A 113005-nucleotide genomic window follows, 5' to 3' on the forward strand; every position below is an offset into this window, starting at 1 on the left:
TGATGGCGCACGCCGGGTGGGACGTAATCAGCCGGGGTGCGGCCCTGACTGACAAGGTGATCGACCTGGTCCAAGAAACCCTAGACCAACAAGAGGCCCATCGATGAAACGCGCGCCGTCCTTTTGGCATCTGCCCAAACCCGACTGGCGTGCCCGCCTGTTGCAGCCCCTTGGTGCCTTGTACGCCAAAGCCACCGCGCGGCGTCTGGCGAACGGGTCGCCTGTTCAGCTGGATATTCCCGTGGTGTGCGTTGGTAACATCAATGCGGGCGGAACGGGCAAGACCCCCACGGTGATGGCGGTGGTCGAACATCTGCGCAATATCTACCACACCCCGCATGTTGTATCGCGCGGCTTTGGAGGCACGGAAAAAGGGCCGCTTTTGGTTGATCCGTCAAAACATACTGCAGCCCAAGTCGGGGACGAACCGCTGCTGCTGGCCGCCTTTGCTGATGTCTGGGTCGCCCATGACCGCGCGGCGGGTGCGCGTGCAGCAGAGGCCGCGGGCGCAAGCGTTATCGTGCTGGATGATGGGTTTCAAAACCCGGCGTTGAAACAAGACTTGAGCATCGTCGTGGTCGATGCCGCCAAGGGGTTCGGCAACGGTTTGTGCCTGCCAGCCGGCCCCCTGCGCGAACCTGTGCAAACGGGATTGGCACGGGCCGACGTGCTGCTTTCCATTGGCACGCCAGCGGATCAGGCCGCGTTTGAAAACACCCCGCTTCCCGCTGGCCTGCCGCATGTGCAAGCCGAGCTGGCACCGTTGCAAACCGGCATGGATTGGTCGGATACACGGGCGTTGGCCTTTGCTGGAATTGGCCACCCGGAAAAGTTTTTTGCCACCTTGCGCGCACTCGGTGCCGACATTGTCCACGCCGAGGCGCTGGATGATCACCAGCCCCTGACACGCGCGTTGATGACACGGTTGGAAGCAGATGCCGCGGCAAGGGGCGCACAATTGGTGACCACGGAAAAAGATGCCGTGCGTCTGCCTGCGGCCTTCAGGATGAAGGTGATCACCCTGCCTGTGCGGCTACAGATGGACGAAGACAACGCGATCATTCAGGCGTTGAACGCACTTCCCAAGCCCGCGTAGGGACCGGAATTTTTAAAAATTCCGACCCGTTTTCTTTTTAAGAAAACGCCGGCGCGGCCTAGCCAATATCATCTTCGCCAAGTTTAGGTGCCGCGCGATGCAGCGCCAGTTCGGCCCCTGAAAACACGAAGGGGGACCGGATACCGGGCACGCCGTCCAGCTCGACTTTCATACCGCGCGCGATGACCTGAGGATCGTTGAACATATCCTCCATGTCGTTGATCGGCCCTGCAGGTACGCCCTGATCCTCGCAAGCGGCCAGCAAATCGTCGCGGGTGCGCTGGCGTGTTGCGTCGTTTAGACGTCGGATCATCTCGGGGCGGTTCGCAACACGGTCGGCATTCTTGGCGTAATCGGCAGAAACCGCCATGTCATCCAACCCAAGCATCCGGCACAGACGTTGGAACTGACCGTCATTCCCTGTCGCGATAATCAGATGACCATCCGAGGATTCGAACACTTCATACGGCGTCAGGTTGGGATGCGCGTTGCCCATGCGATGCGGGGCCTTGCCCGTGGTAAGATAGTTCATCGCCTGATTGCCCGTGACCGCCACAGCACAGTCCAGCAATGCCATATCGATATGCTGCCCAACGCCGGTGTGGCTGCGCTGATGGACGGCCGCAAGGATCGCGGTGGTAGCGTAGATACCCGTGAAGATATCCGTGATCGCCATGCCGTGTTTCTGAGGCTGACGGTCCGCTTCGCCGGTGATCGACATCAGGCCGGACATGCCTTGGATGATAAAGTCATAGCCCGCGCGATGCGCATAGGGGCCGTCTTGGCCGAAACCCGTGATCGAACAATAGATAAGCTTGGGGAACTGTTCGGACAGGCTGGCATAGTCCATGCCATATTTTGCAAGCCCGCCGGTTTTGAAATTCTCGATCAGAATATCAGCATCGGCCAACAGCTCTTTCATCTTGGCCTGACCCGCGTCCGTGGTCAGATCAACGACGACCGAAGATTTGCCCCGGTTCGCCGAATGGAAATAGGACGCCGATTTATCGTCTCCCCGTTCGATAAAGGGGGGACCCCACTGCCGGGTGTCATCACCCGCAGGGCTTTCTACCTTGATGACTTCGCAGCCCAGATCAGACAGGGTCTGACCGGCCCAAGGGCCCGCCAGAATCCGCGCCAGCTCAATCACCTTGAGCCCTTCAAGTGGGGCAGCCATCAGTCAGCCAAAGCCGCGTCGATGATCTCTTTCATCTCGGCGTAGGGCATGTTCGAATATTTCTTACCGTTGATAATAAAGCTTGGCGTGCTGGAAATATCGTCGGCCTTTTGGTTTTCTTCCCACCAAGCGACCAGCGTTTGTGCTTTTTCGCCGTCTTGCAAGCAGGCCTCGAGCGTGTCGTTTTCGATTCCTGCAAGGCGGCCAATCTTACGCAGCTCTTCTACGATGGCAGCGGGTTCACCGGCGCGCACCCATTCGGACTGACCCTTATAGATCAAGTCGGCAATGCCGTGGAATTTTTCCTCGCCACCGCAGCGCGCGACCATGGACGCCCACAAGCCGTAGCGGTCAAAATATACTTCGCGGTAGGTAAAGCCGATTTTATTGGTGTCGATGTAGTCCGCCTTCAGCTGCTTGTACGGCCCTTGATCGAACGCGGCGCAGTGCGGGCAGGTGAACGACGCATATTCGATGATCTGCACGGCAGAGTCCGGGTTGCCCAGGCTCATTTCCTGAATTGTTGAGGTATCGACATCGGCTGCGTCTGCTGACTGTGCATTTGCGGCCCCCGCAATGGGGTTAAGCTGGGTGCTGTTCGTTGCGTCTGTACCGCTAAATACAAACCAGCCGCCTACGGCAACAGCAGCCACAGCCGCAATAATTGGGAAAGTGCGTTTCATCTGATTTCCTTTGTCAGCGTTTTGTCTTGTTCAATATGTTCTCGCCCAGACGTGCAAGGGCATCGCGCAGGCTTTCGTCGCCCAATGCACCAACCGCTTCGGTCGCGCGTTGGCGAATGACGGGGTCATCCATTTGGCCTGCGGTTCTTTTGGGTTTTGTCTCGAATGCGACTTGCCCCTCGGCAAAACCTGTCGCCGCCGTTTGCGTGACCCGCACACGGGCGATCGCGTTATAGCCGTACACCGCGTTGACCTTGGCGCGCAGTGGTTCCTTTTGCATTTCCAGCATCGGGGCGTTCGAGCCTGTTGTCAGCAAGGTCAGCGTTGCGCCCATACCGCCGCGACCGTAACTCACCTCGACCGGCCTTGAGATAGAGGAGACATCTTCGCCCACGATCTCGGCCCATTGGGTTAATAACCGCGATTGCGCAAATCCACGGGTTTCGCTGGCCTGACGGATCTTTGCCGAAAGCAGGCTATCTGTGCGTTTAAACCCTTTTGTACTGGAACGCCGCGGCGGCATGACTATCTTTCTTTCGTGAATAACGGCTAACACTATAGCGATGTGCCACAACATAACGATACTGCGCCACATCGCCAGCCCATCCCCACCGCAAAGGCCATAAAGATTGCGTGACACGAACGAAACAAGCGACCTGCCGCGCATCCTGCTGGAATGGTACGATGTTCATGCTCGCACAATGCCGTGGCGCGTCGCGCCAGCGGACCGAAAAGCAGGCCAGCACCCCGATCCCTATCGCATATGGCTAAGCGAGGTGATGCTGCAGCAAACCACGGTGGCCACGGTACGCGATTATTTCCAGCGGTTTATCGCGCGGTGGCCCACTGTTGCTGATTTGGCCGCAGCACAAGACGCCGATGTGATGGGGGAATGGGCCGGGCTGGGCTATTACGCCCGCGCGCGAAACCTGTTGAAATGTGCCCGCGCGGTTGTGGCTGATCATGGCGGACAGTTTCCTGCCGATCACGCTCAGCTTCTCAAGCTGCCGGGCATTGGCCCCTATACCGCTGCCGCCATTTCATCGATTGCGTTTGATCTGCCCCACGCCGTGCTTGATGGCAACGTCGAACGTGTGTTGGCACGCATCTACGACATTCACACGCCGCTGCCCGCTGCCAAGCCCGAGCTGATGGACCGCGCCATCGCCCTGACCCCGACAGACCGCCCCGGCGATTATGCCCAAGCCGTGATGGATTTGGGGGCCACCATATGCACCCCGAAATCCCCCGCCTGCGGCATATGCCCGTGGCGCGACCCTTGTCTTGCGCGGCAACGCGGCACAGCGCCTGAGCTGCCTAAAAAGACCCCGAAAAAACCCAAGCCCATCCGTCATGGCACCGTATATTTAACCCAGCGTGATGATGGCGCGTGGTTGCTGGAAACCCGCCCCGATAAGGGGTTGCTTGGCGGGATGCTCGGTTGGCCGGGCTCTGACTGGATAGACGCGAGCGAGGACCGCCCGCAAGGCACCCCGCCCGCCGCCGCCGATTGGCAGATCATCCCCGGCGAGGTGCGCCACACCTTTACCCATTTCCATCTGATGCTGACCGTAATGTATACAGCGAACCCGGACGACATCTTGCATCCCGATGCCCAATTCATCGCCCCCGATCAATTCCGCCCCTCCGATCTGCCCACCGTTATGCGTAAGGCGTTTGATCTGATCCGGTAGCGGCAGCAAGCCACAGTGACAGGGCGTGATCAAATACGTTATGATAAGATAGCGATTTTAAAGGCTACAGCAGCATGACCCCGACGATCCCCGACATCAGCCCCGCGCAGTTGGCCCAGATCAAACGCGTGTTGCCCTTTGCGTTATCCTTTCTGCTGGTACCGCTGGTATGGATCACCGCCTTTGTTGGCGGGTGGACTGTCGTCCTGTTGCCGCTTGTTACGTGGTATCTGTTTTCGATCATCGACAGCCTATTGGGGCTGAACCTGGATAACGCTGATCCTGACGCGACCGATGACGACCTTTTCTGGTACCGCATGATCACCCTGCTTTGGATGCCCGCGCAATTTCTGACGCTGTTCGGGCTTCTGTGGTACGTGCCGCAGGCCGATCATTTGGGCGGTTGGGAAAAGTTCTTTGTGTTCTTTGGGGTTGGTGTGATGACCGGCACCGTTGGCATAAATTATGCCCATGAATTGATGCATCAAAAGAACAAGATTGAACGTTTCTGGGCCGATGCGCTGTTGGCGATGGTTCTATATTCGCATTTCCGTTCCGAGCATCTGCTGGTGCATCACCGCTATGTCGCCACCCCCCGCGATCCGGTAACGGCCCTTTATAACGAAGGGTTTCACCGTTTTTTCCCCCGCGTCCTGCGGCAAAGTTTGCGGTCTTCATTCCGTGCCGAAAAGGCATTGCTGGCGCGCAAAGACAGACCTTGGACAGATCGTCGTAACCCGTTTTTCAGATACTGGGCGTTGCAAGCGGCTTTCCTGTTTTTGGCGGCCCTATTGGGCGGCTGGGTCGGCCTGTTGCTGTTCTTGGTACAGGCTGGCACAGCCATCTGGCAGCTTGAGCTTGTGAATTACGTTGAACATTACGGCCTGACCCGCAAACATCTGGGCGACGGGAAATATGAACACGTACACCCCCGTCATTCGTGGAATGCCGCCTATCGCGCGTCAAACTGGCTGCTGATCAATCTACAGCGCCATTCCGATCACCATTACAAACCCGACCGCCGCTTTCCCGTGCTGCAAAATTACGGGCAAGAGGCCGCGCCACAGTTACCCTACGGGTATCCGGTGATGACCGTCATGGCGATGATGCCGCGGGTCTGGCGACGCGTGATGAACCCGCGCGTTCAAAAATGGCGCGAGATGTATTACCCCGAAATCACCGACTGGACGGCCTATATCAAGGGCACGAACCCCTACCCGCGTTGACGTCATTTTAATCTGCCTCTGCCATAGCTGATGTCATTATGGGTCATGAAGGGGGTTTACATGCCACGTCAGCAAAATGCGAATATTGCCGAGGCGAACAAAACGTCGCCTGCCTGCTTGATCATCGAAGACAGCACATTTGATCAGGTCAAAATGACCCGCATCATCCACCGAAACATGTCTGACGCACAAATCTATGTGGCCACAACGCTGCGCGAGGCCCGGCAAACCTTGGCCAAATATCCGGTGTCTGTGATCCTACTCGACAATCATCTGCCCGATGGCTTGGGCGCGGATTTTGCCGTCGAATTGGCAGAGCTCAAGATTTTTTCACATATCGCGGTGGTCATGGTGAGCGATTGGCCGACCCCCTTTATGTGGGCCAAGGCGGCAACCGCAGGCGTTCTGCATGTGGTCAACAAGTCAGAGTTCGGCCAACAATATGTGCTGGATGCCTTTAAACACGCACAAAAATTGGGAAAACCGCGGCTGCACTAAGGTGCCGCACCACGAAAAAGACCCCGCCAAACAGGCGGGGCCAAGGTGAGTGCTCCCTGAGGCGTGCATTCATGTAGAAAGACGCGGGGCACCGGCGGTGTTCATAAAACTTGTGTGAAAAAGCGGGGCCTAGTTGGCCATTTCCGCCCTGATTTGCTGGCGCAAAATATCGATCGGCACACGTTTGCCGTCTTTTTTGTAGCACCAGTATGTCCATCCATTACAGCTGGGTGCCTTTTCATAGGCGGCACCGACTTGGTGAATGGATCCTTTAACCTCGTTGCCGATCAGCGTGCCATCGGCACGGACCTTGGCCGAATAACGACCATTCAACGAATAAAGCTCTTCTCCCGGGCGCAGCATGCCGCGCTCAACCAATTGGCCGAACGGTACACGCGGCTCGGACCGCTTGGATGTCGTGGTCTGCAATGCCTCTTTGTCGAACTTGCGCACAGATTTAATGCGTTTTTCGGCAACCTTGCGGTACGCTTCTTCACGCTCGATCCCGATAAAATCACGGCCCAGCATCTTGGCAACAGCACCGGTGGTACCCGTACCAAAGAACGGATCCAGCACCACGTCACCCGGATTGGTCGAACCGACCAAAATACGGTGCAGCAGGCTTTCGGGCTTTTGTGTTGGATGCGCTTTATCACCGGCGTCGTCTTTCAGACGCTCATGGCCGTTGCAGATCGGCAAAACCCAATCGCTGCGCATCTGGATACCTTCGTTCAGCGCTTTCAGCGCTTCGTAGTTGAACGTGTATTTCGCGTTCTCGTCTTTGCCAGCCCAGATCATCGTCTCATGCGCATTGGTAAAGCGTTTGCCGCGAAAATTCGGCATCGGGTTGGACTTGCGCCAAACCACGTCGTTCAAAATCCAGTAGCCTTGGTCTTGCAGGGCAGAACCAACGCGGAAAATGTTATGATAGCTGCCAATGACCCAAATCGCACCGTTTGGCTTCAGCAACCGACGCGCAGCCTTAAGCCAGGCACGGGTGAATTCGTCATATACGGCAAAGCTTGAAAACTGGTCCCAAGCGTCATCGACTGCATCAACCTTTGAGTTATCAGGCCGGTGCAAATCGCCCCGCAATTGCAGGTTATACGGCGGGTCCGCAAAGATCAGATCAACTGATCCCTCGGGCAGCGCATTCATCGCATCAATGCAGTCGCCCGCAATAATTGTATTCAAGGGAAGTGCGTCTGCACCCTTTGTCATGGTCTTCATAATATCTGCCTCTGCCCCGGCACATTGTGTGCTCTTGGTTGAGACTAAGATGCCCTGACAGATGATTCGCGGTCAATTTCTTTTTTGAATCAACTAGTTAGTTATTTTTCTTGATACAACATATTGTGTACGGGCTTGAACAAACGTCTATGGTGTGGGGTTACCCCAAGATTTCGAAGCGCCTCTATGTGTCTTTTTGACCCGTATCCCATGTTGGTTTCCCACCCATAGCCCGGGTGCTGTTGCGCCAATGACAACATGACATAATCTCGACATATTTTAGCCATGATTGATGCCGCCGAAATCGACTGAGACCGCGCATCCCCTTTGATAATCGTCTGCGCTTTGATCGTCAGGTCCCGCGGCAACATATTGCCATCAACCAGCGCAAAATCGGCGGGCTCTTTCAGCCCGTCCAAGGCACGTACCATCGCAAGATGACTGGCCCGCAAAATATTCAGCTCTTCAATTTCGGCGACCGATGCATGGGCAATGCTCACATCCGCGACCTGCATGATCTCCTCATACAATCGCTCCCGCGCCTTCTTGCTCAGCTTTTTTGAATCGTTCAGTCCATCGGGAATACGGGACGGGTCCAACACAACAGCTGCCGCCGTAACGGGTCCGGCCAATGGCCCGCGACCCACTTCGTCTACCCCTGCAACGCGCATATATCCGCGCGCATAGGCGTCACGCTCAAATTCAAAATCTGGTCCCATCCCGCCCTGAAACCCCAGACGTCACCGATTCTCAACCCCTAGGGCTTCTCTGGCTCAACAATATCCTCGCCGAAGGCGCACATCCGCGCCACGCAGTATCATTAAAAAGGGAGAGATGCCCGAACACCTCTCCCTTCAATCCGGATGAACGCAATGTCCCCCGGCTTTAGCGCGCGGATTTATCCCCGCGCCAAACTGTATCCAGCACCACGCAGGCAGCGGGCATCATAACCACTGCGCTTTCCCTGAGACGTCCGGATAGTCTGCGCACAATGCTGCGGCAAACGGTTTGCGTGGCGGAAATTCTGTTGCAGACAACGGCTGCCAAACATCACAACTTGTCCGCGACGCGTGTCATAGCTGCGAAAACAATTCTGCGGCAACAGCTTGCTATCTTGGCGGGGGCGATGCTTTTGAGTCCGGTATTTCTGGGGCAACGGTCGCGGCTGAACCCTCTCGCGCGTCACAACATGACCGCGATTTCCGTGGCCTTGGGTCACGTGGTTTTGCTCCCGGCGATCCTTGTTATTGTCGTGAATAATCTTGCCAACAATCGCCACGCCCAACACGCCTACAGCAATCCGCGCCAGATCGCGGTTTCGGTCCCCAGCAGCGGCAGAGGTAGCACTTAAACCGGTAATCGCGATTGAGAGCACGGCGATGGTTGCAATAAATTTCTGATACATGGTCTGATCCTTTCAAAACGGGCACGGGTCCAGACCCATGCAAAGCCAAAACTGTTTTCGGCCTCTGGGATCAAACTGGGCTTTCCCGCATCAGACAGGCAATAACGGGCCGGTGTTATCGGATATCAACGCGGCCAGCCCCGATCGATATTGAATACCCAACCATAAAAGCGCAGAGTTTAAGGCATGAAACACGCGCTATATATGTTGGTGATAACCGCCGCCCTCAGTCTCGCCGCTTTGCCGGTTCAGGCTGCCGGGTGCTATGCGGATTATAAGGCAAAACAGGAAAACCCGCTGCGCCTCCACTACGGCGTTGCGCAAATCTCGGGGGAATGCAGCATAAACTCTGCCCAAGCCCAACTGTCGCAACGCCTCGCGGCCAAGGGCTGGACATTGCTTAATATCGTCTCGGTTTTTGGCGATGATGGACTTACCCAAAGGAAAGACAGTGCCGGACCAAACTTCCTCCGCTTCTGAGATACGCCGCGCCGGTGGCCGGTTGGTCGGCGGTGGAATTGCCGCCGTTGCGCTGATTTTGCTGATCGGCGCGGGGCTGTTGCTATGGGCGCTGCCCGATGCCAACGCGTTTAATGCCCAGGTCGAACGCATCTTTATCGAAAACGACGACCTCACCACCCAGGCTGAAATCAAGCTGCTCGAAATCCTCGCGCAATCCGGCACCGCCTTTTCGGAAACGCTGGCCAGCTACCGCATTGTCATCATCGTCCTGCTTGTGTTTGCCACGGCAATGCTGATCGCAGCACTTGTGTTTCTCATCATGCTTATCAGCTTCAACCGCCGCATGGCCCAGATCGAACGCGTCGGTATTCAGGTAAACTCCCTGCTTATCAGCCGCGAGGAAAATACCGTCTATCTCAACAATCTCGGCTTCAAACTGACCGCCGCCGCGATGGAAACCATGTCTGTACTGGCCGAGGCGCGCATGGATGATGACGTTCTGTCAGGGTCGGAAATCGAAGGTGTCATATCAGGCCGCAACGCCTCTGACTGTGACGAGGCAGCAGGTGCCACCCGGATCAAGCGGCTGCGCGACACCCTTGGCAATCAGATCGTGTCCGAACTGCTCGTTAAAAACATCGCCCGCCGTGGCTATATGCTTGCGATCGACAAGGACGTGATCAAGGTTCTCTGACATTTTCATTTTGCCAAATAAACTCCGGGGGAGCCGCCAAAAGGCGGCGGGGGCAGCGCCCCCACTGGACAGTGGTCAAGTCATCCCCCTAGGGTGCGTGTGAATACATTGCCAAGGAACACGCCCATGCCCGCCCCTCACAATCCGTTCAAGCAAGCTCTCAAAGATGGCAAAACGGTTTTTGGCTGTTGGCTTGGCCTTGCCAATCCTTACAGCGCCGAAGTGATGGGAACGGCTGGTTTTGATTGGCTGGTGATCGATAGCGAACACTCGCCCAACGATCTGCGGACCATCCTCGCCCAGCTTCAGGTGCTCGAAGCGTCCCCCAGCAACCCTGTTGTGCGCGTGCCTATTGGCGAAACATATCTGATCAAGCAAATTCTGGATGCGGGGGCCCAGACAATCCTGGTCCCCATGGTTGATAATGCCGACCAAGCCCGACAGCTCGTGCGCGACACAACCTATCCGCCCCACGGTGACCGTGGTGTGGGCTATGCCCTGTCCCGCGCGTCGCGGTTTTCGCAGATCGCCGACTACGGGCTAACAGCGGACGCCCAAATTTGCCTGTTGGTACAGGTCGAAAGCCGCAAAGGCCTTGAGAACCTTGACGATATCCTTGCGGTCGACGGCATTGACGGTGTGTTCGTCGGCCCTGCCGATCTGGCCGCTGATATGGGGCATATGGGCAATCCGGCGCATCCTGACGTGATGGCGGCGATCTTGGGGGCCATCGCCAAGATTGACGCCTCTGGCAAAGCGGCAGGTATCCTGTCGATGAAAGATGACATGACAAACGCCGCGATCAAGGCAGGCGCGCGCTTTGTCGCTGTTGGGGCGGATGTTCTGATCCTTAGCCAAACAGCGCAAGCCCTGGCCGCCAAATGGAAAAATACCCTCAAATGACACGCGGCATCGTCGTGCTGGGCATCGGCTATATACTTAGCCAGTTTTTTCGCGCCTTTCTGGCCGTCCTGACCCCCGCGCTCAGGTCCGATATCGGTGCCGGGCCAGAGGATCTCGCCTTTGCATCTGGGCTATGGTTCTTTGCCTTCGCGGCAATGCAACTTCCTGTCGGTTGGGCGCTTGATACCGTCGGGCCACGCCGGACGGCGGCTGCCCTTTTGCTGGTGGGTGGCGGTGGCGGTGCTGCGGTATTTGCGCTGGCGACGGTGCCGCTGCATATACATATTGCGATGGCGTTGATCGGCATCGGCTGTGCGCCGGTTCTTATGGCGTCTTACTATATCTTTGCCCGTGAATACCCGCCGGCGCGTTTCGTGGTTCTGGCGTCTGTCATGGTCGGCATCGGGACCTTTGGTAACCTGGTCGCCTCATATCCGATGGCCATTGCAGCTGAAACAATCGGCTGGCGCGCGTCGCTTTGGGGGCTGTGCGCGATCACCAGCCTGACCGCGATTGGCATCTGGGCCGTCGTGCGCGACCCCGCCACCCCCGAGGGCGAGGCGCGCGGCAGCCTTTTGGCGGTTTTCAAGATCAAGGCATTGTGGTTCATTTTCCCGATCATGGCCGTCAGCTATGCCCAAGTCGGCGCGCTGCGCGGGCTTTGGATCGGCCCCTATTTCGAAGACGTCTTTGCCGCAGATGCACATCAAATTGGTTTGGCGACATTGCTTATGGGGGCCGCCATGGTCGCGGGCACCTTTGCCTATGGCCCGCTTGACCGGCTGATGGGCAGTACCAAATGGGTCGTGATCGGGGGGACCAGTCTGAACCTATTGGCGTTGTTGGGACTGATCTTTTTCCCGGCAAGCGGTTTGATACTGGCGACGTTGCTGATGGCAGCAATCGGCTTTTTCGGCGCGACCTATGCTGTGATCATCGCACACGGGCGCAGCTTTCTACCCCCTCAGTTGATCGGGCGCGGCATGACGCTGTTGAACCTGTGCAGCATTGGCGGGGTCGGTGTCGCGCAATTCCTGTCAGGGCGCGCCTTTGGTGCCAGCCAACCAGCGGTCACGGCCCAAGCACCCTATGTCGTGATTTTCACCTTATTCGCGGGGATGATGGCCGCAGGGTTGTTCGTCTATCTGTTTTCACGCGATACGGCCCATTAACGCGCACCCCCTTTCCCCGCAGCCCCAAGCGGTATAAGAGGCGCGCACCATCACATTTTAGTATTGGAGTTTTAAGATGGGTTATCGCGTCGTCATCGCGGGTGCCACTGGTAATGTGGGCCGTGAAATGCTGAACATTCTGGCCGAGCGCCACTTCCCTGTGGATGAGATCGTGGCACTTGCCTCGCGAAAATCTATGGGATCCGAAGTCAGCTTTGGCGATAAGACACTCAAGACGAAAGACCTCGATACGTTCGACTTTACGGGCTGGGACATGGCATTGTTCGCCGTCGGCTCCGAAGCGACCAAGAAATATGCCCCCAAGGCTGCCAAAGCCGGCTGCGTGGTCATCGATAACTCGTCGCTATATCGCTACGACCCCGATATCCCGTTGATCGTCCCTGAGGTAAATCCGCAGGCAATCCACGATTATTCCAAGAAAAACATCATCGCGAATCCGAACTGTTCGACGGCGCAGATGGTTGTGGCGCTCAAGCCGCTGCATGACCGCGCCACGATCAAGCGCGTTGTCGTATCGACGTATCAGTCGGTGTCCGGTGCGGGCAAAGACGGCATGGACGAGCTGTGGGATCAGACCAAATCGATCTACAACCCGACCGATGACAAGCCTGCGCGCAAGTTCACCAAGCAGATTGCATTCAACGTGATCCCGCATATCGACGTCTTTATGGACAGCGGCGACACGAAAGAAGAATGGAAGATGATGGTCGAGACCAAGAAAATCGTCGATCCGAAGATCAAAGTCACCGCCACATGCGTGCGCGTTCCTGTCTTTGTCGGCCACGCCGAATCGATCAACATCGAGTTTGAAGACCATCTGGACGAAAACGAGGCCCGCGACATCCTGCGCGAATCCCCCGGCGTCATGGTGATCGACAAGCGTGAAGACGGTGGGTACGTCACACCCGTTGAATGCGCTGGCGATTTCGCCACCTTCATCAGCCGCATCCGCCAAGACAGCACAATCGACAACGGCATCAACCTGTGGTGCGTTAGCGACAACCTGCGCAAGGGTGCCGCCCTAAACGCCGTACAGATCGCCGAACTGCTGGGTCGCGAAGTGCTGAAAAAAGGCTAAGCTTCTAGGCTATCCAACAATCAAGGGCTCGCGTCATTCGCGGGCCCTTTTTGATATCAAAGGTGTCTAAACCTAAGCCGCTTGCAGTGTGGTTTCGTCCGCCGTGAAATCAAACCACAGCTGGCCCTTGCGGTATTCACCTTTGATCAGGTGACCCGGTTCGCGCACTTCTGGGAAATCCTTGGCCCAATCCCGAAACCGGTCATTCGTGATGATATAGGCCCCCAGATCTCGGGCAGCCGAAAGGATATAGGGGTCTGCCGGGTTGCCCTTGGGCACGACCATGACGTCTTCAACCGGCAGCCTTAACAGTTCGCTTATCGTTCTGTCATCGCAGTATTTGCCCGAAAACAAATAACCCGCGTTTGCATCAAACATCACACCGGGCTTGAACCCCAGACCGGTCAAATGACCGACCACCTCTTTCACGCATTCGATACGCGGCGTGCCGTCTTGCCAATACATCACGTTGGACCCGTCAATCACGATTGATCTAGCCCGTGATGCTGCCCGCCGCGCGATCCATTTGCGCGTTTCACTGCACAATATGACGACGCTGGCCACCGCACAGGGCGCTGCAACCAGAATGGCATCCGACCAAACTGGGACTGACATCGACATCCAGATGCCACCCAAAGAGAAGAAAAGCAGAATCACAGATACAATCATAACGCGAGGAAATCACCCCGCGTGTATTTTGACAAGTGTAAAAAAATGTACCGTCAGTTTCTTGCCGATTGCCCTTACACGGGAAGGAAAATTTCCTTGTCAGCGCTATAACACTCCAGCCCACCTTCGCCGATATCTGTCCACAAACCATGCAAAGTCAGCTTGCCGTCTTTGACCTTTTCCGCAATCCACGGAAAGGTCATCAGATTCTCAAGCGACGTCATAACGGCGTGTTTCTCAAGCTGGCGAACCTGTTCTTCGCGATCCTCAATATCAGCGACGATCTCGTACTTCGGGCGCAAAATATCCATCCAACGACCTACAAAGCTGCTTTTCTCGTCCAGTTGCGGGGCCTTGCCCTGACACATATCGATGCAGCCCTGCACACCACCGCAGTTGGAATGCCCCAGTACAATCAAATGTGCGACCTTCAGCGACTGCACCGCATATTCCACGGCTGCAGACGTACCATGCTGCTGACCATCGGGGCTGAACGCTGGCACCAGATTCGCAATATTACGGTGGATAAAGAATTCGCCCTGATCCGCGCCGAAAATGGACGTCACGTGAACGCGACTGTCACAGCAGGAAATCACCATCGCACGCGGGTGTTGTCCATCGCTGGCAAGACGCCGGTACCAAGCCTGATTTTCCGAATAAGTTGTTGCTTTCCAACCATAATATCTTTGCACAAGGTAAGATGGCAGTGGTTTCGCGTTATCCATAATACAGCTCAATCCTTTTTCGTTCCGCCGTAACTACACTGAATTTGCCTCGTATTCGAGCAAAAAGGTGCTTCGACCTCAACCATTTGAACACGACTTATCACATACAAAATGCCCGTCGTGGGGACATTTTAACGGGGTGATGAAATGCAAGTTCTGCAAATGCGGCCAACCGAACGGGTCTGCGTCGATCAAGAACGGTTAGGTTCGCTTTACCAGCAATTGGGCGAATCGGATGCTGAAGACGTGGTTTGCCGCGCGATGGAAGAATTGGCGCTGCGTATCTCGCATTGTGACCGGCTGTATCGCACCTCCGATTGGCTGGAACTGCGCAAAAACAGCCGATCCTTGATCGCTATTGCAGAGCAGGTCGGTTTGCAGAAACTCGCAGCCGTTGCCACTGATGTCATGCAATCCGTCGACCAGAATGACGAAGTGGCGATTGCCGCGACCCTGACCCGACTTGTCCGCGTGGGTGAACGCTCGCTGACCGCCATTTGGGATACGCAGGACATGTCAATCTGACGGCTTGCGGATGGCGGGGATACGACTAGGCTGCTGCGCAAGCCGCATGTCTCAGAAAGCACCCCAATGCCCGCAAAATTCGCCGACCCGAAGTCTCATGCCATTCCACTGCACCTGGTGCCCGAGGACCAGCTTGATATCTGGCTAAGCAGCCAAGCTGAACCGGTGTCAAATTGGGTCGCGACAAACGGTTTCACCGCTGCGTTGGGCCAAGCATTGGTTATCCCCGCGGCGGATGGCACCCCACAGATGGCTATTGCCGGATATGGCACCGAAACATCGCGCAAGCGGGGGCGCTTTCACCTTGCCGCTGCAGCCGCAAAGCTGCCCAAAGCTGTGTACCGGTTGGAAGCTGATTTGCCCCCCGAAACACTCGCGAACGAAACCTTGGGCTGGCTGCTGTCCGCCTATCGTTTTGACCGATATACAAAACCCGCGCCCCTGCAGGGCGAACTGATCGCGCCAGATGGCGTAAATGCTGACCTGTTGATTGCGATCGCTGACGGCGAAATGCTGACCCGCGAACTGATCAACACCCCCGCATCCGACATGGGCCCACCCGATCTTGAGCAAGCTGCGCGTGATCTGGCAAAGACGCATAGTGCCGATATCAGCGTCATCACCGGCGACGACTTGCTGACGCAAAACCTGCCCATGATCCACGCCGTTGGCCGCGCCGCCGACCGCGCGCCGCGTCTGATTGACATGCGTTGGGGGAAATCCGGTAAAAAAGTCACCTTGGTCGGCAAGGGTGTTTGTTTTGACACTGGTGGCTTGAGCTTAAAACCGGCCGCCTCCATGGGGTTGATGAAGAAAGATATGGGCGGTGCCGCCGCCGTGCTGGGTCTCGCCCATATGATCATGACCACCGGCATGAACATCCAGCTGCGCGTGTTGATCCCCGCCGTCGAAAATTCGGTCTCCTCCAATTCATTCCGCCCTCAGGATATCCTGACATCACGCAAGGGGCTGACGGTCGAGATTAACAATACAGATGCCGAAGGCCGCGTGGTTCTGGCCGATGCCCTTGCCCTCGCGGACGAGGAAAAGCCCGATCAAATCATTTCAATGGCCACCCTCACGGGCGCAGCACGCGTTGCCGTCGGTCCCGATCTTGCGCCCTATTTCAGTGACAGCGAAACCTTTGTTTCAGCCATAGAAACCGCCGCAGAAACCCACGCGGACCCGGTTTGGCGGATGCCATTTCACACCCCCTATGAGGCCATGATTGAACCGGGTGTCGCGGACCTAGACAATGCGCCCACAGGTGGTTTTGCCGGCTGTATCACTGCGGCCCTATTCCTGCGCCGCTTTGTGACCGACAGCCCCTATGCGCATTTTGACATCTACGGCTGGCAACCCACCGCCGCCCCGGCCCGCCCCAAAGGCGGGGTCGGCCAAGCCAACCGCGCATTATTCTCAGCCATTGAAACGCTTTTCGAAAAATGACCGACTTTCGCCTAACGCCAGATCCTGCCCTTGTCCGTCACAACGAACCGGGACAGATTATCGTACCCGTGACAGACCTATGCCGGGTGCTCGCCGGGCCGCGGGACCGGCAGGCGATTTTCGGGGATCACCTAACCCTTTTGGCCAAGGTGGACGGGTGGTGTTATGTGCAACTTAGCAAAGACGGCTACTGCGGCTTCGTAGCCGAAACCGCCATCGGGGCACAGACCCAGCCAACCCATACCGTAGACGCCCCTGCCACCCATGCCTATCTTAAGCCTGATTTCAAATCGCCGGATCAAACATCACTGACCTTTGGCAGTCTGATTACTGTTCTGGCACAGGACAATGACTTTGCGCACACGACGTTGGGGTACATCCCGATGCAGCATCTCAGCCCAATCGGTACCGTCGCATCCGACTTGGGCGATATTGCCGAACTGTTTCTAGGCACGCCATATCTGTGGGGTGGAAACAGCCGCTGGGGAATTGATTGTTCGGGCCTCGTTCAGGCCGCTTGCCTTGCCTGCGGCATCCCCTGCCCCGGTGATAGCGACCAACAATTACAACTGCTCGGCGAACACCTTCCCGCTGATTCCGATTTCAAACGGGGTGATTTTCTCTTCTGGAGGGGACATATCGCGCTCGTGCTCGAACCTAATCTGTTGATCCACGCAAATGCGCATAAGATGGCCGTAACGCTAGAGCCAATCACAGCAGCGATTGACCGTATCGCCAAAACCGACGGTGCGATGACGGGCCACAAGCGCATCACGTCTTCCAAATGGTCTTAAATCCATAATAGTCGGTCTCGACGCGACGCAGCGTTAGCTGTCGATGGCGCGGATCAGCTTGCGCTCTAACACACGCAAAACCGCGCTTAGATCCTGACCGCGGCGCAGCACCTGCCCGTTCGGGCCCAGCACCGAATACATCCCCTGCTTCAGCCGCATTTTTGGCCGCTTCTCGATGCGATACAGCGGCATTTCTGCCGTCCGGCGAAACACGGAAAATATAGCGACCTCCTGCAAGCAGGAAATGCCATAGTCACGCCATTCACCCGCAGCAACCATGCGGCCGTATAGGGATAATATCGGGGATAATTCGGTCCGGTGAAACGCGACCTGCTCGGGCGTGCGGTCGTTTTTGGTATTTGAGTGGTGTAAGTGCAACGTCATACTTTGACAGTTGCGTCGATCACGGCTCAAATCAAGCTTTATGTCAGATGAATTATCTTGAAAGCGTTACAATATTTATGCAACGAATACTTTTGTGAAACACAAAGGCGACACACCATGACCCCGCAAACCCGTGCCGAAAAATCTGCTGCTGCCATGTGGGCCACCGATAAGGCCAGCCAAAACCTTGGTATGCGGATCGATCATATCGCGCCCGGCAAGGCGCACCTTTCAATGACGGTGGCGGATAACATGTTGAATGGTCATGGTATTTGTCATGGCGGCTATATCTTTACCCTTGCCGACAGTGCCTTTGCATTTGCCTGTAACAGCTACAACCAGCTTGTCGTCGCGCAGCAAAACCAGATCACCTATCTTGCCCCGGGCAAGTCGGGTGAACGTCTGTTGGCAAAGGCAATCGAACAATCAAAGACCGGGCGATCCGGTGTCTATGACGTGACCGTCACGGGGGAGGATGGCCGCATAATCGCGCTATTCCGTGGGTTGTCGCGCAGCATAAAAGGCCAGCATTTCGAGGAGGAAATGACCCCATGAAAGACCTCACCCCCGCCCGTGAAACCCTTGATCCCATCGAGATCGCCAGCCGGGATGAGATCAGCGCATTGCAGTTGGAGCGTCTGAAATGGTCCTTGCGGCATGCCTATGACAACGTCCCGTTCTACCGCAAAAGCTTTGATGATGCGGGGGTGCATCCTGACGATTTGCACGACCTCAGCGATCTGGCTAAATTCCCCTTTACGGTCAAAACCGACCTGCGCGACAATTACCCCTTTGGCATGTTTGCCGTTCCGCGCGAACAACTCGCGCGTATTCACGCGTCCTCTGGCACCACGGGCCAGCCAACGGTGGTTGGGTACACGAAAACCGATCTTGAAAACTGGGGCAACGTGGTTGCACGATCCTTGCGCGCCGCCGGTCTAAAACCGGGCGACATGCTGCATAACGCCTATGGGTATGGGCTTTTCACAGGCGGTTTGGGTATTCACCTGGGCGCAGACAAGCTGGGTATCAGCACGGTGCCAATCTCGGGCGGAATGACCCCACGCCAAGTCCGCCTGATCGAGGATTTCAAACCCAATGGCATCACGGTCACGCCGTCTTATGCCCTATCGATTTTAGATGAATACGCCCGCCAAGGCATCGATCCGCGCCAATCCTCGCTGGACGTAGGCATATTTGGTGCCGAACCTTGGACCAACGCCATGCGGGTCGAGATCGAGCAAGCCTTTGATATGCATGCCGTTGATATCTATGGGTTATCCGAAATTATGGGGCCGGGCGTTTCCTGCGAATGTGTCGAAGCCAAAGACGGCCTGCACATTTGGGAAGATCACTTCTATCCCGAGGTCATCAACCCCGAAACCGGCCAGCCCGTTGCAGGCGGTGAAAAAGGCGAGCTGGTGTTTACGTCCCTCACCAAAGAGGCGTTTCCAATCATCCGCTACCGTACCCGCGATTTGACCCGCCTTTTGGCTGGCACCGCCCGCAGCATGCGCCGGATGGAAAAGGTCACTGGCCGCAGCGACGATATGATCATTCTGCGCGGGGTGAACGTTTTCCCCACTCAGATCGAAGAAGCATTAATGACCATCCCCGATCTTGCCCCGCATTTCCAAATCGAACTGTCCAAACCGGATCGGATGGACCAGATGCGCGTGCTATGTGAATGCGCCAGCCTTAATATCAACGCAAACGCCCGCAGCGCCGCCGCCGCCGCCCTCGCAGCCCAAATCAAGGAAACCGTGGGCATCAGCGTCAAAATTGACGTCAGCGATGTGGGCAGCGTCCCCCGTTCCGAGGGCAAAGCCGTCCGGATTATCGACAGACGGAAAAAACCTTAACGAACGGGGCTACCCGCAGACTGCTCCACGACGGAAGAGACCCTTGAAATATACCGCCATCAAGTTTAGAATCGTTCTAAATCAATTCATAGGTTCCACATGCTGTTCTCTCTCAATCGGAAACGTTTCAAAGATTTATCCGAACAGGAAATCATCGCCCTCGCGATCTCGTCCGAGGAAGACGACGCGCGCATCTATCGGGGCTATGCGGAAAACCTGCGCGAAGAATTCCCTGACAGCGCTGCAATTTTCGAAGGCATGGCAACCGAGGAAGATGGCCATCGGCAACGCCTGATCGATCTGCACACCAAACGTTTTGGCCCCACGATCCCGCTGATCCGCCGCGAACATGTATCGGGGTATTATGCGCGCACGCCCGTCTGGCTGATCCAGAACCTTGGCCTTGACCGTATCCGCGCCGAAGCCGCCGCAATGGAAAAATCAGCCGAGAATTTCTATCTCCAGGCGGCGGCCCGCACCACCGACGCCTCCACCCGCAAACTGCTGGGCGATCTGGCCGCCGCCGAGGCAGGCCACCAACGCACGGCGGATGACTTGGCGGCCACCCATCTTGATAGCGATATCATCAGCAAGGAAGACAGCGAAGCACACCGCCAGTTTGTCCTGACCTGGGTGCAGCCGGGGTTGGCCGGTTTGATGGATGGCTCCGTCTCAACCCTCGCCCCGATCTTTGCCACAGCATTCGCGACGCAAGACACATGGACGACTTTCCTCGTGGGCTTTGCCGCGTCGCTGGGGGCAGGCATCTCGATGGGCTTCACCGAAGCGGCCTCAGACGATGGTCAGATTTCGGGCCGGGGCTCGCCGCTTAAACGCGGGTTGTCTGCTGGCATCATGACAACGCTTGGCGGGCTAGGACATGCGCTACCCTATCTGATCACAGATTTTTGGACGGCAACAATCATCGCCTTCGCCGTTGTTTTTGTTGAGCTGTGGGCCATTGCGTGGATCCAGAACCGCTATATGAACACGCCGTTTTTCCGGGCGGCCTTTCAGGTGGTTCTGGGCGGCGCTTTGGTATTCGCAGTCGGCGTCATCATCGGATCAGGTTAACCGCAACACATAGTTGCACCCACACCCGTTGCCCGCTACGAATTTCATATGCTCGCGATCTTCCTCAAAACACTGCCGTTTTTCGCACTGATCGGTCTGGGCTACTGGGCCGGGCGCACCCGTTTCTTCACGGCCGAGGCAACGGCCTACCTAACCAAGTTCGTGTTTTACTTTGCCCTATCGGCAATGCTCTTTCATTTCTCTGCCAACCTGTCCTTGGCCGAAGTGTGGGACAGCCGCCTTGTCGCGGCCTATTTATGGGGCACGGCATTTGTCTATGGCATCGCAACCATTGTCGGCTTCCTGCGCAATCTCGACGTCGCCAACACCGCGATGGAGGCCCAATGCGCCGTCATCGGCAACACCGGCTTTCTGGGCGTGCCCATGCTCACCCTGCTTCTGGGCCCGCAGGCCATTGGCCCCGTTGTCCTGGCCCTCGCCGTCGACCTGATCGTCTTTTCCAGCCTAATCGTCATTCTCATTACAGGCAGCCGCGATGGACAGATGAGCCTGCGCATTCTACGCACCATCGGGATCGGCCTTTTAAAAAACCCGATGATTGTGGCGATCTCCTTGGGCTTCATCTGGTCCGGCCTGCGCATTCCGATCCCCGCGCCCATGAACGACTTCCTTGTCATCCTGGGCGCTGCCGCAACCCCGGGCGCGCTCTTTGCCATCGGTGCTTCGCTTGCCTCTAAATCGGCGGAAAAGCTGCAAGTGGCCGGATGGCTCAGCTTTTGCAAACTCGTGCTGCACCCCGCCTTTGTTGCCATGGCCGCCCTGTGGTTCTTTAACGTCGATCCTTACAAAGCGGGCGTGATCATCGCCGCCGCCGCCCTACCGGTGGCAGGCAATGTCTATATGTTGGCCCAACATTATAATGTCGCCCCGGCCCGCGTATCCGCTGCCATCTTGGTGTCGACCACCCTCAGCATCGCCACGGTAAGCGCAGTCATCGCTTGGGTGACAACCCTCTAACCTTCACCCTTTTTCAAATACTCATGGCGCAGCACCCGCCCCTTGCCGCAAAGGTCAATGCAAGTTAGCCATAAACCAACAGCGCAACTCAGGAGACGTCCGATGAAAACCATTTCAGAGAATGCCAGCTTCCACGGCACACAAGGCGTCTATTCCCACGCCTCCACCTCCTGCAGCTGCGAGATGACCTTTGCGCTCTTCCTTCCAGAAGAAGCCAAGCAAGGGCCGGTGCCGCTGCTTTGGTTCCTCTCTGGGCTGACCTGCACCCATGAAAACGCAATGACAAAAGCCGGTGCGCAGGCTTGGGCGGCAGAGCACGGCATCGCCGTCGTTTTCCCCGACACGTCCCCGCGCGGCGATGACGTGGCAGATGACGAAGCCTATGATCTGGGCAAGGGTGCCGGGTTCTATGTGAATGCGACCGAAGATCCTTGGCAGCCCAATTTCCAAATGTGGAGCTATATCGCCGATGAATTGCCCGCGCTGCTGGCCGAAAACTTCTCGCTCGACATGGATCGCCAAGCGATCTGCGGACACTCCATGGGCGGGCATGGCGCGCTGACTTTGGCTATGAATCTGGAGGGACGTTTCAAATCCGTGTCCGCCTTTGCCCCCATCGCCAACCCTTCCGACAGTGACTGGGGCCGCAAACAGCTCACCGCGTATCTCGGCTCAGATACGGCAGTTTGGGCGAAACATGATGCGACGCTCTTGATGGCGGAAAAGGGCTTTGACGGGCCGGTTTTGATCGACCAAGGCACCGATGATCAATTCCTCGATTTGCTCAAACCCGAAGCTTTGGCCGCCGCCATTGCCAAGCGTCGCCAAAACGCGATCTTTCGGATGCAGCCTGGCTATGACCACAGCTATTTCTTCATCTCCACCTTCATGGAAGACCACATCGCCTTCCATGCCGATGCGCTCTACGCGGATTGAATGCTTTCATGACCGCCCTCTACATTGATGCAGACGCCTGCCCGGTAAAAGCCGAGGCCGAGCGCGTGGCGACCCGTCACAAAATCCGGATGTTCATCGTCTCTAATGGCGGTTTACGCCCTTCACAGAACCCTTTGGTTGAAAATATCATTGTCCCCGATGGCCCTGACGTTGCTGATATCTGGATTGCCGATCGCTGCGGGGCGGGCGATGTGGTTGTCACGGGCGACATCCCCCTTGCCGCGCGCTGCGTCGAAGCAGGGGCACGCGTGCTGAAACATAACGGCGAGGCTCTGACCGCGGCGAATATCGGGAACGTCCTTGCGACCCGCGATCTGATGGCGGATTTGCGCGCCGCCGATCCGTTTCGCCAAGGCGGGGGTAAGGGCTTTACAAAAGCCGACCGCTCCCGTTTTCTAGAAGCCTTGGAACGTGAAATTCGAGCGGCTCAGCGGTAGCGCGGGCCGTTTTCTTTAAAAGAAAACGCACCGGAATTTTTGAAAGATTCCGCCTTCAACCCAAAGGGAAAGCGCATGCAGCCAACCGCAGTCGTGTTTGATATCGGAAATGTATTGATCGAATGGCAACCCGAACGGTTTTTCGATTCCGTCATTGGCGAAACCCGCCGCAAAGAGATGTTTGCCGCCGTTGACCTGCACGCGATGAACGACCGCGTCGACAGTGGCGAACATTTCACCGAAACGATTTATGCCACCGCCGATGCGACCCCTGCTTGGCGCGATGAAATCCGGCTCTGGCATGACCGCTGGATCGAAATGGCCGCCCCCGTCATCCCCCATTCCCTACGGCTTATGAAAGCGCTGCAAGCCAAGGATATTCCGGTATTCTCGCTGACCAATTTCGGCATCCAATCCTATGATCTGGCCGCCAATCACTATCCATTTCTACGCGAATTCGACCGCGACTTTATTTCGGGTCACATGGGCATCATCAAACCTGAACCGAACATCTATGCCATGCTGGAAAAGCAAAGCGGACTGGCCCCTGAGAACCTGATCTTTACCGACGACAGGCCAGATAACATCACCGCTGCCGCTGCGCGTGGATGGCACACACATCTGTTCACCGATCCCACAGGCTGGGCCGAACGTCTGGTGTCCGAAGGGCTGCTGACCCAAGAAGAAGCGGCATGACACAAATCGACATCATCCCCTTTGCCGAAGGTGAGGCCACCCTTGACTGGATCGGATTGACCGACGCTTTGGCGGCTGGTCACACCCTGCCAAAAGCCGAAATCGCCGATACTTTTCTGTATCGCGGGGATGATACGCTGTTGAACCGCGCTGCCTGGATTGACGGTCTGGGCCTCGCCGTTAAATCCGCTACAATTTTCCCCGGCAACCCGGCAAAGGGTGATCCGATGGTGAATGGCGGCGTATCGCTCTACTCAGACAGCAACGGCATGCTGGAAGCCTTGGTTGATTTCCACCTTGTCACCAAATGGAAAACCGCTGGTGACAGCCTGCTTGCAGCGCGCAGGCTGGCCCGCCCCGACAGCCGCAACATCCTGATCCTTGGCGCTGGCACCCAAGGGCGCGGCCTGCATTCTGCGTATTCCGCCGCCTTTCCTGATGCGGAATTTACCGTCTGGAACCGCACGCCTGACAACGCTAAAGCGATGGCTGCCGAGATACCAAACCTAACAGTTACCGATGATCTTGAGCAGGCAATACGCCGAGCTGACATCATCACCTCTGCCACGATGGCCACCAGCCCGTTTATCAAAGGGGAATGGCTGCAACCGGGCCAACATGTCGATTTGATCGGCGCATACCGCCCCGACATGCGCGAAGCGGATGATACCACATTGACCCGCGCGCGCATTTTTGTGGATAGCTTGGACACCACCGTCGACCATATCGGAGAACTGAAAATCCCCATCGCCGAGGGTGTCATTTCCCGCGACAGTATCATTGCAGACTATTACGATCTGGAAAACTTCACACGACGTTCCGACGACGACATCACCCTGTTCAAGAATGGCGGCGGGGCGCATCTGGATTTAATGACCAGCCGCTATATTCTGGATCGCTGGCGCGCCAGCCGTTGATTTGGCGACCGTGCGTCTGATGTAGGGTTAGGCCGTCACCAGCCCTTCAAGCCGTTTTTCACGGATCGGCAAATGCACCAATGCGCTGAACGCGCCCACGGCGACGCCGATCCACCAGACCGTCGTGTACCCGCCATACGCGTCATAAAGCCGCCCGCCCAACCAAACGCCCATAAAGCTGCCCAATTGGTGGCTGAAAAACACGATGCCATAGAGCGTACCCATATAACGCAGGCCGTAAATATGGGCGACCAAACCGCTGGTCAGCGGCACCGTCGCCAACCAAAGCGACCCCATCCCGATGGAGAACAAGATCACCGTCATTGGCGTTATCGGCATCAAGATAAAGGCGGCTGAAATCACTGTGCGCGCCGTGTAAATACCTGCCAAAAGGTACTTTTTCGAATACCGCTTTCCCGCCCATCCGGCCAGCAACACCCCGACGATATTCGCCAACCCAATCAATGAAATCGCGATGGCCCCAAGCGCCGAAGTCGTCGTGATGCCAATGTTGTGCAAAACGCCTCCCACCATAATCGGGCCGCAAAGCTCCGTCACGAAGGCGGGAAAATGCGCGGTGATGAAAGCCAACTGATATCCACAAGAAAAGAACCCGACGAAGATCAACGTGAAAGACGGGTCCTTAAACGCCTTAACCAAAATCTGACCCAAGCTTTCCTCAAGCTCGGCTTTGCTGGCCATCGCTGGCGCGCGCATCAGCGGTAGCGTCAGGATCAGCGCCAAAATAGCGCCGGCAAACACCATGAACGTGGTCTGCCACGTCAAAAATCCAAGCATCCATTCAGCGACCGGTGCACCGAACACCTGCCCCGCACTGCCCGCAGCAGTTACAATTGCCAATGACATCGACCGGTTTTCAGCCGTTGACGCGCGCCCCACAACGGCGAGGATCACCCCAAAGCCTGTGCCCGCGATGCCGAATCCAACCAGCCATGCATAGGCCTGATGCTCGATCGGGGAGACGGAGTTGGCCGACAGCACCAAGCCAACCGCGTAAACAACCGCGCCAATAACAATCGCCCGGCGATCACCGATCTTTTCCGCCAAAGCGCCAAAAATGGGCTGCCCAAAGCCCCAGGCGAGGTTCTGAATCGCAATCGCCAGTGAAAATTCACTGCGAAGCCAGCCAAACTCGGCCGCAATCGGAATTTGGAACACGCCAAAGGACGCACGCACGGCAAAGCTGACCATGATGATCACGCACCCAACAATCAAAACCGGAGTAAATATCGATGGGTTCTTTGCCACGGGCTTGGTCCTTCTATCGCCAATGGTACCCTACCTTTGCTCGGGCGGGCGTCAATTCAAATTGGATGCTGGCCAGATTGCATCCGCGTTCTTTTCAAACGCCTGGACAGCATGTAAGCCTCTGCCATGACAGATTTACGTGCTCTTTATGATGAACGTGTCGCCGATGGCACCCTGACCCCGGACCCCGCCCAAGAAGCGGTGTTGCCCGAGTTTGACCGCATCCGGAATGCCCTCCTTAACCCCGAGAAAAAGGGGCTCTTTAAACGCGCGCCTGCACCACCAAAGGGCTTGTATCTGTGGGGCGGCGTTGGGCGCGGAAAATCGATGCTGATGGATATGTTCGCGAATAACATGGGCGATATACCTGCCCGGCGCGTCCATTTTCATGCGTTCATGCAGGAAATTCACAGCGCAATGCATGAGGCGCGCAAGACCGGTGTCGATGACGCGATTGCCCCCGTCGCTGCGGATGTGGCCGCATCTGTCAAAGTGTTGGCTTTTGACGAAATGCAGATCACCGACATTACCGACGCCATGATCGTGGGGCGGCTGTTTCAGGCGCTGTTTGCGGCAGGTGTTGTTGTCGTAACCACGTCGAACCGGATACCTGACGATCTGTACAAAGATGGGCTGAACCGCGAGATTTTCCTGCCGTTTATCGAGCTTATTAAGGAACAGATGGTTGTTTGGGAACTGACCAGCCCACGCGATTACCGCCAAGACAGGCTTGCTGGATCGCAATCCTATTTCACGCCAGTTAACGCCGAAAGCCGTGCGGCGATGGATGCTGTTTGGGATGATCTGACAGGCGGCGACGGCGAAGAGCTGACGTTGCGCGTCAAAAGCCGCGAAGTCGTTATCCCCCAGTTTCGCAATGGTATTGCCCGCGCGGGTTTCCATGCCCTATGCGGCCAACCGCTGGGGGCCGCCGATTATCTGGCGCTTGCCGAAGCATGCCGTGTTTTGCTGTTGGACAATATTCCGTCCTTGGGCCGTGCCAACTTTAACGAGGCCAAGCGCTTCGTCACCCTGATCGACGCCCTTTACGAGGCCAAGGTACGTTTGATCTGCTCTGCCGCTGCAAGCCCGGAAATGTTGTATCTGGAAGGTGAAGGCACGTTTGAGTTTGAACGGACAGCATCGCGCCTAAGGGAAATGCAGGCCGAAGGCTGGGGCAGCTAAAAGCCCGTAATTTCAAGCGTCTGATCGACCTGTGCTGCGGCTATTCGGCTAAATGTCCCGCCTGCACCCTCGTCTCTTGCGGCAACTAAAACAGACCGAAGCAAGCTTGGCGTGTCCAGTCGTCCGGACAAGGTGGCGAGCGGTGTCGGAACTTCGAAATGTCCCTTGGACGCGGCGCTGTTGAGCAGGGAATCGATATAGACATCGGATTTTCCCGCTTTAATGGCCCAAACCAAGTAGGATTCCAGCGCATAGCCTGAACGCGTATCATCAAATGAGCGCGCAACCGTACTGATCAGACCACCCACATCAATCTCTGTTTCAGTGTGTATTTTATGCAAAACGGCCGCGGGCTTTGAAACCGACGCTGCATGTAGCGATGGAGCGGTATCAGACAGCCCCGTTTCAATGACAGCTTCCGGCAAGGGGACTATGGCCAAGCTAACAGATGATCGATCATGATCGGACATCAAGACACCGCCGGCGATGACGAACATCAGACAGAAGGCCGCAGACAAAACCAACCGGACACCATTTTGCATATTATGAGAAATCACCATTACATCGACCCCAAGGACAAAGAACACCGTCTTTGAACCCTAGGGCCTCAAGCGCAATAAACTGTAAACGTCGTCAATTTTAGAAATGACAATTCTAGCCGTTTTCACGCAATATATTGCCAGCTAGGTAAAGCGACCCGCAGATCAAAACCCGCGCAAAAGGGTCATCGACAAGAATATCAACAAGCGCCTGGTGTACCGAAGCAGCCTCCTGCGCTTGCATGCCGACTGCGCGCGCGGCTTGCGCGGTATCGCCAGCGGGCAACGTGGCAACCTCCCCCGGAATCGACACAGCGACCAGTTTTTCAGCTTGCGCGGCAAGGGGGCGCAAATAGCCTGCGATGTCCTTGGTATTCAGCATCCCGCAGATCAGATAGGTCGGACGTTTCGGCATTGATCGCAGCAGATCCGAAATCGCCTCTCCAGCTGCAGGGTTGTGGCCGCCGTCCAGCCAAAGCTCTGCATTTTCAGCGGCTTCAACCAAGGGGCCTGTCTTAAGACGTTGCATCCGCGCGGGCCATTGCGCGCGGGTGACCGCCGCCTCGCAGTGGTCATCCGCGATGCCAAGCTGGCGCAAGGCGGCAAGGGCCGCACCGGCATTTTGCACCTGATGCGCACCCAGCAAGTTTGGCCTTGGCAGATCAAGCAAACCTTTTTCATCTTGATAGACCATACGCCCGGCTTCCGGCCCGACGTGCCACTGCTGCCCATAGGCCAAAAGCGGCGCGTGGTGGCGCGTTGCCTCGGCTTCGATCACATCCATCGCGTCGTCTTGCTGAGGGCCAACAATGCAAGGCACAAGACGTTTGATAATGCCCGCTTTTTCGCCCGCGATCTGGCCCAAGGTATCACCAAGGTATTGCTGATGATCGATGGAAACGGGGGTAATTACGGTCAGGGCGGGTTTTTCAACCACGTTGGTGGCGTCCAACCGACCGCCCAGCCCGACCTCAAGCAAGGTATAATCCGCAGGGGTGCGTGAAAACGCGAGCAGTGCCGCGCAGGTCGTGATCTCGAAATAGGTGATATTACCGCCGTCATTCGCAGCATAGCATTCGTCAAGCACGTCGGTCAGGTCGGCCTCGGTAATCAGATCGCCCGCGACCCTGATACGTTCGTGAAACCGCGCCAGATGAGGCGAGGTATAGGCATGCACCCGATGACCTGCCGATTCCAAGCCCGCGCGGATCATCGCTTGAGTCGATCCCTTGCCATTGGTGCCAGCGATGTGAATCACCGGCGGCAAGTTATTTTGCGGATTGCCCAAGGCATCCAACAGTCGCCACATCCGATCAAGGGTCAAATCGATGATCTTAGGGTGCAGCGCCATCATGCGCGCCAGCACATCATCAGATGTCTGTTGCGTCATTTTTTGGAAGCTTCTGCCTTGTCTTCCGACGTCAAAGCATGGGGCACATCGCCCCCCTCGGCGGGCGCAGGCAGATCACCACGCACGGCAGGCGGCAAGCCCAGCAACATACGGGTAATATTGATCAGTTCATCGCGCATCTGAGGGCGCGGCGTCACGCGATCCAGCATGCCATGATCCAGCAGGTATTCGGCGCGTTGGAACCCTTCGGGCAGCTTTTCACCAATGGTCTGTTCAATCACGCGCGCGCCAGCAAAGCCGATCAATGCATTGGGTTCGGCAATTTGAACGTCGCCCAGCATTGCATAGCTCGCCGTTACACCGCCCGTGGTCGGATGGGTCAGCACCACGATATAGGGCAGCCCTGCCTCTTTCAGCATTTGTACCGCAATAGTGGTACGCGGCATCTGCATCAGGCCAAGAATGCCCTCTTGCATGCGCGCGCCACCAGCGGCCGAGAACAAGATCAACGGGCGCTTGAGCTTCACCGCTTCTTCGGCAGCCGCGATGATCGCGTTGCCGACATACATGCCCATGGATCCCGCCATAAAGGAAAAGTCCTGACCGGCGGCAACGATTGGCGTGCGGCCGATTTCACCCGTCACAACCAGCATGGCTTCGGCTTCGCCGGTTTGCTTTTGCGCAGCTTTCAAACGATCCGGATACTTCTTTTGATCGCGAAAATGCAGGGGGTCGGTGACCGGTGCGGGTACTTTGACCTCGGTGAAAATGCCACCGTCGAAAAGCGCCAGAAACCGTGCGCGCGGGGTGATCCCCATGTGGTGCCCGCAGTTGGTGCAAACGTTCAAATTGTTCGACACCTCGCGGTGGAACAACATTGTCCCGCATTCATCGCATTTCGTCCAAAGATTATCCGGCGTCTCGCGGCGCGAGAAAATCGAATTGATGCGTGGGCGAACGTAGTTATTGATCCAGTTCATGGCGAACCTCTGCTCCAGTTTCGTCCCTGAGATATGCTGCTCAGGAGTAAATTGCAATCAACGGCGGATCGCCAGCCTTGCCGCCAGCCACGTGATGAACATCAGCGCAAAATCGACCGGAAGCCATGCGCGCACGGCTTCGGTATCCGCCATGCTGAAGGGGGTCAGATATAGCGCAAGCCCTGACAGATCGTCAGGCATCGACACGATCACGATGGCGGCCACGTTATTGCAAAAATGCACGGCAATCGCGGGGCCAAGGTTCCCTGCACGCGCTGTGAGGTCAGCCATCAGCATCCCAAACACCCCGGCCCAAAGCGCAATAATCAAAGCATTTTCGCCAAGTTCATTTGGCATATAGTGACCAAGCGCAAAAAGGAATGACGGCAGTACCATCCAGACAAGCGGCGTCTTGAAACGCGCGGCCAGTTGTTGCTGAACATACCCGCGAAATACGATTTCTTCGGCGCTGACCTGTACGAATACCGCCACGAGCGAAAACGGCAACAGTAGTACCCATGTTCCAAGTTCCAGATTGGGCACCAGCGGGTCCCCCAAATCCCACGGTGGCAACAGAAAGATAACGACACTCACAACCACCAGCAGCCGGACAACCGCAGAGAATTGTGCAACCGCAAGGCCAAGCGGACCAATCAAACTGGCAAAAGACCGCTGATGAAGCACCCGCGCCACGATTGTGACACCCAATGTCATCAAGGCAAAACTACCCAACAGCAGAAACATCGCGGCGGGAGTTTTCCCGGACAGCAGGTCGTCAAAGAAACTGCTATCTTGCGGGCCGGTCATGTTGAAAACCAACGTGAACAGCAAGTTGTTTAGCAGCAGGTATATGGCGGAGGCGGCCAAAAACCCAACGATCACACGCCAAAGGGCAGCTGTCGGAACTGCAGGCGCAATGAAACTTTGGTGCGCTGAGTAGGGCGGCATTATTCGTTTTTCCATTTCGACGGTTCTGGCCCCTTATATTCGCGAGGGATATCGATAGACGCCGCGCGAAGCAGATTTGCCGCGCCCGTCAAATGCGACGAAACCGTCCGTAGCAAGCTGAGCAAAATCACTTTGTCGTTCTTAACAACCGAACTGAACTGTTCGCCCCCGATCCGCAGGAACTTGCTATCCTCAAGAGCAACAAAATCAAACTGGCGCGGGTCATTCATGATCACGGCAAGATCACCAATCAGGCGACCCTCTTCCACCGTTGAGACATGGTGCCTTTCGCCTTCTTCATCCTTCCAGAATAGCTCGCTCGTGCCTGACAGACACAAGTAAACCGCATCAGGCCGCTCCCCCTGGCTAAAGATTGTCTGCCCTTCGGCCACGGGAAACCATTGCGCCGCAAAAGCCAAAAGCCGTTGGTTGCGGGGCGTGAGATTTCTGAACAATTCATTATGCGACACGATATCCAGCTTGCGACGCAGGTCACCCGATATGCTGTCGCCATGATGTGGTGCGTCGCTTTTCGCCACGCCGTCGATGCGCCCGCCCTTGATTTCGATAAACATATCGAAATCTTCGGGTCGTTCAAAGGTCGCATCGAGGTAAATCTGGGTGGTATCGGGCAACAAGGTGCTCAGCTTGTCGCGCACGATGGCAAGGCGTTTCCAGTCTTGTTCGGCAAGCGATTGATCCAGAACCAATATGTCTGGCCGCTTCATCGCTGCCCGACTAAACGCCGCGCGTTCCTGAAACTCGGTCGAGATATTCGAGCCGGCAATTTGGGTCGGAATATTGAATGCGTTGACTGTCACATCCTGTTTCAGATCGTGTTCCTTGAACACATCCGACACCACATCCATCACCAGATCGGCCCGCAACCCGGCAACCTGCGATATCCGCCCGTAAAGCGCGTTTTCCAGAATCGTCAAACGAGGCAGATACGTTGCAGGCGCGATCGGAACAAACATATCCTTGGTCCGCTCGCGCATCTTCCATCCTTGCTGCTTGCGAATTTCGAGGATTTCACGCTTGAACGGCTCGGGAAATGCAGGGCCAATCTGTTCGGCTGTAAAGGCAAACGGTACAGTCAAAAGCAGTGCAAACTCGTCTTCGTTCAGCGCCTCATCCCCGTGGTTGCGGCGACGCAATGCAATATCGACCAATTTCTCGTACAGCTCTTCGTCGATGCCAAGCGCTGTGAAAAGCGGGTGATCCGTACCATCGCGTCCAAAGGTTTGGTGCAGCGCCTCAACCACCGTTTGCGAGATTGCGATACCCTGCTCAGCTAGACCCAGATCGAAAATCATCGCCAGAAAGCTGCGTTCAGATGCAAGGGCAGTCTGCGAAATACTGCGCATGGGGGCCGCGAACATCAGGTTACCACCCAAGGCCATCGACGGGTTGAACTCATCAGGATCAAACCGATAAATAGCCGTATCAAGCCCTTGCTCTTTTAGTCTTTTGTAGACCTCTTCGCGGACGCCAACAATTCTCTCGGCCAGCTCGGGGCGGTCGTCCGGGTCCATATAGTCCGTGACCATGCGCCTGAACATGATCTCTTCCGTGCCGATGGCATTGACCAGTTTGTACCACCAGTGATTGATATCCTCGCGGGAGTTCAGTTCAGCCAATCCCGGGTCCAGCCAATCTGCACGGGTGCTGTCAGTGCTGTTGCCAGCGCGCCTGGCTTCGATCTCGTCCCAGTCCTTTTTATTGGGTTCCCAAGGCACGGTTTTCGGGCTGGTCCGCAAAGACATCAACAAATTATCGCCGATTGTCCCTTGGAAAATATAGGGGTGCGCGTGGGCATACCCGATGCGCGCTGCCAGAACCGCCTGATGCAAATCACCCAGATCATGGCCTGCCATTTTGATCGATCCCCGCGTCGGGGTGATCTCTCGGGTTAATAATTCAGCCAATGCCCTGCGTTCGGATTGATTGGGGATCTGGATGGCGACGCGCGCGCCCATGGGAATGTCGATGTTAATATCGTCCAGCAGCACATTCCCGTCTGTGTTGCGCACGGACACGTGATTTAAATTGATCGGCCCTTTTAGGTGGGGGATTTCTAGGGGTTCGCCTTCGAACAAATGTTCGGGGATCATATTACTCGGGGCAAAGCGTTCGGTCACAATTTCCCAGCGAATGGCCATATCCTGCGTCTGGTTGTAATAGGTCAGCAGCTCTTTCCACGGGCTTGAGAGGTCTTTGTAGGCAGCAAGTGCGGCCACAAGCGCACCAACAGTAATATTCCCGGCAATGACCAAATAGCCGCCGACGGCATAGAAAAAGAACGGCGTCAGTTGGGTGATGAAGTTATTGAGGAACTTCATGAAGAACTTTTTCTGATAGATCTGGAAACGGATCTTGAACAGCGCCCCAAGCCGGTCGGTGAACTTGGCCAACCTGAACCGCCAGCCGCCATTGGTTCGCAAGTCGGTGATCCCTGCCGCGGTTTCCCCGATTTCGGATGACAGCGCGCGCACCTCTTTGATCCGCGCCTTGTTCAGCAGGTTGATCTGCCGTTGCAGCATCGGGATCAGATAGGCCTGCAAGGGGATCAACGCGACGCCCGCCAAACCAAACCACGGCGATTGTATGAACAAAAACAACAAGATAATCAGCATCTGACCGGCTTGGAACACCGGCTGGGCAACCGCGTCGCCCATCAACCCGCCCATCGGTTCGGCCTCTGAGGTGACCATCGACACCAGTTCGCCTTGGCTGGTGTTGCTGTAATAGCTGCGCGGAAACCGCATCATGCGAGAAAGCAACTGATAGCGAAACCGCCGCAAAAGCCGTTCAGACAAAACGCCCTTCATCGTGTTCAGCCGCATTTTCATGAGACCGTGCACAAGAACCGACGCCAGATAGGCAAAGCACAAGGCGAACAGGAACTGCACCTGCGACAGTTCTACGCCAAAAACATCGATCGCATTCGATTCAGCCCCGATGGCATCGTTGATAATGCGCTTGGGCAGTTCAAGTGTGATGTAGAGAAAGGGAAAAGTGACGAGCGTCAGGATCAATAGAAGGATCTGATCTCGGCTGGAATATTTCCATATAAAGGAAAAAATCGATCGCTCCATCCGGGTCCACTTTCGCTGGGCAGGCGTCACGCCTGAGGGTCCAAATGAACCTAAGGCCACACAGCCCTCTATTCAACCGACCGCTTGAGCCTTGCAGCGAAACCGCTGGATGGCTATTCCGGAGTAAATATCCATTCAGGAAGGCGTGCAGATGTCCACCAACAACCGTTTTGATAAATCCAAATTGCCAAGCCGGCACGTAACCGAAGGGCCAGAGCGCGCACCGCACCGGTCCTATTACTATGCCATGGGTATGACGGAAGAGGAAATTCATCAGCCGCTTGTTGGCGTCGCCACCTGCTGGAACGAGGCTGCACCTTGTAACATTTCGCTGAACCGTCAGGCCCAAGCTGTCAAAATCGGCGTACGCGCCCAACAAGGGACGCCGCGGGAATTCACCACGATCACCGTAACCGACGGTATCGCAATGGGTCACGAAGGCATGCGATCCTCGCTCGCCTCGCGCGAGGCGATTGCGGACACGGTTGAGCTGACCATGCGCGGTCACTGCTATGATGCGATTGTGGGTCTAGCGGGCTGCGACAAATCCTTGCCCGGCATGATGATGGCAATGATCCGTCTGAACGTGCCGTCTGTCTTTCTTTATGGCGGATCGATCCTGCCGGGCAAAGCGCCCGCAGGTGCCGATGTGCCTGCCGACTTTGCAAGCCGTGACTTGACCGTACAAGACATGTTCGAGGCCGTTGGTAATTTCCAAAACGGCACCATGTCAGAAGCAGCGCTTGAGATTCTTGAACGCGTTGCTTGCCCAAGCGCGGGTGCCTGTGGTGGCCAGTTCACCGCCAACACAATGGCCTGCGTGTCCGAAGCCATCGGCCTTGCGCTGATGAACTCATCCGGCATGCCTGCCCCCTATGTTTCCCGCGATGCCTATGCCGAAGCATCCGGCGAAGCGGTCATGAACCTGATCGAAAAGAACATCCGCGCCCGTGATATCTGTACCCGCGAAGCGTTTGAAAACGCGGCGCGCATCGTGGCCTGCACTGGCGGTTCGACCAACGCGGGTCTGCACCTGCCAGCCATGGCGCACGAAGCTGGCATTGATTTCTTCTTGGATGACGTTTGTGAAATCTTCCGCGACACGCCGTACTTTGTCGATATGAAGCCAGGCGGTGCCTATGTCGCAAAAGACCTATATGATGCAGGCGGCGTGCCGGTTGTGATGAAAGAACTGCGCAAAGCGGGTCTGATCCACACAGATTGTATCACCGCGTCTGGCCGTTCCATCGGCGAAGAACTTGACCGGATTGACCGCGAGGCGGACGGCAAAGTCATCCACGCAATTTCCGATCCGATCAGCAAAACTGGTGGCGTTGTCGGCCTCAAGGGCAACCTTGCCCCCGAGGGTGCCATCGTGAAAATCGCCGGCATGTCCGAGGAAGACATCGTTTTCACCGGCCCCGCGTTGATTTTTGAATGCGAGCAAGACGCGTTTGAGGCGGTGCAAAACCGCGCCTACAAAGAAGGAGACGTATTCGTGATCCGCAACGAAGGCCCCGCAGGCGGCCCCGGCATGCGCGAAATGTTGGCCACAACGGCGGCCCTGTCCGGCCAAGGCATGGGCAAAAAGGTCGCCCTGATCACCGACGGTCGTTTCTCGGGCGCGACACGCGGCTTTTGTGTGGGTCACGTCGGCCCCGAAGCAGCACATGGCGGCCCAATTGCCCTGCTGCAAGAGGGCGACATGATCACCCTGAACGCCATTGAAGGGTCCATCAGCGTTGACATCAGCGACGAGGAAATGGCCAAGCGCAAGGCGGCATGGCCCGGTGCGCGCAAAACCAACTACCAAAGCGGTGCATTGTGGAAATACGCGCAGCTTGTTGGCCCCACCTATCTGGGTGCCGTGACGCATCCCGGTGCAAAGGCGGAAACCCATGACTACATGGACCTGTAAAGGTTCGTTAGCCGCGATTGGATTCATGACCCTGACAGCTTGCGAAGCTGGTCAGGGTCAATTCAGCCTAAATCCATCCGGCACATCCACTATCCCTGTCACACGCGGCATGATGGCCGGAGGCGCGGTTTTGGTCGCGCCATCGGGCTTTTGTATCGATCAGGCCAGCCTGACCCCCGATTTTCTGGTGATGATGCGTTGCGACATCTTGGGTGCGCAGGACGCGGCCGGGTCCGCACCACGCGGGTTAATCACCATTAGCCTTGCAAACAGCGACACTGGCACGCTCCCTTCTGCCGCACAAATCGCCACCGCCAGCGGGCTGCGAGACGTCACCGCTGTCCAAACGACCAAGGGCATCGTGACCTTTCGTGCGCTCGGAAAAATTCCTGTTGGCGGGCTTTCCCCGGTTCATTGGCGCGGTGCAGTCATTATCGGCAACCAGATTGCTGGCGTCGCGGTTTACGGGCCCGAGAACGGCCTGATCACCACCAGTGTCGGCCGGGATATCCTGCTGACGCTGGCAGAGGAAAGCATCAAAGCGACACCCGAACCGGTGACAAGCGTGCCCCTCAAAAACTGACCACGCAAACACGCGGCAATTCATTTGAACCAATGTGCTTGAGACGATAGAGTTCTGCGACATAGACGACCGAAAAACGGGGCAGCAGGCACATATGGCCAAATTTGGCACTCAGCTTTTGAACGCCGCAGTATCTAGGTGGACCTCGCGCAGATGGGCCCGTAATGCCCGAAAAGCGAACGATGTTCCTTTGGAAACCCTGCGGTGGCAATCTCAGGAAGCTTGGGCGCTCAAGACCCGTTTGGACGGCTTCATTCAAGCAGCGCAAGAACGCATGGCCCTGCCAGTCGTAGGGTCCACAAAGTTCAGCAAACCACATAACGCAGACTGGTCCTGGCGACCTGCCCTGTGGCGCGCCCCGCTGCCTGTGCCCGGTCTGTCATCAGCCAAGACAAAGGCAAAGCTGGGCACCGAAGTCACCCTCTTCCACGATTGCGCGCTGTCAGAACTGGGCGTCCGGCAATTGCGCAACCTGCGCGAGGCTGATCTGGCCCCGTATGGTTTGCGCCTTGATGTGTTCCGATTTGACGGGTCGTTTCTATCCCTTGTTCTGGACCTGCCAGAGGGCTTTGTAGACGGGCTGAAACGTACACATCTTTTGCAGTTGCGCACCATCGTCGAGATGGAAAAACCAATCGAGATATTTGCGCGATTGAACATCCGCCACGGGCCGAACACCGAACAAATCGTGCGCGAACTTCCCGTTGATCAACCCGACGTCATGGTTGAATTCGATCTCGCCTATTCCACCATAAACGAAAAACGTGTGGAAAAGGCGTGGATCGATCTGATTTTCGAGGGTCCGGAAATGAACGAGATCATTCTGCGTGACATGACATTCTCGCGCCGGCCGCGCGCACCGCTTTAGGAGTTTTTGGATGAGCACGTTAAAACTGACAAAAACCCGAATGCTTGAAGGGATGTGGCAGGGTATCGTTACCGGGTCGGGCGATACCAAGCCTGACATCGCCGTCACCCACGGGAACGCAGATGTCCCCGATTTCAAATTGGCCAAAAGTGACACCGCCGATCATTGGTCTTTGACCATTCCAGTGCCTGCCAGCGCGATTGCGGATGGCATCCAGGTTATTGTGGTAACCGACAATGATGCCGGTCAAAAAATTGGCGACGTCGTTATTATTGGCGACGAGGTGACAAACATCGATCAGCGGGCAGAGCTGGAATTGCTGCGCGCTGAGCTTGATATGCTCAAGCGCGCGTTCAGACGGCATTGCGTCGAGACAAGCTAACGGCCACCCGGCCAAAGGCTTATTTTCACCATCCCCTCAGCCTATCAAAATGCCTTGTAAGCATATGATTTGACTGTGCAAACGGCTGTTAAACCGCCTAAAATGCTGCGCAGCATTTTTTCTGTGCTGCGCAGCGAAAAGGCCGCCCTATTACGGGGCGGCCTTTCGTTTTCAGTCGATCTGCGAGGGCTATAATGCCTTTGCGGATTAGTCCTTTGGACCCAAGGCGGACAGACCTTTGAGGATATCAATCGCATAGGCCAATTGATAATCCTCCTCGCGAAGGGCCGCTGCTTCTTCGGCTTTTTCGCGATCTGCCATGATCTGTTCGATCTCGTCTTCGGTCAGGCTGTCGTTATTCAGGCTACCGCGCAGGTCAGCCTCGGACCGCAAGGGACGGCTGTTTGCGTCATCCTCTTCGCCAGCAGGCTTAAGCGGGGGCTGTGCAACCACGATGTCGGGCGATACGCCGACCGCCTGAATGGACCGACCCGACGGTGTATAATACCGCGCTGTTGTCAGGCGCATAGCGCTGTCGCCGCGCAGCGGCATGATGGTCTGGACCGATCCTTTGCCAAAGCTTTTCGTACCCACAACGATCGCGCGACGGTGATCTTGCAAGGCACCAGCGACAATCTCGGACGCCGATGCAGACCCGCCGTTGATCAACACAACGATAGGCTTGCCTTGGGCCAGATCGCCGGGCGTCGCGTTGGTCCGGTCACTGTCGGCTGAATCGCGACCACGTGTGCTGACAATCTCGCCTTCTTCAAGGAACGCATCTGAAACTGCGATGGCTTGGTTCAGCAAGCCGCCGGGGTTGTTGCGCAGATCGATGACAATACCGCTGACCTTGTCGATACCACCGGCTGCTTCGATCTGTTCTTCCAGACCTTCCTTAAGCTTGGGGTAGGTTTGTTCGTTAAACGTGGTCACGCGCATCACCACCGCATTGCCAACAGTGCGGCTACGAACCGCCGTCAGCTGGATCGTGTCGCGCACAAGGGACACATCGAACGGCTCGCTCTCGCCTTCGCGCACGACGGTGATGATGATTTCAGACCCAACCGGCCCGCGCATCAATTCAACTGCGTCATCCAGTGTCAGACCCAGCAGGCTTTCGCCGTCAACATGGGTGATAAAGTCACCGGCTTCGATCCCCGCCTCGGACGCAGGCGTTTCGTCAATCGGCGAGACGACTTTGACAAAGCCTTCCTCTTGCGTGACCTCGATGCCCAATCCGCCGAACTCTCCACGGGTTTGGTCGCGCATTTTTAGCGCGTCTTTGGGCGACAGATAGCTGGAATGCGGATCAAGAGACGTCAGCATGCCATTAATGGCCGCCTCGATCAGTTCTTCTGTATCGACTTCCTCGACATACTGGGCGCGGATGCGTTCGAATATATCACCAAACAAATCAAGCTGCTCATAGACATTGCTGGTCTTGGCCGCTTCTTGGGCCAGCAAAGGGCCCGCAATTTGCGTCGTTGCGATCACGCCTGCCAGCGTGCCACCAACGGCGGCCATCACAAATTTCTTCATATGCTCATCCATCCTTGTCGGTTAGGAACCATTCTGCCGGGTCCTGTGGGATATTATTCTCTCTTACTTCTATGTAGAGCGTTTCTGAACGCTCGACACCAGCCCCCTCACTATTAGGTGACAAGGCATTATCAGTGCTTAACGACGGGGCACCCATCAAACCAATCGGTGTTCCCGCTGCAATCACCTGACCCGCAGCACCATAAACTGTATCCAAGCCAGCCAATACAAATAAGGTATCTGCCCGAGGCTCAAGGATGATCACGTTGCCAAGATCCAAAAGCTGGCCGGTATAGCGGATTGTCGCCGCTGTCGGGGTCGTCACAATCGCGCGGGGCCGCGTTGCAAGGATCATGCCGGGCCGAACAACGCCGGCCGCGTCGGCCTCATTCGCGCCGCGCAGAACCAGCCCCTGCACCGGCAAGGGCAGTTCCCCCACTTGACCGTCAATATGCAACGGGGCGGGTTCGATCTGTTCGGTCGTCATTTGCGACAGGCCACTGGCAAAACCCGAAAGCGTTTCCGACGTCGAAATCAGAATTGCCGTGCGCACGGGGTCTTCGGTGAACCGTTTGGGCAGTTCGGTGCGGTTGGCCATGGCTTTGTTCAGCTCGGTGCGGGCGCGCTGTATTTCGGTCAGCCCGTCCTGAAGGCGCTGCGCCGCATCCGTTTGCAAGGTCCGCAGAGTTTGCACGTCTTTCAAATCCTGCCGCAACTTGTCGGCACGTGCATTCAATGTGGGCGTCAGTTCGGCCAGCAACATGCCAGCGCGGGCAGTCCCGATAGGGCCAGCGGGGTGCAGAAATAGCGTTGGCGATGGGTTGCCGCCGATGCTTTGCAAGACACCCAGCAACTGCGCCACCTCGCCATCGCGCGCCTCCAGTTTTTTGCTAAGCTGCGCCTCGTTGATCGCCGCTTGCCGCAGCCCCTCGCGCATGGCCCCCAATCCAACCTCGAAGGCTTGGATCGTTTGGGTCAACGCCTGAACCCGGTCGCGTGCCCCTTCTGCAGCATCCAATTTCGCCGATGCCCGCTCAAGATCGCCCATCGCGCGACGTGCCTGATCCGCCGCCTCGGTCTGCGCAAAGGCAGCCAAGGGCCAGATCAGCAGGAAAAGGGCGAAAATCCGCTTCATTCCAACAACGACTTCCCGGTCATCTCGGTGGGCTGTTCAAGCCCCATCAACTGCAAAACCGTCGGGGCCAGATCGGCCAACCGACCCCTGCGCAATTTGGCACCCTCAGGGCCGCCGACAACCGCGACCGGCACGGGGTTCAATGTATGTGCCGTATGTGCGCCCCCGGTTTCGGGATCAATCATCGTTTCGCAATTGCCATGATCCGCGGTGATGATCATCGCGCCACCGACGGCATCAAGCGCCTTCAACACGCGGCCAAGCCCTTGGTCCACGGCCTCGCAGGCGGTGATGGCAGCCGCCAGATCGCCCGTGTGCCCCACCATGTCAGGGTTCGCATAGTTCACCACAATCAGATCATAGCGCTCGTTGATCGCCCCGACAAAACTGTCGGTCACCTGCGCCGATGACATCTCGGGTTGCAGGTCATAGGTCGCGACATCGGGTGACTTGGGCATAAAGCGGTCTTCACCGGCGGCGGGGGTTTCCTCCCCTCCGTTCAAAAAGAACGTCACGTGCGGGTATTTTTCCGTCTCGGCCAGCCGGAACTGACGCAAGCCATGCTGCGCCACCCAAGACCCCAGCGTGTTCACGATCTGCGGTTTGGGATACATCGTTGACGTATAAATGCTGTGCGCTTGTGAATATTCGGCCATCCCCATCAAGCCCGCCCAATCCGGCCTGACGCCTGTGTCAAACGCGTCAAAGTCAGGGGCACCGATGGCCGCCATAATCTCGCGGGCGCGGTCGGCACGGAAATTCAGACAGAACAAGCCGTCGCCATCTTTGGCACCCTCATAGCCGGCAATCACCGTCGGCTGGATGAATTCATCGTTTTCACCACGCTCATAGGCGGCATTAACTGCCTCAAGCGCCGTAGCTGCGGTTGTTTCCCCCTGCGCTTGAACAATCGCGCGATACGCTTTGGCGACCCGGTCCCAGCGGTTATCGCGGTCCATCGCGAAATAGCGGCCCGTAACAGTCGCAATCTGTACGCCACTGGGCAGATTATCATTCAACGTCTCAAAGAACCCGAGCGCCGATCTCGGGGCCACATCGCGGCCATCGGTCAAGGCATGGATCACCACGGGAATACCTTGGTCGTGCAACGCGTTTACAGCGGCAATCATGTGGGACAGATGACCATGCACCCCGCCATCCGACACCAAGCCCATCAAATGCGCCGTGCCGCCGGTCTTTTTCAGTTTGGCGATAAAATCCAGCAGCGGCGGGTTCTTGGCAAAGCTGCCCTGTTCAATCGCGAGGTCGATCTGGCCCAAATCCATCGCGACAACACGCCCGGCACCAATGTTGGTATGCCCGACCTCGGAATTGCCCATCTGCCCCTGGGGCAGACCCACGTCAGGCCCGAAAGTGGTCAGCGTGGCACTGGGACAATTCTGCATGATCCAATCGAAATTCGGTGTTTTCGCCAGCAAAGGCGCATTGCCCTCGGCCTCGGCGCGCTGCCCCCATCCATCCAAGATGCACAATACGACGGGTTTGGGGTGTGCCATGGGACGATTGCTCCGAAAATTTAGATGTTTTGCACCTTTTAACTGTAGATTGCCCTATGGTGAACCCAATTCATTCTAGATTACAAACTTGTACAGTTCCGCCGCCCAAAACATGGCCCGCCCCTTGCCCTGCCGGCTTGGTTTGGTCATAACGATAGCGCATCCAAAGCCAAGGACGACCACATGACATTGCAAGCCCCAGAAACCCGCATCGTGAACACATGGCGCGTCGCGTGCGACGGCGGCGAAGGCGCTTTGGGCCACCCGCGCGTCTGGCTGCAAATCCCGCATGACAAAGGCTGGGTTGAATGCGGCTATTGCGACTGCAAATTCATCCACTCAGATTTTGAGGGTAAGGTCTGAGGAAACCCGCAAGATGGCTGGGTGTGATGGCACTGGTGCCCGCCCTCTATCTGATGGCCGCCATATATGGCGCGATTATCCCCGGAAGCGCTGTACCTGACACCTCGGAAAAGACACGCAGCATTTTGCTGGTCAGCGGCCCGATCCACTATGATTTGGTACTGCCGCTTGACGACATGACACAGAAACATTTTGCCCCGCTGACTGCCCAAGGTATCCGGCTGGATCATCCTGCGGCGCAGTGGCTGGTGATCGGTTGGGGGGCACAGCATTTTTACACGCAAACCCGCGCCTCGACCGATCTGGGCCTGTATGCGCTGTGGCGCGGGGTTGTCGGGGACAGCTCTGTTTTGCGCTTTGATACCGCCGGTGCGCTGCCTCACGATCTAGATGCAAGACGCCTTGCCCTCACCGACCGAGAATACGCAACCTTGCTGGCTGAGGTTTGGGACAGTCTATCGACAGACGCCGATGGCCAGCCCATCACTGCCAACGTGGATGGTTTTAATCAAACCGATGGCTTTTTCGCCGCCAAGGGGCGGTTCAATATTCTGCGCACCTGCAATGTCTGGATCGGTGACAAGCTGCGCGCCGCAGGCCTGAGGTTCGGCGTCTGGACACCAATGCCCCTGTCGGTCAGCCTGTCCTTTGATCTTTACCAAGCGGAATGAGGCACGGGCTGGACGCTCCGCGGGGAGTTTATTTGGCAAAATGAAATAGGCGTCTGAGCAGAATGGCGGCTGGAAGGCGCGGATGCTTCGTGGCAAAAGGGGGCAATCACCAAGGGGAGCACTGATATGTCCGGCACATTTGGCAAGGGTCACCATCTGCATCTGATCGACGGATCGGCGTTTATTTTTCGCGCCTATCACGCGCTGCCCCCGCTGACCCGTAAATCGGACGGGTTGCCCATTGGTGCCGTCGCCGGATTTTGCAACATGTTGCATCGCTATGTCGAAGGGAACACCGGACCGGATGCCCCGACCCATGCCGCCGTGATCTTTGACAAAGGCAGCCATACATTTCGCAACGATATGTATGATTTGTACAAAGCCAACCGCGAGGCCATGCCCGAGGATTTGCGCCCCCAGATCCCATTGACCCGCACCGCGACCGAAGCCTTCAATATCGCCTGCAAGGAAAAGGAAGGCTTTGAGGCCGATGATATCATCGCGACCTTGGCGGTGCAGGCGCGCGCTGCTGGCGGGCGTTGTACCATTATCAGTTCGGACAAGGATTTGATGCAACTGGTCGGTGACGGCGTCGAAATGCTGGACGCCATGAAAAACAGAACCATTGACCGCGAGGGCGTATTCGAGAAGTTCGGCGTTTATCCTGAACGCGTCGTAGATGTGCAGGCCTTGGCGGGCGATTCAGTTGATAACGTGCCGGGCGCGCCCGGTATCGGCATCAAAACCGCCGCATTGCTGATCAACGAATACGGCGATCTGGACGCTTTGCTGGAGCGGGCCGACGAGATTAAACAGCCCAAGCGCCGCCAGACCTTGATTGACCACGCCGACCAGATCCGCCTGTCACGCAAGTTGGTTTTGTTGGACGAAAACACCCCACTGGACTTTACGCTCGATGACCTTGAGGTGCGCGAACCTGATGCCGACAAGCTGTTGGGGTTTCTGGCTGAAATGGAGTTCCGCACACTGTCCAAGCGCGTGGCGGAGGTGCTGGGCAAAGAGGCCCCGGTTATTGAAGAACCAAAGGTCGTTGAAAACGGTGTCGAAGTGGCGGAAGTCCCCTTTGACAGGGACAATTACGAGCAGGTGAGCGACGCCAAGGCATTGCAGGCCTGGATCGACCGGATTTACGAGTTCGGCTATGTCGCGGTGGATACCGAGACGACGGGCCTTGATGAAATGGTCGCGGATTTGGTGGGCATTTCGCTGTGTGTTGAACCGGGCAAAGCTTGCTATATCCCATTGATCCACAAAACCCATTCCGCGGATGATTTGTTCGGCTCGGATGATCTGGCCGAGGGGCAGATGCAGACGGAGGAAGTTCTGCGGATGCTGACGCCGATGTTGACCGACCCGTCGATCATCAAAATCGGCCAGAACATGAAATACGACAGCAAGATTTTCGCCCAAGTCGGCATTGCGGTCGCGCCGATTGATGACACGATGTTGATGTCCTATGCGATGCATGCCGGGCTTCATAGTCACGGGATGGATACGCTATCGGAACGTTATTTGGGCCACACGCCGATCCCCATCAAACCGCTGCTGGGGTCTGGCAAATCCGCGATCACCTTTGACAAGGTGCCGCTTGCCGATGCTGTGCCCTATGCCGCAGAAGACGCTGATATCACCTTGCGTCTGTGGCAGCTGTTCAAACCGCAATTGCACCGTGTGCAGGTGACCAAAGTTTATGAAACGCTTGAACGCCCCTTGGTGCCAGTGCTGGCCGCGATGGAGCGGTCAGGCATCAAGGTGGATCGCGACACCCTAAGCCGGATGTCCAATGCCTTTGCCCAGAAAATGGCGGGCTTGGAAGACGAGATTTACCAGATGGTCGGGCGCAAGTTTAATGTCGGATCGCCCGCGCAGGTCGGTGAGGTTCTGTTTGACGACATGGGCCTTGAGGGCGGCAAAAAGGGTGCGAACGGGAAATATTCGACCGGTGCGGACATATTGGAAGACCTTGCCACCGAACATGATTTCCCACGTCGCATTCTGGATTGGCGGCAACTGTCCAAGCTGAAATCAACCTATACCGACGCGTTGCAAGAGCACATCAACAAAGACACTGGCCGCGTTCATACATCCTATTCAATCGCCGGCGCATCGACGGGCCGATTGGCATCAACCGATCCTAACCTGCAAAACATCCCGATCCGGTCCGAAGAAGGCCGCCGCATCCGCGAGGCATTCGTTGCCGAAGAGGGCAAGGTTCTGGTCGCACTCGATTATTCCCAGATCGAACTGCGCATTCTGGCCCATATCGCCAATATCCCAGCGCTCAAGCAGGCGTTCAAGGACGGTCTAGACATCCACGCCATGACCGCGTCCGAAATGTTCGATGTACCGTTGGATGAAATGACACCGGATGTGCGCCGTCAGGCCAAAGCGATCAACTTTGGTGTGATTTACGGCATTTCCGGCTTTGGTCTGGCGCGCAACTTGCGCATTCCACGCGCCGAAGCGCAGGGATTCATCGACCGCTATTTCGAACGCTTCCCCGGCATTCGGACCTATATGGACGACACCAAGGCATTCGCCAAAGAACACGGTTATGTTCAGACCCTCTTTGGCCGCAAGATCAACACGCCCGAGATCGCTGCCAAAGGGCCGCGCGCCGGATTTGCCCAGCGCGCCGCGATCAACGCCCCGATCCAAGGCACGGCCGCCGATGTCATTCGCCGCGCCATGATCCGCATGCCCGACGCGATCCAGGATATTCCCGCAACGATGCTGCTGCAGGTTCACGATGAACTGCTGTTCGAGGTGGAAAAGGGTGCCGAGGACGATTTGATCAAGGCGGCCCGCGATGTGATGGAGAATGCAGCCGACCCCGTGGTCAAGCTGGATGTGAAGCTGACCGTGGATGCTGGCGTTGGCGCGAATTGGGCCGAGGCGCATTAAATTGCGCCCGGTCATACGGAACTGAACCCGCCTTAGAACGTTCCTTTCAGAAGTTTTTTGGAACCTATGGGCGGGTTCGTTCATTTTTCCCGTAATTAGTGCGCCTTCCCAGTGAAGCGCCGCCAATAATAATACGAGGGAACAATGGACACAAAAAATCTACCATCACTGCCTTTGGCGCTGTTACCGGTTGTCTTAACCTTGGGCCTTTTGGCGCTTCAGCTTTTTTATTATGGTGATTTCACCCCCCACATCCCATTGATCATCGGCCTTGCCATTACGTCACTGCTGGGAGTCATGCGCGGGCAAAAATGGATGGACATCCGCGAGGGCGTGTTTCACGTGATCCATGTTTCCTTGCCATCCTTGGCCGTCTTGATCGTTGTCGGCATGATCATCGGCGTTTGGATCGCATCAGGCACTGTCCCCACGCTTATCTACTATGGTCTTACATTGCTAAGCCCGTCGATATTTCTGGCGGCGGCGATGGTCCTTTGCGCGGTTGTCTCGCTCTCATTGGGGACAAGCTGGGGCACGGTCGGGACCATCGGCTTGGCGTTGATGGGCATTGGGGCGGGTTTTGGTATTCCGGCCTATTGGACAGCGGGTGCTGTCGTTTCGGGCGCGTTCTTTGGCGATAAAATCTCGCCGTTGTCTGACACCACAAACTTGGCACCTGCTGTCACCGGCACAAATGTGTTCGACCATATCAAGAACATGTTGCCCACCACGATCCCGGCTATGGTCATCGCGCTGGTGATCTATATCTCGGTCGGTTTTATGTTGATTGATGGCTCGGCAGGCGACGTTACCAGCATTCAGCAGATTACATCGGGCTTGGATGCACGGTTTAATCTGGGTGTGGTTCCCCTGATCCCCGCTTTGATTGTCATTGTCCTGGCCTTAATGAAACAACCGCCCCTTCCATCCTTGTTTGCCGGTGTTCTTGCCGGCGCTTTGATCGCGATCTTCTGGCAAGGTGCGGGCGTTCACGACGTATTTGCCTTTGCCCAATCGGGGTATTCGATTGATACCGGCATCGCTGACATCGATAGCCTGCTAAACGCGGGCGGCATTCAGTCGATGATGTGGACAATTTCACTGATGCTAATCGCGCTTGGTTTTGGCGGGGCACTTGAACGCACCGGCTGCCTTGAAGCGATCATCATGGCCATTGTCAGCCGTGTGAAGACTTTCGGCGCGGTCCAAAGCTCTGCCATTGGGACGGCATTTGCGACCAATATGGTTGCGGGCGATCCCTATATCTCGATCGCGCTGCCCGGCCGCATGTATGCGCCGCTATACCGTGGGATGGGGTATTCGACCCTGAACCTTAGCCGCGCCGTAGAAGAAGGCGGCACGCTGATGAGCCCGCTTATCCCGTGGAACGCAGGGGGTGCATTTGTGATCTCGGCGCTTGGGCTGGGGGTGATGGATGGCAATCTGACCAACCTTCTGTACATCCCGCTTGCATTTGCATGCTGGACTGCCCCGTTGATCGGCGTGTTTTACGCGCTAACGGGCCTATTCTCGCCCCGTGCGACAGATGCAGACCGGGCAGAGTGGGACAGATCAGGCGAAGATGTCATGGACCTTGGCGATCACGAACTGGCCTATGAGGAAGAACCGGCACAAGCCTGATCCATCAGGGCACTTGCAATAAGGGGCCGCAGCATTTTGGATGCTGTGGCCTTTCGCCCCTCAGGCAGGGCCGTCCTTGATCAATTTCGCGACGATGCGCCGCGTTATGGGGGCCACGACCAAAACAGTGGGGAATGCCACCAGCCAACTGGTGATCCACGCACCGATCCACAGGCCAAATGATCCCTCTACCAGCCCCGCCGTACGGGTGATCGCGATCCCCGATACGATAAAGGACATAAGCCCCGAAAGAATAAATCCGAAAACGACGGGCGCAAATCTTGCGGGTATCATAGCATTTTCATCCAGTTCAGGCTGTCTTCGGTCTTGGGGCCTGGGGTGTACTCCCCACTGATCCAGCCATCATAGCCCGCGCCCGCCATCGCCGTAAACAGACCCGCAAAATCGATATCACCGCTTCCGGGCGTGCCACGATCCGGGGTGTCACCGATCTGGACATGCACAATATCAGCGCGATAGGTTTCAAAGGTTTCAATCGCATCACCATGGATCATCTGCGCATGGTAGCTGTCGTACTGCAGGCCGACATTCTTCGCCGAGACTTCATCAAGCACGCGTTTGGCCAACTCATAGTCGTTCAAAAAATACCCCGGCATCTCCACAGGGTTTAACGGCTCGATTGTCAGCATCAGGCCGTCGGGCGCGGATTTCCCGGCCCAGACCAGGTTTCGGCAAAAGGTTTCAAACGCCGCGTCCCCTTGGGCATTGCCAGCCATCACATGCACAAACCGCGCATCCAGCGCCTCGGCATATCGAAAAGCGCGCACCATATCCTTGCGAAAGGTCTGGACAGACTCAGGCACTGCAGCGAACCCGCGCGGCTGCCCAGCGGGGGCCAACGGCGGCGCATTGATCAAGATCAGCTCCAATCCGTTCGCCACACAGGCAGCTTTGGTATCGCCCACCGGCACGTCATAAGGAAAGAGCACCTCGACCGCCTTAAACCCCGCCTGCGCCGCAGCGTCGAACCGATCCAGATAAGGCAGCTCTTGCCACAAAAGGCTTAAATTCGCGGCAGGTTTCATGCGTCTAAGGCTCGCTTTATGTTGCATCCGCCTTTGTTAGCAAAACCCCACGGAAAGGCAAACGCGACGTGCGGCTATTCAGGTAATTCGCTTGAGGGGATAAGCCCGAAAAACTGCCCGCCCGACCAAACGCCAAACCAGCCGTCGTGATGTTCACCCAAATCCACAAGCCGGTAAAAGCTTTTGCGATCGATCAGCGCCTCCAGATTGCGGCGCACACGGACATAGGGCGATGGCTCACCAGTCTCGGAATCGCGCTCAACTCGGATCGGCAGATCGTCACTGGCTGTGGCGATATCATCAAGGTTGGTCTGGAAAGTAATCTTCTGTTCGCGCCCTTCGCCTTCAACCTCGAAATCAATGGCAACAAATGGCGCGTCTTCGACGCGAATCCCGACCTTCTCCACCGGCGTAACCAGAAAGTATTTGTGGCCCTCACGTATCAAAATTGACGCAAACAGCTTGACCAAACCGCGCCGACCGATAGGCGTGCCTTCGTGAAACCACGTACCGTCGCGCATGATCTCCATGTCGATGTCGCCACAAAATGGCGGGTTCCAGCTTTCTACCGGCGGCAATCCGCGTGTTTTTGCGGCAGAAACAGACGCAGCAAGGTCCGTCGCTGTTGGAGTCACGGTTTTTTGTCCACTCATTGCTTTTGCCATTTCCAGTTCACAAGATACACTTACATCTAACCTATATAAATCGAAGGACGCAAAAGTCATGACCGAAGCCAGCGATATGGTAGCAGATATTGAAGCACTCGGCGACAAGCTGGCACAGGCCAAAGCGTCGATTACTAATCGTTTTATCGGACAGGAACGCGTTGTCGACCTGACATTGGCAGCACTGCTGTGCGGCGGCCACGGTTTGCTGATCGGGTTGCCGGGTCTTGGCAAAACGCGTCTGGTCGAAACCCTTAGCACCGTGATGGGTTTGGATGGCAACCGCGTGCAGTTCACACCCGATCTGATGCCAGCCGATATTCTGGGGTCCGAGGTGCTGGATACCGCCGCCGATGGCAGCCGCGCGTTTCGTTTCATCGAGGGGCCGATATTCTGCCAACTGCTGATGGCCGACGAAATCAACCGCGCCTCGCCGCGCACGCAATCGGCTTTGCTGCAAGCGATGCAGGAAAAAACCGTGACGGTCGCAGGCCAAGACCGCCCGCTTGGCGCGCCTTTTCATGTTCTGGCCACGCAAAACCCGATTGAGCAGGAAGGCACCTATCCCCTGCCCGAAGCACAGCTTGACCGTTTCCTTGTGCAGATCGATGTGGCCTATCCCGATCGCAAGACCGAGCGCGAGATTTTGCTGGCCACAACCGGCGAAGGCGACGCACAGGCGACTCAAGTATTTACCGCTGAGGAGCTTTTGGCCGCGCAAGCGTTGCTGCGCCGCATGCCTGTCGGTGACAGCGTGGTGGAATTGATCCTTGATCTGGTCCGCGCCTTCCGCCCGGACGAGGCTGACGCAAGCCCCCGTGTGCGCGAGACCGTCGCCTGGGGCCCAGGACCCCGTGCGGCGCAGGCCTTGATGCTGACGGTGCGCGCACGCGCCTTGTTGCAGGGTCGCTTGGCCCCCTCCGCCGAAGACGTAATTGATATGGCGCGCCCGGTCCTAAGCCACCGGATGGCGTTGAACTTTGCCGCGCGCGCACGTGGAGACAGCCTGAACGATCTGATCGACAGCACCGCGGCCAGCCTGACCGGGAAAAAGGCTGCAGCGTGATCACCCCCGTATCCCTTCGCGCAAAGGCCGAAGAACAGGCCGCGCGGTTTCCGGACCTATTGGCACGGGCGGAACATTTGGCCGGTGCTGTGTTGCTGGGGTCGCACGGACGACGGCGCGCGGGCGGCGGGGATGATTTTTGGCAGTACCGCCCGGCCCAGACAGGCGACAGCCGCCGCCGCATTGATCACCGTCGTTCCGCACGAGGTGATCAGGAATTCGTGCGCGAACACGAATGGCAAATCGCGCAATCGGTCATGTTGTGGGTCGATCAAGGGGCCTCTATGCGCTTTTCCTCGGACCCGAACCTGCCGCAAAAGGCAGACCGCGCACGGTTGCTGGGTCTTGCTGTTGCTATCCTGTTGCAGCGCGGCGGAGAACGCGTCGGGCTGACAGGCACCGCCTTGCCACCACGCTCCGGTAGACCGCAGCTGTTGCGGTTGGCCGAGATGCTGTCGCAAGACGATGCCGACGATTATGCCCCGCCCGAACACCGCGCAATGATCCCCCATGCGCGTGCCGTGTTTATCTCAGATTTCATGGGCGATCTTGACGGGATCACCCTTGCGCTAACCAAGGCCGCTGATCGGGGTGTTCGGGGGGTATTGTGCCATCTACTGGACCCGTCCGAGGAAGCATTCCCGTTTTCCGGAAGAACCATATTTGAAAGCGTTGGCGGCACGTTGCGGCACGAGACATTAAAGGCCAGCGATCTGAAGTCCCGCTATCTTGAACGCCTTGCCGAACGCAAAGCCGAACTTCAGCGCCTGTGCGCGTTGACCGGTTGGCACTATGGCCTGCATCATACAAACGCCTCTGCCCAATCGGCCCTGCTGTGGCTGTACGCAGCGCTTGATACACGTGCGGGGGCGGCAGCATGACAATTTTGGGCGGCATAGGGTTTTCTGCACCTTGGCTTTTGCTGGGGCTCATTGCGCTGCCTATTCTTTGGCTGATCCTGCGCGCTGTTCCCCCCGCACCAATCCGCCAACGGTTTCCCGGTGTTGCATTGCTGTTGGGCCTGACCGACGACGAAAGCGTTTCTGACCGCACCCCGTGGTGGTTGCTGCTTTTGCGCATGCTGGCCGTTGCCGCGATTATCATCGGGCTGGCTGGCCCCGTTTTGAACCCACAAGACCAACAGGCCGATGGCTCTGGCCCATTGCTGATTGTGCTGGATGGATCATGGGCCGGGGCAACCCGCTGGCAGCAACAGTCGAAAGTGATTGACGCGCAACTGACCCGCGCCGCCCGCGCCAATCGCACCGTGGGTTTTCTGACCCTCACCCGCCCCGAGGAACCTGTATTCCAATCCGCAGATGTGTGGCGCACGCGACTTGCAGGTTTGCAGCCCGCGCCATGGCAACCGTCAGACGCTAACGTGATCCGCGCGATTGAGATTACCAAGACATTGGACGGCTTTGACACGCTTTGGTTCAGTGACGGTTTGGATTACCCAAGCCGTCGCGCCATGCTGGATGCGCTTCAGAATCAAGGGTCGGTCGACGTCTATCAAACCGGTGCGAACGTGCTGGCGATGGCCCCTGCCAGCTATAAGGATGGTGCCATCACCTTAACCGTCAAACGTGCCATCGCGGGTCCCGCCCGCGAGGTTACGCTGAACGCCCAAGGCCGCGACCCGGCGGGGAACGCCCGCATCCTTGCCACTGTGCCCGCCCAGTTCGATGATGGCGCAACCCAAGCCACCGCCGCGCTGTCCTTACCAGCCGAGCTGCGCGCCCGGATCACGCGGTTTGATATCGCAGGGCAGCGGTCAGCCGGGGCGACAACGCTGGTCGACGACGGGTTGCGCCGCCGCGAGGTTGCCCTAATTGCAGGCCGCGAAAACCGCGAGGGGCTAGAGCTGCTATCGCCCCTCCACTACATCGAACGCGCCTTGGCCCCGACCGCCGATATTATCGACGGGTCCCTTGCAGATGTTCTGCCTGCCAATCCTGATGTGATCGTGCTGGCGGACATCGCGACCCTGTCCGAGGCCGAACAAGCGCCCCTGCAAGAATGGATCGAGGCCGGTGGCATGTTGGTGCGTTTTGCAGGCCCGCGCATTGCCGCCAGCGATATTTCACGCGATACCGAAGACCCGCTAATGCCCGTGCGCCTGCGCGCCGGAGGCCGCAGTGTCGGCGGTGCAATGAGCTGGGGAGAGCCGAAATCGCTGGATAGTTTCCGCGAAACCTCGCCCTTCTTTGGCCTCGATATCCCTGACGATGTGGTCGTTTCTGCCCAGGTCGTCGCCCAGCCCGACCCGACCCTTGCCGACCGGGTCATTGCATCACTTAGCGATGGGACACCGCTGGTGACACGCAAGGCGCTTGGTCAGGGTCAAGTCGTCTTGTTCCACGTCACCGCAACCGCAGAATGGTCAACCTTGCCCCTGTCCGGCGTGTTCGTTCAGATGATGGAAAGGTTGGCGATCTCCTCCTCCGCCGCGTCGGTTGAGGCACAGGATTTGCAAGGCACGACATGGACGCCGCTGCGCATTATGGACGGGTTCGGCCAGCTCAAAGACGCAGGCAACCTGCCCGGTGTTGATGGCGCTGATCTAGCATCAGCCGCCGCTGGCCCCGCGCTGCAACCGGGCATCTACGCGTCAGGCGACCGCCGGATCGCCCGCAATGTGGTCACTGACGATACGCAGCTGACAGCAACCACTTGGCCCGCCTACGTGCCCGTGCATGGCCTGTACGTCGCGCCCGAAATGCCCTTGGCCGGTTGGCTGCTAAGCCTGTCAATTTTGCTGCTGCTGGCCGATGTCATCGCATCACTGGCGCTGTCGGGACGTTTGATGAAACGCAGCAATCTTGCGGCAATCCTGTTGGTTCCCTTGATGCAATTCCCAGCCCCCGTCGATGCACAATCGGCAGATGACTTTGCCCTAAACGCCACGGCGGAAATGACGCTGGCCTATGTCATCACCGGAAACACACCCGTTGATGAGCTGTCAGAGGCAGGGTTGCGGGGGCTTTCCGATACCCTGTTTTTCCGCACGTCGGTTGAACCCGCGAACCCCATCGGCGTGAATCTTGAGACTGACGAGCTGGCGTTCTTCCCGATGCTGTATTGGCCGATCACGCCCGATCAACCTCGCCCGTCAGGCGATGCTTATGCGAAACTCAATGCCTATTTGCGGTCTGGCGGGCTGATCCTGTTCGATACCCGTGACGCTGATATTTCGGGCTACGGCGGGGCCAGCGCAAACGGTCGCAAGCTGCAAGACCTTGCGGCACCACTGGATATTCCCCCGCTTGAACCGATGCCCAGTGACCATGTGCTGACCCGCACCTTTTATCTGCTACAGGATTTTCCGGGCCGCTATGCGGGGCGCGATATCTGGGTCGAAGCGTCGCCACCCGATGCCGAACAGGTCGAAGGCATGCCCTTTCGCAACTTGAATGACGGCGTCACACCAGTTGTGATCGGCGGCAATGATTGGGCCGCAGCTTGGGCGGTTTCGTCCAACGGCGCGCCAATGGTGCCTGTGGGCCGTGGTTTCGGCGGCGAACGGCAGCGCGAACTGGCGTATCGCTTTGGCGTCAATCTGGTCATGCATGTGCTGACCGGCAATTATAAATCAGATCAGGTCCATGTGCCTGCCCTGTTGGATCGGCTGGGCCAATGACCTCGACCATCGTTTTTCACCCAATGATCCCGATGGTGTTGCTGGCCGTGGTTGGTGTGATCGCCGTTGCTGCGGTGATCTTGGCCGTGATGCGCGGGTTGCAGGGCTGGGCCTTGCGCGGGCTCGCCATGTTGGTCGTGCTGGCCGCGCTGTCTGGCCCGTCCTTTCAACAAGAAGACCGCGCGCCACTCAGCGACATCGTGATCATGTTGGAAGACAACAGCGCCAGCCAAAAGCTGGGCGGGCGCGAGGGGCAAAGCACACAAGCCGCCGACGCCTTGGCCGCGACGATCGCCGCGCGTGACAACACCGAATTACGCCGCGTTCAAATCCCCGACGGCCCGGGCGATACCGGCACACAGCTGATGACCGCGCTTGCGGACGCTTTGGCCGAAGAACCCCGCGCCCGGATCGCCGGCATTCTGGCGGTCAGCGATGGCCGCATCCACGATGCCGATCTGCCCGTTGATCTGCCGGCCCCCTTGCATCTGCTGATGACCGGCAAGGAAACCGACTGGGATCGTCGCCTGACCGTGCGCAACGCGCCCGCCTTTGCGATTATTGGCGAACCGGTCACTCTAACCTTGCGGATTGATGATCTGGGGGCAGCCCCCGATTTGGGCGGCCTTGCACAGCTGGACATATCCGTTGACGCCCAAGAGCCGCAGTCGTTTCGGGTGCCCATTGGTCAAGACCTCGACCTGCCCGTCACGCTGCCCCATGGCGGGCGTAACGTGATCCGGTTTTCCCTGCCAGAAGCGGACGGGGAACTGACCGACCGCAATAACGCGGCGTTGATCCAGATGAACGGTGTCCGTGACCGCCTGCGTGTGTTGCTGGTCAGCGGTGAACCGCACCCCGGCGGGCGTACATGGCGCAACCTGTTGAAATCCGACAGCTCTGTCGATCTGGTGCATTTCACCATCCTGCGCCCCCCGGAAAAGCAAGACGGCGTGCCGGTTGATGAGCTGTCTTTGATCGCCTTTCCGACCCGCGAATTGTTTATGGAAAAGATCGATGACTTCGATCTGATCATCTTTGATCGCTACAAGAGGCGCGGCATCCTGCCGGGGCTGTATCTGGAAAACGTGGCCAACTATGTACGCCAAGGCGGTGCCGTTCTGGTGGCTGCAGGCCGTGATTTCGCGAGCGCCGACAGCCTGTTCCGGTCGCCCCTTGGCGCTGTTCTGCCCGCAACCCCGTCGGCCCGCGTGATCGAAGAACCGTTTCTGCCCCTCGTGTCCGATCTGGGTGATCGGCATCCCGTGACAGCGAACTTGCCCGGAAATGGCGATTGGGGCCGCTGGCTGCGCCAGATTGACGTCACCAACCCCAAAGGGTCGGTTGTGATGACCGGTCAGGATGACCGCCCTTTGCTGATTTTGGACCGGGTGGAAAAAGGCCGGGTCGCGCTGCTTGCCTCGGATCACGCGTGGCTTTGGAACCGTGGGTACGAGGGGGGCGGCCCGCAGCTAGAACTGCTGCGCCGTCTTGCCCATTGGATGATGAAAGAACCCGAGCTTGAGGAAGAAGCGCTGACCGCCACTGCCGAGGGTCAAACCATGCGGATCATCCGCAGAACATTGGGCGACACCGTGCCCCCCGTCACCATCACCGCCCCTGATGGGACCACTGTCGAAATCCAGCTAGTTGAAACAGCCCCCGGCATGTTCGAAGGGACGTTCGAGGGGCCAGATATTGGGCTCTACCGCCTTGAGAACGGGGATCAGGTCAGCGTGATCGGCCTTGGCCCCGCCGCGCCGCGTGAATTCGTTGATACGATTACAAGCAGTGAAACCATGGCACCGATACTGGCCGCAATGCGCGGTGGCGTGGCCCGCATCGAAGACGGCCTACCCCGTATTCGCGAGGTGAGGGCCGGACGCCCCGCCGCTGGGCGCGGATGGATCGGCCTGACCCCGCGCGATGCTTATGAGACCCGCGATGTGCGGCAAACCCCGATCCTACCCGCTTGGCTTGTCCTGTTGCTCAGCGCGGCGCTGATCATCGCGGCGTGGCTGCGCGAAGGGCGGCGATCCTAACGCAAAACCGCCCGTATCCGCGCAGGTCTTAAACAGTTGTTCACCTCGTTCGCTGAATGTCTGTCAGCAACCAGAACATCACGGATTCGGAGCGGGGCATGAACCTGGCAGACAAGCTGACGCAGGAACGGCGCGGACGTCTTGCAGCGGAGCGGATGCTTGAGCTGAAACAGGCCGAGCTATTTGCCGCCAATCGCAAGCTGGGTCTGCACGCGCAGAAACTGTCCGATGAAATTGTGGAAACCCGCGCCGAAGTGGAAAACATTCGCGGGGAAAACCAGCGGGTGAAATCCGATCTGAACGCCGCGCGCGAAAAGATCGAACTGACGGAACGCAGGCTGTGGCAATCAATTGAAACGATCAAAGACGGTTTTGCATTATTCAGCGTAAACAACGAATTGATCATGGCCAACCGGTCTTATCTTGCGATCTTTGACGGGCTTGAACTGATCAGCCCCGGTGTCAATTACGTGACCATCTTGCAAGTGCTGACCGAAGAAGGGATCGTGAATACCGGCGATCTGTCGACCAAGAACTGGCGACGCCTGATGACAGAGCGGCTGCACGATTCCGACCCCGAACCCACGGTGATACAATTGTGGAATGGTCGGCACATCAAGCTGGTTGATCAGCGTGGGCCGAGCGGCGACATGGTTTCGCTCGGGCTCGATATCACGGCGACGGTGGAATATGAGCGTCAATTGCAAGAGGCACGTGCGATTGCAGAAAGCGCCAGCCGCGCGAAATCGGCGTTCTTAGCCAATATGAGCCACGAAATCAGGACACCGATGAACGGTGTGGTGGGCATGGCCGATGTTTTGCGCGACACCGAACTGACCGAAGACCAGCAATTATATGTCGATACGATCAAAAACTCGGGCGAGGCGCTGCTCGTCATTATCAATGATGTTCTCGATTATTCGAAAATCGAAGCTAAAAAACTGGACCTGCATGTTGAGCCCTTTGATCTAGAGCGTGCGATCCAAGAAGTGATCATGCTTTTGCAACCGCTTGCCCGTGAAAAGGGGCTTGGGCTGGCGTTGGACTATGATCTGTTTATGCCCACGCATCTGATCGGCGACCCCGGACGTATCCGGCAGGTTTTGACCAATCTTATGGGGAACGCGGTAAAGTTCACCAGCGAAGGTCACGTTCTGGTGCGTGTCACGGGCGTACCGGACGCGGAAACCGGCAAGGTGATGGTCAAAATCGCGATTGAAGACACAGGCATTGGCATCGCACCCGCCATGATTGACCACATCTTTGGCGAATTTAATCAGGTCGAAAATGAACGTAATCGCAAGTTTGACGGCACCGGTTTGGGTCTGGCGATCTGTCAACGGCTGATCCAGATGATGGAAGGCGATATATGGGTCACCTCGCAAGAACAGGTCGGGTCCTGCTTTGGTTTTGAACTGCCGCTAAAGGCCGAAGGCCAGATCAACACGGCGCATCCGCCCCTGCCGAAACATTTGCGCCATATCATGGTGGTCGAGCCTGAAACAATAAACCGCTCAATCCTGCTGAAACAGCTTGAGCAGCTTGGCCTCAAGGTTACGTGCTGCGACACGGCGGCAGCTGCACTGGAGCAGGTCGGGCCCGACGTCGATCTTATCCTTGCCGATCACATCATGGCGGATATGGATGGTTTCGAACTTGCGGCCCAGTTGCGTGCGCGGAACCAGCAGTGCGATATTATCATCGTCAGCTCAAACGCCGCACTGGCAGACAATGACCCGGCCCGCAAACTGGTCTCATCCGTTCTGAAAAAACCAATCCCGCGCAGTGACTTGCTGGCGCAATTGGCAACGGTCTGCACCCCGCTCGGTGGAGCCGGCCAGAATGAACCACGCAGAATGCGTATCTTGGCCGCCGAGGATAACAAAACCAACCAGCTTGTTTTCTGCAAAATGATCCAACATCTGGATGTCGATCTAAAGCTGGCCAACAATGGCGAAGAGGCGGTCGCGCTGTTCGAGAGTTTTGAACCCGATATGATTTTTATGGATATCTCGATGCCAAAAATGGATGGCAAAGAGGCAACCAGCGCCATTCGCAAGCTTGAAGAGAAGACGAACCGCCGCTGTCCTATCGTAGCACTTACGGCACATGCCATGACCGGCGACGATACAGGCATCTTGGCCGCCGGGTTGGATCACTATCTAACCAAACCGCTGCGCAAACCTGACATTACCGCACAAATTCAGGCGCATCAGCCCCTAGATACGCTGCCTCTGCTTCTCGAAGACGACCATCAAGCGGCTGGATAATCCCGCAAAAATACCGGCTTTTCAGGTGTCGACAGGTCTTTTTGCCATGCATACCCGCCGATATCGAAATCGCGCAGCGCTTCTGGATCTTTCAAGCGGTTCTGAATAACGAACCGCGCCATCGCTCCGCGGGCTTTCTTGGCGTAAAAACTCACGATCTTGGGGCCTTTTCCGGCGCCTTTATCTTCCATGAACTGGGGCGTGATGACGTCCAGCTTCAACGCCTTCAGGTCGACCGCGCCGAAATATTCCTGACTGGCACAGTTGATCAACGCGCTGCTGCCCGTCGTCTCAGCCTGCTCATTCAACGCCCGAGACAGCTGTGCCCCCCAATATTCATACAGGTTTTTGCCCCGTTCCGTTTTCAGCCTGCTGCCCATTTCAAGGCGATAGGGTTGAATGCCGTCCAAGGGGCGCAAAACACCGTAAAGCCCTGAAAGAATACGCAAATGCTCTTGGGCATATGCCAGCTCGTCCGCCTCAAGGCTCGTCGCCTCAAGGCCTTGATAGGTGTCGCCTGCAAATGCAAATGCTGCCGGACGCAGGGCATCCCCATCGGGGGCGTCTTCATAGCTTGCGAAACGATCACGGTTCAACTTGGCCAGATTATCACTCAGATGCATCAGCGATTTCAGATCACCCACGCTTAGGCCGCGCGCAGAGCGCACCAAATTTGCCGCGTCATCCAGCATATACGGCGTCGTCATGGGCACATCACGTGCATCCCAATTCATCTTTTTGGCAGGCGAAATTACAACGAGCATGGTGATCCTCTTTTTGACACACCCCGTGACTTAGCCCGCCTCCCTCAGAACGTCCAGAAATGCGGTGCCAAACCTTTCGGCGCGCTTGTCCCCCAGCAGACGTTCAAGGGCAGTATCGTCGGCATTTCGCAGCTGCGCGACCTTGGCCAACAGCGACGCAGAACAGCTAAGCGGTTTGTCGGTGCCAGCCGCGCCGCGCGTCAGTTCGGCCTGCACCTCCAGCAAGCGGTCATAGACAGTGCCTGCCTCACGCCCGGCCAGTTTGCGGCGAGTCGGGTGCATCTCTTCGGACGTCCCGTTGATCACATCCAGAAACGCGCGTCCGTAGCTTTCCAGCTTTTTGGCACCAACACCGCCCACACGGGCCATTGCATCCAAACTGTCGGGCCGCTTTTCCGCCATTTCGATCAAGGTGCGGTCGTTAAAGATAATATAGGCTGGCACTTTCGCAGCCTCAGCCAAGCCGCGCCTTTTGGCCTTGAGCGCTGACAGCAGCGGCGCGTCTTCTTCGCTGACCAGCATTTTGACAGCGGGGCGGCGTGTGGCGCCAGCCGCGCGTATGCTATCTCGGCGCAGGGAAATCTGCGCTTCGCCCCGCAAGATCGGCAATGCCGCATCGGTCATGCGCAGCGCGCCATGGCGTTCGGCATCAGGGCGCACCAAATCATGCCCCATCATTTGCCTGAACACGGCCTGCCACTCCCGCTTGTCATATTCGGTGCCCACCCCATAGGTCGGCAGGCTGGTATGGCCCCGTTCACGGATTTTGTCCGTCTCGTTGCCCAGCAGAATATCAATCAGATGACCGGACCCAAACCATTCATCTGTGCGCAGCATGGCGGATAGCGCTTTGCGCACCGCGGTGGTCCCATCGAAAACATCCGCAGGCGTATCGCATAGATCGCACCGCCCGCAGGTGATCTCGGTCTCGTCAAAATACCCCAGCAAGGTTTTGCGCCGACATTCCAACGCCTCGGCCAGCCCCAAAAGCGCATTCAACCGCCCATGATCGGCCGCCCGCCGTTCCGGTGGCGCGATCCCTTCGTCAATCTGGCTGCGGCGCAATCGAATGTCATCCGACCCGAAAAGCGTCAGCGTCTCGGCGGGCGACCCGTCCCGGCCTGCGCGGCCGATTTCCTGATAATATGCCTCGATCGATTTCGGCAGGTCCGCATGCGCGACCCATCTGATGTCGGGCTTGTCGATCCCCATGCCAAACGCAACCGTGGCAACGACAATCAAACCGTCTTCTTGCTGGAAACGCCGCTCGGCAATGCGGCGGTCTTCGGCATCCATCCCGCCGTGATAATGCAAGGCAACGTGCCCCTCATCGCGCAAGGCCTTGGCAAGCCCTTCGGTCTTGGCGCGCGTCCCGCAATAGACAATGCCCGATTGCCCCTTGCGCGCTGCCGCAAAGTTCAGAATTTGCGCACGGGGGGAGTTTTTAGCCGCAAAGGCCAGATGGATGTTAGGCCGGTCAAAGCCGCGCAAAAATGCACGTGGGGCCGCGCCGTCGAACAGCTTTTGAACAATCTCAACCTGGGTTTCAGCATCTGCCGTCGCCGTGAAGGCTGCCAATGGCACGTCCAAGGTCCTGCGCAATTCACCAATGCGCAAATAGTCAGGGCGGAAATCATGGCCCCACTGGCTGACGCAATGCGCCTCATCCACCGCGATCAACGACACACCAACCCGCTTGAGCATGCCAATCACGGATCCCGCCGCCAGCCGTTCAGGTGCCATATAAAGCAGCTTTAGCGTGCCCGCCTCCAGCCCCTCCCAAACCGCATCGGTTTCCTCTGGCGTATTGCCTGACGTCAACGCCCCTGCCCCGACGCCCAACTCCTGCAACGCCCTGACCTGATCTCGCATCAACGCAATCAGCGGCGATATCACAACCGTCACGCCATCGCGCAGCAGCGCAGGCATCTGAAAGCAAAGGGATTTGCCACCACCCGTAGGCATGATTGCCAGCACGTTTTCGCCTGCAGTTACCGCCTCGACGATCTCTTGCTGGCCGGGGCGAAACCCGTCGAAACCAAATACGTCACGTAAAAGCGTGGCAGCGCCTGACATGGAAAACCTAACTATAATCTGCTCGTTAGGGGCAGACTCCCACACTCAGAAACAAGGGACAATAGCCATGCTTCTCTGGCTTTCCAAATATCCTCCCCGAAGGGCCGTTTAGTAAAACAATGCGGCGTTGTTTATCAAAAGGATACGCAAAATCGCGACCGAGATCAGAACGACCAGCGGCGCAAGGTCAAGCCCGCCCATTGGCGGCAAAAAGCTGCGGACCCGGCTATAAACAGGCTCTAGCAGGCGGTTTAGCCCCTCCCAAATCTGCGCGACCAAGGGCTGGCGCAGGTTTAATACCTGAAAGTTAATCAGCCAGCTCATAATCACGTGGGCGATGATGACAAACCACACGATATTCAAAAGCAGCATTAGGATTTGGAACAACGATGTCATGGCTCGACCTTTTTATGAACTGTAACGCAGTTAAGCAGCCCCCCGTAAAAGAGCAAGGGCAGCAACAGTTCTATCATTACATAGAGTTAATCACGACTGAAAAATCCAGCTCGCTCACCAGCTCCATTGTCCAGTCCGGAAAATGACGTTCGGTGATTTGCTTTTCATCAAGAATTTTAAAGCCGCTATGGCGTTCGTCCGCGCGGATTTCTTCGATAAGGCCCCGCACTTCGGCTTCTCCGCCCTCTAGCGCCTGACAAAAATTGCGTCCGTTATAGGCCAAGGCACCGGTGATCCCCAGTTGATGGTTTTTCACTTTGGCTTGTTCTGCAATCTGCTTGACTGTGTCTTTTGAAACGGACGGGCGGGCAGTGCTAAAGTATAAAATACGGATCATGTGGTGCTCAAAATATTAATGGTATGCCAACCAAAATATAGCCCCACCCCTAAAAAGAAAACCGCTTTTGCCGGGGTTTCTCTGCCCGCGCAGGCATTCTGTCACCTGCCGTTTACCGCCGCGCAGAAAACGCGCCTTGCGCGGTGCTACCCCACTGCACTACCGTCCCCCAAAACCGGAGAGCACATATGGCAACGATTTCATCGCGCAAGAAAATCTGGGGGTGGTATTTCTTTGATTGGGCAAGCCAGCCTTATAATACGTTGCTTTTGACTTTTATTTTCGGTCCCTATTTTGCACAGACGGCCACCGCTTCATTAGTTGACGGCGGGATGCCCATAGAGTTGGCCAAGGCGCAAGCGCAGGCATATTGGGGCTATGGGCTGGCCATTGCGGGTGTTTCCATTGCCATCCTTGCGCCCATTCTGGGGGCCGTGGCGGATTCAACTGGCAAGCGTATGCCGTGGATTTGGCTGTTCTCTGCCCTCTACGTTATCGGGTCCGCAGCCCTTTGGTGGACCGCGCCGCAGGATTTCTCGGTCACTTGGGCGCTAATCTTCTTTGGGGTCGGCCTGATAGGGATGGAGTTCGCGACAATTTTCACGAACTCCTATTTGCCTGAACTGTCCCCCGACCCAGCCGAGAGAGGGCGCGTTTCAGGATCAGGATGGGGGTTCGGCTATGTCGGTGGTGTTGTCGCCTTGATCGTGATGATTTTCTTGTTTCAGGCCGGCAACACCGGAAAAACAATGCTGGGTCTCGACCCCGCATTCGGGCTGGACCCCGCCACCAGCGCCGACACAAGAGTCGTTGGGCCGCTCACCGCGATCTGGTATGCTATTTTCATGATCCCCTTCTTTTTATACGTCCGGGATACGCCAAAACCGAATGCCGAGAAATACGTTGTGGGCAAGGCGTTGTCTGACCTAGGTCGCACCCTGAAAAAACTGCCACAGCATCCGTCGCTGCTTGCCTATCTGGGGTCGTCGATGTTTTACCGCGACGCGTTGAACGGGATGTACACATTTGGCGGCATTTATGCGCTTGGCGTGTTGAACTGGTCGATCATTGATATCGGGATTTTTGGCATCCTTGCAGCTGTTTCAGGGGCCATTTTTTGCTGGATCGGCGGGCGCGTTGATCGCGCCATTGGGCCGATGCCGGTCATCGTGGCCTGCTGTAGCGTTCTTATCGCGACCGCTTGTTTGATTATCTCGCTTACGCCGACCTCGGTGATGGGTTTCGTCCTTGCCGATGGGTCCGCGCTGCCTGACATTCTGTTCTATATTGCGGGCGCATTGATCGGTGCCGCGGGGGGCGCGTTGCAGGCATCGTCCCGCAATATGCTGACCCGTCAGGGCAATCCGGAGCGTATGACCGAGGCCTTTGGCCTTTACGCCCTGTCAGGCAAGGCAACGGCGTTTCTGGCTCCGGCGTTGATCGCGATTGCAAGCGATTTAACCGGAAGTCAAAGATTGGGTATTACACCTGTTGTTGGGCTCTTCATCCTTGGGCTGGTTCTGCTAGTATGGGTTAAACCGAATGGAGATTTCGCAAAATGACCTTTTCTCGCTTTCTGGTCGGCATAACCCTATTTCTGGCGATGACCGCATGTAGCGGACCATCATCCAAACCGAACCCGCGAGCGTCACAAATTTTGCCCACCATCGGGTCCTCCGGCGGCGCGCTCAGCAACGTTCAAGCAAAGAAACTGTTCGGGGCGAAAAGCGGTGGATCACGGCAAAACCCGGCGGCCTTTGGCAGCTATGCAAAGGGCTGTGTCGCAGGTGCGCAGCAATTGCCGGAAACGGGCCCGACTTGGCAGGCAATGCGTTTGTCGCGAAACCGAAACTGGGCCCACCCAGAGATGATCGATTTCGTCAAAAACCTAAGCGTGAAAGCAGCACGGCAGCCCGGATGGAACGGGATTTACGTCGGCGACATGAGCCAACCGCGCGGTGGCCCAATGCTGTCCGGTCATGCCAGCCACCAGATGGGGCTGGACGCCGACATTTGGATGCTGCCCGCCAAATCGCTGAACCTAAGCCGCGCCGAGCGCGAGAAAATCTCCTCTGTTTCCATGCGTCGGGCAAAGGGGGCTTACGTCAACAGCAGCTGGACACGTCAACATCATGAAGTGTTGAAAGCAGCAGCATCCGACCCCAGCGTCGCCCGTATTTTCGTCTTTCCTGGGGCGAAGGTGCAAATGTGCGCCGACGAAAAAGGCGACCGCAGCTGGCTGCGGAAAATTCGCCCGTGGTATGGGCATCATTATCATTTCCACGTCCGTCTAAGCTGCCCTCAAGGCGCACGTGGCTGTGTAGACCAAGCGCCGCCCCCTGCAGGCGACGGATGCGCTGATGCGCGGCAATGGCAGGCGAATATCCTGAACCCACCGCCGCCAAACCCGAACCCGCCAAAACGCAAACCGAAACGCGCGCTGATCTTGGCGGACCTGCCTGCGCAATGCCAATCGGTACTGGAAGCGAACTGAACCTTATCAGCTTCATACCTACGCTATTTTTAACCTCGGTCGCTTCGGCGGCCGTGGATAAACCTGTGTTGCATCTTGAAGCTGAGTTCACCTGGCACAACAGCGCGTCTTGGTTCGGCGGTCTGTCGGGGATCGAGGTTTCGCCTGACGGCCAGCATATGACCGTCATCACAGATCGAGGCCGCGTTCTGCAGGCCACCTTGCAGCGGGACGGACGTGTTGTCACCGCCGCCAAGATCACCCATTCCGTCGCCATGCGGGATGAGGCGGGCAAGATATTGCGCAAACCTTTCATCGATGCCGAAGGATTGGCGATTGCACCCGATGGCCAACACTATGTCAGCTTTGAAGGGCAGCACAGGATCGTAACCGTAGACCTGCAAAACGGCGTCACCACGCCTTTCGCCGCCTTTTCCCCGTCAGATTTTCAGGGTGAAAACAGCGGCTTCGAAGCACTTGCCATCGGTCCTAATGGAACGCTATTCGCGATCCCCGAACAGGCGAAAGGCGATTACTTTCCCCTGTTTGCGTTCAAAGACGGGCAACAAACCATTGCAGCGCAAATACCCCGAAACGGTCCCTTTCTGCCTGTTGGTGCGGATTTTGACGGCAGTGGCAGGTTGTATTTGCTGGAACGTACGGTGACCCCGCTGGGGTTCAGAACGCGGATCAGGCGGATCGATCTTGATGCCGCGACGCCCCACAGTGTTACCCTCATCCAGACCCTCCCGGCGCGGTTTGACAACCTCGAAGCAATCTCTGTCTGGGAGGATGCATCGGGTCGAACCCGGCTAACGCTTGTGTCTGACGACAATTTTATGCCGTTCCAAAACACCCAGATCATCGAATTTTCAGTTATCGATTAGCTTGCAAGACGCAGATCAACCGCTTAAGGCCAATTTGTCTGCGATTCCCGCAGGCCAAGTCGCCGCACCCTTGCAAAAAACGGTTAACACATGACACGCACATATCTTCCCGGCATTATTGCCATGGCCGCCATTGTTGTGGCCTCGAATATTCTCGTTCAATTCCTCTATGGGCAATGGCTCACTTGGGGCGCATTTACCTATCCTTTCGCCTTTCTAGTGACAGACATCATGAACCGCGTTTACGGCCAGACCGCCGCACGGCGTGTGGTTTTGGTGGGTTTTGTCGTTGGTTTGGTCTGCTCTTTGATCGGCACACAGATCATGGGCGAATTTGGTCCACTGGTGACAATTCGCATCGCCATCGGGTCCGGCACCGCTTTTTTGGTGGCGCAACTTCTTGATGTTGCGATATTTTCGGCCCTTCGGGACGGAAAATGGTGGCGCGCGCCGCTAGCCAGCACGTTGATCGGCAGCACTGTTGATACGGTATTGTTCTTTTCAATCGCGTTCTCTGGCGCGCTGTCGTTTATCAGCCCCCTAACAGACGTATCTTGGGCAACCGAAGCGCTGCCATTGCTCGGCAGTGGGCCCGTTGCACCGCTTTGGGTATCGCTTGCTGTGGCTGATTGGGCTGTAAAGCTTAGCCTTGCCTTGATCGCGCTGGTCCCTTTCCGTTTGATCACGGCGCGGCTACTGCCCGCACGTTAAGCGACGCTAAAACCACCCCTGCGGGCGCAAAGCTATTGCCACGATTGGCAGCAGCTTTGCGCCCGCAGTCGTTTGAGGCGGCAAAAAAACGTTTTGCCTTTTGCTGATCCTGTGCAAAGCTTTGGGTGAGTTCAACAAATGTAAAGGAGGTGATCCAGTGTCAAGAACGGTATTGGAGAGAGGTGTCGGAACAGCTTGGGAGGACAACCGCTAGGGCAGCCCTTAGTGGTCAGAACCTTGGGTGGATCGCTGATCTAACCGATCCCACCTCCGTAAACCATTCGATTGGGCCGCTCTTTTCAGGGCGGCCCTTTTCGCATTTTCGGGGGTCTTTTACTTGGACAGTTGCGATGCGATACTACCCCCAAGGAGACCACCCGTGCTGCACATCACCGACGACATTACCATTCAAGACTGGGAGCTGACCGAAAGCTTTATGCGGGCGTCCGGCCCCGGCGGGCAGAACGTCAACAAGGTCTCAAGCGCGGTTGAATTGCGGTTCGAGGCGGCGACCTCCCCTTCGTTAACCAACCCTGTGAAAACCCGTTTGCGCAGACTGGCAGGGCGCCGGTGGACCAACGAGGGGGCATTGGTCATCCAATGCGACGAGACGCGCAGCCAGGCCCGCAACCGCGAAATCGCGCGGGACCGGTTGAAAGAGCTGATCAAATCAGCGCTGACCCCGCCCAAACGCCGCATTCCAACCCGGCCAACGCTGGGGTCGAAAAAGCGACGCCTGAAGGAAAAGAAAGTCCGCGGAGAGGTAAAGGCCCTGCGTGGCAAGGTTGACCCGGCCAAGTGATCCGATACCCTTAGCAGTTTGCGATGGTGATATAGCGGCTGTCTGCTAGGGTTCCTCCGAACCCCCTTTAGGATCGACATCATGCTGAGGAACCGCACTACCCTCGCGATCACCTTCTCGCTGATCGCTTTGGTCTTGTTTGATCTGATGGGTTTGATCATCAAGCATCTGTCACCACATTACGGCGCTGCGGAGCTATCCGCCTATCGGAATATCGCGGGCTTGATCCCAGCAGGCATTGCACTTTGGCTTTCGCCGGATTGGCATCAAAACGGGCGCATCCTAAAGATCCGTCAGTGGCGATTTGCGCTTCTGCGTGGCATCATCCTGACGTTTGCGCAGTATTTCTTTTATCTGTCGCTGGGGCTGCTCAGCTTTGCGACCGCATCAACGATCACATACGCGAACGTGCCGATCATGGTGGCCCTGGCGGTTGTTCTGCTTGGCGAAAAGGTTGGCGCACTCAGATGGGGTGCCGTGCTTTTGGGGTTTGCAGGGGTGATTATGGTCGTCGGACCGGGGAGCGATAGCTTTCGGCCCGCGGCCCTATTACCGCTTGCGGCGGCGGCGTGCTATGCGTTGGTGGCCGTGACGACCCGCATGATGGATGACGATGTTCCCAGTGCGCTGATCAATCTTTATTCTTCCGGCCTTGCCGCGATCGGATCGCTAGCGCTTGCGGTTTTCACAGCTGGCTTTACCCCGCTTGCGTCGGGCACCGACCTGCTGTGGATTGTCGGCATGGGCGCGTTTGGCGGAACAGCCGTGTTATTCCTGATCATGTCTTACCGACTGACCGAGCAAAGCAATCTGGCACCGTTCAGCTATTTCGGCATCCCGCTGGCTTTTGTCCTCGGCTGGATTTTCTACGATGAGGCACCGTGGTCCGATCTACTCCCCGGTGCGCTGTTCATAGTCGTTGGCGGATTGCTCATCGTGTGGCGCGAACGCAAAATCAGCCAAACGAGGCAAAGATCATCGCCTAGACGATGACCTTTTGCGTGTCCTGCTCACCCACCTGAAAAACACGCTTGTAGCGGTCGATCTCGCTTTGCGGGCCCATTGCCTTGTTGGGGTTATCCGACAGTTTGACCGTCGGTTTGCCGTTTGCCGAGACTGCTTTGCAAACGAGGCTAAAGGGGGCAAGCGCATCGTCAGGTACCAGATTGCGGAAATCATTGGTTAGCAAGGTGCCCCAACCAAACGAAACCGTCGCCTTATCCGCAAATTGGGTGTGCAGCTCTTTGATCTTGGCCACGTCCAGACCGTCGCTAAATATGATCCGCTTGCTGCTTGGGTCCTCGCCCCGCGATTTCCACCAATCAATGGCGATTTGCGCAGCCGTGGCCGGGTCGCCGCTGTCAACGCGGATGCCTGTCCAACCCGCCAACCAATCAGGCGCATTGTCCAAGAACCCTTTGGTCCCATAGGTATCAGGCAGGATAATCCGCAGATTGCCTTCGTGTTCTTCATGCCAGTCTTGCAAAACATCATAGGGGGCCTGCGCGAGCGCGGCATCATCCTTGGCCAAGGCAGCATAAACCATCGGCAGTTCATGGGCGTTGGTGCCGATCGCCTCGACTTCGCGCGACATCGCGATTTTGCAGTTCGATGTCCCGGTAAAGGCATTTCCCAGCCCTTCTTGCATGGCTTGAACGCACCAGTCCTGCCACAAGAAAGAATGACGGCGACGTGTGCCGAAATCAGCGATGGACAGGCCCGGAATTTTGCGAAGCTCTTCGATCTTTTCCCAAACGCGGGTCATGCCGCGCGCGTACAGAATTTGCAGTTCGAATTTGCCCATTTTGCCCAGAACAGCACGGCCGCGCAGTTCCATCAGAACCGCAAGTGCAGGGATTTCCCACAGCATTACCTCGGGCCATGTCCCCTCGAATGTCAGCTCGTATTGGTCGCCTTTGCGTTCCAGATGATAGGGCGGCAGGCGGAGCCCCTCGAACCACTCCATAAAGTCGGGGCGGAACATCTGGCGTTTGCCGTAAAACGTATTGCCCCGCAGCCAAGTGCTTTCACCGCGGCTAAGCGACAAGGACCGGATATGATCCAACTGCTCGCGCAGCTCGCCTTCGTCGATCAGATCAGCAAGGGGGATGTGCTTTGACCGGTTTATCAGGCTAAACGTCACCTGGGTCTCCGGCTTGTTGCGAAATACCGATTGGCACATCAGCAATTTATAGAAATCCGTATCGATCAGCGACCGAACGATCGGGTCGATCTTCCATTTGTGATTCCAGACGCGGCTGGCGATATCGACCATGATCTTAGGCTCCGTTAGGCGGTGTGTTTGTGACGCATCCCGTTTAAGGGGGCAAGGGAATAGCCGCTGACATAGGCATAAACCTATGATATCGCAGAAAGCATCCCCCAAATAGGTCCGCGTTATGTTGGAATGGCCCAATCTTCTAAGAGAACTGATCACCTTGTTCGTTGTGATCGATCCAATCGGCAGTTTGCCGGTTTTTCTATACGCGACGGCCAATGTGCCCAAGAAACTGCACCGTAGCTTTGCGCTGCGTGCTGTGTTGGTTGCCGGGGCCGTGTTGCTGGCCTTCCTCATCGGGGGGCAGTTCTTGTTGGAATCTCTGGGCTTGCGGCTTGGATCGTTTCAGGTGGCGGGTGGCATCGTGCTGTTTCTATTCGCGCTGAGTATGATCTTTGGCGAACCCAAACCATCACAAGAGATTGAGGCTGCCGAACGCGATCATCTGGCCGGCGCGGTGTTCCCACTGGCAATGCCATCCATCGCGTCGCCGGGTGCGATGCTGGCCATCGTCATTCTGACGGATAATCACAGCAACCCCGTGTCGGATCAGATCGTCACGGCAGCGCTGTTGGTGCTGATACTGGCCGTTACGTTGGTGCTTTTGCTGATGGCTGGAAAAATGGGGCGCTTGATGGGTACGACAGGTGCCAGCGTGATCAGCCGCGTCATGGGCATCATTCTCGCAACCGTTGCGGTCGACGCCACCTTGGGCGGCCTCGACGCGCTTGGCATTTTGAACCTATCGCCGGTTCAACAGCCTACGCTTGGGTCAGGGTAACGCCGGCTGCAACCATCCCATCAAGGGCGGCGGCAAGCGACCCGTCCAGATCAATAGCACGGCAAAGGTCTTGCCGGACCTCGACGTTATAGCCCAATTTCGCAGCATCTACTGCTGAAAAGTTAACGCAGAAGTCCAAGGCCAAGCCGACCATGACCAAATCCGTAATGCCACGGCAGCGCAGATAGCCGTCAAGCCCGGTTGGCGTGATGTGGTCGTTTTCAAAAAACGCGGAATAGCTGTCGATATCAGGGTTGTACCCTTTGCGAATGATCAGATCGGCGGCTGTATCATTCAAATCAGCGTGAAATTGGCCACCCTTGGTGCCCTGAACGCAATGATCCGGCCAAAGAACCTGCGGGCCATAGGGCATTTCGGTCATCTCATACGGCCCCTTATCCGCATGCGAAGACGCAAAAGAAGAGTGCCCCGCCGGATGCCAGTCTTGGGTTAAAATGACGGCGTCCACATCTGACATAAGGTCATTGATCTGTTCGATAATTTCATTCCCTTGGGGGACTTCCAGTGCCCCGCCGGGGCAAAAGTCGTTTTGGACGTCGATCACGATCAATGCTTTGGTCATTTTGTTTTCTCCTTATCACGACTCGCGATACCATATCTTCACGGTCAGGTCAGGGCGGAAAGCACCCTCTTGCCTGACGCGCGCAGGGGGCGTATCTGAGCGCCCATGTATATCATTGCCGCTCTTTATCACTTTACCCGTTTCAGCGATCCTGACGGCCTGCGCGCACCTCTTAAGGCGCTGTGCGATGCGCAGGACGTTAAAGGCACTTTGCTGGTCGCTGGCGAAGGGATCAATGGCACCATCGCAGGCCCGCGTGCCGGTATTGATGTGGTGATTGCCCATATCAAATCCTTGCCGGGCTGCGATGGGTTGGAGTGGAAAGAAAGCACCGCGAAAACCCCGCCTTTCGGCAAAATGAAAGTCCGCCTGAAGCGTGAAATCGTCACGATGGGCCAGCCTGATGTCGATCCGACCGACCGCGTCGGCCACTATGTCGAAGCCACTGATTGGAACGATCTGATCAACCGTGATGATGTCGCTGTAATTGATACCCGCAATGACTATGAGGTATCTATCGGGACGTTCGATGGTGCCATTGACCCGCAAACCAAAAGCTTTGGGGAGTTCCCCGCATGGTGGCAGGAGAACAAGCACCGTTTTCATAACAAAAAGATCGCGATGTTCTGCACGGGTGGTATTCGCTGCGAAAAATCAACGAATTACCTTGTTGGGCAGGGTGTTGAGGATGTGTTCCACCTCAAGGGCGGCATTTTGAAATATCTCGAAAATGTCCCTCAAAAAGACAGCAGTTGGCAGGGCGAATGTTTCGTTTTTGACAATCGCGTAAGCGTTGGTCACGGGCTTAAAGAAGGCCCCCATATGCTGTGCCACGGCTGCCGCCGACCGATCCTGCCACAAGATACCGCCCGCGAGGGATACGAGGCCGGCGTAAGTTGCCACCAATGCGTTAATGAGACCTCTGATGCCGACAAAGCCCGCTTTCGCGAACGCCAGCACCAGATCACGCTGGCCCGTGACCGGGGTGAAGACCATCTGAGCTAATCAACGCCCGGTTAGAATACTGACAATTAAAGATGTTAAGCTGGCTGTAACTCCTCCTCGTTACACCTTCCCTTGGGTGAAAAAAGGGTAGTGAGAATGGCGGCGCAGGCAAATGCGGCACCAGTCATCATTAAACGTAAAAAAGTGATCAAAGGCGGCGGGCACCATGGTGGTGCTTGGAAAGTCGCCTACGCGGACTTTGTGACCGCGATGATGGCATTTTTTATGTTGATGTGGCTGCTGAACGCGACAACAGAACAACAACGTCAGGGGCTGGCTGATTACTTCTCCCCTTCGATCCCGATTATGCGGGTTTCGGGCGGTGGTGACGGTGCGCTGTCCGGCGACAGTATTTTTACAGAAATGACATTGCCCAATAGCGGGACAGGTGCATCAGCGCCCGATCAGTCAGGTCAAGGCCAAGACGCCAGCAGCGGCCCCGATGTCGAGGGCGAGAATGAACGCTTCAAAGCAGTGGATGAACTGCTTAGGGGGCGTGGCGGCGAATCTATGGTCATGGATGAATTGAAGCGCCACGTGATCACCAAGGTCACCGACGAGGGAATGGTTATCGAACTATTCGATGTCGAAGGTACACCCCTATTCAAAGAGGGTACTGATAGGGCATCGCCACTTCTTGAACAGCTGCTTTATGTGATTGCCGATGCAACCAAGGTTGTCGTGAATGACATTTCGGTGGCTGGGTACGTCCGTTCCAATCCAATTGTAGCTATTGAGAACCCAGTTTGGGATCTATCAGCGCAACGCGCAACCGTGACCCGGCTGCTGCTTGAGAAATATTTGGATGACCCGAAAAGAATACAAAAAGTAACAGGTTACGCAGATCGGAAGCCTGAAACAGAAAACAAGATGGACGTCCGTAACAATCGGCTTCAGGTGATTTTGCTAAGACAATGACGGCCCAGAACTATGGCGTATTTTATCTGTTAGTCAGGCGTTAAGTCACAAGCGCCTATGTGTTGGAACCAACGTCGATTGGAACAACAGAAAGGCTAGCGCATGACAATTTCATCTTCGCTCAATGCAGGGGTTGCAGGACTACAGGCCAACGCAACGCGTTTGGCCGCTGTTTCGGACAACATCGCGAACTCCTCCACTTATGGCTACAAACGCGTCGTCACTGATTTTAACTCATTGGTGCTGAGCGACGGGATCAGCGGCTATACTGCGGGGGGCGTCCGCGCCTCTTCCAACCGGTTGGTCAGCGAAAGCGGGGCTGTCATCAGCACCTCAAACTCAACCGATCTTGCGGTGCGCGGTCGCGGCTTTTTGCCGGTCACCACAAAAAACGCATTTGAGGCTGACCCAAACGGCGATAGCAGCAGCGAAATGATGCTGGCCACGACCGGCTCCTTTCGGCTGGATTCAGATGGGCTGCTGACAACAGAAACCGGGTTGCTCTTGCTTGGATGGCCCGCGAACCAGGATGGCACTGTCGCGAACTATCCTCGGGATACGAATGACGGGCTAAGCCCGGTTCAGTTCGCCCTCAGCCTAAGCGGTGATCCCACCACCAAAGTTAATATGAGTCTGAACCTGCCGGCCACCTCGACAGAGGCGAGCGGGTCTGGTGAATCACAAGTGCTATCTATCGAATATTTCGACAACCTCGGCACGTCGAAAAGTATCTCGATGGAGTTTACGCCGACCGTTCCAGCCACGGGCGCATCCAACGAATGGACGGCTGTTTTGACGGATTCGGCCCAAGGTGGCGCGGTGGTCGGCGAATACGTAATCACATTTGACGACAGCCGCACGGCGGGGGGCACAATCGGCTCTGTCACGACAGTGTCCGGTGGCGGCTATGACCCTGTGACCGGCGCGATGGTGATCAACGCCGCCAGCGGCCCGATCGAGTTCAATATCGGCGCGATCAACAGCGGTACGGGCCTTTCGCAACTGTCTGACAGTTTTGCCCCGATTGCGCTTACCAAAGACGGGTCGCCCGTCGGTAACATGGCATCTGTCGAGGTCGACGCAAATGGTTTTGTAAACGTGCTTTATGACAATGGATTGCGCAAAACGATCTATCAAATTCCACTGGTTGACCTGCCAAACGCCGAAGGGCTCGTTTCTCTCGACGCGCAAACCTACATGATTTCACCTGAAAGCGGCGCTTACTTCCTTTGGGACGCAGGTGACGGACCTACGGGCGATATCAAAAGCTATGCCCGCGAGGAATCCACAACCGATGTGGCGACGGAGCTGACCACAATGATCCGCACACAGCGCGCCTATTCATCAAACGCCAAAGTCATCCAGACAGTTGATGAGATGCTGCAGGAAACCACGAATATCAAACGCTGATCATAGGTGATCAGCCGCCCAACAAAGTGAACGCGAGGTTAATATGAGCATTACCGGAGCACTATCAAACGCGATGCAAGGTCTTCAGGCGGCTGGTCGTGGGTCCGAGGTCATAGCGGCCAACATCTCCAATGCGCTGACGCCAGGCTACGGCATGCGGATACTGGAGCTTTCCTCGAACGCGTCTTCTACAAATGGCGGCGTCATGATCAGTGGCGTCGGTCGTCAGATGAATGACAGCTTGGCCCAAGACAAGCGGCTGGCAGAAGCCGCCAACGCGAATGCTTCGGCGCTTCACGGCATCTATACAACCATCGAGAACATCATTGGTTCTCCTGACGAGCCGACCTCGATCACCGCGCAAATGGCCGCACTTGAGACAGACCTAATTACCGCAGCAAGCCGGCCCGACGCGCCAGAACGACTGTCGGCAGCCGTAGGGTCAGCTCGTAATCTGGCAAACAGTTTCGTCAAAGCGTCCAAAACACTGCAAGAAGCGCGCACCAATGCCGACCGGACAATCGGCATCCAAGTTGACCGGCTGAACTCTGCGCTGTCGCAGGTTCATTCCCTGAACAAAATGATCACCAAATCTCAGGTGCAGGGCAATCAGAACCATGCGCTTGTGGATCAACGGCAAATGTTGATCGACGAGATCAGCGTTCTTGTCCCCGTGCGCACCGTACCCCGCGACAATGGTCAGGTTGCTTTGTATTCATCAGGTGGCGTTATCCTGCTTGATAGCACAGCCGCCGAAGTCAGCTTTGACAAGACCAACACTGTCACACCGTATCATGACGTCGATGCCGGGACGTTGTCGGGGATAACCGTGAATGGGTATCCGATTGGCACCGCATCGGACAATGGCGGGCTATCGGGTGGGTCAATCGCCGCGCAGTTCAAGATCCGCGACGATATCGCAGTCGAAGCGCAAGGCCAGCTTGATGCGTTGGCGCGTGATTTAATCGAACGGTTTCAGGACCCTGCAGTAGATTTAACCCTAGGCGCGACCAGCCCTGGCCTATTCACCGACAACGGTGGTGCCTTTGACCCTGCCGATGAAATTGGCATTGCACGGCGGCTGTCACTCAACGCCGCTGTCGATCCGAAGCAAGGTGGCGAAGCTTGGCGATTGAGAGATGGGTTGCTCGCTGCTTCAACAGGTGACGTCGGGGATGGCGCACAACTGAACCGGCTTGTGGATGCGCTGACATTATCGCGGCCCTCGGCAAGCGGAATATTCAGTGGGGGAATGTACTCCGCTATCGATCTGACTTCGACGATTACTTCGCATTATGCGGTTAAACGAGACAGCGCTGAAAATACACTAAGCTTTAACGCCGCACAGGTTTCCGAACTGACCGAACGACTACTCGGCGACGGCGTGGATAGCGATCAAGAGCTACAAAAGCTGATGCTAGTTGAGCAAGCTTTTGCCGCGAATGCGCGCATGCTCCAAACCGTTGATGAACTGATGCAAACAGTGCTGGGGCTATAAATTATGAAAAGTATGTCTATCGGAGATCTCGCTCAGTCCTTCGTGCTGCGCCATCGCAATAGTGACCTTAAGCAGCAGATGGCCCGCCTCACGCAGGAGCTTACCACCGGACAAGTTGCTGACGTGCGACACGCCGTGAAGGGAAATTACAGCTATTTGACAGAGGTGGAGAGAAGCCTGGACGTGCTGAACGGATACAAAATGGTGACTGCCGAGGCGAGCATCTTTGCCAGTAATATCCAAACGACACTCGGCCGATATCAAGAAGTGGGGGAGCAACTCGCCAATAGTTTGGTCGTAAGTTCCATCGGTGCCACGTCTGGAGGTATCGGCGAAGAGGCCAAGGCCACGGTCGACACATTGGTCAGTGTGCTAAACACAAGGTCGGCCGGACGCAGCATATTTGGTGGTACCGCAACCGACAGATCACCGACCGAAACATCCGCCGTCCTACTTTCTGAGTTAACGACCGCAATGGCTGGTGCAACCAACCCGGCTGATATGTTTACCGCTGCTGAAGCTTGGTTCAATAGCCCGACAGGCTATGACCTTGCCTTTTATCAAGGCGGCTCAACGGCTCTGTCGGACGTTCGCATTTCGGGTACAGAGCAGGTTAGCTTCGACATTCGTGCAACTGACCCGGATCTTAAGAAAACACTTCTTTTTGCAAGCGTCGCAGCCGTTGCCGATGATCCAGCCTTTGGTCTTGATGAAAAGCAAATCACCGAGGTTTACAATCGGGCCGGGGCCTCCCTGCTTGGAGCGAGCGATTCCCTTACATCATTGAGGGCCAACGTGGGTGTTCTAGAAGCACAAATAGACAGGACTGCGACCCGAAACGCTGCCGAGATGAGCGCAATGGAATACGAGAAATCGGCGCTCTTACAAGTTGACCCTTATGAGGCCGCCACAAAACTGGAAGAGGTCCAATTTCAACTGCAAAGCATCTATTCGGTCACAGTAAGAATGTCGAAGCTATCACTGGCGAACTTTCTATGATCCGTTTTTGCATCACATTTTTTTGTATGATTTCCATATCTAGCCCCGCCTATACAGGGCCGGTCAGGATAAAGGATCTCGTTAACTTTGATGGTGTTCGTGAAAACGATCTGGTCGGATATGGGCTTGTTGTTGGGCTAAACGGGTCAGGTGACGGGCTGCGCAACGCGCCCTTCACCGAAGATATCATGACCAACATCTTAGAGCGGCTGGGCGTGAACGTAACCGGCGAACAGTTTAGGCCAAAGAATGTCGCTGCCGTATTTGTGACCGCTACGCTGCCGGCCTTTGCCAGAACAGGTAACCAGATCGACGTAACAGTTTCAGCGATTGGCGATGCCAAAAGCCTTATGGGCGGCACCCTGATTATGACCCCGCTAAACGCCGCCGACGGCGAGATTTATGCCGTCGCGCAGGGCACGATTATTGCTGGCGGGGCTGTTGCCGAAGGTGATGCTGGCCAGGTCACACAAGGGGTCCCAACCTCCGGTGTCATTCCTTCAGGCGCAAGGGTGGAACGTGAGATTGACTTTCAATTGGCCGCCCTGATGAACCTGCGCGTGGCCTTGCGAGAAGCCGATTTCACAACTGCCAGCAGAATTGAAGCTGCGATAAACAAAAACTTCGGCAGACGCGTGGCAATCATGCTGGATAGCGGCACTGTTCAGCTAGATATCGCAAATACAAACATGGGCTCTGTCGCACACGCACTCGGCCGCATTGAGAACATCAAAGTTGAGCCAGAACGCAAGGCCCGCGTTGTCGTGGATCAACGGTCCGGAACAATTGTCATGGGCGAGGATGTCCGTATTTCGAGGGTTGCTGTTTCTCAGGGGAATCTAACAGTACGCATTCAAGAGGATCCAATTGTGGTCCAACCCAATCCATTTGCCGAAGGGGAGACCCTTACCCTCCCCCGCACTCGAGCCGATATTATAGAAGAGCCTGGAATAGGCTTGGCGGATATCCCCACCGGCACTTCTCTCTCAGAGGTGATAGCCGGCCTAAATGCGCTAGGTGTCTCCCCCCGAGATATGATCGACATTCTTAAAAGCATCAAAGCCGCAGGTGCCCTTCACGCCGAATTTTTAGTTCGTTGAAACAACCGTATTTGCCCAAAGAGGATCGCCGTAGGACCCGGCCAAATACCGAATCTGTACGCCACTATTCCGGCGAAAACCGTCGCCAGCCCGATGTGCATCACAGCCACTGATAGGGCGAAATCCCGAAGGCTAAGGTCCTCCGCGTAAAAGCAATATGCCACAAAAAGCAAGATCGACACGGACTGGAGAGACATCAGCTCGCTTCTTCGTGCAGTTAGGCGAAGCACCTCTTCGCAGGCACCGAGCAGAGCTTTGCAGTAGTGACCGGCCACAGCAAAAAACAAGCAAAACGCGAATAGCTGCTGGTCGTCGCCAAAAGCCGGTGCGTAAAATTTTCCTAGTGCAAGAGGGATCATCGATATCCCACCACCGATCAAGAACAACCCCAAGTTCAACCTAGCCGCCGCACTTACGAAGTCCGCATTCACACTAAATTTCAATCGTGATCTTAATAGATCAGACCCTGCCTGCAGCAGGTGCAAAAACAGTGGACGCACAGTTTCCGAAAAAATCCGGGCCATGATATAAATTCCAATATGCTTTATGTCAAAAAATACTGGAAGAATTAATATATCGACCGATCTAAGAATGCATCCGACCGAAGAACTCTCCGAATTGGGTGAAGAGAGGTAAACTATCTTATGTCGCTTACAGTAGCCCTTGGTCGACGCAATTATGGAAATCTTGATAGCTATTAATGGCATAACCACACAGATTACCACATTATCAGAAGTAACCACGCCATGGCTAATTAGTATCCAGTAAATGAAAGCAGAAATGATGTACCGTGAACTTCGAAGGTAGTCGAGAATAATTGCAAATCCTAATTCATTATCAGGGTGACGACGTGGTAAAAAATCGACGGCCACGTAAACGGCGATCGCTAAAATGCCAGTGACGTTGATAAGATACGCTGACGTCACATAGATTAACGCGGCTACTGTGAAAATCACACCGACTGCAAAAGTCAAAAATTTTATATAACTATTTGACCAATATGACCCAATAGCCAAGACACTAATATTGGAAATCGATTTGAAGATCGACGTAGCAGCCTCAGTCCATCGGATAAGCAACAGCGTCAGAGCGGCAATTTCTAGTCCAAATCCATCAAAAATCAATGCTCCGGTAATTAGCAATGCAACGTTGTTAAGTACGTTCAAAGCCATAATCCGCAAACTACGGTTTTCGGACATCAGCTTAACACTTCTAGAATCGTCCATTATCTTTCCATTCATATAAAACAAGCTCTGGCCGCAACAAAATGGTGTCACAGAAATATTATCGGCTTATATATGAAGTACTGGAAACGCGTACCGGAGCTCGTGCCCTGAGTGATGCAATTAGTACTGCGCGAATGTTCACATATAGCTTCGAACAAGACTGCCCGCGATCAAGCTCCAACCATCTGCGACGACAAAAAATGCAAGTTTAAAAGGTAGTGAAACCACTGACGGAGGAACCATCATCATCCCCATCGACATCAAAATCGCTGCTACGACCAGATCAATTATAAGGAAGGGAAGATATATCAAAAAACCGATTTGGAACGCGCGCGTTATTTCAGAAAGCATAAAACTGGGAACCAGCAGAGATAATGGGGTTTGCTCATCCAAACTGGCTCTCTCCGCACCATATCTTAAATCAGACAAGGCAGAAAAGTTATCCGCATCTGTTCTAGAAACCATAAAACTCTTAAACGGCTCAATAGATCGCAAGAATGCGGTTTCGACATCTAGTTGATTTTCCGTCAAAGGCTGAATTCCATTTGACCACGCCGCTAAAAACACGGGCTCCATAACAAAGTACGTAAGGAAGAGGGCCAAGCTAACAATTAGCATATTGGGCGGCGACTGCTGCAAGCCAATGCCCTGCCTTAGAATAGAAAAAACCGTCACTAAAAACGGGAAACAAGTCACCATTATCGCGATACCTGGCGCAACACTCAGCACAGTCAGCAGAAGAAAAAGCTGAATAGTTCGCGCAGAGATCGATCCATCATCGCCAAGTGAAAATGCGATGTCCTGCGCGGCAACTGGTGCCGCGTGGGCAAAGAATGCAACTGCACTAAGCAAGCAAACAATTTGAATGCGTGTCATATAACCGATTGCATATCAACGACTTCGATCAGCCGAACGGTAAGCTGGTCCGATGTTTCACCTTCTTGCTCTTCAAGAACGCCCCTCGCGATGAGCTTGTCGCCGACATACAATTCGACCGGATCGTCGACCCGACGATCCAATGTCAAGACGGCATTTTCACCAAGTGAAACAAGATCCCTCACAAAGGGCCGTGCTTTCCCGACGCATACAAAGACTTCGATCGGTACGGATGTGAAGGGATTGGACGGATCCGACGCGGCTTGGGAGGTAGAGGTCGAGTTATCCATAGGAGACCTCCGAACCGGACTGGTCGACGAAGGCCGATAATGTTTGAGAGATGCGCGCGCACATGTCATCGATGTCGATATGGCGTTCCAGCCCGCTTGACCTCAGATCGGCTTGCCTTGCACCCAAATTCTGATTCTCTTTTATGATAAACGGATGGTCCTTTTGATTGCTAGCAATGTCTTGAATCGCGGCTAAACTCTCCGGCGCAACATTGATTTCAATAGAGTCATCGGTGGATTGAGCCAGCACTTCACCAATTTGTTCTATCAAATTGGAACGTAACGCTTCTCGGGAAACACCTGGCAGCAGCTTTTCTAACATCGCTGCCGCAATCGGGCGAAGACTGACCAAAAGCTTACTTCGCGCCTCGTGATACGTGAACTGCATATCTTGGAAATTTTGCGACAATTCAGTCAGTATTTTCTCTTGCTCAGCCCCGTGTGCCGATGTGGCATCTTGCCAGCCGGATTGATAACCGTTCTCAAAGGCTTGTAGGTTTTCCTCGGCTGAGGTGGCCGACTGGGGGGAGTTCATGCCATCCGTTTCAATATCTTCTTGAAACTCATCATATAGATGCGCGAGCGTCATTGCACTTTCTCCTCTTTTTCTTCGAGCCAGGTTCGCAGAATCTCCACCGTCTCCTCCTGCTTGTCCCCAATCATATTTCGAAGTCGGTCAACTGGGTTATCTTGAGCCGGGTTTCCACTTGATTGCTGAAGCGCGCCGCCAAAATTATTGTCGACTTCACCATCAAGTCCGGGAAGCTCGAATGTGGGTAGATTCTGCGCCATCTCACCCGGGAATGGAGGGCCTCCCCCGTCTGATTGGCCATTCGCCCCCATCGGAAGTAACGCAGGTGGCCCGGCAGAGCCGGCTGCATCGGGTGCCTTGCTTAGCAAGGGTCGTACAACGAAGAGGCCCAAAATTATCGTGACAAGGCCAAGAACAGCCATTTGGATGGCGGAAACTAGGTCAAGATTTAGCCGATCCACCAAGGTTGTACTTGCCTGAGTTCCCGCTGGCGTAATCGATTGGAGAGCCATTGACTTGATCGTAATGATGTCGCCGCGATCCTCAACATAGCCCACCGCTGATGAAACAAGTTCCCTTAGGGTTTCCAGCTCAACTTCACTGCGCGGTTGCGCAACTTGTTCACCGTTTTCATTGGTCAAGGATTCTTGGTTTACCAAGACAGCAACAGTCAAACGCTTGATGGCACCGGGTGCACGCAGGATTTCTCGCTCAGTCTCCGAAACCTCATAGTTAACGCGCTCACGTGTTTCGGAATTTGAGAGTGATGAGCCACCGCCACCGCCCGCGCCATTCTCATCAGGCAGATTACTTGCCACTGTTACTGCGCCATTACCGCCACCGGAGGAACTGTTATTGCGCTCTTCTGTCTCGGTGCTGATGGCCACCCTTCCGTCGGGGTCAAACCTGCGCTCCCGCACCGATTCGCTTTCGGTAACCGTTTCCACACTCACTTCGACGATTGCGTTTCCGGGGCCTACACGCGCTTCCAAAAGGCGTTCAACCTTATCCCGCAGGACGGCCGCCTTGTCATCGCCCTGAATAGCCGGTGCAGGATCATCACCGGACCCGACCAAACTGCCATTCGCATCGATAACCGACACGTCGTCCGGCTCCAGCCCTGCAACGGCCGAAGCGACAAGATAACGGACCGCCTTGGCCTGTGCCGTTGATATTTGCCCGCCATTGGGTGTCAGGGATACAGATGCTTTTGGTGTTACACTTCTTTGAAACGGATTCGAGCCCGTGCCTGCAATATGAACTCTCGCCTGCGAGATTTGCGGACTCGCAACGATGGTCCTTGCAAGCTCGCCCTCCTTGGCGCGCCAATATGCTGCGTCGAACATTTGCGATGTCGTGCCAAACCCCGTGAGATTATCCAGCAGCTCATATCCGCTGTTTCCGTTGGCTGGCAGGCCTTCACTGGCAAGGGTCAAACGCAACTCGTCCCGCATACTGGAATCGACAAATATCGCGCCCCCTCGAACATCAAAGACGACGCCCTGCTGCTCTATGGCACGCACGACATCCCCCGCGGCACCACTATCCAGACCCGAATAAAGCAGCGTCATGTTGGGGGAAGTCACAATTTTCGACATCAGCATTATGCCGAAAAACATCGAAACTGTTGCGCCCACGATCGTGATTTGCTTCCCTAACGTGAGGTTCATCCAGATGTTCAGTAATTGCTGCACAGTATCTCCATCTCCCCAAACATTCTGCTCGGTACTTGAAGTACAAATGGACCAACTGGCTTAATAATCGGTTAGTGCAATCATGGTTATACAGCTTTCAACAAGAAAGCGGACAACTATGACCCAGACCGATTCCGAAGAAGCCGAAGCAGAGCCAAAAAAATCGAAACTCCCCCTGATCTTAAGCGTGGTTCTCGCGCTTGTAGGAGGGGGAGCCGGTTTTTACCTAAGCTGGAGCGGAACCATTTTGGCGGCGGCCCAAGACGATTCGGCTGAAGCTGAGGAAGACGCCGCTTCGCCTATTGATGATGTCGCTTATATTCCAATCGAACCGCTGGTCATCTCGCTACGCAAACCCGCGAAATCCAAGCACCTACGATTCCGCGCCCAATTGGAAGTGCCGTCTCGTTACCAAGCAGATGTAGAGAAGCTGATTCCGCGCGTCACAGATGTTCTGAATACCTACTTGCGCGCCGTAAGGGTCGAAGATTTCGACGATCCGGCCATCCTCGTTAGGTTGAGAACGCAAATGCTGTACCGGGTTGAAATGGTCCTGGGTGAAGAGCGCGTAAATAGATTGCTTGTTATGGAATTTGTTTTCACATGAGGGGGCCGCAATGGGACTAATTGCTGATATTTTGCTCGCTGCTGGCGCATTGGGGGCGGCATTCTATTGCTTCGTCCTTAGCAAACGCTTGAAGCATTTCAATAGCTTGGAACAAGGCGTAGGCGGCGCGGTTGCCGTTCTTTCATCGCGTGTCGATGACCTAACGAAAACCTTAACCTCAGCCCAAGAAACCGCGGCAAGTTCAGCGACCACCCTATTGGAATTAACAGATAAAGCCGAGGAAAGCTCGAGACGTATGGAATTGAGAATGGCATCGCTGCACGACATTCCGGCAATCGAAACTGCGGAAGCAAATGCTCCTAAGCAGCCCAAAAACGGCATCGCCAAAGAAATTCAACAAGAGCCGATGTTCATGCGTCATTCCAAAATGAAAGAAGAGCAATGAAACTTTATAATTACACCATAAAGTTTCGCGACGTGAGCTCCCTCACGCTCATCATTGCCCTTTTTATCGGATCTGCGACGCTTCGGTTAACGTTTAGTGCAGGCTCTGCATTCGCGCAGTCGGCCGATAATGATGTCCCGCCTGCACCTGAACCAACGCGCCTAGAAGCCCAGAACGAACAGGGCGCACCCACAGCGGTTCAGCGGGATCGACTTGGTACGCTTCTTAAGACCCTGCAAGAGAAACAAGCACAGCTAAGCGCACGCGAAGAAGCCCAAGAGAATAGACAACGGGCGCTCGATGACGCGGCGCAAAGAATTGATGATCGGCTTGCTCAGATAGCAGCGGCCGAACAACAACTGCGCGAAACTCTCGCGTTGTCCAACAACGCTGCCGAAGACGACCTCGCGCGTCTCACAACTGTCTACGAGAATATGAAACCCAAAGACGCCGCCGCGCTTTTCGAGGCGATGAAACCTGAATTTGCCGCCGGTTTTTTGGGTCGAATGCGCCCCGATGCGGCCGCAAATATAATGGCCGGTCTTAAACCAGATTTCGCATACACGATCAGTGTCATACTGGCCGGTCGCAACGCCAATGCAAAGAAATCGGGATGAGCAACAGTTGATCTCGGCTTCGCCCTACCTGAAAAATTAGCAGTGAGTATAACATGATCGGCATAGTTGGTATTATTACGATTTTTGTGATGGTTTTCGGCGGCTATTTGGCTGCGGGCGGAAAGATGGGAATTATCCTAAAATCCCTTCCTTTCGAATTTACCATGATCGGCGGAGCAGCAGCAGGGGCCTTCTTGATCAGTAATGACCTTCCCGCAGTCAAGCATACCCTAAAGGACGTCGGGAAAGTCTTTAAGGGGCCGAAATGGAAGCATGAGGACTATCGTGACCTACTGTGTCTGCTTTTCGAACTGGTCCGGCTGGCGCGCCAAAACCCTATTGAGATTGAGGCGCATATCGAGGCACCGGACGAATCTGCGATATTCCAGAAATATCCTAAGATTTTAACGGATGGAGAGGCGGTGGCGCTCATCTGTGACACGATGCGATCGGCTTCGATGAACTACGACGACCCTCATCAGGTTGAGGAAGTCTTGGAAAAACGGATGGACGCCAATCTGGAGCATTCACTTCATTCCAGCCACGCTCTTCAAACGGTTGCCGACGGCCTTCCCGCACTTGGTATCGTCGCTGCCGTTCTAGGGGTCATCAAAACAATGGCGTCGATCGACCAGCCGCCTGAAATTCTAGGTAAATTGATTGGGGGTGCCTTGGTCGGGACATTTCTTGGCGTGTTCTTGGCCTACGGTCTTGTCGGACCCTTCGCCGCAAAGGTCGCGGACGTCACAAAAGAGGACGGGCATTTCTACCTGCTGATCAAAGAAGTATTGGTCGCAAACCTACACAATCATGCAACAAACATCTGCATCGAGGTCGGGCGCCAAAATACACCATCCCATTGCCGCCCCTCGTTCACCGAACTGGAAGAGGCACTAAAAGAGCTAAAACAGGTCGCCGCATGAGGCAACTCTTCCTCCTTTTTCTCACCAGCGTGCTTGGCTCAAGCGTCCTTGCGCAACCTATGCTCGTCCGCTCGGGCGAACATGTCGGGTTCACGCGCATTGTCATCGACGCCGGGCCCAAAGCGAAATGGTCGGCAAAGCATTCAGGCAAGCTCGTCGAACTCAACGTCGAGGGGGCCGAAAGCTCTTTCGACCTCGCCCAAGTTTATAAGCGCATCAAACAGGACAGGGTCCAGTCCATCGCTCAGTCCGGCGGCACCCTGCTATTGGAATTGACCTGCGACTGTAGCGTCTCGGTCTTCGACTCCGCTCCTGGAATGATCGTCGCAGACATTGCATCACCTGATACTGCGCTCGACACGCCCATCATCGCGCCAGAACCCATCGCTACAGAACCACCTCAACCCAGTGAGACCAAGAAGTTCACAAAGGCGACGCCGGTAAACAATGACATCCTAGCAGGGCTCAGCCGAAGATCGGAAAGCACAGCAATGTTTCAAGCCGCAATCGCTCAGGATATCGGCAGCTTGGGAACCCAAGGCATATTGCAAAAGAGCAAACCCATTGGACCAACGATCGGCGTGGAAAAAGCACCGCCACCCACCCTCAAGTTGGGCAAAAACCTGCTGTCCGAGTTTAGAAATGTAAAAATCGGCACCTCTCTAGAAGAGAAGCTTGCCCAACAAAACAGCATCAATCCAGCCGAGTGCAGGGCCTCCAAGGCCTTGGGCAACTTAGGAGACGCAATAGTCTCGGGAGACTTTTCAAAGTATCAAGGATCTAACGCCGTAATTGATGTACAACAGCAAGACGAAACAATTCGAATCCTCAACCTTCTTCACAACGGGCTTGGTGCCGAAGCTGCTCAGCTATTGGCGTATTACGAAGGTAGCGAGACGGAAATATCGTTTCTGCAGTTTATATCCGACCTATTCGAATATGGTCGGTCCGATAGCCTGGATCAAATATCATCACACCTAAACTGTACGCCAAACCTAAAGATTTGGGCACTGGCCACATACAATAGTGATGGATCAGACCTGAAGCCAGAGGATGTAAAAGAGGGCTTACTTTCGTTCTCGGAATTTCCACGGCACCTGAGAAATATTGTTCATCCACTTCTCGAAGAAGTAATTATTCGTGCGGGATTTGAAAATAGCACAATCGGCACGTCAAATGAAATCGCGGCTTCCTTACCAGATCTTTTGCAGAACTTAAGTATGGGCGCAGAGAAGTCGGATTTCACGGATATTTTTGCGAATGACTTACAACAGAAGGAAGATTCAACACCCTCCATTCACAAAACCACCAAGTCGTTGGCATTGGCTGTCGAAAATACAATCGAAAGGGGCCAACCTGCCACGCTTCAAGATATGAAAATCATTGATATGGAGGCTTTTGATGCAGTTGGCACTGACGATGAGGGCCGTTTAACCGAGTTAAAGCTCAGCGCACTTCTTTCGAGGGGCGCATTTTATGACGCTTATGATCTGTTAGCCCGGCAAAAAAAAGCCGACTATATACTGTTTCAACGGATGGCGAACACCATGTTCGACAACCTAGCTACGAACGCATCAGATGTTGAACTTCTCGAGCTCAGCATGCCAGTCGAGAAGAGGTTTAGTGACCTGCTGAACCCGTCAGTAATCATCAAGATACAGGCTAGACAGAATAATATTATGGCATCAATCGGCGATGCTAAGGCACCAAGACTTGAAATTTTGAGCGACAATGAAACCGTCGATCAGGAGAGGAGCCTCGCATCCCCGCAATTTCAAGCTGGACCCTACGCGGAGCTTGCATCGCAAAGCGCCCCAGCCAATGGGAATGTCAGCGCACCCTCGCCAGAGGAAACCTTGAACGCAGGAGAAGAGTTCAGGGATTCTTTAGAGGACCTGATCAGAGAAAATTAACCACGCTGATGATATGCAGGTTAAGAGTTATAGCTCCTCAACCGCCTGAACTCACGCGCGTGACTAGATATCTCAAGCCTTATTACACACACGTAGTAACAAAATATTCTGACGCCCAATGCAAATCGCAGCAAGGATAACTTCATTGAACAGGTCGGCAGAGAAAACCGCTCTCTTCAATCCTACAGTGCTTCTGGCAATGGCATTAATGGCAATCATTATCATGATGATCCTACCAATGCCTTCGTGGGTGCTCGACGCTGGATTGGCATTATCTTTCGCATTGGCAATTCTCATTTTTTCCACCACCCTTTTCATTGACCGCCCATTAGATTTCTCCTCTTTCCCGACAATTCTTCTCGCATCTCTTATGTTGCGGCTATCTTTAAACGTCTCGTCTACTAAACTTATCATTGGACAAGGTCATACCGGAACGGACGCCGCTGGAGATGTCATTCAAGGCTTCTCGCAATTTGTCATGGGAGGGTCGGTATTCCTTGGCCTGGTCGTGTTTACCGTTCTTTTGATCGTCAATTTCATGGTAATCAATAAGGGCGCGACCCGAATGGCCGAGGTGGGCGCACGGTTTGCGTTGGATGGCATGCCAGGCCGGCAAATGGCAATCGACAGCGATATGTCGGCCGGTGCCATCACCCACGAGGAAGCACGTCAGCGTCGTGAGCAAGAGCAACTGGAAACGACGTTTTTTGGATCGCTTGATGGGGCGTCCAAATTCGTCAAAGGGGATGCGATTGCTGGCTTGCTCATCACATTGCTAAACCTGATCGCCGGTTTGGTTATGGGGGCAATTGTCCATGGCATGCCAATTGGAAAAGCGTTTGAAACCTATGCGATTTTGACAGTTGGCGACGGTTTGGTCACGCAAATACCAGCCGTAATCATCTCCGTTTCGTCGGCCTTGCTGCTAGCCAGAGGCGGGACAATCGGCGCGACCGACGTCGCCATGCTTAGCCAGCTTGGAAAGTTTCCGGCGGCACTCGGGACGGTCGCCGCACTTATGTTGATTTTTGCGGCAATCCCGGGTCTGCCGTTTCTGCCATTTGTGTCCGGCGCTGTCGTTTTGGCCTTGGCCGCATTCATAAGTCATAGAAATGCAAAAAGACCGGCCTCTATTGATATCCTTGATGAGGATGAACCCATCGTCGCAAAGCCACAGCAAATCGGCGATATTCTGGAATTGGATGATATTCACGTCCAGTTTGCGCCGGATCTGATCAATATGGTGCTGGACCCCGGCACCGGGCTGGATGCGCGCATTGGGAACATGCGCACCCATATCGCGTCGGTTTATGGCGTCATCTTGCCTGAAATACGGATCACGGATCAGCCAAACCTAGAAGTGGGCACATATGTCATAAGAATTCAGGGGGTTGAGCAAGCCCGCTCTCAGCTCAATGCAGACCAAGTGCTTGCCTTGGCACCGGATGACAAAAATATCCTACCGGCTGGCCAAGACACGCAAGAACCAGTGTATGGGGCCCCTGCCCGGTGGATTAATAGCCGCGATCAAGAGGAAGCCGCACTTGCCGGTATCACGCTGGTGACGCCAACCGAAATTCTGGCGACCCATTTGCTGGAAGTCGTCAAACAGAATTTTAGTAGGCTTCTGACACTCAAATCCCTGCGTAGGCTCTTAACTGAAATGGTCAGCCTGTCTAACCAGGCCCGATCGGATGCTAACAGAAAGCTGTTGGACGAGCTGATCCCCGACAAGGTCCCCATCGATGTTCTCCACAACGTCTTGCGACTATTGCTGGATGAGCAGGTCTCCGTCCGCAATCTACCATTAATACTAGAGGCGATTGCCGAAGCACGGGCGAGCAACTCCCAAATACAAGCGATTTGCGAACATGTTCGTCAAAAGCTTGGCTTCCAACTTGTTGCAGAGTTGCGGCGCCCGGATGGAACATTGCCGCTAATCCAGCTTGATCCGGAATGGGAACAGAGGTTCGACGAATATCAAATTGGGTCCGAGAGAAGTCTGGACATCGCCTTGCCCCCCGATATCTTTAACAATCTTGCCGATGGCGTTGCAGAAAGCTTGGCCGAGGCCAACCGTAACGGTATTTTCGCAGCAGTTGTGACCAATACAAAACGGCGCCGTTTCCTGAAAACCGTCATGCAGTCTAGGGGTGTCTCAAACCCTGTTATGTCTTTCGAAGAAATTGGCCCCGATGCACGCCCTGCATTGGTTGGCGTCGTCAAAGCATGATTGCTGAATTGGGGCCTTTGTACACGCTCATCAGCGATGGCTTTTGGCACGGCTTTATCATTTTTTTAAGGGTTGGTGCCGTCGTTTCGCTCATGCCTGCCTTTGGTGAGGCTATTATACCGACGCGGATAAAGATCATCATCGCTATTTCCTTCACCTTGATCGTTGCACCCGCAATTTCCTTCACATCAAATCCAAACGATCTTGGCACCTTCGTTGCTCAAGCACTGGCTGAAACGTTCAATGGACTAATGCTTGGGATCGGGTTGCGATTGTTTATCCTTGCCCTTCAAACAGCGGGGTCAATTGCAGCCCAGTCAACATCTCTGTCGCAGATTTTGGGCGGCGCGGCATCAGAACCGGTTCCTGCCATGGGCTATATCTTGGTTTTTGCCGCTTTCGCACTGGCAGTAACGACCGGCCTTCATGTCAGAGCCGCGCAATTGATGATATTTTCATATCAAATGCTCCCTATTGGAACCTTCCCCAACGCCGCTGACCTGTCGATGTGGGGGGTGCGTCAGATCAGCTTGGCCTTTTCACTCGCTTTTACGCTTTCGGCCCCGTTTGTGGTGCTTTCGTTGCTGTATAACCTCGCACTTGGCGTGATCAACAAAGCGATGCCCCAACTGATGGTCGCCTTTGTCGGGGCACCGCTCATCACAGCGGGTGGTTTGTTTATCCTGTGCATTGCAACGCCGGTCTTGCTTCAAACTTGGCTAGAGGCGCTGAACATATTCATCCTTAACCCGTTCCATCTACGGCCATGAGCGATCAAGACGACGATCAAGAGAAGTCCTTTGACGCCACGGCTGAAAAACTTGCCGAGGCCCGCAGGAAAGGGGACGTCCCCAAATCAACAGACTTGTTTACAGCGGCCGCTTATGCCGGGTTGTTCATATCTATCAGCTTTGTCGGCCAGAACACTGTGGAATACTTGGCTACAGCGTTGGTTTCCTTACAAAAGCAAGCTCCAAATCTCATACAAGTATTCTTTGAGGGGTCTGCATTCAGCATATCGGGCGGGCTGTTAGGGGTCATTTTTCTTGCGATGCTGCCCATCTTTGGGTTGCCTGCCGTTTTCGTCATCGCGGCGATATTTGCCCAAAAGGCGCTGGTATTTGCACCATCAAAGCTCGTGCCAAAGCTGTCTCGGATTTCTGTCATCTCGAATGCGAAAAACAAGTTCGGTCGAAACGGGTTGTTTGAGTTCGCCAAGAGCTTTGTAAAGCTTTGTATATATTCAGCATGCTTGGCCACATTCATTACCCTACGCATGGCCGATATTATCGCGGTCTTGCGAACCGATCACCAAACAGCCATCGCGCTTATGGTCAAACTTAGCCTAGATTTTTTGTTAATCGCGGTCTTGGTGTCGGCAGGCATCGGGGCCGTGGATGCCCTTTGGCAGTATTTTGAACATCTGAGAAAAAACAGGATGTCGCGCAAAGAAATCCAGGATGAGCAGAAAAGCTCGGAAGGTGATCCACATCTAAAGCAGGAACGCCGACAAAGAGCCATGTTGATATCACAAAGCCAAATGATGGCCGATATTCCAACAGCAGATGTTATCATCGTTAACCCCACGCATTATGCTGTTGCTTTAACCTGGAGCAGGCTGCCGGGTGAGGCCCCGGTTTGTGTTGCGAAAGGTGTAGATGAGATTGCCAAAGCCATACGTTTAGCCGCCGCCGAAGCGCATGTTCCGATCCACAGTGATCCACCGACGGCGCGGGCATTGTATGCGACGACAGATATCGGCGACATGATCACGCCCGACCATTTTCCGGCTGTCGCCGCTGCGATCCGCTTCGCCGAAGCGATGCGCAAGCAAGCACGGGGGCGGGCATGAAACTTAACAGGCAACTTCTAGACATCGAAAAAATATTTGAAGTTCAATACGAGAAAAATCAAAAAGAGTTTCGCAAATTAACTTTGCAAGAAACCCGACTACGGGCTGAGATCGCAAAGTTGGACAGCCGGCATCAGGAAAGTTGTGAGATAGGGAATGCGCGTTTCGAAATGCGGTCTATCGGTGCAGATGTAGCATGGAATGCATGGGTGGGCCGGAAAAAAGCGCAATTGAATCTGGAGCTTGCTCAAGTTCTGTCTGTTAAGGACCGACACCTCAAGCAGGTTAGAGAAGCGTTTGGTAAGCTTTCAGTAACCCGCGACCTAAGCCAAAAAATGCGCCTTAAACATACTAAGCTGCTTCGAGAGAAAGCACTCCTTCAGGCGATTGAAAGCTCGACCAGAACACATCGCAGCTGAGGCCGCAAAACCGGGCGACAAGGCCAGATTAGTAATCCTGACGGGCGATCTCTAAAATCAGAACGTCGTAAACCGCTTCTTTCCCAACATCACGTTGCGCAACCTCAAGAAGCAGACGTCGCAGGCTGTTGAGCTTATCGACTCTGGTGAACTCTCCATTGAACCCCCCCAAATTTGCATGGGTGAACAGCACCTGCAAAAAGGAATCCCGTAACTTTGGCTCCTTGCGCAAGACATCGTCTTTCTTCGCATCGGTTGTCTCAATGCTAAGCGACATCACGATCAGGGAAGCCACACGTTCATCTACAACGATTGGGACCACGAACTGATTATTAAGCTTAACATACTCAATAATCTCATCGGGATCCCTTGGCGGTTGATCCGGCGATCTGGTGGGCACGGGCTTTTCCGTTTCGCTTTCATCCAGCGGCACCTCCGCCACCTCTTTCTCGGGCTCCGGTTGCAAAAATTTGCCCGCACCAACGCCGATAGCAGCAAATATAATAAACACGATTATGGGTAGAAGCTTTTTCATAGCGGCTTTCTCTAGAATGGAAGAACGGCCTCAAGGATTTGTTGACCTAGTCGGGGCTGTTGCATGTCGCTGATCTGGCCGCGGCCACCATAAGACACACGCGCGGACGCAATTTTGTCGTAGGTAATCTCGTTTTGGCGCGAGATATCTTCGGGCCGGACAAATCCTGTTACCAAAAGCTCCCGCAGTTCAAAGTTCACCCGCAGTTCTTGCGTCCCCTCGATCGACAGGACACCATTTGGCAAAACGTCCACAACTGTCGCCGCGACCCTAAGCGTAAGTTTTTCGTTCCGTTTTACCGACCCATCGCCAGAAGAGCTGCTGTTAGAACTGAGGCTTACCAAATCAGCAGAAGTTGCCCCGTCGGGCAGTTTTTCATCCAAACGCTGCGGAATCCCGAAAAGCCCCGGCACAGAAAGAGTTTCGGACCCGGTACGAGAACGGTCACTTTGATTAGAAATTTCGGCATTTTCATTGATCTCAACAACAACGGTCATGATATCGCCACGCTGCATTGCCCGCCGATCCCCAAGCAATGAGTTCCGCCCACCGGACCAAAGCGACGATTCATCCACCAAACGCACCGGCGTAAGGCGCATAGGAAGCGAATCGTAGACCATCGCGCTGTGTTCGGGCCCTTGCAGTGCCTCGCTAAAGCTTGGCGCGCGACCCACATGATCAAACCGTGCACAGGCAGTCAGACCGGCAAAAATAATGAAAAACAGAATGATCTTTTTCATACGCAATTCTCAATTTCTTATTTGAATTGACCCGTCCGGCAAAACCTGACCAAAAATCGTCGCGCGCGAGGCAAGGTTCATCACCCGAATGTAATCACCCACGCCACCTCGCTCTAATGCACGCACCTCAGTCGCAATTCGCAAACCCTTGCCCCTGAAAAACGCGCCAACAATCTGATTTCGATTGATAATTGCGGGCGGGCCAATTTCGTCGAAACGGATGGGCCGCCCAGCATAAAGTGCAACACGCGCTTCTTGCCCGATCACATGGCTCAGGCGGTCAAACACATCCGCTTTTTGACCTCTGTGCAACGCCACATCGTTTTCACGAATAATCGCGTCAGCCCGAATGGTGCGCGTCGGCACTACGATCTCCGCCAAGACAGATGACGAAAAAACCAAAGCTACTATGAAATACAGATACTTAATCATCGGATCTGAGTCGTCGCACCCATCATTTGATCAGCTGCGGAGATAACCTTGGCATTCATTTCATAGCCACGCTGCGCTTCAATCAGCTCGGTAATTTCGCGAACCGCATCAACTGAACTGTCCTCAAGATAACCCTGCCGCAAGGTTCCCAAACCATTCAGCCCAGGGGTGGATGCAAGTGCCGGCCCCGATGCTTCTGTTTCGATAAACAAGTTACCGCCCAAAGCCTCCAAGCCCTTGGCATTGCTAAAGCCGGACATGGTAAATTGCCCCAACAACTGACCGGCGGTATCACCGTCGAAATACGCAAAAACTTCGCCGCCCGAATTGATCGAAATGCTGCGGGCATCCTCGGGTATGACGATTTCAGGTGAAACCGGGAAGCCGTCAGACGTAACGATCAATCCCTCACCGGTCCTTTTAAGACCACCGTCACGGGTGAAAGCCACCTGCCCCGAAGGGAGGGTGACCTCGAAATACCCCTTCCCTTCGATAGCGACATCCAGATCGCCGCCCGTGGCAGACAGCGCACCCTGCGCCAGCTGCATTGAAACCGCCGCCGGCCGAACCCCCAAGCCAAGTTGGACGCCCGTGGGCAGTACCGTTCCGTCCGACGCGTTGATTGACCCGGCCCGAGCAAGCTGTTGATAGTGCAAATCTGAAAATTCGGCACGACGCGCATTATAGCCGGTCGTGCTCATATTCGCGAGGTTGTTCGAAATGGTTTCAACCCGCATTTGCTGCGCGCTCATCCCGGTGGCGGCTATTTTTAAGGCTCGCATGTGGCTACTCCGATTTCTTCGTTTCAAGTCATTGAGACAGTGATTTCAACGCCGTACGCATGCGTTCGTCTTCACTTTCAAGAAAGCTCTGACCCATCTCATAGGCGCGCTGGACTTCGATCAGCCGCGCCAGTTGCCCCACCGAATTGACGTTCGACCCTTCGGTAAAGCCATGAGCAACACGTGCATCCTGCGCCTGTTCAAAACCTGCATCTGCGCGAAACATCACCCCATCCTCGCGCACCAAATCGAGCGGTGCATTCGGTTGTACAATGCCCAACTGGGCGATCGGGGCCCCGTTAACACTTAGCGTTCCATCCGCGGAAACTGATAACGGCCCCGCGTCAGAGGGGACAAATATCGGGGCTCCGCCCGCATCAAGCACGCGGAATCCGTCATGTGTAACCAGCTCGCCTTGCGCATTCGCTGAAAACGAGCCCGCGCGGGTTAACCGCTCTCCGCGTGGGGTCTCGATTAAGAAATACCCGTCACCTTCGATTCCGAAATCAAGACTGCCGCCCGTCTGTGTCAGAACGCCCTGCGCAAAACTGGTGTTATGTACGTTTCCCATACCCATGGACAAAGATTCCCCATTGGTAACGCCCTGAATATATTCGGAAAAGATAACACCTTCAGACCGGAAGCCGGTGGTGGCCAAGTTCGCGATATTATTTGCGACGACCCGCAACTCTCGGGCAAGACCGGACTGGCGCGTCAAGATAGTGTAGCTTGAGTTGTCCATTCAGCCTCCAATAATCAGCGGGACGATACGGTCGTGAAAGAACGAAACGAGCGCTTCGGTCATGAAGCTCATCGATATCCAAAAAACCGCACCAATCGCGGCAAGTTTTGGGACGAAAGTAAGGGTCATTTCCTGAATCGATGTCAGGGCTTGGACCAAGCCGATTGCCACACCTGTGATCAACGCGACGGTTAAAATTGGGACCGAAATCGTTAAGGCAACCCATAAACCCTGCCGCATTGTGTCGTAGAAAACGACTTCGTTCAGCATTACACAGGCATCCTTAAAATTTCCTGATAAGCTTCAACCACCTTGTTCCGCACAGCGACGGCGGTTTCGACGACCAGCTCGGTCTGCGCCAACGCCTGAACCAGCGCGTGGGGATCAGCGTCGCCGATCATGGCGTCCTTGGCCGCAGTCTCGCTTTTGGCGAGAACCTGAGCGAAATCAGAAGCCATACCTTGTATGAGTGAAGAGGAATTTTCATCCGCAAGGACAGCCGGTTTGGCTGCAGAGTATTTTTGTGCTGCGGAAATTGCTTTGATATCCATTCTGGATCTCCTTTGGTTTTAGGTTAACGGCGCAATAGATCCATCAGCCCTGCTGACATCTTGCGCGTCTGTTCGAACATCTTCAGATTCGCCTCGTAACTGCGCTGCGCTTCTTTGGCGTCAGTCAGCTCGATAAGAAGGTTCACATTTGAACCTTCATACTCACCCAATTCATTCGCGAGCGGGTGTGAGGGGTCATAGACGGTTTCCAATACAGTTTGGTCCAAGCGAACCGGCCCGGTTTCGACTGTGGCGGTGGTATTGCCAGACCCGAATGCCGTTTCAAACGACACCAGTTTTCTACGGTACCCGGGCGTGTCGGCGTTTGAGATGTTTTCTGACAAATGGCGCAGCCGATTTGCCTGAGCACGCAAACCGCTGGATGATACCTCAAGAGATTTGGAAAAATCGTTCATTTATAGACCCCTATTTGCTAACTGCAGTGCGCAGAACGCTAAGAGCGGACTTATAAATCGCCAAAGCACGGTCATGTTGCCGCTTTGCCTCGACCGATTTCAGCATTTCTAACTCAAGAGAAACAGCGTTTCCATTTGGGGCCGCTTCCTCCCCAGCTTCAAAGGCTTCAACCTGCCGCGAGCCGGCCACCGACCCGTGCAAGTGACCAGCCCGCGTGGCCCGCTGCGACAGTGACATTGGATCAGTGCGATAGGTCGCCCGAAAATCCGGGATATCTTTCGCGACATAGTTCGGCGTGTCTGCGTTCGCCACATTCTGTGAAATAACCGCTTGGCGCTGGCCGGCATGGACCGCCATCGCAGAGGACATACTGAACACTTCTAACTGCTCAAACATCAAAGGATTCTCCTTCGTTGGATTTCAACCAAGGCTTAACCCTGATTCCTTTAGAAACAGTTTGCACAGGGAAGAGATTTTATGACCGAAGCCAAAGATGTTCAGGCCGTTATCCAACAAATTCGAAATATCAAGGCGGCCACTCCGATAGGGCGTGTGACACGTGTCGAATCTGGCGTCGTGCATGCCTCGGGCTTGGGTGGTAGTGCCCGAATTGGCGATTGGGCAAAGATTTATCTGCAGACTGGCGATATTCTGTCGGGCGAGATCGTCCAGCTCATCGACAAAAATGTAATCATTTTGCCCGATGACACGTTGGATGGCATTGCGTTAAATGACCGGATCGCATTGGGGGAACCTGGGCAAATATTCCCTTCAAATCATTGGATTGGAAGGATAATTGACGCAAACGGCCAACCCTTGGATGGCAGACCGTTAAGCTTTGGCAGCGAGGTTCAGAACCTACGCGCGCATCCGCCAAAGGCAGCAACGCGAAAACCGCTTGGCGACCGGCTTGAAACAGGACTAGCGATCACCAACACCCTTTTACCAATTGCGCAAGGACAGCGCGTGGGGCTTTTTGCCGGGTCAGGCGTCGGTAAATCCACCTTGCTGGGCACGCTCGCAACGCAGATGAAATCCGACGTCGTGGTAATCGCGATGATAGGAGAGAGAGGAAGAGAACTGAGGCATTTTGTCGATAATGTTCTTGGTGAATACGGTTTGAAACGTGCCGTTATTGTTGCCGCAACTTCAGATCAATCACCCCTTTTGCGACGCCGATGTGCATGGACCGCGATGGCTGTCGCCGAGTATTTCCGAGACCAGGGAAAATCCGTTCTTTTCTTGGCAGATTCCATTACCCGCTTTGCCGAAGCACATCGAGAGGTCGCAGTGGCAGCTGGCGAAGCACCTGTCTTGCGGGGGCATCCGCCATCAACCGCGCACCTTATTATGCAATTATGCGAACGGGCCGGGCCCGGCCAATATGACCAAGGTGCCATTACCGCGATCATTAGCGTTCTTGTCGCTGGCTCTGACATGGAAGAACCCATCGCTGATATTCTTCGGGGGGTGTTGGACGGGCACATTGTTTTGGAAAGGGAAATAGCGGAGCGGGGGAGATTTCCCGCGATCGATTTGTTGCGATCAGTCTCGCGATGCCTACCTGCCGCGGCGACCGAAGCACAAAATAAAACCATACAGGAGGTGCGCAGGATCACATCAACTTATGAGCATAATGCGACCATGATCCAAGCAGGGTTGTACTCTCCAGGATCAGATCAGGATATTGACCTCGCAATTGCCCTTTGGCCCGCGCTTGAGGCTTTTTTGGGAAGTCATGACAGCGGAGAAATTTCGCAGTCTTTTAACCAGCTAGAGCTTCTCCTTCGTCGGACAAAGACCGCAGCCAAGCTGAGCGGCCCTGCTAAATCAGCAATCTAGCGTTGCAACAAGGTTAAGGCGATAGAGCCAGATGACAGGCTGGAATTGAAATTGCTGAGCTGTTCACGGACGATGAATGTTGTGATCAAGTCGTCGAGTTTATCCGGGTCTGAAAAAACTGAAACATCATCCGTACCAAATTGTTTTTTAGCCCTTTCTTTGAAAACGCTTAATTGCTGATCGATGTCGATTTGACCAAACGCCTCAGGTAGGTTGAGAGCATTCTCAAACACGCTCCGCAAAGGTGGGTCCCCCATAATGGTAAACCACTTCGTGTCGATAGACCCGTCGGATGTCGCCAGCTCGCTCATCTCGCGCTGCGCATAAAGGGCGATCCGCATTGTGGTGTCTTGTTCGCCGGCAGCCACCTCGAAACTATTCGCTTGATACAATTCAATCATCTTGGTTGAAAAGTCAGAGTTTACAGTTTGTAGAACCTCACCCGGTCCAAAACCGAAAGCCTTAGAAAATTCGGCGTATTTCGGGTCCGCAAACCGGTTCGCAAGAGAATCCTCATTCGACGTCCCCTCTTCCAGGATTTTTTGAATGAAATACCGGTTATCAATATCATCCTGCAGCCCGTAAGCGCCAAGCGCGACACTCAGCAGCCGCCTGTCTTTTACCAGATCCTCGGCTGTCTCAATGCTTGCGATCTTCTCTTGGAAATACTCCGCGTCCCGCTTCAACTCCACGGATTTGGAGAATGTCTCAAACTGGCGGTCGTATGTATTCTGGAGAAAACGCCAGCCTGTTAAGCCTGAAAATGGGAGGACAGGTTGGAACATTACGGTGCCCCCACAGCCATCAAACGATCCTCGCGCGGGAACAATGATTTCAAGGCCTTCATCGCGCGGTAATGCTGTGTTGCGATGATAGCTGTACTGGCTTCCGTCAATACAGCCCGACTGTCGCCATCTGTAAATACTTGGCTCAGCTCCTCGATCTGACGAAGAAGCGATAGGTATACGTCGTCCGGATCGCTATCCCCGGAAAGCACCAGTTGCAGTGCGTAGCAAACCCGCCTTACCGGCGTTTTGGCTTCTTCAGGGTGGATTGCATCACGAAGCCGCAAAATATGCGCATCTGGCGTCATAATCGCCAGTCGGCTGCGGCGATCACCGTTCTCAATGACGGCACCGTTTATGAGAACCCGCTCTTTGGGGCTAAGCTTAAGAACAAGGCCGGTCATGACGCTGATCCTTCAGTTCTAAGGCCGCGCAAAATCGCGGTATTCACCTCGAGCAATGGTACAGCAGACGCGGTTTTCCTTATCACCTTGGTCGTATGCTGGTTCGTGAATTCCGAGAGATAAAAAATGCGTGCGCGCAGATCTTCGGGAAGCAAATTTTCCGGGTCGGCGACGTTCACCGCCAACATGCGCCAAAGCTTTCTGTTTTCGTGAAGCGCATCAAGCAATGGGCCTAACTCATCCGCTTCAATAGCTTTCTTTAGCCGGTAAGTGATCTTTGCGATCACATCATATTCCATGCTTCTATTGGACTTTGTAGGTGCCGTCGTGGGCGCATACGCGCGCTGAGCCAAATTCATTGCGTTCACTGGGAAGCCTTTCCTGTATTATGAAGTTCCGCTGCGAATGTCCCGGGCGCGATCAAACGCGCCCGGGACTGTTCGCTTACCGGAAGAGCGACAGGATTGTCTGCGGTGCCTGGTTCGCAATGGAGAGCGATTGCACGCCCAGCTGCTGCTGAGTTTGCAGCGCTTGAAGCCGCGCGGACGCCGCTTCCATATCAGCGTCAACCAGAGAGCCGATACCGGATGTCACAGCATCGCTTAGTTTGCTCATGAATTCCCCTTGGTCGGAGATCCGTTGAGCAGACGCACCAAGTGCCGCGGCGCCATCAATTGCAACGATCAAGAAGCTTTCGATGTCAGCAAACGCAGTTGCAGCCGTTATCGAATCCGTGATCGGTGTGATGGTTGTGGCATCTAGGTTTGTGGTAAAGTCCGCTGTGGCAACGTCAATCGTGGTTACCGTAGGTGCACCTGAACCAACGCGGTCCAGCGATGAAACCACTGTCAGGCTGGTACTGGCGTTTCCGTCAATATCATCCTTAAGAAGGTTTACGCCGTTGAACTGGGATCCTTCTGTGATCGCAGTAATCTGGGCGATCTTTTCCTGCATATCCGCATCGATTTTTGCGAAATCAGCAGTTTCAGATTGGCCAGCGACAGAGAGCGCCTTCATTTCTTTCAGCGTTTCAACGATCTGTTCTGCACCAGCAGAGGCAACCGCAACCGTGGATTCACCCACCGCGAGGGAATCCTGAACCGCTTCAAAACCAGCAACATCAGACTCCATAACCTTGGAAATCGCCCAGATTGCAGAGTTGTCTTTCGCTGTGTTGATGTCTTTACCTGTCGAAATAGCGCTTTGTGTCGCAGACAGGTCCTTGTTGATGGAACGAAGAGTTTGAAGCGCAACCATTGCGCCGTTGTTTGTGTTAATGCTCGACATGAACATGTTCCTTTAGTCAATGACGCTTTGCGTCCGTTTGCGGCCCTCCCCCCTGGGGCTGGACCAAAATGCCATTCTGACCTGTGCACACATTCAACTACAAAATGGTGCGCCATCCGACCTCGGATGCACGACCACCATGTTCTTGTTTCGCTTAACAGCTCCCTAATATAGCCCGCCCCAATGACCAGCATTTGATTCAAAATCAGGCGCGACGCTCGACCGAGGATTTGGGCGCGACCTCTACAACACATTTGTCGCCATTTTTATCGTAGGTCTCGAGGGATGCCTGTACCCGCCGAAAGGCCGCCATCCGGCGCGTAACCTTGCGAATACCATCAAGCGCGTTATTCAAAAGCGCTTGGTTCCGTTTCACCTTTACATCCAACAGCTTAAGCGGCGCATCATCATCCACCTTTGCGCTGTTTAGGGCCTCAATTAGCGCTTCTTTCTGGTCCGCCATGTTCGTAAGCAGCTCTAGCTTTCCCTTGATCAACGCAGACCGCTCGGCCTCTAAAACATCGTCAAGTGACTCAATTAATGTATCAATTTGTTTGGTCATCGGTTCTGTCTCTCAATGCTTGAAATAGGGTTTCCGTGAGGCCGATGCCGCCGGCCTTAACAATTTGCATCGCCTGCTGTTGCAGCAGAAATGACCCAAACTGCTCTTCTCCTGCACCCCCTCCAAAACTGTCTCGGGCTTCTCCGAGCCCTGCAGATTTTAGCATTTCAGCCAAAAACGTGGCTTCAAGTTCTTGCGCAGTTTCATAAAGACGCTTCTGCTGGCCACCCACGTGACCCGAGCCGCCCCGTATCGCCGGGATATCCATGTCATTATTCCTTAAATTGCACGTACTTTGCTGATCATGCTCAGAAAGCGGTAAACAACCGGTAACTATCTCTCGTCATAGTCATCACGAACCGAAATGCCCTTTTGGAGTAGATAGATGCAGTTGTCAGATACGCTCGGTCCAGTGATCGGAAATGGCGCAAAAGCAAATCACCGATCGACCGAATTGGGCAGCGACTCTCAGAATCAGTCGCGGGCGACAGGCGCAAACAACACGACATTTTCGGCGATATTCTCGGGGCTATCTCAAGCTGGCGAACCGCGCGAAAGTGACGATATCTCGGGCAGGCATCCAAGCGCAGCCGACAACGAAGCCGATGAAACGCATCCTCAAACGGTTGCTGAATCCGATGTCGATGCAGACCCTGAACAGCTGGAAAAGCCGGTTCAGGGTGCGCTTGAAAACGAAGAAATCATGATGGTTGACGAGGCCCCTATCGAAGTGGCTAATCAGCGCTGGAAGAAAGAGCCGGTCGCGGGAAAGGGCATTGCCGGGGAACGTTCGTTTCAAAGCCTTGCAGAGGTATCACTTTGGCCTAACGCGAGCCAAACTCAGAGGAATGTTGCGGCCACAGCCAGCTCCCGCGACCACTTGAGCGGAACAACTGCTGCGCAAGTGCGCCCCGTGGTTTCCGCAACATCCGCAACCGAAACCAGGCCGCAACCCGCGCCGGAAATGACTGCCGTGCGGGCGGGTATGCCCATTGCGGCTTTGCGCCCGCAGGGGTCGCAGGAGCAGTCACAGGCTGACGGTCCTCAAACGCCTGCGGCACTCACATCAAAACGCCCTGAAAGCGTCCAAGCAATCAAGCCAGCGGGCAGTCACGACGTGCTTCATCCCTCAGCTGCAGTGCAAAATCATAGCCCTGAAGCACCGAACAGGCCCTTGGGGGTACAACCCGCAGTGCCCACTGGTGCCGATTCCTTGAATCTCGCCAACGCCGGCTCCGCCAAAGAAGTGGAGCATTTCAGTATCGAGGCCTTAAGGCAGGATTCAAAAGCCTCTGGCGCAGCCGAAGGGCAAAAACTGGGGGCTTCATTGGACCCGTCTGGTGCAAAGAAACCGTCACCCACGGATTCTGCCCCCCCTCCTAGGGCCACGCTCACTCCGCCGAGAGAGCTGCCAAGCACATCAAATGCAACGCAGAATCGCAGCCATACGACAGTTCAGCCTGAGTTTTCTCAATCTTCGCAGACCGGGCTTACCGCAACACCGGCCGGTGCGGGCCATAGTTCACCGGCGGCCCCGCAGGGTACGTTAGTGCCCAACCAGTCAGCAGAGATGCCGAAAACAAAAACCGAACGCGCAGCACGAGATAACACACAAGCTACGAATGGCGCGGGTGCTGAAAACATCACTACGGATAAACCTCGAAGTACATTGACTGCTCTAACGCGCGTGGCGAATACGCAAAACTTAACGGTGCAGCCGCCTCAACCAAGTGGTGCAGCAGATGATTTTCGCCTTTCCCTTAGCCTATCCGGTGAAGAATCAGAAGGTGAATTGATACAAACCCAACTGACCGAGCAATCCCGCAGCGTCTCTCAGACACCGACGCAATTTGCGGCAAAGGCGGGCATCCCGCAACATATCCCCCGGCAATTGGCAGAGATCATCCACACAAGTGGCGGAAAATCTGTGGACGTCGCTCTCAGCCCAGAAGAGCTTGGCCGCGTCCGGCTGTCGATCAGCCAAGCCGAAGGTGGGCTGGTTGTGAGCGTTCAGGCTGAACGCCCTGAAACCCTCGATATGTTGCGGCGGAACATTGATCAGCTTGACCAAGAATTAAGGCTGCTCGGGTATACGGACCCAGGTTTTTCTTTCAGCCATGAGGGTAACGATACGGGCGAGCAGCCCGACACCCTAAGCCGCGAAAACTCGATTGCAGAGGAGCAACCTGCCGGACCCGTCGCGGGCGCGGTTTCTGAAAGCCAGCCAACGTCGCTCGGCAACGCCGGTCTTGATATCCGTTTATAGGAAGAAATTTACATGACAGTCACCGAACCGAATTTTTCCGCTGCGACAACACAGCCCCCCGCAACTGCCGTAAAACCCAAAAGCGTCATTTCATCCGATTTTGAAACATTTCTACAAATGCTGACCACGCAGGCGCGCTATCAAGATCCGCTGGAACCTATTGATAGCTCCGAATACTCTGCGCAGTTGGCGCAGTTTTCGATGGTTGAACAGCAGGTGCTCTCAAATGATCTGCTTACCGCCTTGTCAGCGCAGCTTAGCGGCGGCGGCATCAGCCAAATCGCAAGTTGGATCGGGATGGAGGCACGCACATCTGCCCCCGCCGAATTCAACGGCACCCCCATCACTGTGCTGCCGACCCCGGCTGCGGGGGCAGATCGTGCTGAACTGGTCACCTACAACGCGCAAGGCGCAGAAGTGCAGCGAGGCCTTATTCCCGTATCTGACGAGCCTGTACAATGGGCCGGCCTTTCGTCAACCGGCGCGGCCTTTCCGAGCGGGAATTACAGTTTCAAGGTAGAAAGCTTTAAGGCCGGGGAATTGATCAATGAGACAGAAGCCGCAACATATTCACGCATCACAGAAGCGAGGATCGAAGAAGGTTCCACACATCTGATTCTTGCGGGCGGGAGCAAGATTTCAACGACCGATGTCACCGCATTGCGAGAGGCCGATTAAATACCAAAACCTTGGCGACCGATGGAAACATAGGCATTAAACCCAGCATTTTCGGCATCTTTGGGGGTATAGATATTGCGCAAATCTGCCATGACGGGCGTCGACATGCGGTCTGCCATCCGCTTCAAATCCAGCGCCCTGAATTCATTCCACTCGGTCAAGATCACCAATGCATCTGCGTCTTGAGCAGCAAGATACGCATCGTCGAGCCAGGAAACGCCCGGCAATAGGGCCTCGCCCTCGTGCTTGCCTTGAGGGTCCACCACACGCACCTTTGCACCGTTTCCGACAAGCGCGGGCACGATTGTAAGGCTGGGCGCATCGCGCATATCGTCCGTGTTGGGTTTGAACGTAACGCCAAGAACAGCAATTGTTTTGCCATTTACCGATCCACCACAGATATCGACCACCTTATCGACCATCCTGCGTTTCACCTCGTCGTTCACCTTGATAACCGTTTCGGTCAACTGCATCGGGACAGAGTGATCTTGGCCCATACGTGCAAGTGCCTGCGTATCTTTGGGAAAACAGCTTCCGCCATAACCGGGGCCCGCATGCAAAAACTTTGAGCCGATCCGATTATCAAGGCCCATCCCCTTGGAAACCATTTTAACATCTGCGCCGGTACGCTCGCAAAGCGACGCGATCTCGTTGATGAATGTGATCTTCATCGCAAGAAATGCGTTGGCCGCGTATTTGATCATTTCGGCGCTTTCCAAATCGGTAAACATGATTGGAAATTCACGGAGTGATAGTGGGCGGTAAATCGCGCCCATCACTTCAGCGGCACGCGCATCTTCAACGCCAACAACAACACGGTCCGGGCGCATGAAATCATCGATCGCGGCCCCTTCGCGCAGAAACTCGGGGTTTGACGCAATATCAAATTCGGCTTTGGGGTTCGCTTTGGAAATGACCTCTTGTACCTGCCGGTTCGTACCGACGGGAACGGTCGATTTCGTCACGATCACCGCATAGCCGGTCAAGGCATCCGCAATCTCGGTCGCGGCGGCCATGACATAGGTCAGATCAGCATGCCCGTCGCCCCGACGGGTCGGCGTTCCAACCGCGATAAACACAGCATCAGCACCATCGACTGCCGCTTGCAAATCTATGGAAAAGGACAGCCGGCCAGCGTTAACATTTTTCGCCATCAGATCATCAAGACCGGGCTCGAAAATCGGAACAATCCCTTTCTCAAGCAGAGCAATTTTATTTGGGTCTTTGTCGACGCAAACAACGTCATGACCAAAATCAGAAAAACAAACACCGGAAACCAAACCGACGTAACCTGTGCCAATCATCGCAATCTTCATAGGTCGACCCCCTCAAATTCTATTGATATCAATTAGTACGACGCATGTTCGGAAACATGCGCTATCGATCAGCGAGCCCATACCACAGATAGGCAAACGGCAACAACGCCCGCCGGAATCCACCAAACTCGAATTGGGATAGGGGCGTTTTGACTGCCACCGGGAAGGGGAGCGTATCGGTTTCTTCCAATATGGCGCTGGCCGCAAGCGCGCCACAATAGGTTCCCATCGCAACGCCGTTTCCATGGTAACAAAGGCTTGCATACATACCTTTGTTATCAGGCACTTCCCCTACGAATGGCATGTGGTCGCGGGCCAGACAGACCATGCCGGACCAGCCATAGGGCGTCTCGACATGTCTCCAGGCTGGAAAGAACTGTTCGAACTCCCGCCGGACGTTAGCAATTGCGCGTGCTTCGGCCGCCGGGCCCGTCATTAACGCGCCACGCATCCCAAAAAGCATCCGGCGGTCAGGCATCAACCTGAAATAATGCAAAAGGTACCTACTGTCATAGACCATTTGATTGCTAAACCAGCCGGCCGCGTTGATCTCATCGTCGGTCAGCGGACGGGTTACAATCACGCTGGATTGCGCGGGCATATATCGGCCCGCCAGCCAATCTGGCATATCTTCCGAGGAATATCCGTTCGTCGCGACAAGCAGGTTCTTCGCTTTGACAGATCCGATTTTTGTCTGAACTTGGTACCCGCTGGATGTCTTGACGATGTTTTGCGCCGTTGTGTTGTGGTAAATAACCGCGCCTGCCTGTTCGGCCGCAGCGGCGAGGCCCGTCACATATTTCCGTGGGTTCAAGGCAAAACCGGCAGGGATGGTCAGCGCACCGTGGAAATCGCCGCTCAGCCCGTGCGCTGCAAGCTCCCGCTTTTCGATCAGCGTCGCATCAAGGCCGTAGTTTTCCTTGATTTCCGGAACACGCGCACGCAAAGCCGCCATTTCCTTGGGGCGATGTGCCAGCTCGGTCTCGCCTTCGGAATGGCGATCAATCTCGATATTATGTTCTGTCGCTAGGGTTTCGACCATTTTGACCGCAGCCAATTCTGCTTGCCGAAAGGCAATCCGGCTGTCGCGGCCGAACTTCCGATCAAGCGCTTGGTCGCTTAGGCGACCGCCACCAAGACAGCAAAACCCGCCGTTGCGCCCCGAAGCACCCCAGCCGACATAACGGTTTTCTAGGACGATGACCTTTACGCCCGCCTGCGCCAGACGCAAGGCCGCTGACAGCCCCGTGAAGCCGCCACCGATGATTACAACATCACAGGTTTCGTCCCGGTCCAAAGACGGCCGGGCTACATCCTCACAGGTTTCATCCCACCAGCAATAAGCCCGCGGTGTATCGCTGTAAGCGAAGTCATCGAAAATACGCTTCAAGTTGCCCCACGTTCCGCTGCTTGCATCTCCTGTTGTGCTTTGACCGCATTACGCTTGGAAATCAACGAAGCACTAATCACACCCACTGTAACGATACCGATCATGATCGTCGACAATGCGTTGATCTCGGGCGACACGCCCAAACGCACCGCGCTCCAGATCTTGATCGGGAGGGTGGTGGAAGAAGGGCCAGTGGTAAACGATGCAATCACCAAGTCATCCAGCGACAAGGTGAACGCAAGCAACCAGCCCGAAATCACAGCCGGTGCAATGATGGGCAATGTAACAAGCCGGAACGCATCAAAGGGCGAGCACCCCAGATCAAGGGCTGCTTCCTCAAGCGAGCGGTCAAACGACACCAAGCGCGATGATACAACGACCGACACGTAACACATCGAAAACGTAGTATGCGCCAAGACGATGGTAAGCACGCCACGGTCCAACCCCAATCCGATGAACAACAGCAATAGCGACAGACCCGTGATCACTTCGGGCATCACGAGCGGCGCATAGATCATGCCCGAGAACAACGTACGCCCCAAGAACCGCCCGCCCCGCACCAGCACATAGGCCGCCATTGTGCCCAGTATAGTGGCCAGAGTTGATGACGCCACGGCCACCTTTAGCGTGACCAGCGCAGCATCCAAAAATGCCTCGTTCTGGACCAGCTCGCCATACCATTTGGTCGAAAACCCTGCCCAGACTGTCACCAGTTTCGAACTGTTAAAGCTGTAGATAACCAGCAAAACCATCGGCAGGTACAAGAACGCAAACCCAAGGGTCAGCGATGTGACGTTGAACCAGCTTGTACGTCTCATGTATCGGCCTCCGCTTGGCGCTGCTGGTTGCGCTGGAACAGAATGATCGGCACGATCAGGATCAGCAACAAGATCACAGCAACGGCGCTGGCCACAGGCCAATCGCGGTTGTTAAAGAATTCCTCGAACAGAACCTTGCCGATCATCAATGTGCCGGAACCGCCCAAAAGCGATGGAATGACAAATTCACCTAGCGCGGGGATAAAGACCAGAAAACAACCCGCGACAATACCGTTACGAGACAGCGGAATTGTCACCAGCCAGAATGCCTTGATGCGCGAACATCCCAAATCTTCGGCGGCTTCGATCAGGGATTCATCCAATCGGTCAAGTGCTGCGTAAATCGGCAGGATCATGAAAGGGAGATACGTATAGACGATCCCGATATAGACGGCCGTGGTCGTGTTCATAATGGTCAGCGGGGTCGAAATCAGACCGGTCCACAGCAAAAACTGGTTCAGGAACCCCTCGTTGCTTAGGATGCCGACCCACGCATAGACGCGGATCAGAAAGCTGGTCCAGAACGGCAGGATCACCAACATCATCAAGGTTGGCCGCCATTCCTCGGGCGCACGGGCCATACCGTAGGCCATCGGATACCCGACCAGCAGCGCCAGAACCGTCGAAATCAACGCGATCTTAAGGCTGCTAAGATAGGCCTTCCAATAGAGATCGTCTGTCGTCAGAAAAACAAAGTTCTCAAAATCAAAGGCTTTGATCATCTGGCCAAAGCCGTCTTTCATCGTCGGCGTATAGGGCGGAATAGACAGTGCCAAATCAGACAGCGATATCTTGAACACGATAAAGAACGGGATCAGAAACAGCGCCAATAGCCAGCCATACGGCACCGCGATCAGGAAAAAGCGCCGCATATTCATTCCGCTAACAGCACGCCAGCTGTCGCGTTCCACGAGATCCAGACTTTATCCTCCCAGGTGATACTCCGCCGGGAGAGACGACGGGTGTTTGCCGTCTGCGCCTTGATGATTTGCCCGCCCGCCAGCTGAACATAATAGGTGCTGAGGTTGCCCAGATAGGCAATATCCAACACGCTGCCCTGCACGGCATTCTTGGCTTCTTCGGGTTTTTCGGTGGTGATCAAGATTTTTTCCGGTCGAATGGCAAGATGCGCGTTTTGCCCGTCGCTGAACGGCACATCCGAGGTCGCCAAAAACGGCGGCTCATTCTCGGCCCAAGCGAGCGAGTACATACCATCCCCCGCAGGTTTCACCGTTCCTTCGATAATGTTCACGTCCCCGATGAAATCAGCGACATAAACGGAATTGGGGGCCTCATATATACCATCGGGCGTTGCCACCTGAATGATACGCCCTTCGTCCATCACCGCGACCCGGCTTGCGACGGTCATCGCTTCTTCTTGGTCGTGGGTCACAATGACAAATGTCGTACCCGTGCTTTCTTGGATATCCATCAGCTCGAACTGGGTATCTTGCCGCAGCTTCTTGTCCAAAGCGCCAAGCGGTTCATCCAACAGCAGCAGCTTTGGTGCCTTGGCCAAGGACCGCGCAAGGGCAACCCGCTGACGCTGGCCGCCTGAAATCTGATGCGGTTTTCGGCCTGCAAACTTGCTCAGTCGCGTCAGCTTAAGCATCTCTTCGACACGGGTGGCAATGGCGCGTTTGTCCATGTCGCCGCGCTTAAGGCCAAAGGCGATATTTTCCCAAACACTTAGATGCGGAAACAACGCATAGGATTGGAACATCATGTTCACCGCCCGCTTGTTGGGCGGAATACCGGCGATGTTCTTGCCCGCCAGTTCCATCTTGCCCGAGGTCGGATTTTCAAAACCGGCCAGCATACGCATCATCGTGGTCTTGCCGCAGCCCGACGGCCCCAGCAGCGCAAAAAATTCTTTCTCGTAGATGTTCAGTGTCAGATCGTCGATCGCAGTGAAATCACCAAACTGCTTGGTGACATTCTCAAACCGGATCAGCGGCTTTTCATTCGGGTTATCCCAAGGGGCGAAAATTTTCTGGCTCACTTAGGGGGCATTCCTTTGCACAGTCCGACAGGCGGCGGGGGCGGAAAAGGGGCAAGGCCGGGTGACCTTGCCCTGTCAGAACCAGCTTAGGTGCCGGATTTAACCTTGGTCCAAAGACGCGTCACAACACGTTGAACCTTGGGCGCATAAGGCGACGTTGTATAGAGGTTTTCCAGTGTCGCCGCGTCTGGGTAAATCGCGGTATCCCCGATCACGTCTTCGACCAGAAACTCCTGGCTCGCCTTGTTGCCATTCGCATAGTAAACATAGTTCGACGCTGCGGCCATGTTCTGCGCATCCATGATGAAGTTCAGGAATTTATGCGCGGCGTCCGGATTGGGCGCGTCCACAGGGATCGCCATGTTGTCGAACCACATCAAAGCACCCTCTTTCGGTGCATAATATTCGATCTCTACGCCGTTATCCGCCTCAGCTGCGCGGTCACGTGCCTGCAGAATATCGCCCGACCACCCAAAGGCCACGCAGATATCGCCGTTGGCCAAGGCGTTGATGTATTCAGAGCTGTGGAATTTCTGAACGAACGGTGCAATTGCGGCCAGCACGGGCTCAGCTTTGGCGATGATTTCAGGGTCTTGCGCATCAGGGTCTTCGCCCAGGAATTTCAGCGCAGCAGGGATCATCTCTGCCGGGGCATCCAGGAATTGAACACCACATTCAGCTAGCTTTTCCATGTTCGCCGGGTCCAAAACCAACGCCAGCGAATCTATAGGCGCGTCATCACCCAGGACTTCTTTGACCTTGTTGATGTTCACGCCCAGACCGGTGGTGCCCCACATATAGTTGATCGCATATTCGTTGCCGGGGTCATATTTCGACACGCGGTCGTCAATGACGTCCCACATGTTATCGATATTCGTCAGCTTAGATTTATCCAGCTTTTGAAAGGCACCGGCCGAGATCTGACGCTGCAAGAACGTGCCCGATGGCACAACGACATCATAGCCGGACCCGCCAGCCAACATTTTGGTTTCAAGCACTTCGTTGCTGTCAAAGACATCATAGATCAGATCAATGCCGGTTTCGGTTTCGAATTTCTCAAGCAAGGATTCGTCGATGTAGTCGGACCAGTTATAAACCCGGACTTCCTCGCCCAGCGCGCTTGTGGCGATCATTGCGGTGGCGGCAACGCCCCCTAGAATACGATATTTCATTCTTTGCTCCCGTTAGATAGGCTTGGTTGATCCAGACCTTTGGTCAATTTGATCAAGTTTTGCGTCTTACGACAAGATAATTTATGATTTCACGCAGGCGCCGATAGCGCAAGCAACACGAACTGAACAGTTTTTGGGCATATTGAATGATCCGTTCTGACGTACAAACATCCCCCACGCCGATCCAAGCGGCAGGCGCACGAATTCCCGCTCATCAGCACGTCTATCAGCAACTGCGCAGCCAGATACTGTTTGGCGATCTGGCACCCGGACAGCCGGTGACAATTCAAGGGTTAATCACGGCGCTGGGCGCGGGCATGACACCCGTCCGCGAAGCATTACGCCGCCTCATTGCCGAAGGCGCGTTGATACATCAGGGGAACCGCCGCGTTTCAGTGCCGGTCCTGTCACCTGAAGGCGTTGAAGAGCTCGGTTTTATGCGAAAAACGCTGGAGGCAGAGCTTGCGCGACGTGCGACAATGCGCATGACCAAGGACACTTTGGAGACCCTCAAACAGATTGACGACGCGCTGAACGAGGCCATCTTGCGTGGCGATATTGGCGAATACCTGACGCAAAACTATCTGTTCCATTCCAAGATTTACCGCTGTGCCGATGCACCGATCATGGCCGAAACCGTTGACCGCTTGTGGCTCCGCTTTGGGCCATCGCTAAGGGTCGTATGCGGCCGCTTTGGCACATCGAATTTGCCCGACAAACACGCCGACCTATTAGACGCATTTCGCGCGAACAACCCTGATGCAGCAGCCCAAGCAATGGCCGAGGATGTCAGCCAAGGCATCCGCCAGATTCAGGCCTCTGTCTAATCCAACGTGGATTTGATCTGATTCGATTGACTCCGCATAATTTGATCATATTCTGCGCGTAACCGTCTCCCACACTTCTGAGGTGCATAAACATGTCCTACATTACCAATCACTTACCCACGGCTGAATTGCAGGCGCTGGACGCCGCGCATCATATGCACCCGTTTACCACAAATGATGAATTGGCCGCCAAAGGCGCGCGCATCATCACCAAGGCCAAAGGCGTTTACCTGACCGACAGCGAGGGCAATGAAATCCTTGATGGGATGGCGGGCCTTTGGTGCGTGAACATTGGCTATGGCCGTCAGGAAATGGCCGACGTCGCAGCGCGCCAGATGCTTGAACTGAACTATTACAACACGTTCTTCATGACATCCCATGTACCGGCAATCGCCTTGGCCACAGAAATCGCAAAGCTCGCGCCCGGTGATCTGAACCACGTGTTCTTTGCCGGTTCCGGCTCCGAGGCGAACGATACCAACATCCGCATGGTGCGCACCTATTGGGCGATGAAGGGTAAACCGGAAAAATCCCACATCATCAGTCGCAAGAACGCCTATCACGGGTCGTCGATGGGGTCGGGGTCGCTGGGCGGTATGACCTATATGCACGAACAAGGCGGCATGCCGATCCCGGGCATCCACCATATCAACCAACCCGATTGGTGGGCCGAAGGCGGCGATCAAACACCCGAGGCATTCGGCCTTGCCCGCGCCCAAGAGCTTGAGGCGAAAATCCTTGAGCTGGGTGCAGACAATGTCGCGGCCTTTATCGGTGAACCCGTCCAAGGCGCGGGCGGCGTTATCGTGCCGCCCAGCACCTACTGGCCGGAAATCCAACGCATTTGCGATAAATACAATGTTCTGATCATCGCAGACGAGGTGATCTGTGGATTTGGCCGCACCGGTAATTGGTTCGGCTCGCAAACCATGGGGATCAAACCGCACATCATGACGATCGCCAAAGGCCTCAGCTCTGGTTACCAGCCCATCGGTGGGTCCATTGTCTGTGATGAAATCGCCGAAGTGATCGGTTCAGGCGAATTCAACCACGGCTACACTTACTCCGGTCATCCGGTCTGTTCCGCCGTGGCGTTGGAAAACCTGCGCATCATGCAAGATGAAAACATCCTGGACCACGTCAACAACGTGGCGGCACCTGCCCTTCAGGAAGGGTTGGATAAACTGGCCGAACACCCGCTTGTGGGGGGCGTCAACGTATCGGGCCTGATGGCATCCCTGCCCCTAAGCCCGCGCAAGGAAACGCGGTCAAAATTCGCGGGGGCCACAGGCACCGTCGGCTATATGTGCCGCGAACGCTGTTTTGCCAACAATCTGGTTATGCGTCACGTGGGCGATCGGATGATCATCTCCCCGCCGCTGGTGATCACGCCCGAGGAAATCGACATCTTTATGACCCGCGCGACGAAAGCGCTGGATGAAACCTATACCGCGCTCAAGGACGACGATCTGCTGCACGCGGCCGAAGACCACATTCACGACGCCGACTCGCCTTTGGGCTAAATCTCTTTCGGGGCGCGAGGTATCCTTGCGCCCCTACACCAACCTCTGACCAAGACGTTCCAACATACCAAGGCAGCTTTCGAGCTGATCAAGGCTGACGAATTCATCGGGCTTATGCGCCTGCGCAATGGACCCCGGCCCGCAAACGACCACGTCCATGCCCATCTGCTGAAACAGGCCTGCCTCGGTGCCAAAGGGGACAACGTCAGCCCCGTTCGCGCCCACCAAACCCGCCACAAGATCACGCGCTGCGTTTTCGCTCATCGGCTCAAGGCCCACGACCTCGCCCAATGTCTCGGTCGAGATATCGGCCTGCGGGTACACCGCTCGCATTTGCGGCAGCAAATCCTGTTCGACAAACGCCTCCATCGTCTCTTTGACGAACCGAAAATCACGCGTTTGCACCGGGCGGAACTCCCAATCGACCTCAGCCTTGCCGACGATCACATTATGCGCATGTCCGCCACGAATTCCGCCAATATTGATTGTGGTATAGGGTGGATCAAATCGGCTGCCCTCGGGGACACGGGCGCGCAAATCCTCGCGCAGCGCCATCAACCTTGTGACATAGCGCACGGCATATTCAGCGGCATTCACACCCAGATCGGGGGAGGACCCGTGCCCCTCAAGCCCCTCAAACCGCGTGGTATATTCACAGCAGCCTTTATGCCCCTCGATCACGCGCATCTCGGTCGGTTCGCCGATGATGGCGATGTCAGGCTTGATGCCAAGACGGTTCAGCTCGGGTATCAATGCCTGCGCGCCCAGACATCCGGTTTCTTCGTCATAGGTAAACGCAAAATGGACCGGGCGTTTTA

Annotated in this window: 116 protein-coding genes (2 of these 116 only partly in view); 62 read left to right on the forward strand and 54 right to left on the reverse strand. The window is 55.4% G+C overall.

The features are described 5' to 3' along the window. Positions 1 to 107, forward strand: the end of a protein-coding gene (locus tag WNY39_RS08010; protein ID WP_342845051.1) for a glycosyltransferase N-terminal domain-containing protein. 1123 nt of this gene lie to the left of the window's left edge; the window shows 107 of its 1230 coding nt (coding positions 1124-1230); its start codon lies off the left edge, out of view; the stop codon is at positions 105 to 107. Then, on the forward strand, positions 104 to 1096 hold the full coding sequence (lpxK, locus tag WNY39_RS08015; protein WP_342845052.1) for a tetraacyldisaccharide 4'-kinase: 993 nt from the start codon (positions 104 to 106) through the stop codon (positions 1094 to 1096). The genes WNY39_RS08010 and lpxK overlap by 4 nt, the downstream gene beginning before the upstream one ends. A 58-nt stretch (positions 1097 to 1154) precedes the next feature. Here lpxK and WNY39_RS08020 read toward each other — a convergent pair whose 3' ends face one another. The 3 genes from WNY39_RS08020 to WNY39_RS08030 are packed head-to-tail and all read right to left on the reverse strand — an operon-like array spanning position 1155 to position 3479. After that, positions 1155 to 2273 carry a CaiB/BaiF CoA-transferase family protein gene (locus WNY39_RS08020; RefSeq protein ID WP_342845053.1) on the reverse strand — a complete coding sequence of 373 codons (1119 nt, stop codon included), beginning with the start codon at positions 2271 to 2273 and terminating at the stop codon, positions 1155 to 1157. Continuing rightward, a complete protein-coding gene (locus tag WNY39_RS08025; RefSeq protein WP_342845054.1) occupies positions 2273 to 2956 on the reverse strand; it encodes a DsbA family protein in 684 nt (227 codons plus the stop codon). Before WNY39_RS08025 ends, WNY39_RS08020 begins: the two co-directional genes overlap by 1 nt. A gap of 13 nt (positions 2957 to 2969) precedes the next feature. Next, positions 2970 to 3479 (reverse strand): DciA family protein, encoded by a 510-nt coding sequence (locus tag WNY39_RS08030; protein ID WP_342845055.1) that lies wholly within the window; start codon positions 3477 to 3479, stop codon positions 2970 to 2972. A gap of 106 nt (positions 3480 to 3585) precedes the next feature. Between WNY39_RS08030 and mutY the strand changes: the two genes are divergently transcribed. From mutY to WNY39_RS08045, 3 genes are all read left to right on the forward strand, one after another. Next, entirely contained in the window at positions 3586 to 4650 is a 1065-nt protein-coding gene (mutY, locus tag WNY39_RS08035) for an A/G-specific adenine glycosylase (RefSeq protein ID WP_342845056.1), read from the forward strand. 74 nt (positions 4651 to 4724) lie between these two features. Beyond that, complete coding sequence (locus WNY39_RS08040; protein WP_342845057.1) at positions 4725 to 5876, forward strand: alkane 1-monooxygenase; 1152 nt, start codon at positions 4725 to 4727, stop codon at positions 5874 to 5876. A 60-nt stretch (positions 5877 to 5936) separates the two neighbouring features. Further along, positions 5937 to 6374, forward strand: coding sequence for a response regulator (locus tag WNY39_RS08045; RefSeq protein WP_342845058.1), 438 nt, complete (start codon positions 5937 to 5939; stop codon positions 6372 to 6374). Positions 6375 to 6503: 129 nt separating this feature from the next. Here WNY39_RS08045 and WNY39_RS08050 read toward each other — a convergent pair whose 3' ends face one another. The 3 genes from WNY39_RS08050 to WNY39_RS08060 all read right to left on the reverse strand — a co-directional run bounded on the left by WNY39_RS08050 (position 6504) and on the right by WNY39_RS08060 (position 9009). Further along, positions 6504 to 7604 (reverse strand): site-specific DNA-methyltransferase, encoded by a 1101-nt coding sequence (locus WNY39_RS08050; RefSeq protein ID WP_341232622.1) that lies wholly within the window; start codon positions 7602 to 7604, stop codon positions 6504 to 6506. A gap of 101 nt (positions 7605 to 7705) precedes the next feature. Next, entirely contained in the window at positions 7706 to 8323 is a 618-nt protein-coding gene (locus tag WNY39_RS08055) for a ribonuclease HII (RefSeq protein ID WP_342845059.1), read from the reverse strand. Between the two features lie 179 nt (positions 8324 to 8502). Continuing rightward, the gene (locus WNY39_RS08060; RefSeq protein ID WP_342845060.1) at positions 8503 to 9009 is read right to left on the reverse strand and encodes a hypothetical protein; all 507 of its coding nucleotides are present in this window, start codon (positions 9007 to 9009) and stop codon (positions 8503 to 8505) included. A gap of 186 nt (positions 9010 to 9195) precedes the next feature. On the opposite strand from WNY39_RS08060, the gene WNY39_RS08065 reads away from it, so the two are divergent. From WNY39_RS08065 to WNY39_RS08085, 5 genes are all read left to right on the forward strand, one after another. Further along, positions 9196 to 9489 carry a hypothetical protein gene (locus tag WNY39_RS08065; RefSeq protein ID WP_342845061.1) on the forward strand — a complete coding sequence of 98 codons (294 nt, stop codon included), beginning with the start codon at positions 9196 to 9198 and terminating at the stop codon, positions 9487 to 9489. After that, the gene (locus WNY39_RS08070; protein ID WP_342845062.1) at positions 9461 to 10165 is read left to right on the forward strand and encodes a hypothetical protein; all 705 of its coding nucleotides are present in this window, start codon (positions 9461 to 9463) and stop codon (positions 10163 to 10165) included. Before WNY39_RS08065 ends, WNY39_RS08070 begins: the two co-directional genes overlap by 29 nt. Before the next feature lie 126 nt (positions 10166 to 10291). Further along, complete coding sequence (locus WNY39_RS08075) at positions 10292 to 11068, forward strand: HpcH/HpaI aldolase/citrate lyase family protein (protein ID WP_342845063.1); 777 nt, start codon at positions 10292 to 10294, stop codon at positions 11066 to 11068. Further along, positions 11065 to 12240, forward strand: coding sequence for an MFS transporter (locus WNY39_RS08080; protein WP_342845064.1), 1176 nt, complete (start codon positions 11065 to 11067; stop codon positions 12238 to 12240). Before WNY39_RS08075 ends, WNY39_RS08080 begins: the two co-directional genes overlap by 4 nt. A gap of 76 nt (positions 12241 to 12316) precedes the next feature. After that, positions 12317 to 13339, forward strand: coding sequence for an aspartate-semialdehyde dehydrogenase (locus WNY39_RS08085; protein WP_341232629.1), 1023 nt, complete (start codon positions 12317 to 12319; stop codon positions 13337 to 13339). Between the two features lie 72 nt (positions 13340 to 13411). Here WNY39_RS08085 and WNY39_RS08090 read toward each other — a convergent pair whose 3' ends face one another. After that, complete coding sequence (locus WNY39_RS08090) at positions 13412 to 13954, reverse strand: hypothetical protein (RefSeq protein WP_342845065.1); 543 nt, start codon at positions 13952 to 13954, stop codon at positions 13412 to 13414. Positions 13955 to 14082: 128 nt separating this feature from the next. Continuing rightward, positions 14083 to 14733: a carbonic anhydrase gene (locus tag WNY39_RS08095; RefSeq protein ID WP_342845066.1), complete on the reverse strand. Its 651-nt coding sequence runs from the start codon at positions 14731 to 14733 to the stop codon at positions 14083 to 14085. A gap of 147 nt (positions 14734 to 14880) precedes the next feature. Here WNY39_RS08095 and WNY39_RS08100 point away from each other — a divergent pair, with 147 nt between their 5' ends. From WNY39_RS08100 to WNY39_RS08110, 3 genes are all read left to right on the forward strand, one after another. Continuing rightward, on the forward strand, positions 14881 to 15258 hold the full coding sequence (locus tag WNY39_RS08100) for a hypothetical protein (RefSeq protein ID WP_341232632.1): 378 nt from the start codon (positions 14881 to 14883) through the stop codon (positions 15256 to 15258). Positions 15259 to 15324: 66 nt separating this feature from the next. Then, positions 15325 to 16707 carry a leucyl aminopeptidase family protein gene (locus tag WNY39_RS08105; protein WP_342845067.1) on the forward strand — a complete coding sequence of 461 codons (1383 nt, stop codon included), beginning with the start codon at positions 15325 to 15327 and terminating at the stop codon, positions 16705 to 16707. Further along, positions 16704 to 17501 carry an NlpC/P60 family protein gene (locus WNY39_RS08110; RefSeq protein WP_342845068.1) on the forward strand — a complete coding sequence of 266 codons (798 nt, stop codon included), beginning with the start codon at positions 16704 to 16706 and terminating at the stop codon, positions 17499 to 17501. The genes WNY39_RS08105 and WNY39_RS08110 overlap by 4 nt, the downstream gene beginning before the upstream one ends. Positions 17502 to 17534: 33 nt before the next feature. On the opposite strand, the gene WNY39_RS08115 is transcribed toward WNY39_RS08110, so the two are convergent. Next, positions 17535 to 17885, reverse strand: coding sequence for a DUF2794 domain-containing protein (locus WNY39_RS08115; protein WP_342845069.1), 351 nt, complete (start codon positions 17883 to 17885; stop codon positions 17535 to 17537). A gap of 117 nt (positions 17886 to 18002) precedes the next feature. On the opposite strand from WNY39_RS08115, the gene paaI reads away from it, so the two are divergent. The 8 genes from paaI (at position 18003) to WNY39_RS08155 (ending at position 24806) form a co-directional block, all read left to right on the forward strand. Continuing rightward, positions 18003 to 18440, forward strand: coding sequence for a hydroxyphenylacetyl-CoA thioesterase PaaI (paaI, locus tag WNY39_RS08120; RefSeq protein ID WP_342845070.1), 438 nt, complete (start codon positions 18003 to 18005; stop codon positions 18438 to 18440). Then, complete coding sequence (paaK, locus tag WNY39_RS08125; RefSeq protein ID WP_342845071.1) at positions 18437 to 19747, forward strand: phenylacetate--CoA ligase PaaK; 1311 nt, start codon at positions 18437 to 18439, stop codon at positions 19745 to 19747. The genes paaI and paaK overlap by 4 nt, the downstream gene beginning before the upstream one ends. Positions 19748 to 19846: 99 nt before the next feature. Beyond that, entirely contained in the window at positions 19847 to 20821 is a 975-nt protein-coding gene (gene mbfA / locus WNY39_RS08130; protein WP_342845072.1) for an iron exporter MbfA, read from the forward strand. 48 nt (positions 20822 to 20869) lie between these two features. Beyond that, a complete protein-coding gene (locus tag WNY39_RS08135) occupies positions 20870 to 21799 on the forward strand; it encodes an AEC family transporter (RefSeq protein WP_341232639.1) in 930 nt (309 codons plus the stop codon). 102 nt (positions 21800 to 21901) lie between these two features. Continuing rightward, positions 21902 to 22735, forward strand: a complete 834-nt coding sequence (gene fghA, locus WNY39_RS08140; RefSeq protein ID WP_342845073.1) for an S-formylglutathione hydrolase — start codon at positions 21902 to 21904, stop codon at positions 22733 to 22735. A gap of 8 nt (positions 22736 to 22743) precedes the next feature. Beyond that, positions 22744 to 23193 carry a YaiI/YqxD family protein gene (locus tag WNY39_RS08145; RefSeq protein WP_339761575.1) on the forward strand — a complete coding sequence of 150 codons (450 nt, stop codon included), beginning with the start codon at positions 22744 to 22746 and terminating at the stop codon, positions 23191 to 23193. Between the two features lie 75 nt (positions 23194 to 23268). Then, positions 23269 to 23889 carry an HAD family phosphatase gene (locus tag WNY39_RS08150; protein ID WP_342845074.1) on the forward strand — a complete coding sequence of 207 codons (621 nt, stop codon included), beginning with the start codon at positions 23269 to 23271 and terminating at the stop codon, positions 23887 to 23889. Beyond that, positions 23886 to 24806 carry an ornithine cyclodeaminase gene (locus WNY39_RS08155; protein ID WP_342845075.1) on the forward strand — a complete coding sequence of 307 codons (921 nt, stop codon included), beginning with the start codon at positions 23886 to 23888 and terminating at the stop codon, positions 24804 to 24806. Before WNY39_RS08150 ends, WNY39_RS08155 begins: the two co-directional genes overlap by 4 nt. 27 nt (positions 24807 to 24833) lie before the next feature. Here the strand turns inward: WNY39_RS08155 and WNY39_RS08160 are convergent, their stop codons facing one another. Next, positions 24834 to 26075 carry an MFS transporter gene (locus WNY39_RS08160; RefSeq protein ID WP_342845076.1) on the reverse strand — a complete coding sequence of 414 codons (1242 nt, stop codon included), beginning with the start codon at positions 26073 to 26075 and terminating at the stop codon, positions 24834 to 24836. A gap of 126 nt (positions 26076 to 26201) precedes the next feature. On the opposite strand from WNY39_RS08160, the gene zapE reads away from it, so the two are divergent. Then, positions 26202 to 27260: a cell division protein ZapE gene (gene zapE, locus WNY39_RS08165; protein ID WP_342845077.1), complete on the forward strand. Its 1059-nt coding sequence runs from the start codon at positions 26202 to 26204 to the stop codon at positions 27258 to 27260. Here zapE and WNY39_RS08170 read toward each other — a convergent pair. The 5 genes from WNY39_RS08170 to WNY39_RS08190 form a co-directional block, all read right to left on the reverse strand. Continuing rightward, positions 27257 to 27820 carry a hypothetical protein gene (locus WNY39_RS08170; protein ID WP_342845078.1) on the reverse strand — a complete coding sequence of 188 codons (564 nt, stop codon included), beginning with the start codon at positions 27818 to 27820 and terminating at the stop codon, positions 27257 to 27259. The genes zapE and WNY39_RS08170 overlap by 4 nt on opposite strands. A 94-nt stretch (positions 27821 to 27914) precedes the next feature. Then, entirely contained in the window at positions 27915 to 29189 is a 1275-nt protein-coding gene (locus tag WNY39_RS08175; protein WP_342845079.1) for a folylpolyglutamate synthase/dihydrofolate synthase family protein, read from the reverse strand. Beyond that, the gene (gene accD / locus WNY39_RS08180) at positions 29186 to 30130 is read right to left on the reverse strand and encodes an acetyl-CoA carboxylase, carboxyltransferase subunit beta (RefSeq protein WP_342845080.1); all 945 of its coding nucleotides are present in this window, start codon (positions 30128 to 30130) and stop codon (positions 29186 to 29188) included. The genes WNY39_RS08175 and accD overlap by 4 nt, the downstream gene beginning before the upstream one ends. Positions 30131 to 30187: 57 nt before the next feature. Further along, complete coding sequence (locus WNY39_RS08185; RefSeq protein WP_342845081.1) at positions 30188 to 31078, reverse strand: CPBP family intramembrane glutamic endopeptidase; 891 nt, start codon at positions 31076 to 31078, stop codon at positions 30188 to 30190. Then, complete coding sequence (locus tag WNY39_RS08190) at positions 31078 to 34176, reverse strand: ABC transporter transmembrane domain-containing protein (protein WP_342845082.1); 3099 nt, start codon at positions 34174 to 34176, stop codon at positions 31078 to 31080. Before WNY39_RS08190 ends, WNY39_RS08185 begins: the two co-directional genes overlap by 1 nt. A gap of 151 nt (positions 34177 to 34327) precedes the next feature. Here WNY39_RS08190 and ilvD point away from each other — a divergent pair, with 151 nt between their 5' ends. The 4 genes from ilvD (at position 34328) to WNY39_RS08210 (ending at position 37927) form a co-directional block, all read left to right on the forward strand. Continuing rightward, positions 34328 to 36094: a dihydroxy-acid dehydratase gene (gene ilvD / locus WNY39_RS08195; RefSeq protein WP_342845083.1), complete on the forward strand. Its 1767-nt coding sequence runs from the start codon at positions 34328 to 34330 to the stop codon at positions 36092 to 36094. Between the two features lie 25 nt (positions 36095 to 36119). Next, positions 36120 to 36677: a hypothetical protein gene (locus WNY39_RS08200; RefSeq protein WP_342845084.1), complete on the forward strand. Its 558-nt coding sequence runs from the start codon at positions 36120 to 36122 to the stop codon at positions 36675 to 36677. Between the two features lie 94 nt (positions 36678 to 36771). Next, on the forward strand, positions 36772 to 37545 hold the full coding sequence (locus tag WNY39_RS08205; protein WP_341232653.1) for a DUF6478 family protein: 774 nt from the start codon (positions 36772 to 36774) through the stop codon (positions 37543 to 37545). Between the two features lie 10 nt (positions 37546 to 37555). Further along, the gene (locus WNY39_RS08210) at positions 37556 to 37927 is read left to right on the forward strand and encodes a hypothetical protein (protein WP_342845085.1); all 372 of its coding nucleotides are present in this window, start codon (positions 37556 to 37558) and stop codon (positions 37925 to 37927) included. Positions 37928 to 38134: 207 nt separating this feature from the next. On the opposite strand, the gene WNY39_RS08215 is transcribed toward WNY39_RS08210, so the two are convergent. Genes WNY39_RS08215 through gpmI form a run of 3 tightly spaced genes read right to left on the reverse strand, consistent with a single transcriptional unit; the run spans position 38135 to position 42121 of the window. Beyond that, entirely contained in the window at positions 38135 to 39469 is a 1335-nt protein-coding gene (locus tag WNY39_RS08215; RefSeq protein WP_341232655.1) for a S41 family peptidase, read from the reverse strand. A gap of 4 nt (positions 39470 to 39473) precedes the next feature. Continuing rightward, positions 39474 to 40604, reverse strand: a complete 1131-nt coding sequence (locus WNY39_RS08220; RefSeq protein WP_342845086.1) for a peptidoglycan DD-metalloendopeptidase family protein — start codon at positions 40602 to 40604, stop codon at positions 39474 to 39476. Next, complete coding sequence (gpmI, locus tag WNY39_RS08225) at positions 40601 to 42121, reverse strand: 2,3-bisphosphoglycerate-independent phosphoglycerate mutase (protein WP_342845087.1); 1521 nt, start codon at positions 42119 to 42121, stop codon at positions 40601 to 40603. The genes WNY39_RS08220 and gpmI overlap by 4 nt, the downstream gene beginning before the upstream one ends. A 183-nt stretch (positions 42122 to 42304) precedes the next feature. Here gpmI and WNY39_RS08230 point away from each other — a divergent pair, with 183 nt between their 5' ends. The 4 genes from WNY39_RS08230 (at position 42305) to nhaC (ending at position 47721) form a co-directional block, all read left to right on the forward strand. Next, positions 42305 to 42484, forward strand: coding sequence for a zinc-finger domain-containing protein (locus tag WNY39_RS08230; protein WP_341232658.1), 180 nt, complete (start codon positions 42305 to 42307; stop codon positions 42482 to 42484). 26 nt (positions 42485 to 42510) lie between these two features. Continuing rightward, the gene (locus WNY39_RS08235) at positions 42511 to 43155 is read left to right on the forward strand and encodes a TIGR02117 family protein (protein WP_342845088.1); all 645 of its coding nucleotides are present in this window, start codon (positions 42511 to 42513) and stop codon (positions 43153 to 43155) included. Positions 43156 to 43281: 126 nt separating this feature from the next. Beyond that, on the forward strand, positions 43282 to 46080 hold the full coding sequence (polA, locus tag WNY39_RS08240) for a DNA polymerase I (RefSeq protein ID WP_342845089.1): 2799 nt from the start codon (positions 43282 to 43284) through the stop codon (positions 46078 to 46080). Between the two features lie 144 nt (positions 46081 to 46224). Next, the gene (gene nhaC, locus WNY39_RS08245) at positions 46225 to 47721 is read left to right on the forward strand and encodes a Na+/H+ antiporter NhaC (RefSeq protein WP_342845090.1); all 1497 of its coding nucleotides are present in this window, start codon (positions 46225 to 46227) and stop codon (positions 47719 to 47721) included. Between the two features lie 60 nt (positions 47722 to 47781). On the opposite strand, the gene WNY39_RS08250 is transcribed toward nhaC, so the two are convergent. The 3 genes from WNY39_RS08250 to WNY39_RS08260 form a co-directional block, all read right to left on the reverse strand. Further along, positions 47782 to 48015, reverse strand: a complete 234-nt coding sequence (locus tag WNY39_RS08250; RefSeq protein ID WP_342845091.1) for a DUF2798 domain-containing protein — start codon at positions 48013 to 48015, stop codon at positions 47782 to 47784. Continuing rightward, positions 48012 to 48767: a TIM barrel protein gene (locus WNY39_RS08255; RefSeq protein WP_342845396.1), complete on the reverse strand. Its 756-nt coding sequence runs from the start codon at positions 48765 to 48767 to the stop codon at positions 48012 to 48014. Before WNY39_RS08255 ends, WNY39_RS08250 begins: the two co-directional genes overlap by 4 nt. A gap of 74 nt (positions 48768 to 48841) precedes the next feature. Beyond that, on the reverse strand, positions 48842 to 49420 hold the full coding sequence (locus tag WNY39_RS08260; protein ID WP_342845092.1) for a DUF1285 domain-containing protein: 579 nt from the start codon (positions 49418 to 49420) through the stop codon (positions 48842 to 48844). 70 nt (positions 49421 to 49490) lie between these two features. On the opposite strand from WNY39_RS08260, the gene WNY39_RS08265 reads away from it, so the two are divergent. The 5 genes from WNY39_RS08265 (at position 49491) to WNY39_RS08285 (ending at position 58450) form a co-directional block, all read left to right on the forward strand. Then, positions 49491 to 50498, forward strand: coding sequence for a MoxR family ATPase (locus WNY39_RS08265; RefSeq protein WP_341232664.1), 1008 nt, complete (start codon positions 49491 to 49493; stop codon positions 50496 to 50498). Next, the gene (locus tag WNY39_RS08270; protein ID WP_342845093.1) at positions 50495 to 51379 is read left to right on the forward strand and encodes a DUF58 domain-containing protein; all 885 of its coding nucleotides are present in this window, start codon (positions 50495 to 50497) and stop codon (positions 51377 to 51379) included. The genes WNY39_RS08265 and WNY39_RS08270 overlap by 4 nt, the downstream gene beginning before the upstream one ends. Further along, positions 51376 to 54138 carry a DUF4159 domain-containing protein gene (locus tag WNY39_RS08275; RefSeq protein ID WP_342845094.1) on the forward strand — a complete coding sequence of 921 codons (2763 nt, stop codon included), beginning with the start codon at positions 51376 to 51378 and terminating at the stop codon, positions 54136 to 54138. Before WNY39_RS08270 ends, WNY39_RS08275 begins: the two co-directional genes overlap by 4 nt. After that, a complete protein-coding gene (locus WNY39_RS08280; RefSeq protein WP_342845095.1) occupies positions 54135 to 56180 on the forward strand; it encodes a hypothetical protein in 2046 nt (681 codons plus the stop codon). The genes WNY39_RS08275 and WNY39_RS08280 overlap by 4 nt, the downstream gene beginning before the upstream one ends. Before the next feature lie 98 nt (positions 56181 to 56278). Next, a complete protein-coding gene (locus WNY39_RS08285) occupies positions 56279 to 58450 on the forward strand; it encodes a response regulator (RefSeq protein ID WP_342845096.1) in 2172 nt (723 codons plus the stop codon). On the opposite strand, the gene yaaA is transcribed toward WNY39_RS08285, so the two are convergent. The 4 genes from yaaA to WNY39_RS08305 all read right to left on the reverse strand — a co-directional run bounded on the left by yaaA (position 58435) and on the right by WNY39_RS08305 (position 62083). After that, positions 58435 to 59214, reverse strand: a complete 780-nt coding sequence (yaaA, locus tag WNY39_RS08290; protein ID WP_342845097.1) for a peroxide stress protein YaaA — start codon at positions 59212 to 59214, stop codon at positions 58435 to 58437. The genes WNY39_RS08285 and yaaA overlap by 16 nt on opposite strands. Positions 59215 to 59244: 30 nt before the next feature. Then, a complete protein-coding gene (gene recQ, locus WNY39_RS08295; protein ID WP_342845098.1) occupies positions 59245 to 61290 on the reverse strand; it encodes a DNA helicase RecQ in 2046 nt (681 codons plus the stop codon). Positions 61291 to 61398: 108 nt separating this feature from the next. Beyond that, a complete protein-coding gene (locus WNY39_RS08300) occupies positions 61399 to 61686 on the reverse strand; it encodes a YggT family protein (RefSeq protein WP_341232671.1) in 288 nt (95 codons plus the stop codon). 76 nt (positions 61687 to 61762) lie between these two features. Then, positions 61763 to 62083: a BLUF domain-containing protein gene (locus WNY39_RS08305; protein WP_342845099.1), complete on the reverse strand. Its 321-nt coding sequence runs from the start codon at positions 62081 to 62083 to the stop codon at positions 61763 to 61765. A 188-nt stretch (positions 62084 to 62271) separates the two neighbouring features. Between WNY39_RS08305 and WNY39_RS08310 the strand changes: the two genes are divergently transcribed. The 6 genes from WNY39_RS08310 (at position 62272) to WNY39_RS08335 (ending at position 67949) form a co-directional block, all read left to right on the forward strand. Next, positions 62272 to 63645: an MFS transporter gene (locus WNY39_RS08310; RefSeq protein WP_342845100.1), complete on the forward strand. Its 1374-nt coding sequence runs from the start codon at positions 62272 to 62274 to the stop codon at positions 63643 to 63645. After that, positions 63642 to 64577, forward strand: a complete 936-nt coding sequence (gene mepA / locus WNY39_RS08315) for a penicillin-insensitive murein endopeptidase (protein WP_342845101.1) — start codon at positions 63642 to 63644, stop codon at positions 64575 to 64577. Before WNY39_RS08310 ends, mepA begins: the two co-directional genes overlap by 4 nt. A gap of 65 nt (positions 64578 to 64642) precedes the next feature. Next, a complete protein-coding gene (locus tag WNY39_RS08320) occupies positions 64643 to 65443 on the forward strand; it encodes an esterase-like activity of phytase family protein (RefSeq protein WP_342845102.1) in 801 nt (266 codons plus the stop codon). A gap of 90 nt (positions 65444 to 65533) precedes the next feature. Then, positions 65534 to 66154: a queuosine precursor transporter gene (locus WNY39_RS08325; protein WP_342845103.1), complete on the forward strand. Its 621-nt coding sequence runs from the start codon at positions 65534 to 65536 to the stop codon at positions 66152 to 66154. A 379-nt stretch (positions 66155 to 66533) separates the two neighbouring features. After that, on the forward strand, positions 66534 to 66956 hold the full coding sequence (arfB, locus tag WNY39_RS08330) for an alternative ribosome rescue aminoacyl-tRNA hydrolase ArfB (RefSeq protein WP_342845104.1): 423 nt from the start codon (positions 66534 to 66536) through the stop codon (positions 66954 to 66956). Positions 66957 to 67037: 81 nt separating this feature from the next. Beyond that, positions 67038 to 67949, forward strand: coding sequence for a DMT family transporter (locus tag WNY39_RS08335; RefSeq protein ID WP_342845105.1), 912 nt, complete (start codon positions 67038 to 67040; stop codon positions 67947 to 67949). Here WNY39_RS08335 and pncB read toward each other — a convergent pair. Continuing rightward, on the reverse strand, positions 67939 to 69231 hold the full coding sequence (gene pncB, locus WNY39_RS08340; RefSeq protein ID WP_342845106.1) for a nicotinate phosphoribosyltransferase: 1293 nt from the start codon (positions 69229 to 69231) through the stop codon (positions 67939 to 67941). The two genes, WNY39_RS08335 and pncB, sit on opposite strands and share 11 nt — an antisense overlap. Positions 69232 to 69355: 124 nt before the next feature. Here pncB and WNY39_RS08345 point away from each other — a divergent pair, with 124 nt between their 5' ends. Then, entirely contained in the window at positions 69356 to 70015 is a 660-nt protein-coding gene (locus tag WNY39_RS08345) for a MarC family protein (protein WP_341232679.1), read from the forward strand. On the opposite strand, the gene pncA is transcribed toward WNY39_RS08345, so the two are convergent. Next, entirely contained in the window at positions 69996 to 70598 is a 603-nt protein-coding gene (gene pncA / locus WNY39_RS08350; RefSeq protein WP_342845107.1) for a bifunctional nicotinamidase/pyrazinamidase, read from the reverse strand. The two genes, WNY39_RS08345 and pncA, sit on opposite strands and share 20 nt — an antisense overlap. Positions 70599 to 70703: 105 nt before the next feature. On the opposite strand from pncA, the gene WNY39_RS08355 reads away from it, so the two are divergent. The 6 genes from WNY39_RS08355 (at position 70704) to WNY39_RS08380 (ending at position 77528) form a co-directional block, all read left to right on the forward strand. Further along, complete coding sequence (locus WNY39_RS08355; protein ID WP_342845108.1) at positions 70704 to 71603, forward strand: rhodanese-related sulfurtransferase; 900 nt, start codon at positions 70704 to 70706, stop codon at positions 71601 to 71603. A gap of 96 nt (positions 71604 to 71699) precedes the next feature. Then, complete coding sequence (locus tag WNY39_RS08360) at positions 71700 to 72521, forward strand: flagellar motor protein MotB (protein WP_342845109.1); 822 nt, start codon at positions 71700 to 71702, stop codon at positions 72519 to 72521. 102 nt (positions 72522 to 72623) lie between these two features. After that, positions 72624 to 73931, forward strand: coding sequence for a flagellar hook-basal body complex protein (locus WNY39_RS08365; protein WP_342845110.1), 1308 nt, complete (start codon positions 72624 to 72626; stop codon positions 73929 to 73931). A 43-nt stretch (positions 73932 to 73974) separates the two neighbouring features. Continuing rightward, entirely contained in the window at positions 73975 to 75429 is a 1455-nt protein-coding gene (flgK, locus tag WNY39_RS08370) for a flagellar hook-associated protein FlgK (protein ID WP_342845111.1), read from the forward strand. A 3-nt stretch (positions 75430 to 75432) separates the two neighbouring features. After that, entirely contained in the window at positions 75433 to 76428 is a 996-nt protein-coding gene (locus WNY39_RS08375; protein ID WP_342845112.1) for a flagellin, read from the forward strand. A 26-nt stretch (positions 76429 to 76454) separates the two neighbouring features. Further along, positions 76455 to 77528: a flagellar basal body P-ring protein FlgI gene (locus tag WNY39_RS08380; RefSeq protein WP_342845397.1), complete on the forward strand. Its 1074-nt coding sequence runs from the start codon at positions 76455 to 76457 to the stop codon at positions 77526 to 77528. Here the strand turns inward: WNY39_RS08380 and WNY39_RS08385 are convergent. The 5 genes from WNY39_RS08385 to fliF form a co-directional block, all read right to left on the reverse strand. Further along, positions 77504 to 78754, reverse strand: coding sequence for a hypothetical protein (locus WNY39_RS08385; protein WP_342845113.1), 1251 nt, complete (start codon positions 78752 to 78754; stop codon positions 77504 to 77506). The genes WNY39_RS08380 and WNY39_RS08385 overlap by 25 nt on opposite strands. A gap of 138 nt (positions 78755 to 78892) precedes the next feature. Beyond that, on the reverse strand, positions 78893 to 79630 hold the full coding sequence (fliP, locus tag WNY39_RS08390) for a flagellar type III secretion system pore protein FliP (RefSeq protein WP_342845114.1): 738 nt from the start codon (positions 79628 to 79630) through the stop codon (positions 78893 to 78895). Beyond that, on the reverse strand, positions 79627 to 79920 hold the full coding sequence (locus WNY39_RS08395; RefSeq protein ID WP_342845115.1) for a FliM/FliN family flagellar motor switch protein: 294 nt from the start codon (positions 79918 to 79920) through the stop codon (positions 79627 to 79629). Before WNY39_RS08395 ends, fliP begins: the two co-directional genes overlap by 4 nt. Next, on the reverse strand, positions 79913 to 80509 hold the full coding sequence (locus WNY39_RS08400) for a hypothetical protein (protein ID WP_342845116.1): 597 nt from the start codon (positions 80507 to 80509) through the stop codon (positions 79913 to 79915). The genes WNY39_RS08395 and WNY39_RS08400 overlap by 8 nt, the downstream gene beginning before the upstream one ends. After that, entirely contained in the window at positions 80506 to 82146 is a 1641-nt protein-coding gene (fliF, locus tag WNY39_RS08405) for a flagellar basal-body MS-ring/collar protein FliF (RefSeq protein ID WP_342845117.1), read from the reverse strand. The genes WNY39_RS08400 and fliF overlap by 4 nt, the downstream gene beginning before the upstream one ends. Positions 82147 to 82264: 118 nt before the next feature. Between fliF and WNY39_RS08410 the strand changes: the two genes are divergently transcribed. The 9 genes from WNY39_RS08410 (at position 82265) to WNY39_RS08450 (ending at position 91116) form a co-directional block, all read left to right on the forward strand. Continuing rightward, entirely contained in the window at positions 82265 to 82753 is a 489-nt protein-coding gene (locus WNY39_RS08410; protein ID WP_342845118.1) for a flagellar basal body-associated FliL family protein, read from the forward strand. Between the two features lie 10 nt (positions 82754 to 82763). Further along, positions 82764 to 83159 (forward strand): hypothetical protein, encoded by a 396-nt coding sequence (locus WNY39_RS08415; protein WP_342845119.1) that lies wholly within the window; start codon positions 82764 to 82766, stop codon positions 83157 to 83159. Then, positions 83156 to 83776 (forward strand): hypothetical protein, encoded by a 621-nt coding sequence (locus WNY39_RS08420; protein ID WP_342845120.1) that lies wholly within the window; start codon positions 83156 to 83158, stop codon positions 83774 to 83776. The genes WNY39_RS08415 and WNY39_RS08420 overlap by 4 nt, the downstream gene beginning before the upstream one ends. A 53-nt stretch (positions 83777 to 83829) precedes the next feature. Further along, a complete protein-coding gene (gene motA, locus WNY39_RS08425; RefSeq protein WP_342845121.1) occupies positions 83830 to 84699 on the forward strand; it encodes a flagellar motor stator protein MotA in 870 nt (289 codons plus the stop codon). Further along, on the forward strand, positions 84696 to 86612 hold the full coding sequence (locus WNY39_RS08430; RefSeq protein ID WP_342845122.1) for a hypothetical protein: 1917 nt from the start codon (positions 84696 to 84698) through the stop codon (positions 86610 to 86612). Before motA ends, WNY39_RS08430 begins: the two co-directional genes overlap by 4 nt. Before the next feature lie 145 nt (positions 86613 to 86757). Further along, positions 86758 to 88845 carry a flagellar biosynthesis protein FlhA gene (flhA, locus tag WNY39_RS08435; RefSeq protein WP_342845123.1) on the forward strand — a complete coding sequence of 696 codons (2088 nt, stop codon included), beginning with the start codon at positions 86758 to 86760 and terminating at the stop codon, positions 88843 to 88845. Continuing rightward, a complete protein-coding gene (locus tag WNY39_RS08440) occupies positions 88842 to 89615 on the forward strand; it encodes a flagellar biosynthetic protein FliR (protein ID WP_342845124.1) in 774 nt (257 codons plus the stop codon). The genes flhA and WNY39_RS08440 overlap by 4 nt, the downstream gene beginning before the upstream one ends. After that, positions 89612 to 90697: a flagellar type III secretion system protein FlhB gene (locus tag WNY39_RS08445; protein WP_342845125.1), complete on the forward strand. Its 1086-nt coding sequence runs from the start codon at positions 89612 to 89614 to the stop codon at positions 90695 to 90697. The genes WNY39_RS08440 and WNY39_RS08445 overlap by 4 nt, the downstream gene beginning before the upstream one ends. After that, complete coding sequence (locus tag WNY39_RS08450; protein ID WP_342845126.1) at positions 90694 to 91116, forward strand: hypothetical protein; 423 nt, start codon at positions 90694 to 90696, stop codon at positions 91114 to 91116. Before WNY39_RS08445 ends, WNY39_RS08450 begins: the two co-directional genes overlap by 4 nt. 28 nt (positions 91117 to 91144) lie before the next feature. Here the strand turns inward: WNY39_RS08450 and WNY39_RS08455 are convergent, their stop codons facing one another. From WNY39_RS08455 to WNY39_RS08495, 9 genes are read right to left on the reverse strand one after another with little or no spacing between them, the layout of a single operon-like run. After that, positions 91145 to 91651: a flagellar basal body-associated FliL family protein gene (locus WNY39_RS08455; protein ID WP_342845127.1), complete on the reverse strand. Its 507-nt coding sequence runs from the start codon at positions 91649 to 91651 to the stop codon at positions 91145 to 91147. Between the two features lie 11 nt (positions 91652 to 91662). Beyond that, a complete protein-coding gene (gene flgH, locus WNY39_RS08460) occupies positions 91663 to 92391 on the reverse strand; it encodes a flagellar basal body L-ring protein FlgH (RefSeq protein WP_342845128.1) in 729 nt (242 codons plus the stop codon). Between the two features lie 9 nt (positions 92392 to 92400). Beyond that, a complete protein-coding gene (gene flgA / locus WNY39_RS08465) occupies positions 92401 to 92823 on the reverse strand; it encodes a flagellar basal body P-ring formation chaperone FlgA (RefSeq protein ID WP_342845129.1) in 423 nt (140 codons plus the stop codon). After that, positions 92820 to 93605 carry a flagellar basal-body rod protein FlgG gene (flgG, locus tag WNY39_RS08470; protein WP_342845130.1) on the reverse strand — a complete coding sequence of 262 codons (786 nt, stop codon included), beginning with the start codon at positions 93603 to 93605 and terminating at the stop codon, positions 92820 to 92822. The genes flgA and flgG overlap by 4 nt, the downstream gene beginning before the upstream one ends. Positions 93606 to 93633: 28 nt before the next feature. Further along, a complete protein-coding gene (locus WNY39_RS08475) occupies positions 93634 to 94347 on the reverse strand; it encodes a flagellar hook-basal body complex protein (protein WP_342845131.1) in 714 nt (237 codons plus the stop codon). Further along, entirely contained in the window at positions 94348 to 94617 is a 270-nt protein-coding gene (locus tag WNY39_RS08480) for a flagellar biosynthetic protein FliQ (RefSeq protein WP_342845132.1), read from the reverse strand. Further along, a complete protein-coding gene (gene fliE / locus WNY39_RS08485; protein WP_342845133.1) occupies positions 94617 to 94898 on the reverse strand; it encodes a flagellar hook-basal body complex protein FliE in 282 nt (93 codons plus the stop codon). Before fliE ends, WNY39_RS08480 begins: the two co-directional genes overlap by 1 nt. 23 nt (positions 94899 to 94921) lie before the next feature. Beyond that, the gene (flgC, locus tag WNY39_RS08490; protein ID WP_342845134.1) at positions 94922 to 95314 is read right to left on the reverse strand and encodes a flagellar basal body rod protein FlgC; all 393 of its coding nucleotides are present in this window, start codon (positions 95312 to 95314) and stop codon (positions 94922 to 94924) included. Positions 95315 to 95324: 10 nt separating this feature from the next. After that, on the reverse strand, positions 95325 to 95711 hold the full coding sequence (locus WNY39_RS08495; RefSeq protein WP_342845135.1) for a FlgB family protein: 387 nt from the start codon (positions 95709 to 95711) through the stop codon (positions 95325 to 95327). Positions 95712 to 95792: 81 nt separating this feature from the next. On the opposite strand from WNY39_RS08495, the gene WNY39_RS08500 reads away from it, so the two are divergent. After that, on the forward strand, positions 95793 to 97157 hold the full coding sequence (locus tag WNY39_RS08500) for a FliI/YscN family ATPase (RefSeq protein ID WP_342845136.1): 1365 nt from the start codon (positions 95793 to 95795) through the stop codon (positions 97155 to 97157). Here the strand turns inward: WNY39_RS08500 and WNY39_RS08505 are convergent. From WNY39_RS08505 to WNY39_RS08530, 6 genes are all read right to left on the reverse strand, one after another. Next, positions 97154 to 97942 carry a DUF1217 domain-containing protein gene (locus tag WNY39_RS08505; RefSeq protein ID WP_342845137.1) on the reverse strand — a complete coding sequence of 263 codons (789 nt, stop codon included), beginning with the start codon at positions 97940 to 97942 and terminating at the stop codon, positions 97154 to 97156. The genes WNY39_RS08500 and WNY39_RS08505 overlap by 4 nt on opposite strands. Beyond that, the gene (flbT, locus tag WNY39_RS08510; RefSeq protein WP_342845138.1) at positions 97942 to 98346 is read right to left on the reverse strand and encodes a flagellar biosynthesis repressor FlbT; all 405 of its coding nucleotides are present in this window, start codon (positions 98344 to 98346) and stop codon (positions 97942 to 97944) included. The genes WNY39_RS08505 and flbT overlap by 1 nt, the downstream gene beginning before the upstream one ends. Further along, positions 98343 to 98714 (reverse strand): flagellar biosynthesis regulator FlaF, encoded by a 372-nt coding sequence (flaF, locus tag WNY39_RS08515; RefSeq protein WP_342845139.1) that lies wholly within the window; start codon positions 98712 to 98714, stop codon positions 98343 to 98345. The genes flbT and flaF overlap by 4 nt, the downstream gene beginning before the upstream one ends. A 76-nt stretch (positions 98715 to 98790) precedes the next feature. Next, positions 98791 to 99633: a flagellin gene (locus WNY39_RS08520; protein ID WP_342845140.1), complete on the reverse strand. Its 843-nt coding sequence runs from the start codon at positions 99631 to 99633 to the stop codon at positions 98791 to 98793. Between the two features lie 205 nt (positions 99634 to 99838). Then, on the reverse strand, positions 99839 to 100195 hold the full coding sequence (locus WNY39_RS08525; RefSeq protein WP_341232684.1) for a flagellar biosynthesis protein FlgN: 357 nt from the start codon (positions 100193 to 100195) through the stop codon (positions 99839 to 99841). Next, complete coding sequence (locus WNY39_RS08530; protein WP_342845142.1) at positions 100179 to 100463, reverse strand: rod-binding protein; 285 nt, start codon at positions 100461 to 100463, stop codon at positions 100179 to 100181. The genes WNY39_RS08525 and WNY39_RS08530 overlap by 17 nt, the downstream gene beginning before the upstream one ends. Positions 100464 to 100580: 117 nt before the next feature. Between WNY39_RS08530 and WNY39_RS08535 the strand changes: the two genes are divergently transcribed. Next, positions 100581 to 102461: a flagellar hook-length control protein FliK gene (locus WNY39_RS08535; RefSeq protein ID WP_342845143.1), complete on the forward strand. Its 1881-nt coding sequence runs from the start codon at positions 100581 to 100583 to the stop codon at positions 102459 to 102461. Between the two features lie 12 nt (positions 102462 to 102473). Continuing rightward, positions 102474 to 103139, forward strand: a complete 666-nt coding sequence (locus WNY39_RS08540; RefSeq protein WP_342845144.1) for a flagellar hook capping FlgD N-terminal domain-containing protein — start codon at positions 102474 to 102476, stop codon at positions 103137 to 103139. Here the strand turns inward: WNY39_RS08540 and WNY39_RS08545 are convergent. From WNY39_RS08545 to WNY39_RS08570, 6 genes are all read right to left on the reverse strand, one after another. Beyond that, positions 103136 to 104455, reverse strand: a complete 1320-nt coding sequence (locus WNY39_RS08545) for a UDP-glucose/GDP-mannose dehydrogenase family protein (protein WP_342845145.1) — start codon at positions 104453 to 104455, stop codon at positions 103136 to 103138. The genes WNY39_RS08540 and WNY39_RS08545 overlap by 4 nt on opposite strands. A gap of 61 nt (positions 104456 to 104516) precedes the next feature. Beyond that, positions 104517 to 105845, reverse strand: coding sequence for an FAD-binding oxidoreductase (locus WNY39_RS08550; RefSeq protein ID WP_342845146.1), 1329 nt, complete (start codon positions 105843 to 105845; stop codon positions 104517 to 104519). Beyond that, positions 105842 to 106663, reverse strand: coding sequence for an ABC transporter permease subunit (locus tag WNY39_RS08555; protein ID WP_342845147.1), 822 nt, complete (start codon positions 106661 to 106663; stop codon positions 105842 to 105844). The genes WNY39_RS08550 and WNY39_RS08555 overlap by 4 nt, the downstream gene beginning before the upstream one ends. Continuing rightward, positions 106660 to 107535 (reverse strand): ABC transporter permease subunit, encoded by an 876-nt coding sequence (locus WNY39_RS08560; protein WP_342845148.1) that lies wholly within the window; start codon positions 107533 to 107535, stop codon positions 106660 to 106662. Before WNY39_RS08560 ends, WNY39_RS08555 begins: the two co-directional genes overlap by 4 nt. A gap of 2 nt (positions 107536 to 107537) precedes the next feature. Continuing rightward, positions 107538 to 108665: an ABC transporter ATP-binding protein gene (locus tag WNY39_RS08565; RefSeq protein ID WP_342845149.1), complete on the reverse strand. Its 1128-nt coding sequence runs from the start codon at positions 108663 to 108665 to the stop codon at positions 107538 to 107540. Between the two features lie 86 nt (positions 108666 to 108751). Continuing rightward, positions 108752 to 109837: a polyamine ABC transporter substrate-binding protein gene (locus tag WNY39_RS08570; protein ID WP_341232693.1), complete on the reverse strand. Its 1086-nt coding sequence runs from the start codon at positions 109835 to 109837 to the stop codon at positions 108752 to 108754. A 146-nt stretch (positions 109838 to 109983) separates the two neighbouring features. Here WNY39_RS08570 and WNY39_RS08575 point away from each other — a divergent pair, with 146 nt between their 5' ends. After that, positions 109984 to 110664: a GntR family transcriptional regulator gene (locus tag WNY39_RS08575; protein ID WP_342845150.1), complete on the forward strand. Its 681-nt coding sequence runs from the start codon at positions 109984 to 109986 to the stop codon at positions 110662 to 110664. Positions 110665 to 110756: 92 nt separating this feature from the next. Further along, a complete protein-coding gene (locus WNY39_RS08580; protein ID WP_342845151.1) occupies positions 110757 to 112187 on the forward strand; it encodes an aspartate aminotransferase family protein in 1431 nt (476 codons plus the stop codon). Between the two features lie 33 nt (positions 112188 to 112220). Here WNY39_RS08580 and argE read toward each other — a convergent pair whose 3' ends face one another. After that, a protein-coding gene (gene argE, locus WNY39_RS08585; protein WP_342845152.1) for an acetylornithine deacetylase crosses the window boundary here: on the reverse strand, positions 112221 to 113005 show its 3' portion. 370 nt of this gene lie beyond the right edge of the window; only the last 785 of its 1155 coding nucleotides appear in the window; the start codon falls outside the window, past its right edge; the stop codon is at positions 112221 to 112223.

Source organism: Sulfitobacter sp. AS59, from assembly GCF_038899995.1.
Taxonomy (GTDB): domain Bacteria; phylum Pseudomonadota; class Alphaproteobacteria; order Rhodobacterales; family Rhodobacteraceae; genus Sulfitobacter.

Coding starts and splice junctions, on each gene's coding strand:
- lpxK (WP_342845052.1), top strand. CDS start 104: ATGAAACGCGCGCCGTCCTTTTGGCATCTGCCCAAACCCGACTGGCGT.
- WNY39_RS08020 (WP_342845053.1), bottom strand. CDS start 2,273: ATGGCTGCCCCACTTGAAGGGCTCAAGGTGATTGAGCTGGCGCGGATT.
- WNY39_RS08025 (WP_342845054.1), bottom strand. CDS start 2,956: ATGAAACGCACTTTCCCAATTATTGCGGCTGTGGCTGCTGTTGCCGTA.
- WNY39_RS08030 (WP_342845055.1), bottom strand. CDS start 3,479: ATGCCGCCGCGGCGTTCCAGTACAAAAGGGTTTAAACGCACAGATAGC.
- WNY39_RS08040 (WP_342845057.1), top strand. CDS start 4,725: ATGACCCCGACGATCCCCGACATCAGCCCCGCGCAGTTGGCCCAGATC.
- WNY39_RS08045 (WP_342845058.1), top strand. CDS start 5,937: ATGCCACGTCAGCAAAATGCGAATATTGCCGAGGCGAACAAAACGTCG.
- WNY39_RS08050 (WP_341232622.1), bottom strand. CDS start 7,604: ATGAAGACCATGACAAAGGGTGCAGACGCACTTCCCTTGAATACAATT.
- WNY39_RS08055 (WP_342845059.1), bottom strand. CDS start 8,323: ATGGGACCAGATTTTGAATTTGAGCGTGACGCCTATGCGCGCGGATAT.
- WNY39_RS08060 (WP_342845060.1), bottom strand. CDS start 9,009: ATGTATCAGAAATTTATTGCAACCATCGCCGTGCTCTCAATCGCGATT.
- WNY39_RS08065 (WP_342845061.1), top strand. CDS start 9,196: ATGAAACACGCGCTATATATGTTGGTGATAACCGCCGCCCTCAGTCTC.
- WNY39_RS08075 (WP_342845063.1), top strand. CDS start 10,292: ATGCCCGCCCCTCACAATCCGTTCAAGCAAGCTCTCAAAGATGGCAAA.
- WNY39_RS08080 (WP_342845064.1), top strand. CDS start 11,065: ATGACACGCGGCATCGTCGTGCTGGGCATCGGCTATATACTTAGCCAG.
- WNY39_RS08085 (WP_341232629.1), top strand. CDS start 12,317: ATGGGTTATCGCGTCGTCATCGCGGGTGCCACTGGTAATGTGGGCCGT.
- WNY39_RS08090 (WP_342845065.1), bottom strand. CDS start 13,954: ATGTCAGTCCCAGTTTGGTCGGATGCCATTCTGGTTGCAGCGCCCTGT.
- WNY39_RS08095 (WP_342845066.1), bottom strand. CDS start 14,733: ATGGATAACGCGAAACCACTGCCATCTTACCTTGTGCAAAGATATTAT.
- WNY39_RS08100 (WP_341232632.1), top strand. CDS start 14,881: ATGCAAGTTCTGCAAATGCGGCCAACCGAACGGGTCTGCGTCGATCAA.
- WNY39_RS08105 (WP_342845067.1), top strand. CDS start 15,325: ATGCCCGCAAAATTCGCCGACCCGAAGTCTCATGCCATTCCACTGCAC.
- WNY39_RS08110 (WP_342845068.1), top strand. CDS start 16,704: ATGACCGACTTTCGCCTAACGCCAGATCCTGCCCTTGTCCGTCACAAC.
- WNY39_RS08115 (WP_342845069.1), bottom strand. CDS start 17,885: ATGACGTTGCACTTACACCACTCAAATACCAAAAACGACCGCACGCCC.
- paaI (WP_342845070.1), top strand. CDS start 18,003: ATGACCCCGCAAACCCGTGCCGAAAAATCTGCTGCTGCCATGTGGGCC.
- paaK (WP_342845071.1), top strand. CDS start 18,437: ATGAAAGACCTCACCCCCGCCCGTGAAACCCTTGATCCCATCGAGATC.
- mbfA (WP_342845072.1), top strand. CDS start 19,847: ATGCTGTTCTCTCTCAATCGGAAACGTTTCAAAGATTTATCCGAACAG.
- WNY39_RS08135 (WP_341232639.1), top strand. CDS start 20,870: ATGCTCGCGATCTTCCTCAAAACACTGCCGTTTTTCGCACTGATCGGT.
- fghA (WP_342845073.1), top strand. CDS start 21,902: ATGAAAACCATTTCAGAGAATGCCAGCTTCCACGGCACACAAGGCGTC.
- WNY39_RS08145 (WP_339761575.1), top strand. CDS start 22,744: ATGACCGCCCTCTACATTGATGCAGACGCCTGCCCGGTAAAAGCCGAG.
- WNY39_RS08150 (WP_342845074.1), top strand. CDS start 23,269: ATGCAGCCAACCGCAGTCGTGTTTGATATCGGAAATGTATTGATCGAA.
- WNY39_RS08155 (WP_342845075.1), top strand. CDS start 23,886: ATGACACAAATCGACATCATCCCCTTTGCCGAAGGTGAGGCCACCCTT.
- zapE (WP_342845077.1), top strand. CDS start 26,202: ATGACAGATTTACGTGCTCTTTATGATGAACGTGTCGCCGATGGCACC.
- WNY39_RS08170 (WP_342845078.1), bottom strand. CDS start 27,820: ATGGTGATTTCTCATAATATGCAAAATGGTGTCCGGTTGGTTTTGTCT.
- WNY39_RS08175 (WP_342845079.1), bottom strand. CDS start 29,189: ATGACGCAACAGACATCTGATGATGTGCTGGCGCGCATGATGGCGCTG.
- accD (WP_342845080.1), bottom strand. CDS start 30,130: ATGAACTGGATCAATAACTACGTTCGCCCACGCATCAATTCGATTTTC.
- WNY39_RS08185 (WP_342845081.1), bottom strand. CDS start 31,078: ATGCCGCCCTACTCAGCGCACCAAAGTTTCATTGCGCCTGCAGTTCCG.
- WNY39_RS08190 (WP_342845082.1), bottom strand. CDS start 34,176: ATGGAGCGATCGATTTTTTCCTTTATATGGAAATATTCCAGCCGAGAT.
- ilvD (WP_342845083.1), top strand. CDS start 34,328: ATGTCCACCAACAACCGTTTTGATAAATCCAAATTGCCAAGCCGGCAC.
- WNY39_RS08200 (WP_342845084.1), top strand. CDS start 36,120: ATGACCCTGACAGCTTGCGAAGCTGGTCAGGGTCAATTCAGCCTAAAT.
- WNY39_RS08205 (WP_341232653.1), top strand. CDS start 36,772: ATGGCCAAATTTGGCACTCAGCTTTTGAACGCCGCAGTATCTAGGTGG.
- WNY39_RS08210 (WP_342845085.1), top strand. CDS start 37,556: ATGAGCACGTTAAAACTGACAAAAACCCGAATGCTTGAAGGGATGTGG.
- WNY39_RS08215 (WP_341232655.1), bottom strand. CDS start 39,469: ATGAAGAAATTTGTGATGGCCGCCGTTGGTGGCACGCTGGCAGGCGTG.
- WNY39_RS08220 (WP_342845086.1), bottom strand. CDS start 40,604: ATGAAGCGGATTTTCGCCCTTTTCCTGCTGATCTGGCCCTTGGCTGCC.
- gpmI (WP_342845087.1), bottom strand. CDS start 42,121: ATGGCACACCCCAAACCCGTCGTATTGTGCATCTTGGATGGATGGGGG.
- WNY39_RS08230 (WP_341232658.1), top strand. CDS start 42,305: ATGACATTGCAAGCCCCAGAAACCCGCATCGTGAACACATGGCGCGTC.
- WNY39_RS08235 (WP_342845088.1), top strand. CDS start 42,511: ATGGCACTGGTGCCCGCCCTCTATCTGATGGCCGCCATATATGGCGCG.
- polA (WP_342845089.1), top strand. CDS start 43,282: ATGTCCGGCACATTTGGCAAGGGTCACCATCTGCATCTGATCGACGGA.
- nhaC (WP_342845090.1), top strand. CDS start 46,225: ATGGACACAAAAAATCTACCATCACTGCCTTTGGCGCTGTTACCGGTT.
- WNY39_RS08250 (WP_342845091.1), bottom strand. CDS start 48,015: ATGATACCCGCAAGATTTGCGCCCGTCGTTTTCGGATTTATTCTTTCG.
- WNY39_RS08255 (WP_342845396.1), bottom strand. CDS start 48,767: ATGAAACCTGCCGCGAATTTAAGCCTTTTGTGGCAAGAGCTGCCTTAT.
- WNY39_RS08260 (WP_342845092.1), bottom strand. CDS start 49,420: ATGAGTGGACAAAAAACCGTGACTCCAACAGCGACGGACCTTGCTGCG.
- WNY39_RS08265 (WP_341232664.1), top strand. CDS start 49,491: ATGACCGAAGCCAGCGATATGGTAGCAGATATTGAAGCACTCGGCGAC.
- WNY39_RS08275 (WP_342845094.1), top strand. CDS start 51,376: ATGACAATTTTGGGCGGCATAGGGTTTTCTGCACCTTGGCTTTTGCTG.
- WNY39_RS08280 (WP_342845095.1), top strand. CDS start 54,135: ATGACCTCGACCATCGTTTTTCACCCAATGATCCCGATGGTGTTGCTG.
- WNY39_RS08285 (WP_342845096.1), top strand. CDS start 56,279: ATGAACCTGGCAGACAAGCTGACGCAGGAACGGCGCGGACGTCTTGCA.
- yaaA (WP_342845097.1), bottom strand. CDS start 59,214: ATGCTCGTTGTAATTTCGCCTGCCAAAAAGATGAATTGGGATGCACGT.
- recQ (WP_342845098.1), bottom strand. CDS start 61,290: ATGTCAGGCGCTGCCACGCTTTTACGTGACGTATTTGGTTTCGACGGG.
- WNY39_RS08300 (WP_341232671.1), bottom strand. CDS start 61,686: ATGACATCGTTGTTCCAAATCCTAATGCTGCTTTTGAATATCGTGTGG.
- WNY39_RS08305 (WP_342845099.1), bottom strand. CDS start 62,083: ATGATCCGTATTTTATACTTTAGCACTGCCCGCCCGTCCGTTTCAAAA.
- WNY39_RS08310 (WP_342845100.1), top strand. CDS start 62,272: ATGGCAACGATTTCATCGCGCAAGAAAATCTGGGGGTGGTATTTCTTT.
- mepA (WP_342845101.1), top strand. CDS start 63,642: ATGACCTTTTCTCGCTTTCTGGTCGGCATAACCCTATTTCTGGCGATG.
- WNY39_RS08325 (WP_342845103.1), top strand. CDS start 65,534: ATGACACGCACATATCTTCCCGGCATTATTGCCATGGCCGCCATTGTT.
- WNY39_RS08335 (WP_342845105.1), top strand. CDS start 67,038: ATGCTGAGGAACCGCACTACCCTCGCGATCACCTTCTCGCTGATCGCT.
- pncB (WP_342845106.1), bottom strand. CDS start 69,231: ATGGTCGATATCGCCAGCCGCGTCTGGAATCACAAATGGAAGATCGAC.
- WNY39_RS08345 (WP_341232679.1), top strand. CDS start 69,356: ATGTTGGAATGGCCCAATCTTCTAAGAGAACTGATCACCTTGTTCGTT.
- pncA (WP_342845107.1), bottom strand. CDS start 70,598: ATGACCAAAGCATTGATCGTGATCGACGTCCAAAACGACTTTTGCCCC.
- WNY39_RS08355 (WP_342845108.1), top strand. CDS start 70,704: ATGTATATCATTGCCGCTCTTTATCACTTTACCCGTTTCAGCGATCCT.
- WNY39_RS08360 (WP_342845109.1), top strand. CDS start 71,700: ATGGCGGCGCAGGCAAATGCGGCACCAGTCATCATTAAACGTAAAAAA.
- WNY39_RS08365 (WP_342845110.1), top strand. CDS start 72,624: ATGACAATTTCATCTTCGCTCAATGCAGGGGTTGCAGGACTACAGGCC.
- flgK (WP_342845111.1), top strand. CDS start 73,975: ATGAGCATTACCGGAGCACTATCAAACGCGATGCAAGGTCTTCAGGCG.
- WNY39_RS08375 (WP_342845112.1), top strand. CDS start 75,433: ATGAAAAGTATGTCTATCGGAGATCTCGCTCAGTCCTTCGTGCTGCGC.
- WNY39_RS08380 (WP_342845397.1), top strand. CDS start 76,455: ATGATTTCCATATCTAGCCCCGCCTATACAGGGCCGGTCAGGATAAAG.
- WNY39_RS08385 (WP_342845113.1), bottom strand. CDS start 78,754: ATGGACGATTCTAGAAGTGTTAAGCTGATGTCCGAAAACCGTAGTTTG.
- fliP (WP_342845114.1), bottom strand. CDS start 79,630: ATGACACGCATTCAAATTGTTTGCTTGCTTAGTGCAGTTGCATTCTTT.
- WNY39_RS08395 (WP_342845115.1), bottom strand. CDS start 79,920: ATGGATAACTCGACCTCTACCTCCCAAGCCGCGTCGGATCCGTCCAAT.
- WNY39_RS08400 (WP_342845116.1), bottom strand. CDS start 80,509: ATGACGCTCGCGCATCTATATGATGAGTTTCAAGAAGATATTGAAACG.
- WNY39_RS08410 (WP_342845118.1), top strand. CDS start 82,265: ATGACCCAGACCGATTCCGAAGAAGCCGAAGCAGAGCCAAAAAAATCG.
- WNY39_RS08415 (WP_342845119.1), top strand. CDS start 82,764: ATGGGACTAATTGCTGATATTTTGCTCGCTGCTGGCGCATTGGGGGCG.
- WNY39_RS08420 (WP_342845120.1), top strand. CDS start 83,156: ATGAAACTTTATAATTACACCATAAAGTTTCGCGACGTGAGCTCCCTC.
- motA (WP_342845121.1), top strand. CDS start 83,830: ATGATCGGCATAGTTGGTATTATTACGATTTTTGTGATGGTTTTCGGC.
- WNY39_RS08430 (WP_342845122.1), top strand. CDS start 84,696: ATGAGGCAACTCTTCCTCCTTTTTCTCACCAGCGTGCTTGGCTCAAGC.
- WNY39_RS08440 (WP_342845124.1), top strand. CDS start 88,842: ATGATTGCTGAATTGGGGCCTTTGTACACGCTCATCAGCGATGGCTTT.
- WNY39_RS08445 (WP_342845125.1), top strand. CDS start 89,612: ATGAGCGATCAAGACGACGATCAAGAGAAGTCCTTTGACGCCACGGCT.
- WNY39_RS08450 (WP_342845126.1), top strand. CDS start 90,694: ATGAAACTTAACAGGCAACTTCTAGACATCGAAAAAATATTTGAAGTT.
- WNY39_RS08455 (WP_342845127.1), bottom strand. CDS start 91,651: ATGAAAAAGCTTCTACCCATAATCGTGTTTATTATATTTGCTGCTATC.
- flgH (WP_342845128.1), bottom strand. CDS start 92,391: ATGAAAAAGATCATTCTGTTTTTCATTATTTTTGCCGGTCTGACTGCC.
- flgA (WP_342845129.1), bottom strand. CDS start 92,823: ATGATTAAGTATCTGTATTTCATAGTAGCTTTGGTTTTTTCGTCATCT.
- flgG (WP_342845130.1), bottom strand. CDS start 93,605: ATGCGAGCCTTAAAAATAGCCGCCACCGGGATGAGCGCGCAGCAAATG.
- WNY39_RS08475 (WP_342845131.1), bottom strand. CDS start 94,347: ATGGACAACTCAAGCTACACTATCTTGACGCGCCAGTCCGGTCTTGCC.
- WNY39_RS08480 (WP_342845132.1), bottom strand. CDS start 94,617: ATGCTGAACGAAGTCGTTTTCTACGACACAATGCGGCAGGGTTTATGG.
- fliE (WP_342845133.1), bottom strand. CDS start 94,898: ATGGATATCAAAGCAATTTCCGCAGCACAAAAATACTCTGCAGCCAAA.
- flgC (WP_342845134.1), bottom strand. CDS start 95,314: ATGAACGATTTTTCCAAATCTCTTGAGGTATCATCCAGCGGTTTGCGT.
- WNY39_RS08495 (WP_342845135.1), bottom strand. CDS start 95,711: ATGTTTGAGCAGTTAGAAGTGTTCAGTATGTCCTCTGCGATGGCGGTC.
- WNY39_RS08500 (WP_342845136.1), top strand. CDS start 95,793: ATGACCGAAGCCAAAGATGTTCAGGCCGTTATCCAACAAATTCGAAAT.
- WNY39_RS08505 (WP_342845137.1), bottom strand. CDS start 97,942: ATGTTCCAACCTGTCCTCCCATTTTCAGGCTTAACAGGCTGGCGTTTT.
- flbT (WP_342845138.1), bottom strand. CDS start 98,346: ATGACCGGCCTTGTTCTTAAGCTTAGCCCCAAAGAGCGGGTTCTCATA.
- WNY39_RS08520 (WP_342845140.1), bottom strand. CDS start 99,633: ATGTCGAGCATTAACACAAACAACGGCGCAATGGTTGCGCTTCAAACT.
- WNY39_RS08525 (WP_341232684.1), bottom strand. CDS start 100,195: ATGACCAAACAAATTGATACATTAATTGAGTCACTTGACGATGTTTTA.
- WNY39_RS08530 (WP_342845142.1), bottom strand. CDS start 100,463: ATGGATATCCCGGCGATACGGGGCGGCTCGGGTCACGTGGGTGGCCAG.
- WNY39_RS08535 (WP_342845143.1), top strand. CDS start 100,581: ATGCAGTTGTCAGATACGCTCGGTCCAGTGATCGGAAATGGCGCAAAA.
- WNY39_RS08540 (WP_342845144.1), top strand. CDS start 102,474: ATGACAGTCACCGAACCGAATTTTTCCGCTGCGACAACACAGCCCCCC.
- WNY39_RS08545 (WP_342845145.1), bottom strand. CDS start 104,455: ATGAAGATTGCGATGATTGGCACAGGTTACGTCGGTTTGGTTTCCGGT.
- WNY39_RS08555 (WP_342845147.1), bottom strand. CDS start 106,663: ATGAGACGTACAAGCTGGTTCAACGTCACATCGCTGACCCTTGGGTTT.
- WNY39_RS08560 (WP_342845148.1), bottom strand. CDS start 107,535: ATGCGGCGCTTTTTCCTGATCGCGGTGCCGTATGGCTGGCTATTGGCG.
- WNY39_RS08570 (WP_341232693.1), bottom strand. CDS start 109,837: ATGAAATATCGTATTCTAGGGGGCGTTGCCGCCACCGCAATGATCGCC.
- WNY39_RS08575 (WP_342845150.1), top strand. CDS start 109,984: ATGATCCGTTCTGACGTACAAACATCCCCCACGCCGATCCAAGCGGCA.
- WNY39_RS08580 (WP_342845151.1), top strand. CDS start 110,757: ATGTCCTACATTACCAATCACTTACCCACGGCTGAATTGCAGGCGCTG.